94 protein-coding genes, 2 tRNA genes and 1 pseudogene (1 of these 97 running past the window's edge) are annotated in these 115,343 nt (G+C 71.2%); 38 read left to right on the forward strand and 59 right to left on the reverse strand.

Going from position 1 to position 115,343, the window contains the following annotated elements; translation table 11 throughout:
* Nucleotides 1-307 precede the first annotated feature (307 nt).
* The 4 genes from DEI89_RS06370 (at nt 308) to DEI89_RS06385 (ending at nt 3,998) form a co-directional block, all read left to right on the forward strand.
* Entirely contained in the window at nt 308-1,180 is an 873-nt protein-coding gene (locus tag DEI89_RS06370) for a hypothetical protein (RefSeq protein ID WP_146236695.1), read from the forward strand.
* 102 nt (nt 1,181-1,282) lie between these two features.
* Nucleotides 1,283-1,843, forward strand: coding sequence for a YceI family protein (locus DEI89_RS06375; RefSeq protein ID WP_110903219.1), 561 nt, complete (start codon nt 1,283-1,285; stop codon nt 1,841-1,843).
* 483 nt (nt 1,844-2,326) lie between these two features.
* Nucleotides 2,327-2,893: a TIGR03086 family metal-binding protein gene (locus DEI89_RS06380; RefSeq protein ID WP_110903220.1), complete on the forward strand. Its 567-nt coding sequence runs from the start codon at nt 2,327-2,329 to the stop codon at nt 2,891-2,893.
* Nucleotides 2,894-2,996: 103 nt separating this feature from the next.
* Nucleotides 2,997-3,998 (forward strand): aldo/keto reductase, encoded by a 1,002-nt coding sequence (locus DEI89_RS06385; RefSeq protein WP_110903221.1) that lies wholly within the window; start codon nt 2,997-2,999, stop codon nt 3,996-3,998.
* 714 nt (nt 3,999-4,712) lie between these two features.
* On the opposite strand, the gene DEI89_RS06390 is transcribed toward DEI89_RS06385, so the two are convergent.
* Entirely contained in the window at nt 4,713-5,681 is a 969-nt protein-coding gene (locus DEI89_RS06390) for an oxygenase MpaB family protein (RefSeq protein ID WP_110903222.1), read from the reverse strand.
* A gap of 209 nt (nt 5,682-5,890) precedes the next feature.
* Here DEI89_RS06390 and DEI89_RS06395 point away from each other — a divergent pair, with 209 nt between their 5' ends.
* Entirely contained in the window at nt 5,891-7,576 is a 1,686-nt protein-coding gene (locus tag DEI89_RS06395; RefSeq protein ID WP_110903223.1) for a long-chain-fatty-acid--CoA ligase, read from the forward strand.
* A 37-nt stretch (nt 7,577-7,613) separates the two neighbouring features.
* Here the strand turns inward: DEI89_RS06395 and DEI89_RS06400 are convergent, their stop codons facing one another.
* From DEI89_RS06400 to DEI89_RS06415, 4 genes are all read right to left on the reverse strand, one after another.
* Complete coding sequence (locus tag DEI89_RS06400; RefSeq protein ID WP_110903224.1) at nt 7,614-8,474, reverse strand: ABC transporter permease; 861 nt, start codon at nt 8,472-8,474, stop codon at nt 7,614-7,616.
* Nucleotides 8,471-9,517, reverse strand: coding sequence for an ATP-binding cassette domain-containing protein (locus DEI89_RS06405; RefSeq protein ID WP_110903225.1), 1,047 nt, complete (start codon nt 9,515-9,517; stop codon nt 8,471-8,473). The genes DEI89_RS06400 and DEI89_RS06405 overlap by 4 nt, the downstream gene beginning before the upstream one ends.
* Nucleotides 9,518-9,603: 86 nt before the next feature.
* The gene (locus tag DEI89_RS06410) at nt 9,604-10,392 is read right to left on the reverse strand and encodes a hypothetical protein (RefSeq protein ID WP_110903226.1); all 789 of its coding nucleotides are present in this window, start codon (nt 10,390-10,392) and stop codon (nt 9,604-9,606) included.
* Nucleotides 10,393-10,516: 124 nt separating this feature from the next.
* Entirely contained in the window at nt 10,517-12,103 is a 1,587-nt protein-coding gene (locus tag DEI89_RS06415) for an inositol monophosphatase family protein (protein ID WP_110903227.1), read from the reverse strand.
* A gap of 105 nt (nt 12,104-12,208) precedes the next feature.
* Here DEI89_RS06415 and DEI89_RS06420 point away from each other — a divergent pair, with 105 nt between their 5' ends.
* On the forward strand, nt 12,209-12,634 hold the full coding sequence (locus DEI89_RS06420; RefSeq protein ID WP_110903228.1) for a DUF3054 domain-containing protein: 426 nt from the start codon (nt 12,209-12,211) through the stop codon (nt 12,632-12,634).
* Here the strand turns inward: DEI89_RS06420 and DEI89_RS06425 are convergent.
* On the reverse strand, nt 12,631-13,284 hold the full coding sequence (locus DEI89_RS06425; RefSeq protein ID WP_110903229.1) for a spermidine/putrescine ABC transporter substrate-binding protein: 654 nt from the start codon (nt 13,282-13,284) through the stop codon (nt 12,631-12,633). The two genes, DEI89_RS06420 and DEI89_RS06425, sit on opposite strands and share 4 nt — an antisense overlap.
* A gap of 67 nt (nt 13,285-13,351) precedes the next feature.
* Nucleotides 13,352-14,296, reverse strand: a complete 945-nt coding sequence (locus DEI89_RS06430; protein ID WP_110903376.1) for a DUF3097 domain-containing protein — start codon at nt 14,294-14,296, stop codon at nt 13,352-13,354.
* A 79-nt stretch (nt 14,297-14,375) separates the two neighbouring features.
* Here DEI89_RS06430 and DEI89_RS06435 point away from each other — a divergent pair, with 79 nt between their 5' ends.
* Nucleotides 14,376-15,428, forward strand: coding sequence for a zinc-binding dehydrogenase (locus tag DEI89_RS06435; RefSeq protein WP_110903230.1), 1,053 nt, complete (start codon nt 14,376-14,378; stop codon nt 15,426-15,428).
* Between the two features lie 14 nt (nt 15,429-15,442).
* On the opposite strand, the gene DEI89_RS06440 is transcribed toward DEI89_RS06435, so the two are convergent.
* The 9 genes from DEI89_RS06440 to mnmA all read right to left on the reverse strand — a co-directional run bounded on the left by DEI89_RS06440 (nt 15,443) and on the right by mnmA (nt 28,517).
* Nucleotides 15,443-16,132 carry a methyltransferase domain-containing protein gene (locus DEI89_RS06440; protein ID WP_258366121.1) on the reverse strand — a complete coding sequence of 230 codons (690 nt, stop codon included), beginning with the start codon at nt 16,130-16,132 and terminating at the stop codon, nt 15,443-15,445.
* Nucleotides 16,129-17,298, reverse strand: coding sequence for a type III polyketide synthase (locus tag DEI89_RS06445; protein ID WP_110903231.1), 1,170 nt, complete (start codon nt 17,296-17,298; stop codon nt 16,129-16,131). Before DEI89_RS06445 ends, DEI89_RS06440 begins: the two co-directional genes overlap by 4 nt.
* Nucleotides 17,299-17,418: 120 nt before the next feature.
* The gene (gene gatB / locus DEI89_RS06450; protein ID WP_110903232.1) at nt 17,419-18,921 is read right to left on the reverse strand and encodes an Asp-tRNA(Asn)/Glu-tRNA(Gln) amidotransferase subunit GatB; all 1,503 of its coding nucleotides are present in this window, start codon (nt 18,919-18,921) and stop codon (nt 17,419-17,421) included.
* Nucleotides 18,921-20,468, reverse strand: a complete 1,548-nt coding sequence (gene gatA / locus DEI89_RS06455; protein ID WP_110903233.1) for an Asp-tRNA(Asn)/Glu-tRNA(Gln) amidotransferase subunit GatA — start codon at nt 20,466-20,468, stop codon at nt 18,921-18,923. Before gatA ends, gatB begins: the two co-directional genes overlap by 1 nt.
* An 11-nt stretch (nt 20,469-20,479) precedes the next feature.
* On the reverse strand, nt 20,480-20,779 hold the full coding sequence (gene gatC / locus DEI89_RS06460; RefSeq protein WP_110903234.1) for an Asp-tRNA(Asn)/Glu-tRNA(Gln) amidotransferase subunit GatC: 300 nt from the start codon (nt 20,777-20,779) through the stop codon (nt 20,480-20,482).
* A gap of 111 nt (nt 20,780-20,890) precedes the next feature.
* The gene (locus DEI89_RS06465; RefSeq protein ID WP_146236696.1) at nt 20,891-23,257 is read right to left on the reverse strand and encodes a transglycosylase domain-containing protein; all 2,367 of its coding nucleotides are present in this window, start codon (nt 23,255-23,257) and stop codon (nt 20,891-20,893) included.
* Between the two features lie 202 nt (nt 23,258-23,459).
* Nucleotides 23,460-24,734 carry an alpha/beta hydrolase gene (locus DEI89_RS06470; RefSeq protein ID WP_146236697.1) on the reverse strand — a complete coding sequence of 425 codons (1,275 nt, stop codon included), beginning with the start codon at nt 24,732-24,734 and terminating at the stop codon, nt 23,460-23,462.
* Between the two features lie 248 nt (nt 24,735-24,982).
* Complete coding sequence (gene ligA, locus DEI89_RS06475) at nt 24,983-27,337, reverse strand: NAD-dependent DNA ligase LigA (RefSeq protein WP_110903237.1); 2,355 nt, start codon at nt 27,335-27,337, stop codon at nt 24,983-24,985.
* A gap of 73 nt (nt 27,338-27,410) precedes the next feature.
* Nucleotides 27,411-28,517, reverse strand: coding sequence for a tRNA 2-thiouridine(34) synthase MnmA (mnmA, locus tag DEI89_RS06480; RefSeq protein ID WP_110903238.1), 1,107 nt, complete (start codon nt 28,515-28,517; stop codon nt 27,411-27,413).
* A gap of 41 nt (nt 28,518-28,558) precedes the next feature.
* Here mnmA and DEI89_RS06485 point away from each other — a divergent pair, with 41 nt between their 5' ends.
* From DEI89_RS06485 to DEI89_RS06495, 3 genes are all read left to right on the forward strand, one after another.
* The gene (locus tag DEI89_RS06485; protein WP_110903239.1) at nt 28,559-29,866 is read left to right on the forward strand and encodes an MFS transporter; all 1,308 of its coding nucleotides are present in this window, start codon (nt 28,559-28,561) and stop codon (nt 29,864-29,866) included.
* A 67-nt stretch (nt 29,867-29,933) separates the two neighbouring features.
* Nucleotides 29,934-30,013: transfer RNA gene (locus DEI89_RS06490), tRNA-Leu, on the forward strand.
* Between the two features lie 133 nt (nt 30,014-30,146).
* Nucleotides 30,147-30,824: a DedA family protein gene (locus DEI89_RS06495; protein WP_110903240.1), complete on the forward strand. Its 678-nt coding sequence runs from the start codon at nt 30,147-30,149 to the stop codon at nt 30,822-30,824.
* A gap of 140 nt (nt 30,825-30,964) precedes the next feature.
* On the opposite strand, the gene rdgB is transcribed toward DEI89_RS06495, so the two are convergent.
* From rdgB to murI, 3 genes are all read right to left on the reverse strand, one after another.
* On the reverse strand, nt 30,965-31,594 hold the full coding sequence (gene rdgB / locus DEI89_RS06500) for an RdgB/HAM1 family non-canonical purine NTP pyrophosphatase (protein ID WP_110903241.1): 630 nt from the start codon (nt 31,592-31,594) through the stop codon (nt 30,965-30,967).
* The gene (rph, locus tag DEI89_RS06505) at nt 31,591-32,337 is read right to left on the reverse strand and encodes a ribonuclease PH (RefSeq protein WP_110903242.1); all 747 of its coding nucleotides are present in this window, start codon (nt 32,335-32,337) and stop codon (nt 31,591-31,593) included. The genes rdgB and rph overlap by 4 nt, the downstream gene beginning before the upstream one ends.
* 83 nt (nt 32,338-32,420) lie before the next feature.
* A complete protein-coding gene (gene murI / locus DEI89_RS06510) occupies nt 32,421-33,260 on the reverse strand; it encodes a glutamate racemase (RefSeq protein ID WP_110903243.1) in 840 nt (279 codons plus the stop codon).
* Between the two features lie 131 nt (nt 33,261-33,391).
* On the opposite strand from murI, the gene DEI89_RS06515 reads away from it, so the two are divergent.
* Nucleotides 33,392-34,678, forward strand: coding sequence for a nicotinate phosphoribosyltransferase (locus tag DEI89_RS06515; RefSeq protein WP_110903244.1), 1,287 nt, complete (start codon nt 33,392-33,394; stop codon nt 34,676-34,678).
* A gap of 16 nt (nt 34,679-34,694) precedes the next feature.
* On the opposite strand, the gene DEI89_RS06520 is transcribed toward DEI89_RS06515, so the two are convergent.
* From DEI89_RS06520 to DEI89_RS06530, 3 genes are all read right to left on the reverse strand, one after another.
* Nucleotides 34,695-34,958: a DUF3039 domain-containing protein gene (locus DEI89_RS06520; RefSeq protein ID WP_110823714.1), complete on the reverse strand. Its 264-nt coding sequence runs from the start codon at nt 34,956-34,958 to the stop codon at nt 34,695-34,697.
* A 96-nt stretch (nt 34,959-35,054) separates the two neighbouring features.
* Complete coding sequence (locus tag DEI89_RS06525; protein ID WP_146236698.1) at nt 35,055-36,626, reverse strand: ABC transporter permease; 1,572 nt, start codon at nt 36,624-36,626, stop codon at nt 35,055-35,057.
* Entirely contained in the window at nt 36,602-37,825 is a 1,224-nt protein-coding gene (locus DEI89_RS06530; RefSeq protein ID WP_258368804.1) for an ABC transporter ATP-binding protein, read from the reverse strand. Before DEI89_RS06530 ends, DEI89_RS06525 begins: the two co-directional genes overlap by 25 nt.
* 362 nt (nt 37,826-38,187) lie before the next feature.
* Here DEI89_RS06530 and DEI89_RS06535 point away from each other — a divergent pair, with 362 nt between their 5' ends.
* The 4 genes from DEI89_RS06535 (at nt 38,188) to DEI89_RS06550 (ending at nt 40,967) form a co-directional block, all read left to right on the forward strand.
* Nucleotides 38,188-38,883, forward strand: a complete 696-nt coding sequence (locus DEI89_RS06535) for an NTP transferase domain-containing protein (RefSeq protein ID WP_110903246.1) — start codon at nt 38,188-38,190, stop codon at nt 38,881-38,883.
* A 78-nt stretch (nt 38,884-38,961) separates the two neighbouring features.
* Complete coding sequence (locus DEI89_RS06540) at nt 38,962-39,786, forward strand: ABC transporter permease (RefSeq protein ID WP_110903247.1); 825 nt, start codon at nt 38,962-38,964, stop codon at nt 39,784-39,786.
* Nucleotides 39,786-40,556, forward strand: a complete 771-nt coding sequence (locus DEI89_RS06545) for an ABC transporter ATP-binding protein (protein ID WP_110903248.1) — start codon at nt 39,786-39,788, stop codon at nt 40,554-40,556. Before DEI89_RS06540 ends, DEI89_RS06545 begins: the two co-directional genes overlap by 1 nt.
* 108 nt (nt 40,557-40,664) lie before the next feature.
* Nucleotides 40,665-40,967, forward strand: a complete 303-nt coding sequence (locus DEI89_RS06550) for a hypothetical protein (protein WP_110903249.1) — start codon at nt 40,665-40,667, stop codon at nt 40,965-40,967.
* Nucleotides 40,968-41,054: 87 nt separating this feature from the next.
* On the opposite strand, the gene DEI89_RS06555 is transcribed toward DEI89_RS06550, so the two are convergent.
* The 5 genes from DEI89_RS06555 to DEI89_RS17605 form a co-directional block, all read right to left on the reverse strand.
* On the reverse strand, nt 41,055-42,287 hold the full coding sequence (locus tag DEI89_RS06555; protein ID WP_110903250.1) for a CDP-glycerol glycerophosphotransferase family protein: 1,233 nt from the start codon (nt 42,285-42,287) through the stop codon (nt 41,055-41,057).
* Between the two features lie 87 nt (nt 42,288-42,374).
* The gene (locus tag DEI89_RS06560) at nt 42,375-43,283 is read right to left on the reverse strand and encodes a glycosyltransferase family 2 protein (RefSeq protein ID WP_258368806.1); all 909 of its coding nucleotides are present in this window, start codon (nt 43,281-43,283) and stop codon (nt 42,375-42,377) included.
* Nucleotides 43,280-44,128, reverse strand: coding sequence for a CDP-alcohol phosphatidyltransferase family protein (locus DEI89_RS06565; protein ID WP_110903380.1), 849 nt, complete (start codon nt 44,126-44,128; stop codon nt 43,280-43,282). Before DEI89_RS06565 ends, DEI89_RS06560 begins: the two co-directional genes overlap by 4 nt.
* Nucleotides 44,129-44,133: 5 nt before the next feature.
* Nucleotides 44,134-45,177 carry a glycosyltransferase family 2 protein gene (locus DEI89_RS06570; RefSeq protein WP_110903251.1) on the reverse strand — a complete coding sequence of 348 codons (1,044 nt, stop codon included), beginning with the start codon at nt 45,175-45,177 and terminating at the stop codon, nt 44,134-44,136.
* 232 nt (nt 45,178-45,409) lie between these two features.
* The gene (locus DEI89_RS17605) at nt 45,410-47,332 is read right to left on the reverse strand and encodes a S1C family serine protease (RefSeq protein ID WP_181421530.1); all 1,923 of its coding nucleotides are present in this window, start codon (nt 47,330-47,332) and stop codon (nt 45,410-45,412) included.
* A gap of 221 nt (nt 47,333-47,553) precedes the next feature.
* Between DEI89_RS17605 and DEI89_RS06580 the strand changes: the two genes are divergently transcribed.
* Nucleotides 47,554-48,756 (forward strand): aminotransferase class I/II-fold pyridoxal phosphate-dependent enzyme, encoded by a 1,203-nt coding sequence (locus DEI89_RS06580; protein WP_110903252.1) that lies wholly within the window; start codon nt 47,554-47,556, stop codon nt 48,754-48,756.
* 50 nt (nt 48,757-48,806) lie between these two features.
* Here the strand turns inward: DEI89_RS06580 and DEI89_RS06585 are convergent, their stop codons facing one another.
* Entirely contained in the window at nt 48,807-49,622 is an 816-nt protein-coding gene (locus DEI89_RS06585; protein ID WP_110903253.1) for a carbon-nitrogen hydrolase family protein, read from the reverse strand.
* A gap of 28 nt (nt 49,623-49,650) precedes the next feature.
* Nucleotides 49,651-50,247 carry a TetR family transcriptional regulator gene (locus DEI89_RS06590; protein WP_110903254.1) on the reverse strand — a complete coding sequence of 199 codons (597 nt, stop codon included), beginning with the start codon at nt 50,245-50,247 and terminating at the stop codon, nt 49,651-49,653.
* A gap of 99 nt (nt 50,248-50,346) precedes the next feature.
* Here DEI89_RS06590 and DEI89_RS06595 point away from each other — a divergent pair, with 99 nt between their 5' ends.
* On the forward strand, nt 50,347-51,465 hold the full coding sequence (locus DEI89_RS06595; RefSeq protein ID WP_110903255.1) for an aldo/keto reductase: 1,119 nt from the start codon (nt 50,347-50,349) through the stop codon (nt 51,463-51,465).
* Here the strand turns inward: DEI89_RS06595 and DEI89_RS06600 are convergent.
* From DEI89_RS06600 to DEI89_RS06610, 3 genes are all read right to left on the reverse strand, one after another.
* A tRNA-Met gene (locus tag DEI89_RS06600) sits at nt 51,444-51,520 on the reverse strand. The genes DEI89_RS06595 and DEI89_RS06600 overlap by 22 nt on opposite strands.
* A 63-nt stretch (nt 51,521-51,583) precedes the next feature.
* Complete coding sequence (locus tag DEI89_RS06605) at nt 51,584-54,640, reverse strand: UPF0182 family protein (RefSeq protein WP_258366127.1); 3,057 nt, start codon at nt 54,638-54,640, stop codon at nt 51,584-51,586.
* A 163-nt stretch (nt 54,641-54,803) separates the two neighbouring features.
* Nucleotides 54,804-55,913 (reverse strand): PDZ domain-containing protein, encoded by a 1,110-nt coding sequence (locus DEI89_RS06610; RefSeq protein WP_258366474.1) that lies wholly within the window; start codon nt 55,911-55,913, stop codon nt 54,804-54,806.
* Between the two features lie 103 nt (nt 55,914-56,016).
* Here DEI89_RS06610 and DEI89_RS06615 point away from each other — a divergent pair, with 103 nt between their 5' ends.
* Entirely contained in the window at nt 56,017-57,453 is a 1,437-nt protein-coding gene (locus tag DEI89_RS06615; protein ID WP_110903257.1) for a zinc-dependent metalloprotease, read from the forward strand.
* Between the two features lie 427 nt (nt 57,454-57,880).
* Nucleotides 57,881-58,369, forward strand: a pseudogene (locus tag DEI89_RS18040) (TOMM precursor leader peptide-binding protein); the annotation flags it as partial.
* Here the strand turns inward: DEI89_RS18040 and DEI89_RS06625 are convergent.
* Complete coding sequence (locus DEI89_RS06625; protein WP_181421531.1) at nt 58,320-60,065, reverse strand: ATP-dependent helicase; 1,746 nt, start codon at nt 60,063-60,065, stop codon at nt 58,320-58,322. The pseudogene DEI89_RS18040 and the gene DEI89_RS06625 sit on opposite strands and share 50 nt — an antisense overlap.
* Nucleotides 60,062-60,997 carry an NAD(+) diphosphatase gene (gene nudC, locus DEI89_RS06630; protein WP_110903259.1) on the reverse strand — a complete coding sequence of 312 codons (936 nt, stop codon included), beginning with the start codon at nt 60,995-60,997 and terminating at the stop codon, nt 60,062-60,064. The genes DEI89_RS06625 and nudC overlap by 4 nt, the downstream gene beginning before the upstream one ends.
* Before the next feature lie 81 nt (nt 60,998-61,078).
* Between nudC and DEI89_RS06635 the strand changes: the two genes are divergently transcribed.
* Nucleotides 61,079-62,077, forward strand: coding sequence for a phosphotransferase (locus DEI89_RS06635; RefSeq protein ID WP_110903384.1), 999 nt, complete (start codon nt 61,079-61,081; stop codon nt 62,075-62,077).
* Nucleotides 62,078-62,137: 60 nt separating this feature from the next.
* Here the strand turns inward: DEI89_RS06635 and DEI89_RS06640 are convergent, their stop codons facing one another.
* Nucleotides 62,138-65,473 carry an ATP-dependent DNA helicase gene (locus DEI89_RS06640; RefSeq protein ID WP_110903260.1) on the reverse strand — a complete coding sequence of 1,112 codons (3,336 nt, stop codon included), beginning with the start codon at nt 65,471-65,473 and terminating at the stop codon, nt 62,138-62,140.
* The gene (locus DEI89_RS06645; protein WP_146236699.1) at nt 65,470-68,637 is read right to left on the reverse strand and encodes a UrvD/REP family ATP-dependent DNA helicase; all 3,168 of its coding nucleotides are present in this window, start codon (nt 68,635-68,637) and stop codon (nt 65,470-65,472) included. Before DEI89_RS06645 ends, DEI89_RS06640 begins: the two co-directional genes overlap by 4 nt.
* A 141-nt stretch (nt 68,638-68,778) precedes the next feature.
* On the opposite strand from DEI89_RS06645, the gene DEI89_RS06650 reads away from it, so the two are divergent.
* Both DEI89_RS06650 and DEI89_RS06655 read left to right on the forward strand, forming a co-directional pair.
* Nucleotides 68,779-69,003 carry a DUF3107 domain-containing protein gene (locus DEI89_RS06650; protein WP_110903262.1) on the forward strand — a complete coding sequence of 75 codons (225 nt, stop codon included), beginning with the start codon at nt 68,779-68,781 and terminating at the stop codon, nt 69,001-69,003.
* Nucleotides 69,004-69,013: 10 nt separating this feature from the next.
* Nucleotides 69,014-69,310 (forward strand): hypothetical protein, encoded by a 297-nt coding sequence (locus DEI89_RS06655; protein WP_110903263.1) that lies wholly within the window; start codon nt 69,014-69,016, stop codon nt 69,308-69,310.
* Between the two features lie 105 nt (nt 69,311-69,415).
* On the opposite strand, the gene DEI89_RS06660 is transcribed toward DEI89_RS06655, so the two are convergent.
* The gene (locus DEI89_RS06660; protein WP_258366129.1) at nt 69,416-70,129 is read right to left on the reverse strand and encodes a ferritin-like domain-containing protein; all 714 of its coding nucleotides are present in this window, start codon (nt 70,127-70,129) and stop codon (nt 69,416-69,418) included.
* Nucleotides 70,130-70,213: 84 nt separating this feature from the next.
* Here DEI89_RS06660 and DEI89_RS06665 point away from each other — a divergent pair, with 84 nt between their 5' ends.
* Entirely contained in the window at nt 70,214-71,782 is a 1,569-nt protein-coding gene (locus DEI89_RS06665) for a DEAD/DEAH box helicase (protein ID WP_110903386.1), read from the forward strand.
* 212 nt (nt 71,783-71,994) lie between these two features.
* Here DEI89_RS06665 and DEI89_RS06670 read toward each other — a convergent pair whose 3' ends face one another.
* Nucleotides 71,995-72,867, reverse strand: a complete 873-nt coding sequence (locus tag DEI89_RS06670; protein WP_110903264.1) for a PHP domain-containing protein — start codon at nt 72,865-72,867, stop codon at nt 71,995-71,997.
* A gap of 149 nt (nt 72,868-73,016) precedes the next feature.
* On the opposite strand from DEI89_RS06670, the gene DEI89_RS06675 reads away from it, so the two are divergent.
* Together DEI89_RS06675 and DEI89_RS06680 are read left to right on the forward strand one after the other, a co-directional pair.
* Nucleotides 73,017-74,501, forward strand: coding sequence for an aminopeptidase P family protein (locus DEI89_RS06675; protein WP_181421532.1), 1,485 nt, complete (start codon nt 73,017-73,019; stop codon nt 74,499-74,501).
* A 10-nt stretch (nt 74,502-74,511) separates the two neighbouring features.
* Nucleotides 74,512-74,985, forward strand: a complete 474-nt coding sequence (locus DEI89_RS06680) for a GNAT family N-acetyltransferase (protein WP_220033207.1) — start codon at nt 74,512-74,514, stop codon at nt 74,983-74,985.
* Nucleotides 74,986-75,147: 162 nt separating this feature from the next.
* Here the strand turns inward: DEI89_RS06680 and DEI89_RS17320 are convergent, their stop codons facing one another.
* On the reverse strand, nt 75,148-76,293 hold the full coding sequence (locus tag DEI89_RS17320) for a general stress protein (protein ID WP_146236700.1): 1,146 nt from the start codon (nt 76,291-76,293) through the stop codon (nt 75,148-75,150).
* A gap of 92 nt (nt 76,294-76,385) precedes the next feature.
* Between DEI89_RS17320 and DEI89_RS06690 the strand changes: the two genes are divergently transcribed.
* Genes DEI89_RS06690 through DEI89_RS06700 form a run of 3 tightly spaced genes read left to right on the forward strand, consistent with a single transcriptional unit; the run spans nt 76,386 to nt 79,465 of the window.
* Entirely contained in the window at nt 76,386-77,717 is a 1,332-nt protein-coding gene (locus tag DEI89_RS06690) for a magnesium transporter MgtE N-terminal domain-containing protein (RefSeq protein WP_110903266.1), read from the forward strand.
* Nucleotides 77,718-77,763: 46 nt separating this feature from the next.
* A complete protein-coding gene (locus DEI89_RS06695; protein ID WP_110903267.1) occupies nt 77,764-78,312 on the forward strand; it encodes a DUF1003 domain-containing protein in 549 nt (182 codons plus the stop codon).
* Nucleotides 78,305-79,465, forward strand: a complete 1,161-nt coding sequence (locus DEI89_RS06700; RefSeq protein WP_110903268.1) for an Mrp/NBP35 family ATP-binding protein — start codon at nt 78,305-78,307, stop codon at nt 79,463-79,465. The genes DEI89_RS06695 and DEI89_RS06700 overlap by 8 nt, the downstream gene beginning before the upstream one ends.
* A 15-nt stretch (nt 79,466-79,480) precedes the next feature.
* Here the strand turns inward: DEI89_RS06700 and DEI89_RS06705 are convergent, their stop codons facing one another.
* A complete protein-coding gene (locus DEI89_RS06705; protein WP_110903269.1) occupies nt 79,481-79,855 on the reverse strand; it encodes a twin-arginine translocase TatA/TatE family subunit in 375 nt (124 codons plus the stop codon).
* A gap of 63 nt (nt 79,856-79,918) precedes the next feature.
* Between DEI89_RS06705 and DEI89_RS06710 the strand changes: the two genes are divergently transcribed.
* Nucleotides 79,919-80,551, forward strand: a complete 633-nt coding sequence (locus DEI89_RS06710) for an O-methyltransferase (protein WP_110903388.1) — start codon at nt 79,919-79,921, stop codon at nt 80,549-80,551.
* A gap of 122 nt (nt 80,552-80,673) precedes the next feature.
* On the opposite strand, the gene DEI89_RS06715 is transcribed toward DEI89_RS06710, so the two are convergent.
* From DEI89_RS06715 to dapE, 4 genes are all read right to left on the reverse strand, one after another.
* On the reverse strand, nt 80,674-81,345 hold the full coding sequence (locus DEI89_RS06715; RefSeq protein WP_110903389.1) for an AAA family ATPase: 672 nt from the start codon (nt 81,343-81,345) through the stop codon (nt 80,674-80,676).
* A 225-nt stretch (nt 81,346-81,570) separates the two neighbouring features.
* The gene (locus tag DEI89_RS06720) at nt 81,571-81,741 is read right to left on the reverse strand and encodes a DUF3117 domain-containing protein (RefSeq protein WP_017887054.1); all 171 of its coding nucleotides are present in this window, start codon (nt 81,739-81,741) and stop codon (nt 81,571-81,573) included.
* A gap of 106 nt (nt 81,742-81,847) precedes the next feature.
* Nucleotides 81,848-83,095: a mannosyltransferase family protein gene (locus DEI89_RS06725; RefSeq protein ID WP_258366130.1), complete on the reverse strand. Its 1,248-nt coding sequence runs from the start codon at nt 83,093-83,095 to the stop codon at nt 81,848-81,850.
* Complete coding sequence (dapE, locus tag DEI89_RS06730) at nt 83,092-84,174, reverse strand: succinyl-diaminopimelate desuccinylase (RefSeq protein WP_110903271.1); 1,083 nt, start codon at nt 84,172-84,174, stop codon at nt 83,092-83,094. Before dapE ends, DEI89_RS06725 begins: the two co-directional genes overlap by 4 nt.
* 96 nt (nt 84,175-84,270) lie before the next feature.
* Here dapE and dapD point away from each other — a divergent pair, with 96 nt between their 5' ends.
* Nucleotides 84,271-85,254, forward strand: a complete 984-nt coding sequence (dapD, locus tag DEI89_RS06735) for a 2,3,4,5-tetrahydropyridine-2,6-dicarboxylate N-succinyltransferase (protein ID WP_110903272.1) — start codon at nt 84,271-84,273, stop codon at nt 85,252-85,254.
* 1,027 nt (nt 85,255-86,281) lie between these two features.
* Here dapD and DEI89_RS06740 read toward each other — a convergent pair.
* From DEI89_RS06740 to typA, 7 genes are all read right to left on the reverse strand, one after another.
* Entirely contained in the window at nt 86,282-87,580 is a 1,299-nt protein-coding gene (locus DEI89_RS06740; protein ID WP_110903273.1) for a citrate synthase, read from the reverse strand.
* Nucleotides 87,581-87,759: 179 nt separating this feature from the next.
* Nucleotides 87,760-88,878, reverse strand: a complete 1,119-nt coding sequence (dapC, locus tag DEI89_RS06745; protein WP_110903274.1) for a succinyldiaminopimelate transaminase — start codon at nt 88,876-88,878, stop codon at nt 87,760-87,762.
* A 3-nt stretch (nt 88,879-88,881) separates the two neighbouring features.
* On the reverse strand, nt 88,882-89,196 hold the full coding sequence (gene fdxA / locus DEI89_RS06750; protein WP_110903275.1) for a ferredoxin: 315 nt from the start codon (nt 89,194-89,196) through the stop codon (nt 88,882-88,884).
* 39 nt (nt 89,197-89,235) lie between these two features.
* Entirely contained in the window at nt 89,236-90,492 is a 1,257-nt protein-coding gene (locus tag DEI89_RS06755; RefSeq protein ID WP_110903276.1) for a PIG-L family deacetylase, read from the reverse strand.
* Nucleotides 90,493-90,531: 39 nt separating this feature from the next.
* The gene (locus DEI89_RS06760) at nt 90,532-91,080 is read right to left on the reverse strand and encodes a hypothetical protein (RefSeq protein ID WP_110903277.1); all 549 of its coding nucleotides are present in this window, start codon (nt 91,078-91,080) and stop codon (nt 90,532-90,534) included.
* A gap of 146 nt (nt 91,081-91,226) precedes the next feature.
* Complete coding sequence (locus DEI89_RS06765) at nt 91,227-92,420, reverse strand: amidohydrolase (RefSeq protein ID WP_110903278.1); 1,194 nt, start codon at nt 92,418-92,420, stop codon at nt 91,227-91,229.
* A gap of 93 nt (nt 92,421-92,513) precedes the next feature.
* Nucleotides 92,514-94,436: a translational GTPase TypA gene (typA, locus tag DEI89_RS06770; protein WP_110903279.1), complete on the reverse strand. Its 1,923-nt coding sequence runs from the start codon at nt 94,434-94,436 to the stop codon at nt 92,514-92,516.
* Nucleotides 94,437-94,629: 193 nt separating this feature from the next.
* On the opposite strand from typA, the gene DEI89_RS06775 reads away from it, so the two are divergent.
* The 5 genes from DEI89_RS06775 (at nt 94,630) to DEI89_RS06800 (ending at nt 99,367) form a co-directional block, all read left to right on the forward strand.
* The gene (locus DEI89_RS06775) at nt 94,630-95,379 is read left to right on the forward strand and encodes a CPBP family intramembrane glutamic endopeptidase (RefSeq protein ID WP_110903280.1); all 750 of its coding nucleotides are present in this window, start codon (nt 94,630-94,632) and stop codon (nt 95,377-95,379) included.
* 121 nt (nt 95,380-95,500) lie between these two features.
* Nucleotides 95,501-97,354: an alpha/beta hydrolase gene (locus tag DEI89_RS06780; RefSeq protein ID WP_110903281.1), complete on the forward strand. Its 1,854-nt coding sequence runs from the start codon at nt 95,501-95,503 to the stop codon at nt 97,352-97,354.
* A gap of 86 nt (nt 97,355-97,440) precedes the next feature.
* Nucleotides 97,441-98,028, forward strand: a complete 588-nt coding sequence (locus DEI89_RS17610; RefSeq protein WP_181421533.1) for a hypothetical protein — start codon at nt 97,441-97,443, stop codon at nt 98,026-98,028.
* 83 nt (nt 98,029-98,111) lie between these two features.
* Nucleotides 98,112-98,699: a hypothetical protein gene (locus DEI89_RS06795; RefSeq protein ID WP_110903284.1), complete on the forward strand. Its 588-nt coding sequence runs from the start codon at nt 98,112-98,114 to the stop codon at nt 98,697-98,699.
* 80 nt (nt 98,700-98,779) lie between these two features.
* A complete protein-coding gene (locus DEI89_RS06800) occupies nt 98,780-99,367 on the forward strand; it encodes a hypothetical protein (protein ID WP_110903285.1) in 588 nt (195 codons plus the stop codon).
* A gap of 66 nt (nt 99,368-99,433) precedes the next feature.
* Here DEI89_RS06800 and DEI89_RS06805 read toward each other — a convergent pair whose 3' ends face one another.
* The 3 genes from DEI89_RS06805 to DEI89_RS06815 are packed head-to-tail and all read right to left on the reverse strand — an operon-like array spanning nt 99,434 to nt 103,701.
* Entirely contained in the window at nt 99,434-101,677 is a 2,244-nt protein-coding gene (locus tag DEI89_RS06805) for an ABC transporter ATP-binding protein (RefSeq protein WP_110903286.1), read from the reverse strand.
* Between the two features lie 28 nt (nt 101,678-101,705).
* Nucleotides 101,706-102,716, reverse strand: coding sequence for an ABC transporter permease (locus tag DEI89_RS06810; RefSeq protein WP_110903287.1), 1,011 nt, complete (start codon nt 102,714-102,716; stop codon nt 101,706-101,708).
* A 1-nt stretch (nt 102,717) separates the two neighbouring features.
* Nucleotides 102,718-103,701, reverse strand: a complete 984-nt coding sequence (locus DEI89_RS06815; protein WP_110903390.1) for an ABC transporter permease — start codon at nt 103,699-103,701, stop codon at nt 102,718-102,720.
* 144 nt (nt 103,702-103,845) lie between these two features.
* On the opposite strand from DEI89_RS06815, the gene DEI89_RS06820 reads away from it, so the two are divergent.
* From DEI89_RS06820 to DEI89_RS06830, 3 genes are all read left to right on the forward strand, one after another.
* Nucleotides 103,846-105,528 (forward strand): ABC transporter family substrate-binding protein, encoded by a 1,683-nt coding sequence (locus DEI89_RS06820; protein WP_110903288.1) that lies wholly within the window; start codon nt 103,846-103,848, stop codon nt 105,526-105,528.
* A 141-nt stretch (nt 105,529-105,669) separates the two neighbouring features.
* Nucleotides 105,670-106,149, forward strand: coding sequence for a peroxiredoxin (locus DEI89_RS06825; RefSeq protein WP_110903289.1), 480 nt, complete (start codon nt 105,670-105,672; stop codon nt 106,147-106,149).
* Nucleotides 106,150-106,328: 179 nt separating this feature from the next.
* Nucleotides 106,329-106,892: a PH domain-containing protein gene (locus tag DEI89_RS06830; RefSeq protein ID WP_110903290.1), complete on the forward strand. Its 564-nt coding sequence runs from the start codon at nt 106,329-106,331 to the stop codon at nt 106,890-106,892.
* Between the two features lie 140 nt (nt 106,893-107,032).
* On the opposite strand, the gene DEI89_RS06835 is transcribed toward DEI89_RS06830, so the two are convergent.
* From DEI89_RS06835 to gcvP, 5 genes are all read right to left on the reverse strand, one after another.
* On the reverse strand, nt 107,033-108,775 hold the full coding sequence (locus DEI89_RS06835; RefSeq protein WP_110903291.1) for an ABC transporter ATP-binding protein: 1,743 nt from the start codon (nt 108,773-108,775) through the stop codon (nt 107,033-107,035).
* On the reverse strand, nt 108,772-109,722 hold the full coding sequence (locus DEI89_RS06840; RefSeq protein WP_110903292.1) for an ABC transporter permease: 951 nt from the start codon (nt 109,720-109,722) through the stop codon (nt 108,772-108,774). The genes DEI89_RS06835 and DEI89_RS06840 overlap by 4 nt, the downstream gene beginning before the upstream one ends.
* A complete protein-coding gene (locus DEI89_RS06845; protein WP_110903293.1) occupies nt 109,712-110,641 on the reverse strand; it encodes an ABC transporter permease in 930 nt (309 codons plus the stop codon). The genes DEI89_RS06840 and DEI89_RS06845 overlap by 11 nt, the downstream gene beginning before the upstream one ends.
* A gap of 229 nt (nt 110,642-110,870) precedes the next feature.
* A complete protein-coding gene (locus tag DEI89_RS06850) occupies nt 110,871-112,511 on the reverse strand; it encodes an ABC transporter substrate-binding protein (RefSeq protein ID WP_181421534.1) in 1,641 nt (546 codons plus the stop codon).
* 369 nt (nt 112,512-112,880) lie between these two features.
* On the reverse strand, nt 112,881-115,343 hold the 3' portion of the coding sequence (gene gcvP, locus DEI89_RS06855) for an aminomethyl-transferring glycine dehydrogenase (protein ID WP_110903295.1). The gene runs 477 nt beyond the window's last position; only the last 2,463 of its 2,940 coding nucleotides appear in the window; its start codon lies beyond the right edge, outside the window; it ends in the stop codon at nt 112,881-112,883.

Here is a 115,343-nt window from a genome sequence, read left to right on the forward strand (position 1 = left end):
GCCATGCTCCGAGACGGCACCCTCTACCAGCCACCCGTCCCACTCGCAGCTTGACAAAAACCATAGGGACACCCCCCCACGATCGGGCAGAACGCCGGGGCAGCCCATGCCGCACAACCGTGGTTCCGCCCGCTCGCGAGCTGCGTCCCGTCCTGCACATCCGGCCGACGGCCGGTCCTGTCCACACTGGAGCCTCGGTCTGGCCCCGGCGCTCCGGTGCGGCTCGCACCATGGACCCATGTCTCCGAGGACCCCGCTCCCCCCGGCCCTGCGTCAGACGCCGTTCCGAGTGCGTCGCGCGCTCCACATGGGCGTTCCACGCGGGCGGCTCGATGCCCGCGACCTGCGACGTCCGTTCCACGGCGTGCGATGTGCCGAGCAACCGCACACGCCGGACGCCTTCGCGCGGGCACTCGCTCCTCGGCTGCGCCATGACCAGGTCTTCAGCCACACGACCGCCGCGATGCTCCTCGGCGTGCCGTTGCCCCGCCGGATCGAACGTGATCCGCGGTTGCACGTCACCACGATCGGGACGGACCAGGCGCTGCGCGTCCGTGGGTCGGTGGGGCACCGGGCCAAGGCGGGTTCGGTCCGAGTCGTCCAGACCAGGGGTGTCGCGCTGACGCATCCGGCCGACACCTTCACCGCGCTCGCCTCGTTCCTGTCGCTGGACGAACTCATCGTGGCTGGGGACGCCTTGGTGGGATGGCTCGGTTGGTCGACGCTCCCCGAACTGGCCGCGGCCGTGCGTCGGCGGCGAGGCTGTCGCGGCGTCGTGAAGCTCCGGGCAGCCCTCGCCGAGATCCGGGCTGGATCACGGTCGCCTGGGGAGACGCGGATGCGGCTCCTCCTGACCCGCGCAGGTCTCCCGGAACCCGTCCTCAACCACGACGTGGTGGTGGACGGACGGTGGGTCGCCTGCGTCGACCTCGCATACCCCGATGCTCGTGTCGCGATCGAGTACGAGAGCGACCTCCATCGGACCGACCCGGCGACGTTCCGGAAGGACCTGACCAGGGGTGAACTGCTGAAGGACGACGATTGGTGGTTGGTGCGGGCGACCGCGGATGACGTCGGTCCGTCCGCCGACCGTTTCGTCGCGCGGATGCGTCGTCTCCTCATCGCCGGCCGAACGGGCCGGCACCGCCCGAAGAACAACACCTCGGTGAACAATGGTTGACGCTTCAACCAAAGCGGTGCAGAATGGGCTACCATCAGGTTCGATGCAGGTGCATGAAATCTCGCGCCCGCCCATGACTCATCGCTCGAAGAAGGACACACCATGGCTCTCAACGCCTCCGCCATCCCCGGTTACGTCACCGGCACTTGGAAGCTCGACCCGACCCACTCCGAGGTCAGCTTCTCCGTCCGTCACCTCGCGATCAGCAAGGTCAAGGGCAAGTTCGAGAAGTTCGACGCGACCCTCGTGACCGCCGAGAACCCCCTCGACACGACCCTCGAGGCCTCGATCGACGTCTCGAGCATCAACACCAACCAGGCGCAGCGTGACCAGCACCTCGCGACCGGTGACTTCTTCCTGACCGAGGAGCACCCGCACATGACGTTCCGCTCAACGGGTATCCGCGAGGACGGCGACGACATGCTCATCGACGGCGAACTCTCGCTCCGTGGCGTCACCAAGCCCGTCACGCTGAAGACCGAGTTCGGCGGCGTCATCACCGACGGCTACGGTCAGGTCAAGCTCGGTGCCGAGGCGACGACGAAGATCGACCGCACCGAGTTCGGCGTGAACTGGAACGCAGCCCTCGAGGCCGGCGGCTTCACGCTCGGCAACGACGTCACGATCAACCTCGACGTCCAGTTCGTCCTCCAGGCGGCCTGACCTCTCCGCCCTCTCGAAGCCCCGGCGCCCTCGGCGTCGGGGCTTCGTGCTGTCCGGGACCGGCTCGAGCGTTCGCTTTCGTGGTCGTGCCCGTGGGTGGATGGGTGCGTCTTCCCTGCCGACCGGGCGGAACAGCAGGGCGTTCTCCCGGATCCAGCGGGGATTCCGCCCGCTCAGCGCTCAGCGCTCAGCGCTCAGCGCTCACGCGGAACCGAGCGCTCAGCCGCCCGCTCAGCCGCCGGCTCGCCGCCGACGCGCCCCTCGCCCGCCACACCCGTCGCCCGCGCGCCCATCACGAGCAGGGAGCTCCGCGCCATCCGCCCCAGCGCCTCCCGACCGACCGGAGCGGTACCGTGAGGAACGCTCTGGCCCACCCGGGGGAATCCGCCCCTCGGTCCCAGGGTTGCACGCAACACCGCTGCACACGAAGCACGTCCGACGCGGTCGTCGGAATGTCGCTCGCCGACGAACAGGAGCACCCCGATGTCCACCGACTGGATCACGCTGCAGACACTCGCCGTGGCGGAGTTCGGCCGCCGCGTCGCCGCCGTCACCGACTGGGACGCTCCCACCCCCGACTCCGAGTGGACGACGCGCGATCTCGTCGCACACGTTGTGGATGAACAGCGCTGGATCCCCAAGCTCCTCACCGGTTGTGACTACGCCCAGGCCGAAGCGGACCTGGAGCCGATCGGTGATGACCTCCTCGCTGAGTGGGAACGGCACTCGAGCGCGGCGATCGAAGCCTGGCAGCGCGCACCGAAGGACACGCCCGTGCACCTGTCGACCGACGTGGTGCGGGCCGGCGAGTACCTCGCGGAGCAGACCAGCGACATCACGATCCACACGTGGGACCTGGCCCGCGCGACGGGGAGCGACGAGCGCCTGCCCGACGAGCTCGTCGACGCGGTGTGGACGCACTTCGAACCGCAGATCCAGTCCCTCGCGGCGACCGGGCTGTACGCGGCTCCAGTGCAGGTGGACGACGATGCTCCTCTGCAGGTGCGTCTGCTCGCGGTGACCGGGCGAGATGCCCGGGTCTCCGCCTGACACACCCGTCAGGAAAGCCCGCTCGCGGGCACACACGCATGCGCGCACGCACGCACGCAAGCAGGCACGACCCCACCAGCGCTCCGCTACGGAAGGACCCCGTATGTCCGACACCCCCACCGTCCCCACCGTCCGCCTCGGCAACACCGGCCTCGAGATCTCGAGTGTCATCCTCGGCATGATGTCCTACGGCGACCCGACGAAGGGCTCGCACGCGTGGAGCGTCGGCATCGACGACGCGCGCCCCTTCGTCCGCCGGGCGTTCGACGCCGGCATCACGACCTTCGACACCGCGAACGTCTACTCGGCGGGCAGCAGCGAGGAGATCACCGGCGAACTCCTCAAGGAGCTCGCTCCCCGTGAGGAGGTCCAGGTCTTCACGAAGGTCTTCAACCGCATGCGTCCGGGCCGCAACGGGGCAGGGCTGTCTCGTGTCGCGATCATGCACGAGATCGACGCCTCGCTGACACGACTCGGCACCGATTACGTCGACCTGTACCAGATCCACCGTTTCGACCCGCTCACCCCGGTCGAGGAGACGATGGAGGCCCTCCACGACGTCGTCAAGTCCGGCAAGGCCCGCTACATCGGTGCGTCGAGCATGTGGGCGTGGCAGTTCGCCAAGATGCAGCACGTCGCGGAGCGCAACGGCTGGACGAAGTTCGTCGCGATGCAGGACCAGTACAACCTCCTCGAACGTGAGGAGGAGCGCGAGATGCACCCGTTCTGTGCCCACACCGGCGTCGGCGTCATCCCGTGGAGCCCGCTCGCCCGCGGCAAGGTCACCCGCCCCTGGGACGCGCAGGGTTCCGGCTCACGGTCCGACACGGACGAGTTCGGCAAGACGCTGTACCGCCAGGACGAGGACGCGAACCGAGCGATCGTCGAAGCGGTCGGGCAGGTCGCGGAGGAGCGCGGCGCGAGCATGGCGCAGATCGCCCTCGCGTGGGTCGCTGGGAAGTCGGCCGTCTCGGCACCGATCATCGGCGCGACGAAGGAGCACCACATCGACGACGCGGTCGCCGCGACCACGATCGAACTGAACGACGACGAGGTCGCGCGACTCGAGCAGGCCTACACCCCGCGGGTACCGTCCGGCTTCTGACCCCCACGGACAGGAGGCGCGGTTTGATCTGGCACCGCGCCTCCCGTCCGCCGCCCCCCTCCCGCCCGGGGCGCGGGCGGAACGCCTGGTGCACCGTCTCGAGCTGTCGTGTGATTGCCCTCGCTCATCGAGGCGCACACCGTTTTCCCGCCCGTCCGTTCTCACCCGGCAACGTGAGCGGGCGAGATGCCGCGCCACTCCTGGCCGGTGCCGCTCACATCCGCCCGCTCGCCGACAGCAGGACCGCCCGGACACCGGCACGCGCGCCCCAACACCTCGACTCGCAACCGAGACCATCGAGCGCGAGCGGGCCGAATACCGTGCGTCCCGGCGTCATACCCGGCAGGTTCACCCGCTCACCCGCCCCGCCCGCAAGCTCGCCTGCGGCCCCGAGCAGCCCCGAGCAGCGCTGATCCGGCCCCGGCGCGCAGAGGCCGTGAGGTCCGAGAGAGCCGAGGACGGAGCGTGAGCGGGCAGAATGCCCGGACTGCAGGCCGGGCGCGACGGCGATTCCGCCCACTCGCCGGAGACGGGCCTGCGCGACCCCTTCATCGCTCCGTCCCCAGGGTGAGCGGGCGGAAAGCCCGGGCGACGGGAGCGGCATCCGCGCAGATCCGCCCGCTCGCCGCAGGCGCAGCCGCTCGCCACAGGCGCAGCCGCACGCCACAGCCGCTCGCGGGGCCGCAGGCGCAGCCGCCCCCGCTCTCGCACCCCTCAAGCCGCGCCGAGCCCGCGCTCCCCGGACCTGGCATCCGCGGCCTCGCGCTCGAGCCGCTCGAGCCGCTCGAGCCGCTCGATGCGCCGCAGCGCCGCCCGCTCGCTGCCCGTCTGGTTGCCGAGCACGCCGGTGATGCCGTCGAGGACCAGCCCGGTCGCCCGGTCGACGGGCAGCTCGATCGGACCGATCATGGGTGCCCGGATCCCGAGCAGCGCCCGGTGTCGCGGGTCGAGGGTCGACACCGCGCCCTGGTAGATCGCGCGGTAGCCGGGTCGGAGCATCGCGGCGAGGGGCGGGTTCTTGATGAACCGCAGGACCTCACGGGTCCGGGGTGTGACGGCGAGCTCGCCGCGGTCGAGGTAGCCGTCCATCTGCGCGCGGAGTTCGGCCTCGGTCTCGGGGGCGTCGTGCACGCGCATCAGGCGTCCGGCGACTGCCCACTCGCGGACGTACGCGTCGGCGCTACCGGGGATCGGCTCGCCCCAGCGCTGGGCCGTGCGGAGGAACGCGTCGGTGAACGCGAGGTGCACCCAGCGGGCGAGGTCCGGGTCGTTCGCCGTGTACGGCCGTCCGATGCCGTGGCCGTCGACGTACAGGCCGCGCACCCGCTCGTGGAGCCGCAGCACCCATTCGCTGCCAGAGGTGGCGGTGGCGGTGTCGCCGTGGGTGACGGTGTAGATCCAGCGGATGGTGCCCGCGAGCCGGCCGAACGGGTCTTCCTTGTACCGGGAGTGGTCCGCGACCCCGGCGAGCGCCCCGGGGTGCAGGGCCTGGACGAGGAGCGCCCGGACGCCGGCGACGATGGTCTGGTTGCCGCCGTGCACGGACCAGGTGGCGGAGCCGGGGCCGAAGAAGCCGGCGTCGGTTCCCTTCTCGAGCTCGTCCACCCATTGCGGGCTGCCGTGGGTGTTGCCCGTGAACGTGGCCTGCAAGCGGGTGCGGAACGCATCGGTGACGAACGACATGCCGTCATGCTCCGTCGACCCCCTGACAGCGCACCGGACGCTCGCCGGAAACCGCGTCCGCGCCGAGGAACGTCCCGAGCAACGCCCCGAGCAACGTCCCGAGGCACCCGAGGCACCCGCGGCACCCGCGGCACCCGCGGCAGCTCCGCTGCAGACGCGCACCACGCGCGTCTGACAACCCCTCGGCTCCGCCCGCTAGGTTGGACGACGTGAGCATCGACACGCTTCGTCCCTGGCTTGCCTCCTACGCGTCAGGGGTGCCGCACGACATCGAAACGATGACGGGGTCCCTGCCGGACCTGGTTGAGCAGTCGGCACGGCGCTTCCCGAAGGCGGTCGCGCTCGAGTTCTTCACGCGGGAGACCACGTACGCCCAGCTGGAGGAGCAGATCGCCCGTGCAGCGAACGGGCTGCGCAAGCTCGGCGTGACGAAGGGCGATCGGGTGGCGCTGGTGCTGCCGAACTGTCCGCAGCACGTCGTGGCGTTCTACGCGGTGCTGCGGCTCGGCGGCATCGTCGTGGAGCACAACCCGCTGTACACACCGCGGGAGCTGCGGCACCAGTTCGAGGACCACGGCGCGAAGGTCGCGATCGCGTGGGACAAGTCGGTGGCGACGCTGCAGGACTTCCCGAAGGACGTCGCGCTGGACGCGATCGTCTCGGTGGACCTCACCCGGGCGATGCCGCGCAGCACGCGCCTGGCACTGTCGCTGCCGGTGGCGAAGGCCCGCGAGTCCCGCGCGAAGCTCACGACCTCGGTGTCCGGAACCACGCGGTGGGACGACCTGGTGTCGGCCCGGAAGCTGTCGAAGCGGCACCCGCGGCCGGAGACCGACGACGTCGCGCTCATCCAGTACACCTCCGGCACGACCGGCACCCCGAAGGGCGCGGTCCTGACGCACCGGAACCTGCTGGCGAACGCCGCGCAGGCCCGGGCCTGGATCCCCCAGATCAGCGCGGGTGACGGCAGCGTCGTGCACGCCGTCCTGCCGATGTTCCACGCGTACGGCCTGACACTGTGCCTCACGTTCGCGATGAGCATCGCCGGGAGGCTCGTCCTGTTCCCGGCGTTCGACCCTGCGTTGGTCCTCAAGGCGATCAAGAAGCGTCCGCCGACGTTCCTGCCGGCCGTACCGCCGATCTACGCCCGGCTGCAGCACGCCGCCGACTCGGCGAAGGTGTCGCTGGCGGGCATCGACATCGGCATCTCCGGCGCGATGCCGCTGTCGCAGGACGTCATCGAGCCCTGGGAGGCCCGCACCGGCGGCTTCCTGGTGGAGGGCTACGGCCTGTCCGAGTGCTCTCCCGTGCTGATGGCGAACCCGGTGTCGGACGCCCGTCGCCTCGGTGCGATCGGCCTGCCGCTGCCGTCGACCGAGTGCCGGGTGGTGGACCCCGACGACGAGTCCCGGGTGCTCGGCACCGACGAGTCCGGTGAGCTGCAGGTCCGCGGCCCGCAGGTCTTCGGCGGCTACTGGGGCAAGGCCGAGGCCACCGACGAGGTCTTCACCTCCGACGGCTGGTTCCGGACGGGCGACATCGTTGCGATCGACGCGGACGGGTTCGTGCGCATCGTCGACCGGCTCAAGGAGCTCATCATCACTGGCGGGTTCAACGTCGCGCCCTCCGAGGTGGAGGACACGCTGCTCAAGCACCCCAGCGTCAAGGAGGTCGCGGTCGTCGGCATCACGCAGGGCGGCAACGAGCAGGTCGTCGCCGCCGTGATCCCCACCGACCCAGCGGCGTTCGACCCGGAGGCGCTCCGGGCGTGGTCCCGCGATCACCTGGCCGCGTACAAGGTGCCGCGTCGCGTGGTGGTCGTCGAGGACCTCCCCCGTTCGATGATCGGCAAGGTCCTGCGCCGCAAGGTGCGCAACGCCATCCTGCACGACTAGCGACGGCTGACGAGCGACGAGCGACGGCAGCCCGCTCCTACTTGCTGCTGATCCGCGTGTACTTGTTCACCGCCCACGGCACGAACACCGCGAGCATCACCGCGATCCCGATCAACACCGTCGTGATCGGGTGCTGCATGGTCCAGATGTCCGGCACCGGCGCCGACCCGGCGTTGCCGAACAGCTCGCGCGCTGCCTGCACGAGCGAGGAGACCGGGTTCCACTCCGCGAACACCCGGAGCACGAGCGGCATCGTCTCGCTGGGTACGAAGGCGTTGGAGATGAACGTGAGCGGGAACAGGATCATGAACGAGGCGTTGTTGATCACCTCGGGCGTCTTGACGCTCATGCCGAGCAGGGCCATCACCCAGCTGAACGCGTAGCTGAACAGCAGGAGCAGTGCGAGCCCGCCGACGAACTCCACCGGTGACGATCCCACCCGCCAGCCGACCGCCAGCCCGGTGACCATCATGATCACCATCGAGATGCCGTTGAGCACGAGGTCGGAGTTCGTCCGTCCGACGAGCACGGCCGAGGCCGACATCGGCAGGGTCCGGAACCGGTCGATGAGTCCTTCCTTGAGGTCCTGCGCCATCGCCGACCCGGAGAACGTGGCGCCGAAGACGACGGTCTGCGCGAAGATCCCCGCCATCAGGAACTGCGTGTAGTCGGTCCCCTGCACGCTGATCGCGCCGCCGTAGACCTGACTGAACAGCAGGACGAACATGATCGGCTGCAGCACGGCGAACACGAGCATGTCCGGCGACCGCTTGATCTTGATCAGGTTCCGCTTCGTCACCGTCCAGCCGTCCTCGAACCAGACGGCGAGCGGGGCGGTGACGACGACGGGCAACTGCCGCCCGAGTGCGCTGCCGGTGCCGGTCGTGGTGGTGGTCATGGCACCAGCTCCTGTCGGGAGGCCCGCTCCCCGCCCGACGGACCGGTCCCCGCCGTCGCGTCCATGCGTCCACCCCCACCGCCGTCCTGGTCGTCCGTCGCGGCGTGACCGGTGAGCCGGAGGAACACGTCGTCCAGCGTCGGGCGGCGCATCCCGGCGTCGTGCAGCGCGATGCCGGCGGCGCCGAGGTCGGTGAGGACCCGTTGCAGCGCCGCGGGCCCGGCGTCGACGGTGACGGCCCGGGTGCGACCATCGCCGCTCGTCTCGACCTCCCCGCTGCCGTGCCGCCGGAGGACGGTGGCGGTGGCGTCCCCGTCGGCGGCGTCCACGAGGGTGACGACGACGCGGTGTCCGCCGACCTGGGCCTTGAGCTCGTCCGAGGTGCCTTCGGCGATGACCCGGCCGTCGTCGATGACGGCGATGTCGTCGGCCAACTGGTCGGCCTCCTCGAGGTACTGCGTGGTGAGGAGCACCGTGGCTCCGTCGGCGACGAGGTCCTCGATGATGCCCCAGAGCGCGAGCCGGCTGCGCGGGTCGAGGCCCGTCGTCGGCTCGTCCAGGAACAGCACGCGCGGGTTCATCACGAGCGCCCCGGCGAGGTCGATCCGACGGCGCATGCCGCCGGAGAACCCCTTGACGGGGCGGTCGCCCGCTTCGGAGAGCCCGAACACCTCGATGAGCTCGCGTGCCCGGTCGCGCGCTGCCCGACGGCCCAGGTGGTAGAGCCGCCCGATCATCTCGAGGTTCTCGAACCCGGTGAGGTCCTCGTCGACGGCGGCGTACTGCCCGGAGACGCCGATCGCACGGCGGGTGCCCTGCCGGTCGGCGACGACGTCCATGCCGGCGACGGACGCTGACCCGGCGTCCGGTTCGACGAGGGTCGTGAGGACCTTCACGGTGGTGGTCTTCCCGGCCCCGTTCGGTCCGAGCAGTGCGGTGACGGTGCCCTCGGGCACCGAGAGGTCGAGGCCCGCCAGTGCGTGCACGGGCCCCGACTTGGATCGGTAGGTCTTGGTGAGGCCGGAGGCCTCGATGATGGCCATGTCGCTCCTTCGTGACCGGCTGCGTCCCTCGGGGCCGACCGGACACGCGGACCGGTCGACCGGACGGCGGGAGCGACGGACGTCACTCAGACGTCGAAGCCACCACCGAAGTCGCTGGAGCCCTGGTCGAACCCGCCGTCGGACATGCCGCCGAAGTCGGAACCACCGTCGCCCCAGGAGGCGTTGTCGTACCCGCCGCCGTCGGCCGCACCGCCGTCGCCGGATCCGTCACCAGTGTCCCCCGAACCGCCGTCATCCGCACCACTCGCATCGGTTCCACCGTCGAACGACCCGGGGTCCGGGAGGAAGGCGCTCATCAGGGCGGAACCGATCACGTAGCCACCGACGGTGCCGAGCAGCGAGGCGCCGAGCATGCTGCCGAAGCCCGGGCCCTGCCGTCCGCCGAAGCCACCGCCCATGCCCCCGCCACCGATGCCGCCGAGCGAGCGCTCCATGTACCCGGGCTGCCGGAGCTCGGACCGGGTCGCACTCTGGGCGAGCGAGCGAGGATCGTCGCCACGTGGGGCCTCGCCGGCCGGAGCCGTGCGGGTGAACTCGTCGTAGACCATCCGGCGCTGCTCGGGCGTCAGGGTGGCGAACGCCTCGGCGTGCACCTCCTCTATCCGCTCCGGCGGCGCGGTCCGGAGCAGGTAGCGGTACCGCTCGACGGCCCGCTGGTCCTCGCCCCCGGGCTGCTGGCCGGGTCCTGACCGGTCGGGTGCACCGTACGGCGTGGCTGCACCGTACGGCGCGGCCGGCGCCTGCTGGTACGACTGCTGGCCGTACTGGTAGCCCGGCTGCGGTGCACCACCGGTCCCGCGTCGTGGCTGCTCCGGACGCTCCTCGCGGCCGAGCAGACGGTCGAGGAATCCCATGGTGTGCTCCTTCGTCGCGGGCACCGTGCCCGCTGGCGCCCACGCTAGGCACCGTCGGCCGGGTCTGACTGTGCGTGCGCTCAGAAGCCGCCGTGCGCCTCCCGTCCGGGAGGCCCGTCCACCGTCAGGACGTCGGCCCGGCCCCGGTGATCGCCGCGGTCCAGACCGCGAACAGCTCGTCGGCCGCGCCGGGGTGCGCCGCCAGGAACGGCACACCGGCGGGCGGGAAGTCCTGCACCGGCCCGTCGAGGGTCAGCACCACCCCGCCGGCTTCGTGCACGAGGAGCACGGCGGCACCGTGGTCGATCGGGTCGAACGCCGGCATGCACGCCCCGATCCCCCGGCCGGCGGCCACCTGGGCGATCGTCAGGGTGCCCGAGCCGGGGACGCGCACGGAGCAGGACCGGGCGGCGAGCGCGTCGACGAACACGCCGAAGCCGGGCCACGGGTGGGCACCGTCGAGCTCGGTCCCGACCACGGCGCCGGCGAGGGCGCGCGGTGCGTCGTCGAGGCGCAGCACCCGGTCGCGTTCGGTCGCTCCTCGGCCGCGGCGGGCCTCCAGGACCTCGCCGCGCCAGGGGTCCGCGACGACGCCGACCAGGGGGCGCCCGGACCGGGTCAGGCACAGCGAGGTGCTCGTCCACGGCACGCCGTTCGCCAGGTTCCGGCTGCCGTCGACGGGGTCCAGGTACCACCGGTGCTTGTCCCCGGGGGCGACGCCGTACTCCTCGCCGACGAAGCCGTGCTCGGGGAACGCCGCCCGGACGCGACCGCGGACGTGCTGCTCGATCGACCGGTCCAGCGCCGCGACCTGCCCTTCGGTGTCGCCGGTGTCCGGGTCGACGCGGTGTTCGCGGGTGAAGGCGATGACCTCGTGCGCGATCCGGTGTGCCAGGGTCTGGGCGCGGCCGGCGATCTCGGCTTCACCGGGCTCCCGGGCCGGCCGCGACCAGCCGTCCCGCTCCGCGGCGGCCAGGACGGCGTGCACCGTGGCGACGTCCTGGGTGAGGACCAGGTCCGCGCCGAGCCGGGTCGCCCAGCGCGTCGGCTCCGGGTCGTCGACGGTCCACACCGCGACGCACAGCCCGAGGGCGTGTGCCGCGCGGACGGTGGCGGGCGTGAGGAAGGCGACGTCGAGGTCGAGTGTCGAGGGCCCGAGCTCCTGCACCTCGGCGGCCGTCGGTGCTCGGAGGGTGTCCCAGGGCATCCAGACGTCGGCCTCGGGCAGCAGCGCCCGGACGGCCCGCATCGCAGCCAGCGTCCCGCGCCAGGCCACCCGCACGGCGTCGTCCACGCCGGTGCCGGCTCCCGCCACGGTGCGCACCGCGGCGTCGGCGTCAGCCGGGTCCGCGAGCCCGATCACCAGGGCGGCGGAGCACCCCTCGAGGCGCTCGAGCACGGCGTCGAGGCGTGGGATGCGGTCGAGCCCGTTGCCCAGCCGGGCGACGTCGCACCACGGCGTCGCGGAGACGCGGCGGCCGTCGCCCCACATCCGGCCGAGGGTCTCGTCGTGCAGCAGCACGGCGACCCCGTCGGCGGTGACCCGGACGTCGACCGCGACGACGTCGGCACCCAGGGCCTCGGCGACGGCGACGGCCGGCAGCGTGTTCTCACGGCGGACACCCGGGGCCCCACGCGAGGCGACGATCCGAGGCGGACGGAGGCCGGGCTTCCCGGTCGTCATCGGTGCCGGGGTCTCGAGCGTCGTCACCGTCCCATCGTGGGAGCGCGGCCCGAACACCACGTGACGCGTCGGTGAACAACCGGGGGCCACGCGGCCGGTGGCCACGCGGCCGGGGCCTGAGAGGATGGTGCCGTGGAGACTCGTACCTGGGGTTGGCTCGCGGCGGTCGTCGACGTCGTGCTCATCGTGGCGTTCGCCGTCATCGGACGCAGTTCGCACGGCGAGGCGTTCGCGCCACTCGGCCTGTGGACGACCGCGTACCCGTTCCTGGCGGGGTGGGCGATCGCGTACGTGACCTCCGGGGCGTGGTCGCGCCCGCTCGCGATCTGGCCGACCGGTGTCGTGGCGTGGATCCTGACGGTGTTCGTCGGGATGGCGATCCGGGTCGCGACCGGGCAGGGCGTGGTCGACGGCAACCCGCTGCCGATCTCGTTCCTCGTCGTGGCCACCGTCGTCCTCGGGGTGTTCCTGGTCGGCTGGCGGCTCCTCACCCGACTCGTGGTGCGCCTCCGGTCGGGCAGGCGTCCGGCGGGCGGCGACGCGCGGGCTGCCGGCTAGAAGAGGCCGCCCCGCGGACCCTCGTCCGGGCCGTCGAACCCGCGGAACATGTCCGACACCAGCGCGGCGATCTGCGGTTCGACGAGACGCTCGACGGCCTCGGCGATGCGCTCCCGGTGGTCCAGCAGCGCCAGGCACACGGCCGTACCGGTCGACCGGGCGCACTCGTCGGACAGCTCGATCTCGTGGCGGAGTGCGGCCTTCGCCTCGTCCGACAGCGGCTCGCGCGGCTCCTGTTCGCTCGCCCCGGTGCCCGCCAGCTCCCCGAGGGTGAACAGGAACGGCTCGCCCGGCTCGGGCTGCGGGTCCACGTCCAGGCCCTGGAACTCCGGCGACAACCCCTCGGCGGGCTGGTACCCCGAGCGTCGCTTGCGTGCTGCGGCCCGCTCGAGTTCACGCTGCAGCAGCGGCAGGTTCTTCGCCGTGTGGTCGTCGACCGCGTCCTCGACGATGGCGGACATCCGACCGATCAGCGCGTGCTGCACCGGGTGCGGAACGTCCGGCCCGAATCCCGCTGCGGCGGCGATCGGCGAGCCCGTGCAGCGTCGGCAGATGCGGGTGCGTGGACGGGCCGTCCCGATCTGCCACCGGGGCAGCCAGCGCAGCCAGACGTCGACGGCGTTCCGCACGCGTCCGTCGATGCCGTCCATCCTGCAAGCGTAGGCGGCGCGCCCGGGATCCGCCCCGAGGCGCGACGGGAGGCCCGGCGCACGACCGTCAGACCGGCTCGGTCACGAAGTCGATCAGCTCCTCGACCCGACCGAGCAGCTGCGGCTCGAGGTCGGCGAACGTCCGCACCTGCCCGAGGATCCGCTGCCACGCCCGGGCGATGTCGGCCTGCTCGGCGTGCGGCCACCCGAGCGCCTGGCAGATGCCGGCCTTCCACTCGATCGACCGTGGGATCGTCGGCCAGGCCTGCAGTCCGACACGTGCCGGCTTCACCGACTGCCAGACGTCGACGAACGGGTGTCCGACGACGAGCACGTGTGCGCCCCACTTCCCGCGCATCACGGCGTCGGCGAAACGGGACTCCTTCGAGCCCGGCACGAGGTGGTCCACGAGGACGCCGACCCGGCGCTCCCGGGTCGGGCGGAAGTCGTCCAGCACGTCAGCCAGGTTGTCCACGCCGGACAGCTCCTCGACGACGACCCCCTCGACCCGGAGATCGGCGCCCCACACCTTCTCGACGAGTTCGGCGTCGTGCTTGCCCTCGACCATGATCCGGCTCGGCAGGGCCACCCGGGCGCGCTGCTGCTCGACGGCGAACGACCCGGACGCGGTGCGGAGGCGACCACCGTCGGAGGCGTGCCGGACCGCCGGGGCCGCTCCGGGCCTCCCGGCCGCGGCGGTGCCGGCGGTGGCGGTGGAACGAGCCGGCGGCGCGGCCGCGGCGGACCGACCGACGGGTGCCTGCGGGCGCGTCAGGGTGACCAGTTCACCCTCGAGCAGGAACTGACCGACGAAGGGGAAGGCGCGGACCCGACCCTTCCAGTCCTCGAGCGAGACGTTGCCGGCCTCGAGGCCGACCACGGCGCCGGCCCACCCGGAGTCGGGGTCCTCGAGCACCATGTCGCGCTCGAGCGGCACCTGCCGCACCTTCTGCACACCCCGCGAGCGCCAGTCGCCCGAGAGCACGTCACTGCCGTACCGGTCCTCGTCCACCCGCACGAGCGTACTGTCGACTGGCGTCCGGACAACGTCGACCGGCCGTTCCCCGATCATCCCGACGGAAGGCACACCCGTGCGTGCAACAGTCATCCACGCTCCCCGCGACATCCGTGTCGAGGAGCGTGACGCCCCCACGATCCTCACCCCGTCCGATGCCGTCGTGCGCGTCGTCGCCGCGTGCGTCTGCGGCTCGGACCTCTGGCCCTACCGGGGTGTCCGCGACACGAAGGAACCGCGGGCGATCGGTCACGAGTTCGTCGGCGTCGTCGACCAGGTCGGCGACGACGTGACCGACCTGCGCGTCGGCGACTTCGTCATCGCACCGTTCACGACCAACGACGGCACCTGCCAGGCCTGCGCGCACGGCATGACGAGCGGCTGCGACCACGGCTCCACGTTCGGTGTCACGCCGGACGCCTACGGCCACCCGCTGGGCGGCGCCCAGGCCGAGTACATCCGTGTGCCGGACGCCGCCGCCAGCCTCGTCGTCGTGCCCGGGCCGGTCGACGAGGACCTCGTGCCGTCGCTCCTGACCCTGTCCGACGTGTTCTCCACCGGGCACCACGCCGCGGTCTCGGCCGGCGTCGGCCCGGGCAAGACCGTCGTCGTGGTCGGCGACGGTGCGGTCGGGCTGTCGGCGGTCCTCGCGGCGAAGCGTCTCGGCGCCGACCGGATCATCGCGATGAGCCGGCACGCGGACCGGCAGGCGCTGGCACGCGACTTCGGCGCGAGCGACATCGTCGAGACCCGCGGCGACGAGGGCGTCCAGGCTGTGCGGGACCTGCTGGACGGCGACCTCGCCGACTGCGCGCTCGAGGCCGTCGGCACCGCGGAGAGCATGGACCAGGCTCTGCGGGTCGTCCGTCCCGGCGGTGCGGTGGGCTACGTCGGCGTGCCGGCCGGTGACCCCGAGCTGCCGATGCCGTTCCTGTTCGCGAAGAACATCACGGTCGGCGGCGGCATGGCCCCGGCACGCGCGTACATCGAGGAGTTGTTGCCCGACGTGCTGTCGCGGACCATCGACCCGGGCAAGGTGTTCGATCTCGAACTGCCCCTGGACCAGGCTCCCGAGGCCTACGCCGCGATGGACGAGCGCCGGGCGATCAAGGTGCTGCTGCGCCCGTAGCTCCTCAGGGAAGGTCAGCGGACTGCGAGGACCCGGTGCGGGGACGCCGCCTCGGCACGCCAGCCCGGCGGCAGGGCGGCCGTGAGCTCGGGGACGGTGAAGCTCCGGCGGATGGAGCGGAGACCGTCCTCGCGGATGAACGTGCCTGCCGAGACGAACGGCGCCCCGATCGCGTACAGCCGGTAGGCGGACACCGAACGCCGGATGTCGGAGTGCACACTGCGGGTGACGGCCAGCTCCCCGGAGTCCCGGAGGAACGCCGCCCGCTCGGCGTCGTCGAGGTGGTGCAGCACGTGGTTCGACACGACGACGTCGAACCGCTCGCCCGCCGCGACCAGGTCGGCGCTCGACTCCGTGCGGAACGTCACCCCGGCCGTCGTCCGTCGCTCCGCCGCCGCGATCGCCCGCGGGTCCGGGTCCACCCCGACGACCTCGAGGTCGAAGCCGTCCCCCCGCGCCCACCGGAGCAGTGACCGGGCGAGGTCACCGCCACCGCAGCCGAGGTCGAGCACGCGGGCCCGACCGGTCGCCGGCAGCGCCGGGGCGACGTGGGTCCGCCAGACCGACCGCCAGCCGGACACCGCGGCGTTCACCAGGGCGAAGCGGCGGAAGGTCCGGTCGAGCATCGCCGGGTCGCAGTCCGGGTCGTCCATCAACTCGCGCAGGTCGACCGCGCGGGTGGAGAGGTCGACGGGTTCGGTCACGCCCCCACCCCGACCGGGGCGACAGCGTTGGCCGCGTCGACCACTGCGGGCGCACCGCTGGCGTCCGCCGCGGCGACTGCGCTCCCGACCACGGTCAGCGACGCCGCCTCGACGGTCAGCCCCGGCCCGAAGGCCAGCGCGACGACGGGCGTACCGTCCGCGGGACGTGCCTCGAGGGCCTCCCGGAGGACGAACAGCACCGTCGCACTCGACATGTTGCCGTGGTCGCGGAGGACCGCGCGGCTCGCAGTCAACGCGCTGTCCGGCAGGTGCAGGGCGTCCTGGGTGCGGTCCAGGATGGCCCGCCCGCCGGGATGCACGGCCCAGACCGGCACGTCGTCCGGGGTCCATCCGCGGGGACCGAGGAGCGGGGCGACCGCCTCGGCCGCGTGCACGCCGATCAGCTTCGGGACCTCGGTGCTCAGCACCATCTCGAAGCCCTCGTCACCGATGTTCCACGCCATCTCGCTCGCACCCTCGGGCAGGACCATGGTGGTGAAGGCGTCGAGACGGAGGCCCGGGCCGTCCGCCGTGACGACGGCCGCCGCGGCTCCGTCGCCGAAGACGCTGTTCGCGACGATCTGGTCCGGGTCCTCTGAGTGACGGACGTGCAACGTGCAGAGCTCAGCGCAGACGACGAGGACGACCGCCGTCGGGTCCGCGCCGACGAACGCGTCGGCGATGCGGAGGGCGGGGAACGCGGCGAAGCACCCCATGAACCCGACGTGCTGCCGGAAGACGTTGCGCGGCAACCCGAGTTCCTCGACGATCGCCAGGTCCGGCCCGGGCTGCGTGAAGCCGGTGCAGGACACGGTCACGACGTGCGTGACGGTCGCCGGGTCGACCGCGGCACGCTCGAGGGCGTCACGAGCGGCGCCGACGAAGAGCGGCGGAGCGAGCTCGCGGAAGCGGTCGTTCCGTGTCCCGGTGCTCGGCGAGCTGAGGATCCCGTCGGCGTCACGGAAAGCACCGGGCGCGGCCGTCGCGTCGAGCTCCGGCAGGACGCTGTGGCGGTGCTCCACCTCGGAGGCGTTGAAGGCCGCGGGAACGAGCCGCGAGGCAAGCCTCCCGAGGCCGGGCTGGGCGGCGAACAGGTCACGGACCGACGCCTGCCCGAGGGTGGTCCGCGGGACGGCGGTACCGATGGCTCGGATCGTTGCTGACACGCTCCATCCTGTCACCGGATCGCTGACGTGTCCCCAGGATGGTGGAACGCCGCAGACGGGAGGCCCGTGGCGGATCCGCCACGGGCCTCCCGTCTGCTGCGGGTCGCGCTCCCGCCGGTGCTACTGCTGCTGCGCGCGCTCCAGGACGAGCTCGCGCACACGAGCTGCGTCGGCTTGGCCCTTCATCGCCTTCATCACGGAGCCGATGATCGCCCCGGCGGCCTGCACCTTGCCGTCGCGGATCTTCTGCAGCACGTCCGGCTGCCCGGCCAGTGCCTCGTCGACCGCGGCGGTGAGGGCGGAGTCGTCGGAGACGACCTGCAGCCCACGGGACTCGACGACCTGCGCCGGCGAGCCCTCCCCAGCGATGACGCCCTCGAGGACCTGGCGTGCGAGACGGTCGGTCAGGTCACCGGACTCCACCAGCGCGATGACCTCGGCCACGTGCTGCGGCGACACCAGGTCGCCGGGAGCGGCGTCCTGCGCGTTCGCGACACGGCTGATCTCACCGGTCCACCACTTGCGGGCGGCCTGCGGACCGGCACCGGCGTCGACGGTCGCCTGGACCTCGTCGAGGAGGCCGCCGTTGACGACGTCCTGGAACTCGAGGTCCGCGAAGCCCCACTCGCCCTTCAGGCGACGACGTCGGGCCACCGGTGCCTCGGGCAGACCCGCGCGGAGCTCTTCGATCAGTGTCGGGTCGGGCACGACGGGCAGCAGGTCCGGCTCCGGGAAGTAGCGGTAGTCGTCGGCGTCCGACTTGGGACGGCCGGCCGAGGTGCGACCGGTGTCCTCGTGCCAGTGCCGGGTCTCTTGCGTGATGGTGCCGCCGGCCGCGAGGATCGCCGCCTGCCGCTGGATCTCGTAGCGGATGGCACGCTCGACTGCGCGGAAGGAGTTGACGTTCTTCGTCTCGGTGCGGGTCCCGAGCTTCTCCTGGCCCCACGGGCGCAGCGAGATGTTCGCGTCGCAGCGCAGGTTGCCGCGCTCCATGCGGGCCTCGGAGACGCCGAGCGCACGGACGAGGTCACGGATGACCTGCACGTACGCGGCGCCGAGCTCGGGGGCGCGCTCCTTGGCACCGACGATCGGCTTCGTCACGATCTCGACCAGCGGGACACCCGCGCGGTTGTAGTCGACGAGCGAGTACTCGGCGCCCTGGATGCGGCCCGTGGCACCACCGACGTGGGTCAGCTTGCCCGCGTCCTCTTCCATGTGGGCGCGCTCGATCGGCACCTGGAAGATCGTGCCGTCGGCGAGTTCGACCTCGACCTCGCCCTCGAAGGCGATCGGCTCGTCGAACTGCGAGATCTGGTAGTTCTTCGGGTTGTCCGGGTAGAAGTAGTTCTTCCGTGCGAACCGCGAGCTCTCGGCGATCGAGCAGCCGAGCGCGAGCCCGAGCTGGATCGAGTAGCGAACGGCCTGCTCGTTGACGACCGGCAGGGACCCGGGCAGCCCGAGGTCGACCGGTGTCACGTTCGTGTTCGGTTCGCCACCGAAGAAGTTCGGCGCGTCCGAGAACATCTTCGTGGCCGTCGCGAGTTCGACGTGCACCTCGAAGCCGAGGACCGGCTCGAACCGCTCGAGCGCCTCGTCGAAGTCCATGAGTGCGTCCTTGGCCATCAGATGACACCTTCCTCTGCGGCGGACTGCTGCGTGGCGTCCAGGTTCGGGATCCGGGAGATGAGCGGGGCACCCCACTGCTGCTCGAGCAGACGCTCCAGCGCGGCACCGACCCGGTAGAGCCGGGCGTCCTCGCGCTGCGGGGCCATCAGCTGCACGCCGGTCGGCAGCGAGTCCTCGGGCGCCAGACCGTTCGGGATGCTCATGCCGGGGACGCCCGCCAGGTTCGCGGGGATCGTGGTGAGGTCGTTGAGGTACATCGCGAGCGGGTCATCGATGCGCTCCCCGATCTTGAACGCCGTCGTCGGAGCCGACGGGCTGATCAGCAGGTCGACCTGCTCGAACGCTGCGGTGAAGTCACGTTGGACGAGCGTGCGGACCTTCTGCGCACTGCCGTAGTAGGCGTCGTAGTACCCGGCGCTCAGGGCGTACGTGCCGAGGATGATGCGGCGCTTGACCTCGGGCCCGAAGCCGGCTTCACGCGTTGCGGCCATGACGTCCTCGACCGTGGCGCCGCCCTCGGGCGTGACGCGCAGGCCGAAGCGGACCGAGTCGAACTTCGCGAGGTTCGAGGACGCCTCCGCCGGGAGGATCAGGTAGTAGGCGCTGATCGCGTAGGCGAACGACGGCGCATCGATCTCGACGACGACGGCACCGGCCGACTCGAGCAGCGCGACGGTCTCCTGGAAGCGCTGCGTGACGCCGGCCTGGAAGCCGTCACCACCGGCGAGTTCCTTGACGACGCCGATGCGGACGCCCTTGAGCGAGTCGGCCTGCAGACCGTCGCGTGCGGCGGCGGCGAACGAGGGCCACTCCTGCCGCAGCGAGGTGGAGTCCTTCGGGTCGTGCCCGCCGATGACGTCGTGCAGCAGTGCGGCGTCGAGCACGGTGCGGGACACCGGCCCGATCTGGTCGAGGCTCGACGCCAACGCGATCGCACCGTAACGGCTGACACCACCGTAGGTCGGCTTCACACCGACGGTGCCCGTGACGGCGCCGGGCTGACGGATCGACCCACCGGTGTCGGAGCCCAGGGCGAGCGGGGCTTCGTGCGCGGCCACCGCTGCCGCCGAGCCGCCGCCGGACCCGCCGGGGATCCGGTCCAGGTCCCACGGGTTGTGGGTCGGGCCGTACGCCGAGAACTCGGTCGACGAGCCCATCGCGAACTCGTCCATGTTCGTCTTGCCGAGCGGCACCAGGCCGGCACGGCGGAGCTTGGCGACCGGGGTGGCGTCGTACGGCGGCACCCAGCCCTCGAGGATCTTCGAGCCCGAGGTGGTCGGCATGTCCTGCGTGCACAGGACGTCCTTGACGGCGATCGGCACACCGGCGAGCGGACCGAGGTCGTCCCCGGCCGCGCGGCGGGAGTCGATGGCCTTCGCGGCGGCGATCGCGTTCTGGTTGACGTGCAGGAACGCGTGCACGTCCCCGTCGACGGCGGCGATCCGGTCGAGGTGGGCCTGTGTGGCCTCGACGCTCGAGACGTCGCGGGCCACCAGGGCGTCGGCGAGCGCGGCAGCGCTCAGCGTGGTGATGTCGTGGGTCACTGTTCTTCCGCCTACTGTTCTTCGCCGAGGATCGCGGTCACCCGGAAGCGCTCGCCGTCCGAGTCGGGGGCGCCGGAGAGCGCCTGCTCCTGGGTCAGCGTCGCGCCGACCACGTCGGGGCGGGACACGTTCTCGAGCGGGACCGGGTGGCTCGTCGCGGGGACGTCCGGGGTCGCGACCTCGGTGACCTTCGCGACGCTGTCGACGATGAGTGACAGCTCCTCGGTCATCTTCTCGATCTCGTCGGGCGTGAGTGCGATACGTGCGAGGTTCGCCAGGTGTGCGACCTGCTCGCTCGTGATGTCAGGCATGGTGCTCCGTCGATCGGTTCGTGGAATGCGCACCAGTCTATTGGGCACGCCACGCGGGGGTCGGACGGCTGCGCACGGCCGACGCCGAGCGCTCGCCTGTGCAGGACTGGGTCAGCCGGCCGGAGGCGCAGCTGCACCACCGACCGCAGCCCCGCCGGTGACGGGAGCCTGCGCGGCCGGAGCCTGCGCCGCAGTGCCCGACGACGCCGGTGCCCGTGTGCCCGTGGTCCCCGTGCCCTGGGTCTGCGTGCCCTGGGTCTGTGTCCCCGCGGCCTGCTGCCCGGCCGCCTGCGTCCCCTGCTGCGCACCGGAGCCGGTCGACGGCGTCGCGGTCTTCGCCTTCGCGGTCGTCCCGATCATCGCCGGGTCCGGCGCTGGCAGCGCCCCGCCGCCGTACGCGCCGTCGAGGTAGGTCATCATCTGCTTGCCGACGCCGAACTTCGCGCTGTACCCGGTCGTGCCCTGCAGGAACGGCCAGTTCGCGAGGCGCACGTGGCCCTGCACGTTGCCGATCCAGGTGGCGTTCGTGTACTTCGTCGACGAGGTGATCAGCCAGTTCTGCTCGTCACCGTCGGTGGTGCCGGTCTTCGCGAACTTCGGCACCGTGTCGCCGGGGTTCGCACTGGCCGCCGTGCCCGACCCGCTCAGGACGCCCTGCAACGCGTAGTCGACCGTGCCGGCGACCTCGGCGCTGACCCCGCGGTTGCAGGTGGCCGGGGTCGGTCGGATGGTGCCGCCGCTGGCGGTCGTGACGGAGTCGATCGTGGTGGGCGTGCAGGCGACGCCGCCGTTGGCGAACCCGGCGTACGCCTCGGCCAGGTCGATGGGTGCCAGCGGGTTGGTGCCGAGCACGGAGGCGGGGTTCGAGTCCGGTGCGCTGCCGTCGGCCTGGTGGATGCCCATGCTCTCGGCGGTCTTCTGGATGCCGCAGAGGTCGAGTTGTTCCGCCATCGCGCCGAACGCGGTGTTGATCGACTCGACCGTGGCCGCGAGGACCGTCATCGAGGACGGCACCTGCTCGGCGTTGGCCACCATCCACGGTGCGCCACCGACGGGCGTGCACGAGTTGGTGAACTCGGCTTGCGGGAAGGTGTGCTCGGTCGTCGAGACGGACTGCGACAGGGTGTGCCCGTTCGCCAACCAGTCGGCGAGGGTGAAGACCTTGTAGGTCGACCCGGTCGGGAAGCCACCGGAACTGCCGATGGCCTGGTCGGCGTTGTAGTTGACCGCGGTGGCGCCGGCAGTGGGCGCGTCGGACTGTGTGTAGGCCGTGTTCTGCACCATCGACAGCACACGTCCCGTGCCGGGTTCGACCGTGACGTTCGTGCCACCGGCGTCGACGCCCGCCATCGTGGTCGGCACGTAGGACGACAGGGCGTTCTGGGACGTCGCCTGCAGGTCCAGGTCGAGGGACGTGTGGATCGACAGTCCCTTCGTGTCGAGGGTGGCGATCCGGTCCGAGGCCGTCTTGCCGAACGCCGGGTCGGCGAGCAGCTGCGAGCGCACCATGTCGCAGAAGTAGCCCGCGTCGTACTTCGTGGCGGCGGTCGAGCAGCCGTTGGCGGTCGCGGTGATCTCCGGTGCGATGGGGGTCGCGACGGCCTTCGCCAGTTCGTCCCGGGTGATGGCTCCGTGGGCGTGCATGCGGCGGAGGACGTAGTCGCGGCGGACCTTCGTCAGGGCGTACCCGTTCGCCGCCCCGTTCGTCTTGTCCGCCGGCTGGTCGATGCGCAGGTTCGAGGGGTTGTTGAGGATCGCCACCAGGGTCGCCGACTGCACGAGCGACAGGTCCTTCGCGTGCACGCCGAAGTAGTACTCGGCCCCCGCTTCGGCACCGTAGACACGACCGCCGAGCCCGACGATGTTCAGGTACCCGGTGAGGACCTGGTCCTTCGTGTACTTCTTGTCGACGGCGATCGCGTACCGGATCTCCTGCAGCTTGCGTGCCTTCGACTGACCGGCGACCTTCTCGTAGCAGGCATCCACCTTCTTCTTGGTGGAGGCCGCGTCCGTGCCGTTCAGCTGTTCGCACTGCTGCACGAGCACGTTCTTGACGTACTGCTGCGTGATGCTCGAGCCGCCCTGCACGCCCTGGTGGAGTGCGTCCGCGATGGTCGCGCGAAGGGTCCCGACCACGTCGATCCCGCCTTCGTCGTGGAAGCGCGGGTCCTCGGTGTCGATCGCCGCCTGCTTGAGCGTGTCGGCGATCTGGTCGGACGTGACGTTGACGCGGTTCTCGGCGTAGAAGGACGCGATCGGGACCTCGTGTCCGCCCTGCTTCGCGTAGACGGCGGACACCTGCTGCGGCGTCTGGATGTCCAGGTAGCTCGGCAGGTCCTCGAAGAACTCGGCCGCTCCGCTCGTGCCCTCCCCCGCGACCGCGACGGCCGGGGTGAGCGCGACCGCGACGAGCAGGCCGGCGAGGACCGACATGACGATGAACATCAGGAGGGCACCCGGCCACCGCACGATTCGCATGCCGAGCACGGTAAGGAGACGGGCTGGGTCCACTCTGGTGCGCGCGGTCGCGCGACTGCGCAGCCGCACAGGATGCTCTCGACCTCGCCTCCGCCACGTGCTCCGACCCGGCCTGGAGGCCCGGATCACCGGCCCTACATGTGTCCGGTCACGATCCGGTCACGTCTGACGGGCCTCCCGTCCGGCCTGCGGTGATCAGTACTCAGTCGCGCGGCTGGAGGTCCTGCGGACGGACGAGGTACATGTCCGGCGACGCCTGGACGACCCCGTCGTCCGGGGTGTCACCCGGCCCGTGCCCACTGCGGACCAGGTCGCCCCGTCCGACCGCGATGAGCGCCACGTCGTGCAGCGAGGCGGTGCCGGGCTTGAGGTAGTCGTTGTGCCCCCACGGCTGCCGGAAGACGTCACCGGCGTCCGCCGGGTCGCTCCCGCCGACGAGGTCGAGCGCCGCAGCACCGAACGCCGCGCGCCCCGGGTCGGTGCCGAAGAAGCCCGTGCCCGCGATGGGGTCCCAGTGCGCCCCGCCGACGTACACCTCGCCGCGCGGCACGCCGAGCTCGTCGACGGAGGTGACCGCGCTCCCCGGCGACCCGAGCATGGTGAGGCTGTCGACCCGGGTACGCCCGGAGGACAGCGCGATCAGCGCGGTGGTCGAGCCGTACGAGTGTGCGACGACGCCCAGGCGCGGCTGGTGGTCGTTGCGGACCGAACGGATGCCGTCGAGGGTGCGCACGAGCCGGTCGGCACCGAGGTGAGCCAGATCGAGCGACATGAAGTCCGAGATGCCGGGCGTGCGGTAGCCCATCCACGCGAGGACCGCGTTGCCCGGTCCGTCCGCCGGGGCGGCCACGGGTGCCAGGGTGGCCTGCTCCCGGAACACGTCCCCGGCCGTCGCGGTGAAGTCCACCATCTGGCCGTTGACGGAGAAGAAGATGCCGGGCACCACGACCGAGACGTCGCCCGCGGTGTCGAGGTCACCGACGGAGATCGCGCACCGGCCACTCCCCCGGGTGTCGAGGGTGACGAGGTACTTCCGCGGGTCGTCGGGGGCCTGCTCGAGTGACTCCCGCACCTGGCCGAGCATCGAGGCGAGCGCGGTCGGGGTGTCCGTGTCGGTGAGACCCGCAGCCAGGGCGGCCCGGTTCGCGACGTCCCGGACGGCGTACGGCACCCCGTCCAGGTTGCCGATCACGACGGGGGCGTCGTCCGTCAGGGACGTCCGTGACGCCGGCGACAGGGCACGCCACCAGTTCGCGACGAGGTTCGTGCTCGGCGGGTCGTCCATCGCGGTCGCGGTCACGCGGGAGTCGTCGTCGGCGGCTCGCAGCGTCACCGGCGCCGCCGCCTCGAGGGCGTCCAGCCAGCGCTGCCCGGAGGTTCCGGCGAGCGCGTCGACGGCCGGCTGCGTGCCCCGCTCGGGCCGTCCCGGTCCTGAGGTCCCCGCGGCGCCCGACGAGATGACGGCGGAAACGGGCACGGTCGGTGCCTCGACGACTCCCAGTGAGTGGATCGAGGCGGTCAGCAGCGCCGCGGCGATGAACAGCAAACGGGTCTCCCCCGGGAAGGCCGGCCTGTCGTTCCCCTGCAGACGACAGGTGATGCTCTGTCGAGTCTATGGAGATCCGGCCCTTCGGGGGTCATGCGGAGGGCGACTTGCCCCCCGTACTGGGGTCAATCCGGGGGCGCGTCGCGACAGCCGGATCCCGCACGGCCGTGCATCCGCCGCTACTGCGCTCCCGGCTCGGCGGCGGGCTCGTCGAGCTCCGTGGGTGCAGGGTCACCCAGGGCAGCCGGTCCCTCGCTCACCAGGAGGGCGAACTGCGCCGCGTCGATGATCCGCAACCCGAGCTGCTCCGCCTTCGTCAGCTTGGAGCCGGCGCCCGGGCCAGCGGCGACGAAGTCGGTCTTCTTGCTGACGCTCGACGCTGCCTTCCCCCCGGCGGCGATGATCGCCTCCTGCGCACCCTCGCGACTGAAGCCCTCGAGGGACCCGGTCGCGACGACCGTGATGCCGGCGAGCACACCACCTGCTTCGGTCGCCACTCCCGGCCCGGGGTGTCCGGGCGTCGTGAGCTGCACGCCCGCCGCCGTCCAGCGATCGATGATCTCGCGGTGCCAGTCGACCTCGAACCAGTCGAGCAGTGCGTCGGCGATGATCCCGCCGACGCCGTCGACCGCCGCCAGCTCGTCGCGCGAGGACGAGCGGATCGCGTCGAGCGACCCGAAGTGGTTCGCGAGCGCGCGGGCCGCGACGGGTCCGACGTGACGGATGTTCAGCCCGACGAGGATGCGCCACAGCGGCTTCGTCTTCGCGGCGTCGATGTTCGCGAGCATCTCGAACGCGTTCTTCGACGGGTACCGGCTGGGTTCGCCGGTGTAGTCCGCACCGCGGGCCTCCGGGTCGAACGGCGGGTCGGTCTTCTTCCGTGCCCGGCTGAACGGGGTCACGCGCTTCGGGGCGCCGCCGTCCTCGGTCTTCTCCATGCCCGTCTCGGCATCGCGGACGACGACCTCGATCGGCACGATGTCCTCCAGCGTCAGGTCGAACAGCCCCGCCTCGGTCACGAGTGGCGGGGTCTCGGGGAACACCGGCTGCGTGAGGGCGGCGGCGGCGACCTCGCCCAGGCCCTCGATGTCGAGCGACCCGCGGGAGGCGATGTGCTCGACCCGCCCACGCACCTGGGCGGGGCAGCTCTCGGCGTTCGGGCAACGGAGGTCGATGTCGCCCTCCTTCGCCGGGCGGAGCGGGGTGCCGCACTCCGGGCAGTTGGTCGGCATCACGAACTCGCGCTCGGTGCCGTCGCGCAGTTCGACGACCGGGCCGAGGACCTCGGGGATGACGTCGCCGGCCTTGCGGAGCACGACCGTGTCACCGATCAGGACGCCCTTCGCCTTCACCACCTGCTGGTTGTGCAGGGTGGCCTGCCGGACCACCGAGCCGGCGACCTCGGCGGGCTCCATCGCGGCGAACGGGGTGGCCCGACCGGTGCGGCCGACACTGACGACGATGTCGAGCAGCTTCGTGTGGACCTCCTCCGGCGGGTACTTGTAGGCGATCGCCCAGCGCGGGGCACGACTGGTCGACCCGAGTTCCTCGTGCAGCGCCAGATCGTCGACCTTGATGACGATGCCGTCGATCTGGTGCTCGACCGAGGACCGGCGTTCCCCGTAGTCCTTGACGAAGCCCAGGACGTCCTCCACCGAGTCGAACACGCGGTGGTGCGTGCCGGTCGGCAGCCCCCACTCGTGCAGCAGCTCGTAGACCTCGGACTGGGCGCGGACGTCGGTGTCGCGCTCGAGTTCGGCGACCGGCCAGGCACCGATGCCGTGCACGAGCATCCGGAGTCGGCGCAGGCGGTCCACCATGAGCTCGCGCTTCGCGGCGGACTTGCCCTCCTCCTTCTGGCGGAGGGACCCGGCGGCGGCGTTCCGCGGGTTGGCGAACACCCGCTCGCCGGCGTCGCGCTGTCGGGCGTTCAGCTCGTCGAACTGCGCGACCGGGAAGAAGATCTCGCCACGGACCTCCACCAGGGGCGGGTGACCGCTGCCGGCGAGCCGGTCCGGGATCGTGCCCATGGTCCGGACGTTGCCGGTCACGTCCTCGCCCACCACACCGTCACCGCGGGTGGCCGCCGAGACGAGGCGACCGTGCTCGTAGCGGAGGTTGATCGCGAGGCCGTCGATTTTCAGCTCGGACAGGAAGCGCACGCGCTCGGTGCCGGCGTCCCGCTGGACCTTGAGCGCCCAGTCGGTCAGTTCCTCCGGGCTGAACACGTTGTCCAGGCTCAGCATGCGCTCGGCGTGCTCCACCGGCGCGAACTGCGTCGTCTGCGCCTGCCCGCCGACGGTCTGCGTCGGGCTGTCCTCGGTCAGCAGTTCCGGGAAGCGCTGCTCGATCGCATCGAGTCGGCGCATCATCGTGTCGTACTCGGCATCGGCGACCGGCGAGCCGTTGCCCTCGTAGTACGCGTGCCGCAGTTCGTTGAGACGGAGGCGCAGCCGGTCGACCTCTCGAGCGGCCTGCGCGGCGTCGAGGCCCGCGGGGTCGATGGTCTCGAAGGTCGCGTCGGTGTCGCTCATGTGTCAGTTCTACCGTGCGCCACCGACCCCGGTCGCAGCGGCCTGAGGCACGTGCGAGGTCAGGCGCGTGCGCTCAGGTGGGGACGGGTGCCGCCGACACGGTGGTGTCGATCGTGCACTGCCCGAGCACGCGCGTGCCGACGTACACGACGGCTGTCTGTCCGGGCGCGACACCGGAGAGCGGCGCGTCCGGGACGATCACGAGCGCGCCGTCCTCGATCCGGGCCGTCGCGGGCTCCGGGTCGGCGTGCGCCCGGATCTGCACGTCGCAGCGGAACGGGGTGGACGGGTCCGCCGGTGCCGCGCCGGCCCAGGTGTACCGGGTGCCCGAGAGTGAGGCGACGTCGAGCGCCTCCTTCGGGCCGACGACGACGGTGTTGTCCTTCGGGCGGATCTTCAGCACGAAGCGGGGCTTGCCGTCCGCCGCCGGACGTCCGAGCGCCAGACCGCGGCGCTGCCCGACCGTGTAGCCGTGCGCGCCGTCGTGGCTGCCGACGACGGTGCCGTCGCGCTCGACGACGTCGCCGGTCTCGCTGCCCACGCGGTCGGCGAGCCACCCGCGGGTGTCACCGTCGGGGATGAAGCAGATGTCGTACGAGTCCGGCTTCTGCGCAACCGTCAGCCCGCGGGCGGCGGCCTCGGCCCGGACCTCGTCCTTCGACGGGGTGGCCCCGAGCGGGAACATGGCGTGGCGGAGCTGTTCGGCCGTCAGGACGCCGAGCACGTACGACTGGTCCTTGGCCCACGCCGCCGAGCGGTGCAGCTCCCGCGAGCCGTCCGGGCCGGTGACGATCGAGGCGTAGTGGCCCGTCGCGACGGCGTCGAACCCGAGGGCCAGTGCCTTCTCGAGCAGGGCCGCGAACTTGATCCGCTCGTTGCAGCGCATGCAGGGGTTCGGCGTGCGGCCAGCCTGGTACTCGGCCACGAAGTCGTCGACGACGTCCTCCTTGAACCGAGCCGAGAAGTCCCACACGTAGTACGGGATGCCGAGGGCCGCGGCGGCACGCTGGGCGTCCATCGAGTCCTCGATCGTGCAGCAGCCGCGGCTGCCGGTGCGCAGGGTGCCGGGCATCCGGCTGAGCGCCAGGTGCACCCCGACGACGTCGTGGCCGGCGTCCACCGCCCGGGCCGCGGCCACCGCCGAATCGACACCACCGCTCATCGCCGCCAGAACACGCATGCGTCCAGGGTAACTCCGACACGGCGTACCGTTGCTCGACGATGACGAGCACCACGAACGACGCCTTCGACCTCCGGGGCGTCCTGCTGTCCGGGTTCCTGCCCGCTGCGCTCTTCGCGATCGGCGAGGGCGCCATCATCCCGATCATCCCGATCGCGGCGGACTCCCTCGGGGCGACCCTGGCGGTCGCCGGGTTCGTCGCCTCGTTGATCCTGGTCGGCGAGCTCATCGGGGACGTCCCCTCGGGTGTCGTCGTGGCGAGGATCGGCGAACGCAACGCCATGATCGGCGCCGCGGTGGTCTCGGTCGTCGGGCTGCTGGTCTGCACCGTCGCCCCGAACCCCCTCGTCCTGGCCGTCGGCGTCTTCCTGGTGGGTCTGTCCACCGCCGTCTTCGCGCTGGCCCGGCACGCGTACATGACGACCGCGATCCCGTTGCGGATCCGGGCCCGGGCCCTGTCGAGCCTCGGCGGCGTCTTCCGCTTCGGCTACTTCGTCGGTCCGTTCCTGGCGGCCGGGGTCATCCACCTCACCGGCACGACCCAGAGCGCGTTCTGGGTGCACGTCGTCTGCTGCCTCGGCGCTGCCGTGGTGCTGCTCGTCATCCGCGACCCCGCGACGGGCGTGCGCGGCCTGCAGCGGCCGGCACGGGCCTCCCGGCCGACGGCGACCGACGCGGCGGCGACGACCGCCGGTACGACGCGACCGGGCGAGCTCGAGGGCGAACAGTTCGTCGAGGAGGAGTCCCACGGTCTCTTCCGGACCATCCGCGCGCACCACCGCGTGCTCGTGCGTCTCGGCAGCGGGGCGGCGCTGATCGGCGCTATGCGCGCCGGACGCCAGGTGATCCTGCCGCTCTGGGCGGTCAGCGTCGGCCTGGACGACTCCACCGCTGCTCTCGTCATCGGCATCGCCGGCGCCGTCGACTTCGCGCTCTTCTACACGAGCGGGCAGATCATGGACCGCTGGGGACGCCTGGCGAGCGCCCTGCCCTGCATGCTCGGCCTGAGCATCTGCTACTTCCTGCTGGCCTGGAGCGACCACCTCGACGCCCGTGTCGGCTGGTTCGTCGCGGTCGCGATGGCGATGTCACTGGCGAACGGCGTCGGCTCCGGGATCCTCATGACGCTCGGCGCGGACCTGGCACCCTCCGACCGGCCGGCGCCGTTCCTCGGGGCGTGGCGGTTCACCGGCGACCTCGGGTCCGCCGCGGCCCCGCTCGTGATCTCCGGCGTCACCGCGCTCGCGACGATCGCCGTCGCGAGCGGCGTGATGGGGGTGCTCGGCCTGGTCGGCGCGGGCATCCTGCTCCGGTACGTGCCGCGGTACCTGCCCCGCACGCTGCGCTGACCGGGGTCCGTCGCGCGGTCGCGCCCCAGCTCAGCCACCCGGCCCGCTGCGTACACTGGGTCGGCCAGCGGGAGTGGTGGAATTGGTAGACACGCAGGATTTAGGTTCCTGTGCTCCGGCATGAGGGTTCGAGTCCCTCCTTCCGCACCGAGTGTCCCCGAGGACGGTGCTCGAGGCCGCTCCGCACGTCACCCTCCCGACGGACGGCCCGGACACGCCTGCACGGTAGCCTCGGTCCGGCGGGTGCTCCACCCGCCCTCGCCCGCCGACCGGAAGAACCATGCACTCCGTCGCACTCGCCCTGATCCCCTGGCTGGATCCGCAGTACATCCTCGACCACTTCGGGGCGTTCGCCGTGCTCATCGTCTGCGCGATCATCTTCGCCGAGACCGGGCTGCTGGTCGGCTTCATCTTCCCCGGCGACAGCCTGCTCGTCATCACGGGCCTGTTCGCCTTCGACCGCGACGGCCAGATCGGCGGGATCCCGATCTGGGTCGTCGCGCTGATGATCGGCGCAGCGGCGTTCCTCGGCGGCGAGCTCGGCTACTACATCGGCAAGAAGGCCGGTCCGCCGATCTTCGAGCGCAAGGACAGCGGTCTGTTCTCGAAGGCGAACGTCGACCGGACGAACGCGTTCTTCCACAGGTACGGCGCCCTCGCGGTGATCCTCGCGCGCTTCGTCCCCGTCGTCCGGACGTTCGCACCGATCGCGGCCGGTGTCGGCCGGATGAACTACAAGAAGTACTCGCTCTACAACGCGGTCGGAGCGGTCATCTGGGGCGTGGGCGTCACGTTCCTCGGCTACTTCCTCGGGTACATCCCGGCCGTGGCGTACCTCGTGCGCAACTACATCGACGTGATCCTGCTGGCGGCGGTCGTCGTCACCGTGGTCCCCGCCGCGATCACCTACTTCCGGAACGCCCGCAAGGCCAAGCAGCGCGAGCCCGAGCAGCCGTAGCCCGCAGCGCCCGCCCGGCGCGAGCGGGACCCGCACAACACGAACCGGCTCGAACCACGCAATCCCGTGGTTCGAGCCGGTTTCCGTAGTGCGCTGCCGATCGGCGCCAGCACCAGCGCCAGCGCCAGCGCCAGGCGCGCCTACGCCCGCGGCGTCTCGCCGTCGAACCACTCGCGGACGATCGGTGCGATGCCCCGGAAGGCCTTCGACCGGTGGCTCAGCGCGTTCTTCTCCGCCCGGGTCAGCTGCGCCGCCGAGCGGTCCGCGTCGTCCGGCTGGAACACCGGGTCGTAGCCGTGTCCGCCGTCCCCGATCGGCTCGGTGCGGACCTCGCCGTTCCAGACGGCCTCGAACACGTGCTCGACGCCGGAGGGCGTGACGAACGCGGCGGCGCAGACGAACGCCGCGGTGCGCTCGACCACACCGTCCAGGTTCTGCAGCAGCAGCGCGATGTTGTCGGCGTCCACCCGGGTGCCGGCGTACCGGGCGGAGTGGATGCCGGGTGCTCCGTCGAGCGCGTCGACCGCGATGCCGGAGTCGTCCGCCAGGGCCGGCAGTCCGGTGTGGGCGACCGCGGCCCGTGCCTTGATGAGCGCGTTCGCCGCGTAGGTGTCACCGTCCTCGACGGGTTCGGGCCCGTCGTAGGACGAGAGCGTCACGCCGTCACCCAGGGCCGAACCGAGGATCTCACGCAGTTCGACGACCTTGCCCTGGTTGTGCGTGGCCAGCACGACGGTCCGGGCGGTGCCGTCCGCCGTCGCCGCGGTCATGCCAGCCCCAGTGCCGTGCGCTGCACCGCGGCGAGCGACGCGTTCCCAGCCAGCCCGAGTTCGAGCAACGCGTCCAACTCCTGGCGGTCGAACGGCGCGTGCTCGGCGGTGCCCTGCACCTCGATGAACTTGCCCGACCCGGTCGTGACGATGTTCATGTCGGTGTCGGCGCGCGAGTCCTCTTCGTAGGCCAGGTCGAGCATCGGCACACCCCCGACGATGCCGACGGAGATCGCCTGCACGCTGTCGGTGAGCGGCGTCGCCTTCTTGCCGATGAAGCCACGCTCGCGACCCCACTCGATCGCGTCGACCATCGCCACGTAGGCGCCGGTGATCGACGCGGTGCGGGTGCCGCCGTCGGCCTGCAGCACGTCGCAGTCGAGCACGAGGGTGTTCTCGCCCAGCCCCTTCATGTCGACGACGGCGCGCAGCGAACGGCCGATCAGCCGGGAGATCTCGTGCGTGCGCCCGCCGACCTTGCCCTTGATCGACTCACGCTGCATGCGCTCGTTCGTGGACCGCGGGAGCATCGAGTACTCGGCGGTGACCCAGCCGGTGCCCTTGCCGGCCATCCAGCGTGGAACCCCGTTGGTGAACGAGGCGGTGCAGAGCACCCGGGTGTTGCCGAACGAGATGAGCGCGCTGCCCTCGGCCTGGGTGCTCCAGCCGCGTTCGATGGTGACGGGTCGGTGGTCGGTGGTGGTCCGGCCGTCGATGCGGACGGTGCCGTCGGTGGCGTTCATGGTGTTCCTCTCGGTCCGGCCTGGAGGCTCGGTGCGGGTGGTCCGGTCGTCGTGCGTCCGCCGGGCGGCGGCGTGGGGCATGGTCAGCGCAGGGTGCGCGGTAGCGTGATGGAGCCGGTCTCGAGGTGGCCGACGGTCGCGACCTCGGGGCCGAGGAACCGGCGGGCCAGGCGGACGAACCCGGCCTCGTCGGCACCGGTGGCCTCGAACGAGTACTCCGGCGGTTCGGTGCCGGTGCGTTCCAGACCGTGTTCGACCAGTCGGCGGTAGACGTCGTTCGCGGTCTCCTCGGCGCTCGAGACCAGCGTGACGTCCGGCCCCATGACGTACTGGATCGCGGCGGACATGAGCGGGTAGTGCGTGCAACCGAGGACCAGCGTGTCGACCCCGGCGGCCCGCACGGGTGCGAGGTAGCCCGCGGCGACCTCGCGGAGCCGGGCGGACGAGGTGTCCCCGGCCTCGACGAACTCGACGAAGCGGGGGCACGCGGCGGTGGTGAGGGTCACGTCCGCGGCCACCGCGAAGGCGTCCTCGTAGGCACGGGACGCGATGGTGCCGATGGTGCCGATGACCCCGATGCGGCCGGTGCGGGTCTGCTTGACGGCGGCCCGCGCGGCGGGCTGGATGACCTCGACGACGGGGATGCCGTACGCCTGCTCGTAGCGTTCACGGGCGTCGCGGAGGACGGCGGAACTCGCGGTGTTGCACGCGATGACGAGCGCCTTGACGCCCTGGTCGACGAGGTCGTCCATGACCTCGAGTGCGTAGCGGCGGACGTCGGCGATGGGCTTCGGGCCGTACGGCGAGTGCAGCGTGTCCCCGACGTAGCGGATGCTCTCGCGGGGCAGCTGGTCGATGATCGCCCGGGCCACCGTCAGCCCGCCGACGCCGCTGTCGAAGACTCCGATCGGTGCATCCGTCACGGTGACCAGCGTACCGACGCGCGCCGACCCTGCGGGCGTGCTCCGGGCCTCCAGTCCGACACGGACCGCCGGGGACGCTCTCCTGCCCCGAGCCGTGCGTTCCGGTACCGGTCGTGACTATCGTCGGAGGGGTGACCACCGCGCTCCTGACGGACCAGTACGAACTCACCATGGTCGACGCCGCCTTGAAGGACGGCACCGCCGATCGCCGCTGCGTCTTCGAGGTCTTCGCGAGACGACTGCCGGACGGGCGCCGGTACGGCGTCGCCGCGGGCCTCGGACGCTTCCTCACCCAGCTGACCGAGTTCCGGTTCGGCGACGAGGAGATCGGGTTCCTCCGGGACCGCCGCGTCATCGACGAGGGCACCGCCCGGTGGCTCGCCGACTACCGGTTCAGCGGGCACGTCCGTGCGTACCGCGAGGGCGAGGTCTTCTTCCCGAACTCCCCCGTGCTGCAGATCGAGGGCACCTTCGCCGAGGCCGTGATGCTCGAGACCCTGGCGCTCAGCGTGTTCAACGCCGACTCCGCCATCGCCTCCGCCGCCGCGCGCATGGTGTCCGCCGCCGACCGGCGCCCGCTCGCCGAGATGGGCTCGCGTCGGACCGGTGAGTGGAACGCCGTCGCCGCCGCCCGGGCCGCCTACATCGCGGGCTTCGGTGCGACGAGCAACCTGGAGGCCGGCCGGACCTGGGGCATCCCGACGATGGGCACCGCGGCGCACGCGTTCACGCTCCTGCACGACTCGGAAGAGGCCGCGTTCCGGTCCCAGCTCGACGCGCTCGGCAGCGGTACGACCCTGCTCGTCGACACGTACGACATCGAGGCGGCGGTCGAGACGGCCGTCCGCCTGACCGACGGCAAGCTCGGCGCGGTCCGCATCGACAGCGGTGACCTGCCGTCGGTCGTCGCGTCGGTGCGCGCGCAGCTCGACCGGCTCGGCGCGACCGCGACGAAGATCACGGTGACCAACGACCTGGACGAGTACACGATCGCCGCACTCCGTGCCGCACCGGTCGACTCCTACGGCGTCGGCACGTCGGTCGTCTCCGGGTCGGGGCACCCGGCCGCGGGCATGGTCTTCAAGCTCGTCGCACACCACTCCCCCGCGGGCGAGTGGGTGCCGGTGGCGAAGAAGTCCGCCGACAAGGCGTCGGTCGGCGGACGGAAGGAGGCCGGCCGTCGTCTGCGGAACGGCATCGCGACGGCGGAGGTCGTGCTGACCTCCGGGTCCGTCGGCCCGGACGAGCGGGACCTGCTCGTCCCCGTCGTCACGCACGGCGAGGTCGATCCGGCGTTCCTCGGATCCGCCGGGGTCGAGGCCGCTCGGGCCCACCACAAGCGCGCGAAGGCGGAACTGCCGGCCGATGCCGAGCGGATCGGTCGGGGCGACCCGGCCATCCCGACGCTGCTCGTCTGAGCGGCGTCGGCGGGGGTCACTCGGACTTCATCTTCTCGTAGATCGCCTTGCAGTCCGGGCAGACCGGGAACTTCTCGGGGTCCCGGCCCGGGATCCACTTCTTGCCGCACAGGGCCTTGACGGCCTTGCCGGTCAGGGCAGACTCGAGGATCTTGTCCTTCTTGACGTAGTGCGAGAAGCGCTCGTGGTCGCCGGGCTCGATCGCCTCCTCTTCCAGGAGCTTCTCGAGTTCGCGGTCCATCACATCGAGGCCGCCACCACCGGGTTCCGTCGTGCTCATGTCACCAGGGTACGTCGTCACCGCCGGGTCCGTCGGCCGATCGGTCACGCTGTGGGCGGAGCGGCTGCAGTGCGCGGGCGGACCGGCTGCGGTGGGTCAGTTCCGCTGCGCGGCGGCCAGGAGGTCCGGGCCACGTCGGTCGAACACCGCGCCTCCGACGACGACGCCGAGCACCAGGACGACCACGCCGACGCCGATCCCGACACCGAGGACGAGCGTCAGCGACGGGTCCTCCGCGCCGATGAGCGCGCGCACGCCGAGCCACCCGGCCGGCACCATGCAGAGCACCGTGCCGATGACCATCAGGGTCTGCGCGACGGTCGCCGTCGCTCCCGCGGCCTGCGGCTGGTGGAACGGGTGGTCACCCGGTCGGACGGTCGGGTACGGCAGTGCGACCGAGACGATGCTCGACAGGCCGAGCCCGCCGAGCAACCCGCTGGCCGACACCGCCACGAGCAGCGGGAACGCGGCCATGTCGCCGTACAGCCAGGCGGACACCGCAGCCCCGGCGACCAGCAGTGGCACGCCGACGACGATGAGCGGCACCAGACGGCCGAGGCGGTCGGTCCAGCCCGGAGCGCCGGAGGCGACGTGCAACCACACCGCGGTGTTGTCGTAGGAGACGTCGTTGTGCGGCAGGAACCCGGCGATCAGGGCCATCAGCGGCAGCGGCACGAGGGCCGTCCACGCCCAGGGCACCCCGGCCACTCCGAGCGGCAGCACCACGATCGGCACGAACGCCAGGATCAGGTACGAGCTGCGGTACCGCGGGTCGCGGGTCCAGTACGTCAGCGCCCGGGCCGCGACGGCGCCGAACGGGGTCGAGCCGAGCCGGTCAAACCAGCCCAGCGCGCGGTGTCGGCGCGCACGGAGCGGACGCGGGACCGTGACGAGCACGCGACCGACCAGTGCCCACCAGGCCAGGCCGAGCAGCCCGACGACGACGAGCGCCACGAGCAGCCGGGCGACCGCCGTCCCGACGTGGCCGGTGGCGGCGTCGGCGGGCACGGCCCACGCTGCACCCCACGGCGTCCACCCGGCGATGTCGGCGAGTCGCTGCAGTCCGGGTCCGGCCGGGTCGAGCCGGTCGGTCCGGAGCAGGAGCGAGACGGACGGGACGAGCAGCACGAGTCCGACGAGCACCACGGGCCAGGTGGCCTCGCGGGCGCGGTGGCCGGCGAACGCCAGCGCGCCGAGCGTGCTGCCGACCCGGATGAGCAGGGCCGTGGTGGCGAGCACGAGCACCGCGGCGACGACGGCCAGGAGGGCCGGGCCGGCACCACGGCTCCAGGTGACGACCTGCGCGACGGCGAGCACGGCGACCGCGACGACCGGGACGCCCAGGAGCCCGGCGACACCGAGCCCGACGGCCAGGTCGCGCTGCCCGATCCCGAAGGCGGCGAAACGCCGCGGGTCGAACTGGTCGGCGACACCGACGGCGAACGGCACGAGGGTGCACCCGAGGGCCACCGCCGTGCCGACCAGGACCACGGTCGTCCGGGCGGCGACCGGGTCGCCGGCGCGGAGCCCGCCGAGGACGGTCGCTGCCCAGAGGACGACGACCAGGGCGGCCAGGCTGCCGACGACCACGGCGGCCGAACGACGCGCCCCACCGCGGACCTCGCCCGCGAGCAGGTCGGCCCTCAGCCGGAGAAGCTGTGCAACCATTCCATGCTCTCTGCGACGGGACGACCGCCGGCGAGTTCGACGAACTTGTCCTCGAGGCTCCGACGACCGCGGACCTGCGCCATGGTGCCGGCGGCCAGGACCTTGCCGCCGACGATGATCGCCACGGAGTCGCACGTGCGCTGGACGAGTTCCATCGAGTGACTGGAGAGCACGACGGTGCCGCCGCCCGCGGTGTAGCGCCGCAGGATGTCGGTGATGGTCGTCGCGCTGACCGGGTCGACGGACTCGAACGGTTCGTCGAGCACCAGCACGCGCGGCGAGTGGATGAGCGTGGCGGCGAGGGCGATCTTCTTCGCCATGCCCATCGAGTAGTCCGCGACCGGTCGACCGAGGGCGTCGCCGAGGCCGAACGCCTCGGCCAGGTCCGCACTGCGGCTCCGAGCGGTCTTGCCGTCGAGTCCGCGCAGCGTCGCCGAGTAGAAGAGCATCTGCGCGCCGGTCAGGCGGTCGAACAGGCGGAGCCGGTCCGGCAGGACGCCCATCGCCCGCTTGGCGGCGATCGGGTCGGCCCAGACGTCGTGGTCCAGCACGGTCACGGTGCCGGCGTCCGGGCGCAGGAGGCCTGTGAGGACCGAGAGCGTCGTCGTCTTGCCGGCGCCGTTCGGGCCGACGACCCCGAAGATCGAGCCCTTCCGGATCTCCAGGTCGACGTCGTCCACGGCGAGCGTCTGGCCGTACCGCTTCACGAGGCCGTCGGCGCGGAGGACGACGGGCTGCTGCGGCACGTTCGGCCGACCGGTGGGGCGCTTCGTCGTGGTCGAGCCGGGCGCGCCGCCCGTGCCAGCCGAGCCGCCCGTGCCGCCCCGGGATGCCGACGTGCCGGAACCACCCCGGGCCTCCCGGCCGTCCGGCTCGTCGCCCGTCCGGGCCGCGCCCTGCGGCCGGGTCGCCCGGCCGGAACGCTTGTCCCGCTTCTTCCCCTGGCGAGGCTGTGACGTCGTGCTCGACGGCGACCCGGCGGGCAGGACGTCCGCGCCCGCCGTCGTCTCCGAGCCGGTCCTGTCGTCCGTCATGTCGTCACCCGCGAGCGCGCCGTACGCACCCGTGTCCCCCGTGTCGTCGTGGTCGTCGTCGCCCGTCCCCAGGGCGACGGTCGTGCCGTCGTCGTCCGCGTCGGCCGTCCACGTCGCGTCCGACGTGCTGTAGACGTCGTCGTTTCCCGTTGTTCCTGCCGACACGAGGCCAACCGTACCAACGGTTCCGACCGCTCGCTGAGCCGTGTCCGACCGGGTCACGAATTGAACACGATGCTGCCCGGCCCGTACCCCGGCACCGGGTGGTTCCGTATCATTCACCGAGACACGACGGAGTGTTCACCACTCGGAAACCTGCCCGCAGCGCTCCCGGAGCGGTTGCTGGACCGGGCGTTCGTCGCTCCGGATCACGCGACTCCCGGCCAACTCGAACGCGGTGCGAGCAGTATCCAGGAAAGCCGTATCGAAGTGCCCGTCAGGACACGCTCGACGTGTCCCCCAGTGCGGACCGGAACCTCCACCCTCGCGGGCGGACCGGACGCAGGCGGACACCGGAAGGGACAAGCATGACCACGCAGATCGTCATCCTCGCAGCGGGGATGGGCAGCCGCCTCGGGCGCAGCCTGCCGAAGCCGCTCACCGAGCTCAGCGACGGCCGCACCATCATGCAGCAGCAGTTCGACAACATCCGTGCCGCCTTCGGGTCCAGCGCGCGGGTCACGATCGTCGTCGGCTACAAGTCGGAGTACATCGTCGAGGCCTTCCCCGAGGCGAACTTCGTCTACAACGAGTCCTACGACTCCACGAACACCTCGAAGAGCCTGCTCCGGGCACTCAAGGCGACCGGCAAGAGCGGCGTCCTCTGGATGAACGGCGACGTGGTCTTCGACCCGATGGCCCTCGTCCGTGCCGCCGACATGATCGACGAGGGTCGGTCGTTCGTCAGCGTCAACACCGAGAAGGTCTCCGACGAAGAGGTCAAGTACACGGTCGACGCCGAGGGCTTCATCGCGAAGCTCTCGAAGAAGGTCGTCGGTGGCCTGGGTGAAGCCGTGGGCATCAACTACGTCTCCGCAGCCGACAAGCAGGCGCTGATCCGCCAGCTCGGCCGGGTCGACGACCAGGAGTACTTCGAGGGCGGCATCGAGGCTGCCATCGCCGAGGACGGGCTACGCTGGACGCCGATCGACATCTCCGACCTGTACGCGGTCGAGATCGACTTCGCCGAGGACCTGCAGCGCGCGAACGACCTGTTCGCCTGAGCCCGGTCAGGATCCCCCGGTCCGGCCCACCGGCCCGGGTGGCCCGCCCCTCGGCGCGGTCCCGGCCGGAGGGAACCCATGACTGACGCGCAGACGCAGACCACCGTCGTCGCCGCGACGCCGGTGGCTCAGCGTGGTTCCGGTCGTCGGTACCGCCAGGCCCTCTGGCTGCTGACGGTGCGCGACCTGCGTGTGCGGTACTCGACGTCGGCGCTCGGGTACTTCTGGTCGATCCTCGACCCGCTGGTGATGTCGGCCATCTACTGGTTCGTCTTCACCCAGGTGTTCCACCGCGGCAAGGTGGGCGAGGAGCCGTACATCGTCTTCCTGCTCACCGCGCTGCTGCCCTGGATGTGGTTCACCGGGGCCGTGTCGGACTCGACCCGGGCCTTCATCAAGGAAGCCAAGCTGATCCGCTCGACGACGATCCCGCGGAGCATCTGGGTCGCCCGGATCGACGCGTCGAAGGGCATCGAGTTCCTGCTGAGCATCCCGGTGCTCGCGGTGTTCGTCATCGCCACCGGTGCCCACCTGCACTGGCAGGTCGTGCTGTGGCCGCTCGCGATCGTCCTGCAGGTCGCGCTGGTCTACGGTCTCGGGCTCATCGTGGCACCGCTCGTGGTCTTCTTCCGCGACCTCGAACGCGCGGTCAAGCTCGTCCTGCGCTTCCTGTTCTACGCATCCCCGATCATCTACGGCACGCAGGCGTTGCCGAAGGCCCTGCACGACCTCGCGGCGATCAACCCGTTGAGCGGGATCTTCGGCATCTACCGCTCGGCGTTCTTCCCCGGGCAGCTGGACTGGAAGGAGGTGCTCGCGTCGGTCGTCGTCACGGGCATGGTCCTCGTCATCGGGCTCGTGGTGTTCCGTCGGAGCGAGCACCGCGTCCTCAAGGAGCTGTGATGGCCACGACCGAACCCGTGACGACCGCTCGCGCAACCGCGCCGGTGATCTCCGTGACCGACGCCGGGATCCGCTTCAAACGGAACCGCCGTGCCAGCCGGAGCTTCAAGGACCTCTTCGGCCGGGGACAGCGCCGGCGGAAGGCGGACGAGTTCTGGGCGCTCCGGAACGTGTCGTTCGACGTCCGTCCCGGCGAGGCCATCGGCGTCGTCGGACGGAACGGGCAGGGCAAGTCGACGCTCCTCAAGCTCGTCGCCCAGGTGATGCTGCCGGACGAGGGCCGTGTGCACGTCGGGGCCGGTGTCGCGCCGCTGATCGAGATCACCGGTGGGTTCGTCGGCGACCTGACGGTGCGGGACAACGTCTACCTGACCGCGGGGCTGCACGGCATGTCGCGGGCCGAGATCCGCGCTGCCTTCGACGAGATCATCGCGTTCGCCGAGATCGCGGACTTCGTCGACACCCCCTACAAGCACCTGTCGAGCGGCATGAAGGTGCGGATCGCCTTCGCCGTCATCTCCCGGCTGGACGAGCCGGTGATCCTGGTCGACGAGGTCCTGGCCGTGGGCGACAAGAAGTTCCGCGAGAAGTGCTACAAGCGGATCGAGGAGCTCCTGGCGGGCGGCCGGACGCTGTTCTTCGTCTCGCACAACGACAAGGACCTGCGCCGGTTCTGTGACCGGGGCCTGTACCTCGACGGTGGCCGACTGCAGTTCGACGGACCCATCGACGAGGCCCTCGAGCGGTACAACGCGGACCACGGCGTCTGACGCCCACTCCTCCACAACCGAGCACCTCCGCAGCACGCTCCACAGCCCCGGGTCCCCGAGGGCTCCCCGGGGGTCCCGACGTCGGACCCCACCCCTAACGTGCTCCCCATGCACCACCCCACCACCGCCTACCCGGTTCCCTTCTCCATCGACCGATCAGCCGCTCCACGCCGCTACGAACTGGTCAACACCAGTACCGAGACCCTCGACGGGATCTCCCTCACCCACCTCGGCACCGGCTACTCGCCACCGCTCGTCGTCCGACGCCTCGAGCCGGGGCGCGGCCTGTCCCTGGCCGTCTTCGGCGCCGGCGCGGACGAGACCGGTGTCGTCATCGTCCGGTGGCGCCGACCGGACCGCACGGAGTTCCTGTGGCGGATGTCGCTCGCCGGCCCCGGGCTCGCCCCGTGACCGGGTACCCGGCCCGGGGCACCCGAGCACCCGTGCGGCGCCGACACGGGCGACGCCGGCACGGGCGACGCCGCCGCACGCCAGTGGTCAGTCGGCCGATCGGGCGCGCGCGACCTCGTGCCAGCGTGCGACGAGCCGGTCGATCGCGTCGTGGAAACGCGCCGTGGCGACGCCCGGCGTGGTGTCCCCGAAGTACCGCTCCACCCAGTGACGGAGCCGGGCCAGTTCGTCCGCGTCCGTGGCGGCGCGGTCCACTCGCGCCACGACGTCCCCGGCGTCCTCCGCCCGCAGCCAGTTCGCGTCACCCAGGTAGCCGCGCTCGTCGACGTCGGCCTCGGGCGACACCGGTCGGGTGACGATCAGGGGCTTTCCCACGGCCAGGCGGTCGTAGATCATCGCGCTGATGTCGGTGATCGCCACGTCGGCCCCGGCGAGCTGCCAGCCCAGCGTCGGCCCGTCGTCGTACACGTGGTGCGCCGACGGGTCGGCGGCGTTCGCGGCCGTGATGGCGGCGACGATCCGCTGGTGGGCCGCCCGGTAGTCCGCGTCGAGCACACCGCTCCGAGGGTGCGGCCGGTACACCAGCCGGTGTCGTGCCGACGCCAGGACCTGCTCGGCGATCGTCGTGCCGTGGCTGGCGATCGACCCGTAGGCGGCCGCGGGACGGTCGCCCTCCCAGGTCGGTGCGTACAGCACGACGGTGCGGTCGTCCGCCGGGTACGGTGGCTCGCCGGCGAAGTGGTCCGCCTGGGGCCGACCGATCGCGATCGTCCGGGCGTCCAGGTCGTAGTCCCAGAGCGCGTCGGCGAGCCGGTCCCGGGCCGCGTCGCCGGCGATCAGCGCAGCGTCGTAGGCCTTGAACTGGTTCGTCGTCATGTACATCTTGTCGCTCTCGCCGTGGTTGACGAAGACGTGCCACATCCGCCCGTACCGCATCATCTGGAAGTTGCGGGCGTTCTGGTTGACGTAGAGCACCACCTTCGGCGCCTGCTCGGCGACGAAGCGCTCGAGGTCGACCACCTGCCGGGCGTAGACGACGGGGACGGGTGACTCGTCCGCCAACACCAGCATCGCTCCGGGGCTGCGGGACAGGATCGCCACCCCACGGTGCCGGGCCAGTTCGGCGAGCGGGCCGTACCACTGGCGGATCTGGTACATGTTCACCGGGCCGTCGGCGAAGTAGACCGCGATCTCGACGGTCCCCGGTGCCGGCATCGGCATCGAGGGCAACCGACCGGCCAGCTGCGACCGCGTCCGCCGCGACCGCCACAGCCGTTGCGCGAGCCGGATCGCGGTACGGGCGTCCTTGACGATGGCCATGCTGTGCTCCTGGGCGGTGGGTCGGACAGGTCGTTCGGTGCAGTCCGGGACGGACGGGAGGCGCGCCTCCCGTCCGTCCCGACCCTGTCAGACGACGGGTGGGCGGCCGGCCAGCGTCATCCGGCCGATCGTCCGCCAGCCCATCACGTGGACCGGCCCGCAGTCGGTGCGCCACCCCTCGGCGACGCCGCCGAACCAGGTCGCGAGCCGCCGCGGCGACCGCCACCAGCGCAGCACCTGGATCGCGGCCCAGCTGCCGACGTACAGGGGCCGGAGCGCGGCGGGCAGGTTGCGCCGCGCCAGCCACACCCGGTTCCGGGCGTTGAGGCGGACGTACTCGCGGTGACGCGCCGGGTCGATCGCCGGGTGGTTCGCGACGAGCTCACCCGCGTACCAGGTGCGTCGTCCGGCGTCCCAGACCCGCCACGCGAGTTCGATGCCCTCGTGCGCGTAGAAGTACTCGGCTCCCCAACCGCCGACCGCCCGCCAGACGTCCATCGGCAGGACGACGGCGCCCTCCCAGACGGAGAACACCGGTGAGCTCTGCTCCGGGTCGCCCTTCCGGATCCGGGGCACCCAGCGTCGGGGGTTCGCCGACCCGGTCGGGTCGACCACCCGTGGCTGCACCAGCCCGAGCGACGGGTCGTGCTCGAACAGCGCGATGGCGTCGCGGAGGAACATCGGTGACGGGACCGAGGCGTCGTCGTCGAGGAAGAACACGTAGTCACCGTCGACCTCGGCGGCACCGGCGTTCCGGCCAGCGGGGATGCCGAGGTTCTCCGGCAGGGCGAGCGCCCGGACGCCCTCGGGAAGTCCGACCGGCTGCCACCCGTTGCCGACGCAGACCACGTCGAGCTCGACGCCCTGCTGCGCGAGCACGCTCTCGAGGCCCCGGCGCAGGTCCTCGGGTCGGTTGCCCTGTGACAGGCTCACCACGGCGACGCGCGGTCGGTCGCGGTGCGGCACCGCGCCCCGACGGAGCGTGCCGGGCCTCACGCGCGGACCCGCTTCGACGACATGATCGCCAGGAAGTGCCCGGCGGTCGCGAGGACGGCGAGCGGCAGGAGCGCCCCGACCAGGATCCGGTCGGCCAGCGGGTGTCCGATGACGAGCGCCAGCAGGGCGACGACGAACGTGATGATCGTCAGTTCGACCGAGTGGTACAGCCGGTGGAACGGCAGGAAGCGGGCGACGCGGCGGAGCGTCGCGAGCCGGGCGCCCGACGGCGCGGTGACCCCGTCGCGCCGGTCGGCGAGCTTCTCCATGCCGCCGTGCGCACGCGCCACGTGCACCATGTCGTTGAGGGCCTTGTTGAGGACGATGACGAGGCCGAGGGCGCAGCCGATCGTCGTCCACATCCAGTCGGCGCCGTGGATCGGCCACGTCGCCGCCCGGACGCCGAGTGCGATCGGGATGAGCCCCTCGGTCGTGTAGTGCCCGACCTTGTCGAGGAAGATGCCGGCCGGGGAACGGGTCCCGCGCCATCGGGCGACCTCGCCGTCGGAGCAGTCGACGAGCATCTGCAGCTGCCCGAGCACGAGCGCGAGCAGCGCACCCAAGATGCCCGGGATGAGCAGCGCGGCCGCGGTGGACCACCCGACCAGGATCATCAGGCCGGTGACCTGGTTCGCGCTGACCCGGGTGTGCAGCAGCACCGACGTCAGGTACGGCGAGACGTTCCGCAGGTAGAGCGAGGCCGTCCAGTGCTCGGCGTTGGCACGCGCACGGACCTCGTCCGGCTGGGCGACCGCCCGCAGTTCGGCGATCGAGGTCGGGCGGGTGAACCCGCGGGCGTCGCGGGGGTCCGGCTCGCCGCCGTTCCCGAGGTCGTCGTCGGCCATGTCGGTCACCGTCCCGTGTGCGTGGTCAGATCGGAGGTCCGCGTCAGGAACCCGATGATGAAGCCGACACCCCAGCCGACGTGGATGCACGGCAGCACGACGAGCAGCCACGCCCGCGTCGCCGGCACCGATCGCCGCGACACCGCGAGGGCACCGACGACGACGAAGAGCAGGTAGACCGCCGGGATCGCGAACCCGGTCATCGCCCACGCCAGCGGCGAGCCCAGGACCGCCCCGACGACACCGACGAGTCCGGCGACCAGCCCGAGGGCGACGGCCACGACCATCAGCGGCGGGACGAAGTAGCGCAGCCCGTTGCCGGCCGGGAACCGCCGTGCCAGTTCGCCGCGCCAGAGACCGGTGGCCACGAACTGACGCACCAGACGCTTCAGGCTCGGCCGCGGCCGGTAGGTGACGACGAGCTCCGGCGTGAACCAGACCGTGCCGCCCGTGGTCCGGAGGCGCCGGTTGAGCTCCCAGTCCTGCCCGCGCTTGATGCCCTCGTCGAAGAGACCGACCGCGAACAGGCGCTCACGTCGGAACACCCCGAGGTACGCCGTCTCAGCGGGGCCCGCCTGTCCACCGACGTGGTGCGGGGTCCCACCGAGGCCGACGCGGCTGCCGTAGGCGAGGGCCACGGCCTGCTCGAACGGCGTCCGCCCCTCGGCTCGCATGATGCCGCCGACGTTGTCGGCTCCGGACTCCTGCAGGGTCCGGACGGCGATGCGCGTGTAGTCGGGAGGAAGGACACTGTGCGCGTCGACCCGCACCACGATCGGGTGCTCGGAGGCACGGATCGCGACGTTGAGACCGGCGGGCGTCGACCCGACGGGGTTGTCGACCGCCCGGATCCGCGGGTCGGCGGCGCTCATCTCGGCGACGAGTTCGTTCGTGCCGTCGATCGACGGACCCAGGGCCAGGATGACCTCGAACGGCCCGGTGTAGTCCTGGTCGAGCAGGCTGCCCACCGCGGCGCGGACCTCGGTCACCTCGTTGAGGACGGGCATGACGTAGGAGACACCCGGCAGGGCCTGTCCGTCGTGCTGCATGTGATCCTCGGGGTCCGGCGGGCGCGACACGACCCGGTGGGGCCGCCCCGCAGAGCGGACCGAGCCTATCAAGCACCCGCGGCGGGCACCTGGCCGCCCCCTGGACCGAGGCCGCGGAGCCGGTCCCGTCGAGCCGGTCCGGCGGTGCTGCCCGGTCCCGTCCGTGCCCCGGACGGACGGGAGGCCCGCCACCGGACTGGTGGCGGGCCTCCCGTCATGGGATCGGCCGGGGTCACTTCGAGCTGTCGTAGGTCCCCAGCTGGACGTCGGCGGTCCGGGTCTCCCCGTTGCGGACGTAGGTGACCTTCGTCGTGGCACCACCGGCGAAGAAGCGGACCTGGGCCGTGAGGTCCGTCGCGTCGGCGATCGTGGCGTCGCCGAGCTTCGTGACGACGTCGCCCTTCTGCAGCCCGGCGTCGGCGGCCGCACCACCGGAGACGACCGACTTGATGAGGGCGCCGACCTGCGAGGCGTTGGCGTCCTCCGTCGCGTCACCGACCGATGCACCGAGCAGGCCGTGCGTGGCCTTGCCGTTGTCGACGATCTCGGACGCGACGCGCTTCACCAGGTTCGACGGGATCGAGAACCCGACGCCGATGCTGCCCGACTGGGCGCTCGACGAGCTCGAGCTGCCGGCGCTGGCGATGGCGACGTTGATGCCGATCAGCCGCCCCTTGTCGTCGAGCAGCGCACCGCCCGAGTTGCCGGGGTTGATCGACGCGTCGGTCTGGATCACCGGCAGGGACACCGTGGTGCTCGCCGAGGAACTGCTGCCGTTGTCGCCGTTGCCCCAGAAGTCGAACGGGCCGTTGCCGTTGTTGCCCTGGCCCTCGTTCGAGTCGCCGCCCGCGTTCGGGTCGCTCGACGTGACCTGGATGCTGCGGTTCAGGGTCGAGACGATGCCGTCCGTGACGGTGTTCGACAGCCCCAGCGGAGCACCGATCGCCACGGCGGTGTCACCGACGTTGAGCTTCGACGAGTCGGCGAAGTCCATCGGGGTGAGGTCCGGCGCGTCGATCTTGATGACCGCGAGGTCCACCGTCGGATCGGTGCCGACGAGCTTGCCCTTGTAGACGCGGCCGTTCGAGGTCGTCACCGAGATGGTGCCGCTCGAGCTGTCGCCGTCGAGCGTCACCACGTGGGTGTTCGTGACGATGTAGCCGTCCTTGTTCAGGATGACGCCGGAACCGGTGCCGGCTTCGCTGCTCGCCGAGACGTTGATCGTGACGACGGAGGGAGTGGCCTTCGCGGCGACCGCGGTCACGACGGTGGCCGAGTCGTAGTCGTTGACGGTCAGGTTCCCGCCGCTCTGCGAGGTGCCGGAGCCACTCGAGGTGGCGTTGCCGTCGGTGGCCGAGTCGGCGGCCCAGACGATGCCGCCGCCGACGAGCCCGCCGACCAGAGCGATCGCCACGGCAGGCAGGAGGAGCCTGTTGCGGCCGGAACGCTCGCGGGTGGTGGTGCCGGTCGACGCCGGAGCGCCGGAGAAGTAGTGGCCGTTCGCACGCTGCTGGTCCGCGGCGTCACCGAACGAGCTCGTCGCGGAGGAGGGCGCCTGGTCGGACGACGGGGTCGGGGCCGCGGCGCCGGAGTACTCGCCGTAGCGTGGGCGGTCCTGGCCGTACTGGCTCTGCTGTCCGTACTGGCCCTGCTGGCCGTACTGGCCGTACTGGCCGTACTGCGACGTCTGGCCGTACTGACCCTGCTGGCCGTACTGCGACGCGTCGCCGTACTGGCCCTGGCCGTACTGGCCCTGGCCGTACTGCGCGTCCTGGCCGTACTGCGCGTCCTGGCCGTACTGACCCTGCTGCCCGTACTGACCCTGCTGCGAGTACTGGCCGTACTGCCCGTACGTCGCGTCCTGAGCGTCGTAGCCGTTCTGGGCGTCGTGCCCGGCCCGGCCGTACTCGGCGGTCGCCGTGGCGTCGGCGTCCGAGGACGACCCGCCGCCGAAGGTCGGGTACGGGGTCGTGTACTGCTCGGTCGGGTGGTCGGAGGCGACCTCGTGCTCGCCCTCCGCTCCGGGAGTCGTCCCCACCACGTCCGTGTCGTCGGCGTCGCGGTGCCCGTGCTGGCTGCCGTTCGCCTCGTCCGGACCGGTGGTCTCGTCGCGACGGTCGTCGTCGCCGTGCCCGTTGGGCGTGGTGTCGCTCATGCTGGACGTGCTCCTTTCAAGCCCCTGCAGTCTCCACCACCGACCTGGGCGGTCATGATGGCGCACCTGCGAGGTGGCCAAGCCGATCGTATGCGTCCGCTGTGTGCGCGGTCCGCGCAGGAGGCCCGCGGCTCCCGGGCCGGTACGGGGCGGACGCTAGGTTGGTGGCCAGCGTGCGCCGCGCCTCCCGGCCGGTGCCCCGACGTCGAGAGGGGTCGCTCATGCGGCAGACCGGTCCGTGGCTGCGAGCCGCCGAGGGCGCCATGCTCCTGGGAGCCGACGGGGTGCCGGCACCGACCGTCTTCGCCGAGATGAGCGCCCTGGCGGCGGCGACCGGGGCGATCAACCTGGGGCAGGGCTTCCCCGACGAGGACGGTCCGGTCGAGGTGCTGGAGGCCGCGGTCCGCGCGATCCGCACCGGTACGAACCAGTACCCACCGGGCCGTGGCACGCCGGACCTGCGCGCTGCCGTCGCGGAACACCAGGCACGGTGGTACGGCCTGGACGTCGATCCCGACCGGGAGGTCCTGGTCACCGCTGGCGCGACCGAGGCCCTCGCCGCCACCCTGCTCGCCCTGGTCGAGCCCGGCGACGAGGTCATCACCTTCGAGCCGTTCTACGACGCCTACGGTGCCCTCATCCGCCTGGCCGGTGCGACGCACGTCACCGTCCCGCTCCGGGCCCCGGACTTCCTGCCGGACGAGGCGGACCTGCGTGCCGCGTTCTCCGACCGCACCCGCGTCGTCCTCGTGAACACCCCGCACAACCCCACCGGTCGGGTACTGCCGGTCGAGGTCCTCCGCACCGTGGTCGAGCTCGCCGAGCGGTCCGACGCGGTCATCGTCACCGACGAGGTCTACGAGCACCTGACGTTCGCCGGCACGCACGTCCCGCCGGTCACACTCCCCGGGGCACGCGAACGGACCGTGTCGATCTCCAGCGCCGGCAAGACCTTCAACACGACGGGGTGGAAGATCGGCTGGCTCACCGCTCCCCCGGCGCTGGTCCAGGCCATCACGACCGTCAAGCAGTACTTGACGTTCGTCAACGGGGCGCCGTTCCAACCGGCGATCGCCACCGGGCTGCGACTGCCCGACGCGGTGTTCGCCGGCATCGCGGCCGATCTCGGGGCGAAGCAGGAGATCCTGGCCGAGGGCCTCGCCGCCGCCGGCTTCGACGTCCTCCGGCCGGACGCCGGCTACTTCGTCATCGCGGACGCGGCACCCCTCGGGTACGACGACGCCCGGGCGCTCTGCCTGGAGCTCCCGGGGATCGCCGGCGTCGTCGGTGTGCCCGTGTCCGCGTTCGTCCGGCCCGACCACGTCGACGGGTACCGGTCCCTCATCCGGTTCGCCTTCTGCAAGCGGCGCTCGGTGCTCGAGGAGGCCGTAGCCCGGCTGGCGGGGCTCCCGGCGGCTGTCTGAGCGCCTCCCGGCGACCCGTCGGCGGCGGTCGCCCGGCTGCGCTGTCGCCCTCAGCCCCGCGCGCGCACGTCGTACCGGCGGAGTGACAGGGACGGGTTGACGGTCCGCACGCGCTCGGTGACCGCGGTGTCGACGGTCGTGACCAGCAGCCCGGGCTCGGCCCCGAGCGCGGCGACGGCGGTGCCGGTGGGGTCGAGTGCGACCGATCCCCCGACGCCGACGGGCGGCGCCTGCCCGACGCCGAGCACCCACACCGTGTTCTCGATCGCCCGCGCCGTGAGCAGCGTCCGCCAGTGGTGCTCCTTGCCCGGCCCGCGCACCCACTCCGCCGGGACGACCACCACGTCGGCAGCACCGTGCTCTGGCGTCGCCAGGCGGCGCGTGACCTCGGGGAAGCGCAGGTCGTAGCAGGTCTCCAGCCCGACCCGGACGCCGTCGAACGTGAACACCGGCAGCTGCTCCGGGTCGCCGGGCTCGATGTGGTCGGACTCGCGGGAGCCGAAGGCGTCGTAGAGGTGCACCTTCCGGTACGTGCTGACGAGCGAACCGTCCGGAGCGATCGCCACGAGGGTGTTGCGGAAGCGGTCCGCGGTCTCCCCCGCCTCGGCGACGCCGACCACGAGCGCGATCCCGGTGCTGCGCGCGATCCGGCGGAGTCCCGTCACGAAGGGACCGTCGAGTGGTTGGGCTGCCGCGACGAACCGGTCGTCGATCTCCGGGGTGAAGTACGACGTGTACTCGGGGGTGACCAGGAGCCGCGCGCCGCGCGCCACCGCGTCGATCGCGGCCGCCCGCACGGTCTCGAGGTTCGCCGCGGGGTCGTCCACGGGGGCGAACTGGGCTGCCGCGATCGTCAGGGTCGTCACGGTGTCAGGGTAACCGCACGTCGGCCCGTCAGCACCGGACGTCGAGGACGTCGAACGAACGCCGCAGGATCGCGACCACGTCGTCGTCGCCCGTTGCCCAGGTCGTGATCGACACGTCGAAGCACGCGAGCGCCGCCTGCACGATCGTCCGCGCACGCAGGTCGGTGTCCGTCCCGCGGAGACGATCGGCGACCAGTGGTGTGAGCGCCTCGGCCCACGCCTGGTGCTTCTCCAGGTTCCGCGCACGGAGCGACGGTGTGCTCGTCATCACCCGGACGGAACGACGTCCGGTCTCCGGGTCGTCGCCGCCGTGCACGAGCATCGTCGCGAAGGACTCGCGCAGGGCCGTCCAGACGGGCTCCTCGTCCGGCTGGTCCCGGAACGCCGCGGCGAGGGCGTCTCGGTGCCGTGCCGGATCGCCGATGACCGCGTCCTCCTTCGCCGGGAAGTACCGGTGGAAGCTCCGAGCCGAGATCCCTGCCTCGGCCGCCACCTGCTCGACGGTGACCCGGTCGAAGCCGTCCGCGTCGAAGCGGGCGATGGCCACCGCGGCGATGCGCGCCCGGACGGCGTCGCGCGTGATGTCGCGCAGCACGTTCCGCGTCGGCGTCGTCGTCTCGCTCATGGTGCGAGTCTACCGCGATGACAGGATGAGCCGCACTTGACACTCTCTGCCAGGATCGGCGTAGTCTGCCAACAGACATCCACTCGAGAGGAGAACGACATGCAGCAACGCACACTCGGACGACAGGGCCTCGTCGTCAGCGCGATCGGCTACGGCGCGATGGGGACGACCTTCGCGTACGGGCCCGGCGACGACACCGAGTCGATCACCGCGATCCGGCACGCCCACGAACTCGGTGTGACCCACTTCGACACCGCGGAGCTCTACGGGTGGGGAACGGGCGAACGCCTGCTCGGCGCCGCCCTCGCACCGATCCGCGACGAGGTCACCATCGCGACGAAGTTCGGCTTCACGCCCGACACCTTCGCCCCGAACTCGCAGCTCGACCACATCCGGCAGGTCGTCGACGCGAGCCTGCGCAACCTCGGTACCGACTCGATCGACGTGCTCTACCAGCACGTGCATGACCCCCGGGTACCGATCGAGGACGTCGTCGGAGTCATGCAGGAGTTCGTGCAGGCCGGCAAGGTCCGTTACCTCGGGCTGTCGAACACGGACGCGGGCAACATCCGCCGGGCACACTCGGTGCATCCGATCTCCGTGCTGCAGACGGAGTACTCGGTCTTCGCCCGCGAGTCCGAGGAGCTGTTCCCCGTCGTGGACGAGCTCGGCATCGGCCTCGTCGCCTACTCACCCCTGGCGCGCGGCTTCCTCAGCGGAGCCGTGCAGCCGCGGAGCGCGTACGCGGCGGACGACATCCGGCAGTGGCTGGAGTGGTGGGCACCCGAGCACTGGGACGCCAACACCGCGGTCGTCGACGGCCTGACCGAGCTCGCCGACGAGAAGGGCATCTCGCTTTCCCAGCTCGCGCTCGCGTGGATCCTCGCGCAACGCGACGACATCGTGCCCATCCCAGGGTCGCGCAACCCGCGGCGCGTCGCGGAGAACGTCGCCGCCGCCGAGGTGGCCCTGTCCGCGGACGAGCTCGCGAGCATCGACGTCCTCGGACACGGCGTCCGTGGCGCACGGCGCCACGAGCTGAAGAACAGCGCGAGTCCGCGACTCGGCCCGGTGGCGGACGGGAGGCCCGGTGCCAGCTGGCACCGGGCCTCCCGGACAGCGAACGCGGCCAGCCAAGTCCGCCGTGAACGCGAAGAAGCCCCGGTCCGTGAGGACCGGGGCTTCTCGTGTCGCGTTGGTTGCGGGGGCAGGATTTGAACCTACGACCTCTGGGTTATGAGCCCAGCGAGCTACCGAACTGCTCCACCCCGCGGCACATGGAAAACACTACACGGACCCGAGCGGGGTGCCAAATCGAGCACCCCGCTCGGCGTGTTCACCCCTGCGGGGCGCTGCTGCCCTCCGCGGCGATGGCGGCCTCGATGGCCTCCTGCAGCTGCTTGTCGGCCTCGGCCGCCGCGACCAGGTCGTTGTCGGCGTACGCCTGCTCGCGAGCCCGGAGTGCCTTGTCGGCGTCGGAGAGGGCCTGCTGCACGTCGGGGTCCGTGCTGCCCGCGGACGAACCGCCCGTGGCGCCACCCGTCGCACCGCCGGTGGAGCTGCCGCCGGTCGAGCTGCCACCGGTGGACGTGCCCGACCCGGTGTCCGCCGAGTCCGAACCGGAACCGGATGCGGCACCGGAGTCGCCCGCGGCCGCCCCGGAGTTGCCGCCGAAGAGCTCGTCGAGTGCCTGGTCGAGGGTGTCCTCGAACGCGATCTTGTCGCCGAAGGCCACCAGGACCTTCTGCAGCAGCGGGTACGAACCACTCGAGGTGGACTGCACGTACACCGGCTGGACGTACAGGAAGCCGCCGCCCACCGGCAGGGTCAGCAGGTTGCCCTGCTTCACCGTGCTGTTCCCGCGCTTCAGGATGTTGAGCTCCTGCGACACGGTCGGGTCCGAGTTGAACAGGTTCTGCACCTGGGACGGTCCGGGGATGCTGTCGGTCTTCGGGATCGTCAGCAGCGTCAGCTTGCCGTAGCCCTTGCCCTTCTTGCCCTTGCCCGCCCCACTGGCGTCCGACCCGACGGCCAGGTAGCCGGTCAGGACGTTCCGGGCGTTCGACGACGAGTTCTGCTTCGGGATGTACGTGCTGTAGAGCGAGTACGCCGTGCCGGAGCCGGGGACCTTCATCGTCAGGTAGTACGGGTCCTGCTGATCCGGGTTCGTCGCGGTGGTCTGCGTCCCGAGCGCGTTCGTCGTGGTCGTGTTCGTCCCCGAGCCGGAGCCGGCCGAGTCGGAGTCACCCGCGCTCGTCGACGTCGAGGTCGGGTCGACCGGGGTCGTCCACGCGTCGTCGCCCGAGTAGAACGAGTTGGCGTTGGTGACGTGGTAGGTGCCGAGGATGCTGCGCTGGACCTTGAAGAGGTCCGTCGGGTAGCGGACGTGCGACAGCAGGTCGGCGCTCATCGAGGAGACCGGCTGCAGCGACGTCGGGAAGATCTTCTGCCAGGTCTTCAGCACCGGATCGGTGGTGTCCCAGGCGTAGAGCGTGACCTTGCCCGTGTACGCGTCGACCGTGGCCTTGACCGAGTTCCGGATGTAGTTCACCTGGTCGGTGCGGAAGCTGCCGGTGTCGGTGCCGTTGATGCTGTCCGTCATGCTCTGGCTCTGCGAGTACGGGTACGCGTTGCTCGTGGTGTACCCGTCGACGACCCACTGGATGCGGTTGTCGACGATCGCCGGGTAGGCGTCCTTGTCGAGCTTCAGGTAGGGCGCGACCTTGCCGACGCGCTGCACCGGGTCACGGTCGTAGAGGATCTGCGAGTCCGCGTTCACGGCGTTCGAGAGCAGGATCTGCTCGGACTGGAACTTGGCTGCGTAGACCAGACGGTTGAAGAAGTTGCCGATCGTCGGACCACCGTCGGCCGCGTAGGTCGTGGTGGCGTTGCCGTCGTTGTCGTCCGATCCGGACGGGTAGTCCAGCTCGACGTCCTTGGTGCCCTTCGGCGCCCCGACGATCGAGTACGCGGGCGAGTTCTCACCGAAGTACACGCGCGGCTGGTACTTGCCGAGGTCGCCGCCGGCGGGGATGCCCGACTCGATGAAGACCGGCTTGCCGTCGCTGGCACGCTGGTTGCCGTACGCCGCGACGACGCCGTAGCCGTGGGTGTAGACGAACGTGCGGTTGTACTGCGTCGCCGACGAGCCGAGCCCGTCGAGGTCGATGTCACGGACGGCCAGGACGGTGTCCTCGGTCTTCCCGTCGACCTGGTAGCGGTCGACGTCCAGCTGGTCCGGGAACTGGTAGTACTGCCGGTACTGCTGCAGCTGGCTGTACGTGTCAGCGACGATCTTCGGGTCGATGATGCGGATGTTCGCGGTGGTCTGGGCGTCCTCCGAGAGCGCACCCGACGTCGCCGTGGTGGTCGCGTCGTAGTCGCGTTCCTTGACACCCGCGACGTCGTAGGCGTCCCTGGTGGCGTCGATGTTCCGTTGGATGAACGCCGACTCGAACGACCGCTCACTCGGTGCGACCTGGAGGCGCTGGACGATCCACGGGTAGATGCCGCCGATGACGATCGCCGCGACCAGGAGCAGGCCGGTACCGACGATCGAGATGCGCCAGCGGCCGATGACCGCCGTCACGATGAACAGGATCGCCACGATCGCGGCGATGCCGGCCATGATCTCGCGACCCGGGATGGTCGCGTTCACCTCGGTGTACTGCGCACCGGTGATCAGCGAGTTGTCCTTGGTCAACGCGGCGTACTGGTCGAGCCACAGGCTGGCTGCCTGCAGGGCGATGTAGACGCCTGCCGTGACAGCGAGCTGGACACGGGCGGCACGCGAGATCCGGACCTCGCGGCCACCGAAGCGGAGCGCCCCGTACAGGTACGTGGCGGCCAGGGCGGCGAGCCCGGCGATCAGGACGACCGCGGACGAGTACGCCACGACGGCACGCCAGAACGGCAGCTCGAAGACGTAGAAGCCGATGTCGAGACCGAACTGCGGGTCCGTCTTGCCGAAGGGCGTGCGGTTGAAGTACTCCAGCACCATGCTCCAGCGCGGGGCCGTCGCGAGACCGGCGAAGACGCCGAGCACCGCGGGGATGCCGAGCATGACGACGCGGCGCAGCGGTTCGATGACCTGCTGGTAGCGGTCGAGCTGCGAGTTGAGCTTCGCGTAGACCGGACGGAACCGGAAGGCGAGCGTGATGCTCAGCCACACCGGGACCGCCATGCCCAGGAACCCGGCGACGAACATCGCCGTCCCGGCGAGCCACCTGGTGGTCAGGACCCGCTCGAACCCGAGCTGCGTGAACCACGCGTAGTCGGTGTAGAGGCTGGCGAAGATGAAGAAGCCGATCACCAGTGCGGCCAGCACGATGATCGTGACCACGATCGGGACTCGCGGCGAGCGCCGTCCCGCGGTGGTCGAGGGGTTCGTCACTTGTTGTGCTCCAGACGTGTCGGACCGGCGGCGCCGGCAGGCCGAGCCGTCAGTGCTGACGATCCTATTCGCCCCGGCCGACAGTGAACCTGTGCCGCGTCTCAGGAAGTCGCCACGTTCCTCCCGTCCGGCCGGGAGGCCCGTCCCCCGTCCGACCGGGCGCTCAGGTCGTGCAGCGCTCCAGACCGGCGGTGCTGCGGCCGGCGGCGATCGTCTGCAGGTCGGTGACGGCCTGGTCGAGGGTGGAGACGGCGTAGACGTCGAGGCCCGCCGGCACGTGTCCGACGACCTCGTCGCAGTTCGTCTTCGGCGCGAGGAACACGGTGGCGCCGGCCGCTTCGGCACCGTAGAGCTTCTGGCGGATCCCGCCGATGGGCCCGACCTCGCCGTCGGCCGTGATCGTGCCGGTGCCCGCCACGTGTCGGCCGCCGTTGAGCTTGCCCGGCGTGATCTCGTCGATGATCCCGAGCGCGAACATCATGCCGGCCGAGGGGCCGCCGACGTCCTGGAGCTCGATGTCGACGTCGAAGGGGAAGTCGTAGTGCTCGACGACCCCGACGCCGATGAGCGCCGTGCCCTGCTCGGAGCGGGGCGTCAGCGAGAGCTCGCGGGTCGCGCCGTCACGCTCGACCGTGACCGTCGCGGGCGACGAGGTGCCGTGCTCCGCGACGAGCTCGCGCAGCGTCGTCGCGTCGGCGTTGGTGCGGAGGGACTTCCCGTCGAAGGCGGTGACGACGTCCCCGGTCCGGACCACACCCTCGGCAGCGGAGCCGTCCTGGATGCTGCCGACCTCGAGCTCGGTCGGGATCCGGTACCCCTGGTGGATCAGGGCGGCGGCGACGGCGGACTGCTGCGAGTTCGTCATGTCTGCGGCGTCCTGCTTGTTGACCTGGTCGGTCGAGGTGCCGGGCGGGTAGATCGCGCTGGCCGGCACGACCGCCTGCGACTTCGTGAACAGTGCGCGGACGACGCTGGTCCACGAGGGCCGCTCGGTCGCGGTGCCCTGCACGCTCACCGTGAGCATGTCGAGCGCCCCGGAGGTCGGGTACGTGCGGTGTCCGTCGACCTGGATGAGTTCGACGTCCTTCGCGTCCTTGCCGGTCCCCTGCCGCTGGGTGCCGATCGTGTTGAACACCGGGCCGGGCATCTCGATGACGTACGGGCTCGGCAGCACGCTCGCGACCAGACCCAGCACGACGGCTCCGGCGACGAAGACCCACCCGACCGTCCGCGATCGCGAACGACGACGGGGAGCGGGGGCGAAGAGGGTCACGCAGGGTCCTTCCGGAGGCTGTTCGCCCACGGCGCAGCCGTCCGGGCGGATGCCCGGGCCGGTCACAGGTCCGGGCCCGCGGGCAGCGGTTAGCGTAGTCGGCATGCCTGATGAACCGCAGCCGGGGCCGGACGACGACTTCCAGGAGATGCTCCGCAAGCTCCTGTCCGGCGAGGGGCAGATCGACCCGTCGCAGCTCGCCGGTGCCGCCGGCCTGCCGAACGACCCCGCCGCCGTCGCCGAACTGATGAGCCAACTCCAGCGTGCCGCGCAGACCGGGTCGGACGGCATCGACTTCACGGTGACGGCCGACCGTGCCGCCACCATCGCACGGGAGGGCGCCGAGCCGCTCGACCCCGCGACCGCCCAGGCGTCGGCTCAGGCGTTCCAGGTCGCCGCCCTCTGGCTCGACGAGGTCACCACGGTGGCGGAGCTGACCGCCACGCCGAGCGTCTACACCCGCGAGCAGTGGGCGAAGGCGACGGCCCCGGTGTGGTCGCAGATCGCCGAACCCGTCGCATCGAGCATCGCGACCGCCCTCACCGAGGCCATCGACCAGCGCGCGCCGGAGGAGCTCAAGGCGATGCTCGGCGACGTCTCGAAGGCGATGCGCGGTGTCGGTGGAGCGCTCTTCGCGATCCAGCTCGGCCAGGTGGTCGGACAGCTCGCGAAAGAGGTCGTGTCCGGCGGCGACGTCGGCGTGCCGCTGCTCGACGAACAGGTCGCCGCCCTGGTGCCGCAGAACGTCGCCGAGTTCGCCGACGGGCTCGACGTCCCGGTCGACGAGGTCCGCATCTACCTGGCGGTGCGCGAGCTCGCACACGCCCGGCTGTTCCGCTCGGCCCGCTGGCTCCGCCTGCACATCATCTCGTCGATCACCGAGTACGCGAAGGGCGTCCACATCCCGTTCGACCGGGTCGAGGAATCGCTGTCCGGCATCGACCCGACCGACCAGGAGCAGCTGCGTGACGCGCTGGCCTCCGGAGCGCTCATCCCGCCGCGGACGCCCGAGCAGGACGCCGCCCTCGCCCGGCTCGAGACGATGCTCGCCCTGGTCGAGGGCTGGGTCGACACCGTCACGGCCGCCGCCACCGCGCGTCTCCCCCGCGCCGGTGCGATCGCGGAGATGGTCCGGCGCCGCCGTGCCGCGGGTGGTCCCGCAGAGTCGGCGTTCGCCACGCTGGTCGGCCTGGAGCTCCGCCCCCGCCGACTGCGCGAGGCCGCCGCGATGTGGCAGCGCGTGACCGACGAGCTCGGCGCCGACCAGCGCGACGCGCTCTGGGCCGCGTTCGACCTGGTGCCCGGCTCGGACGACATCGACGCGCCGGAGTCGCTCGTCGCCCGGCTGCGGGATCCGTCGCAGTCCGCCGAGGACGACGCGTTCGACCGTGCGCTCGAGGACCTGCTCAACGACGCGACCGACGATCGTCCGCACGAGGACGAGGCGGGCGGGATCGACGAGACCGGCGAGGACGGCAGCGCCGGTGGCCAGGCTGACGGCCCGACCGGCGGCCCGGTCGGCGGCCCGCAGCAGCAGTAGTCGTCCCGGACGGGAGGCGCGTCCCGCCTCCCGTCCACACTCGCCGGTCCGCCGGGGGTTCTCCACAGATCGCGCTGCCCGCCGCCGCCGGAGTCCGTGGTGCGCCAGCGTTGACGACATGGGCATCCGCATCGATCCGTCGCTCGAGTTCGTGTGGCGCGACCCGTGCACCGTGCAGCTCGGGGTCGACCCGCCGCGCGCAGTGGTGCCGGTCCCGACCACGGCCGAGGAACGGTTCCTCTGCGCGCTGCGACGCGAGACCGCCCGTGACGTGATGGCGGGGCTCGCTCGGAGCGTCGGGTGCGCACCGGCCGCCGCCGCACGCGTCCTGGGTGACGCTGCCGCCGCGGTCGTCGACATGCTGCCGGAACCCCTCGCCCGGGTCGAGGTCGCCGGGGCCGGTCCCCTCGCGGACGAACTCGACCGGATGCTCACCGGGGACGGCGTGACCGTCGTCCGGACCCTCACACCGCGGGGCGGGCCGGTGCCCGAGCCGGACCCGCCTCCGGCGCTGGCGGTCCTCGTCGCCGACCACGTCACCGATCCGACGGTCCGCGCGGCCTGGACCCGGCGCTCGGTGCCGCACCTGCCGGTCGTGGTCGGGGACGGCCGGGTGCGCGTCGGGCCGTTCCTGGTGCCGGGAGCCGGCCCGTGCCTCCAGTGCGTGGAGCTCGAGCGCACCGATGCGGACCCCGCGTGGCCGGCGATCGCGGCGCAGGTGTGGGGGCGGCCGGCGGCGGCGCTGTCACCGTGGCGCGCGGCGACCGTCGCGGCGACGGTGACCCGTTCGGTCCTCGACCGACTCCCCCTGGTGGTGCAGCGGCCGGACGCCGAGCAGCTGGTGTTCGACCGGACTGACCTGTCGGTCACGCGCCGGTGGGTCGCTCCGCATCCGCGGTGTGCGTGCCGATCGTTGCCAGGAACCGACTCGCCACCCGGGGTCCGCCCCGTGACGAGCCCTGCGCCGACCACGTCATGGTCAGGGAACGACGAGCACGGGTGATGCCGACGTAGAACAGACGACGCTCTTCGTCGATGCCGTCGTCGGTGGTGGCGTAGGAGATGGGCAGCAACCCCTCGGCGACGCCGGCGAGCACCACGTGCGGCCACTCCAGGCCCTTCGACGAGTGCAACGTCGCGAGCGTGACGGCGTCGAGCTCCGGCTCGTGGTGGGTGGCCGCGCGGTCGACCAGGTCGGCGGTGAACTGCTGCATGGTCGTGCCGGCGGGCGCTGCCTCGGCGAGCTGCATGATCGCCTGCAGGGCCTCCCACTGCTCACGGACCGCTCCGGTGCCCTCGGGCGGGGTGCGGGTCCAGCCGCTGATCTGCAGGACGAGCTCGACGCGTCGCAGCAGCTCGTCGTCGGTCTGCCGGACCGCCTCGCCGCGCATGTGGTGCACCGCGAGCTTGACCTCCGGCCGGTCGAAGAAGCGTTTGCCGCCCTGCACCCGGTACGGGATCCCGTTGCGGGCGAGCGCCGACTCGATCGCGGCGGACTGTGCGCCGACGCGGAACAGCACCGCACAGTCGCCGTACGCGGCACCGCCGGCCACCAGTTCGGCGATCCGGCGGGCGATGGTCGCCGCCTCGTCGCCGTCGTGCACGCAGGGCAGCACGACCGGGTCGGGTCCGGGCGTGGTCTCCTGCGCGACGAGGTCCAGCGCTCCCGGCTGCCCGCGCATCAGGGCGTTCGCGGCGTGCACGACCTCCCGAGTGGACCGGTAGTTCCGCTCGAGCCGGAGGACGGATGCGCGCGGGAACTCCGACCCGAAGCCGAGCAGGTAGCGGCTCGACGCTCCCGTGAACGAGTAGATCGTCTGGCTGGCGTCCCCGACGACGCACAGGTCGTCCCGACCGCCGAGCCAGGCCCGGAGCAGGTCGTGCTGCACGGGCGAGACGTCCTGGTACTCGTCCACCACGAAGAACCGGTACTGCTGCCGGACGTAGGACGCCACCCGGGGCTCGGACTCCACCATGCCGAGGGTCAGCAGGAGCACGTCCTCGAAGTCCATCTGTCGGCGGTCGTCCTTGAGCCGCTCGTAGGCGCGCATCAGGTCGACGACCCGCGACGGCGAGGTGTCCCGTGGCATGGTGCGCTCGGGTGCGGCCGCTTCGTACTCGTCGTAGGTGAGCCGCTGCACCTTCCGCCACTCGACCTCGCCGGCCAGGTCCCGCAGCGTCGGGGTGTCGACCCGTAGACCGATCGTGTCGGCCGCGTGCGCGATCACCCGGCCCTTCGACTCCACGAGTCCGGGGGCGTGGCCGCCGACGGTGTCCGGCCAGAAGTACCCGAGCTGCGACATCGCCGCCGCGTGGAACGTCCGGGCCTGCACGGCTCCGGCGCCCAGGGCACGCAGCCGGGAGCGCAGTTCACCGGCCGCGCGGGTGGTGAAGGTCAGGGCCAGGACGTGGTTCGGCGAGTAGGTGCCGGTCGCGACGCCGTACGCGATCCGGTGGGTGATCGCTCGGGTCTTGCCCGTGCCGGCGCCGGCCAGGACCGCGACCGGCCCGAGGAGCGTCCGGGCGACGGTGCGCTGATCCGCGTCGAGCGCGGCGAGCAGGGCGTCCGGCGACGGGGTCGTCGGGTCGGCGGGACCGGCTGCGAGGGTCACGGCAGGTCGAGCGGCCCGCCGTACCACTCCTCGATGATCACGCGGGCGATGGAGGTCCGGCCGGGCAGCAGGACGGTCTTCCCGGCCTGGTCGCGGATCTCGTCCCGCGAGAACCAGCGGACGTCGATGATCTCCACCCCGTCGGGGCGGGCGGTGGACGGGTCGCCGTCGACCGCCCGGGCACGGAACCCGACCATGAGCGACGCGGGGAACGGCCACGGCTGCGAGCCGAGGTACTCGGGCTCCTCGATGCTGACGCCGGCCTCTTCGAAGACCTCGCGGCGGACGGCGTCCTCGAGGGACTCCCCCGGCTCGACGAACCCGGCGAGCAACGAGTACCGGTTCGCGTCCCAGGCGGCGTTCGAGCCGAGCAGGATCCGGTCCTGCCCGTCGGTGATCCCGACGATGATCGCGGCATCGGTGCGGGGGAAGTGCTGGTGGCCCTCGGGGTCACGGCGGACCCAGCCGCCCACGGTGGACTCGGTCGGCGAACCGGTGCGCGGCGAGAACCCGTGCACGGCGTGCCAGTTCGCCATCGCGACGGCCTCGACCGCCAGACCCTGGTCGCGGGCGGAGAGTTCGGTGCCGAACATGCGGAGGTTCTCCCACACGTCGGTGTCCGGTTCGATCCGGGCGGCCGCCGCGTCGTCGACGAGCGCCGCGACGAAGCGGGTGCCCGCCGGGGCGTCCGGGGCATCGCTGACCGCACGACCGAGGTACAGCAGGGTGGCGTCGTCCGGCACCTGGTCGGCGTCGACGAACCGCAGCGTGCCGTCGGCGTTCCGCAGCATCGCGCCGCCGTGGACGGGCAGGAAGCGCGTGGTCGGGTCGGCGCGCAGCACCCGCTCGAGGTCGCGCGTGGAACGGTGCTCTGCGTCGCGGTCGAGCTCGTTGCGGGCGAGCGGCAGCCGGGCGGCGAACTCCACGGTCACACGGATCTCCTGGTGGTCGACACGTCCCGGGTCAGCGTGGCGCGCACCGATCGGATGCGCCGCGGACCTACCCTGTTGGGCATGGCGGGATCGCAGTTCACTCTAGCCGCGTTGGCGACCACGGCCGTGCCCGGACTGGTCCTGACCGGCACACGCACGCTCGGCTCGGTGGCCGGTGGCGACTACGAGTCGGCCGTCGTCCGCGACGTCGACGGACGGTCCTCGGCGATCCGCCGGCCCCGGAACCAGCGGGCTGAAGCGCGTCAGTCCGCCGACCTCGTCGCGATCCGCGCCCTGAGCGCCGGGATCCGCACGCGCCTCCCGTTCGCCGTCCCGGAGTACCGCGGCCAGGCACCCATCGGGTCGACCCGAGCCATCCTGACCTCCTACGTCGAGGGCGAGCACCCCGCGCTCCGTGACCTGACCGACCGGCCCGAGCTCGCCACCAGCGTCGGCCGGGCGATCGCCGCACTGCACGTCCTGCCGACGAGCTTCGTCACCGACGCCGGCCTACCGTCCCTCACCCCCTTCGAGGTGCTGCGGTCCGCGGTGTCCGTGATGGACCGCGCCGTCGCGACGAAGCTGGTGCCGGACGCGCTCCGGGAACGCTGGGAGGGCGCCGCCCGTGACCAGCAGCTGTGGCAGTTCACGCCCACGGTCGTGCACGGGTCGCTCGGCCTCGACTCGATCCTGGTCCGCGGCGACGACGTCACCGGGGTCCTCGGCTGGGGCGAGCTGCGTCTCGGCGACCCGGCGAAGGACCTGGCGTGGGTGCTCGCCGGACGCCGTGAGGCGTTCGACACCGTCCTCAGCGCCTACACCGCCGGTGGCGGCGGCCGTGACCGGCAGCTCGGGCAGCGTGCTCGCGTGCACCACGAACTCGAGACGGCGCAGTGGCTGCTGCACGGTGTGCAGGTCAAGAGCACCGAGGTCGTCGACGACGCCGTCGCGATGATGCACCGCCTCGCCGAGGCCGTGCACGCCCCGTCCGCCGCGCCGCTGCAGGCGGTGTCGCCGGAGACGATGGAGATCGGCGAGGTCGAGCAGCTGCTCTCGTCCACCGAGCGCCGCCACAGCTGACGCGGCGGGCGCAGGTCCGGCCCGTGGGACGGCCGGGAGGCCCGGGAGGCCCGACCAGCGTCAGCCGATCGCCTCGCGCCAGGCGCGCTCCAGTCCGGCACGGTCGAGCAGCGACGACGGTCGGACCTCGAGGTCGTCGGCGACGAAGTAGAACACCGCGTCGACGTCCTCGATCGGCCGACCGGTGAACTCGGCGTACGCGACGCGGTACAGCGCGAGCTGCAACTGCCGACGGTCCAGGTCGTCGGCACCGCTCGGGGCCTTGCCGGTCTTCCAGTCGACGACCTCGATGCGTCCGTCGATCTCGTAGACGGCGTCGAGCTTGCAGACGACGCTGTGCCCGAGGAACGGGATGTGGATCTCGCGCTCGACCTCGACCGGGGTCAGCCCCGCCCACCGTGAGCGGGCGAAGGTGTCCTGGAAGTCGGCCAGCCGTCGGGCGTCGTCGTCGCTCACCGCGACGTCGCCAGCGGAGGCCGGACCGCCCGCGGTCGTCTCGTCCGGATCGGCGTCGAGTTCGCCGTCCCACGCGTCGAACCCGCCGTCCCATCCGCCGAGCGCCGCCGGCGCCCCACCCCGTGCGCGCTGCTCGACCCACTGGTGGAAGAGGGTGCCGAGGCGCGTCGCGCGGTACGGCCGCTCCGGCATCGGTCGGCGCAGCCGCTCGGCCACCCGGTCCGGTTCGCCGAGGTAGTCCTTGAAGCCCGACGCCGGCACCCGGTGCGGGACGACGACCTGGTGCGCGGCTGACCGGGAGGCCCGGCGTTCCGCCAGCAGCAGGTCGATGTCCGCCGCGTAGCGACCGGCGGCACCGGGGTTCGCGTTCCGGACCCGGTCGGCGGCGGCGAGCACACGGGGCCCGCGGGAGCCGAAGGGCACGTGCGGCCACGTCTGCGACGCGCCCTGGTCCCCGAGCGGGTTCGTCTCGTGCGCGGTGCTGTCCGGGATGCGGCCCGCGTCGAGCACGCCGGCGTCGACCAGGTCGTGCAGGTACCGGCTCGGTGCGGTCGGCTTCACACCGGTCGACCACGACGACCCGCTGACGAGCAGCTCGTGCTTGGCCCGGGTCAGCGCGACGTAGGTGAGGCGGCGTTCCTCGTCCTCGTTCCGGGCCTTGACCTCGTCCTTGAAGGCGTCGATCGCGTCGACCACGTCCTTCTGGGTCTCCTGCCCGCGCCAGTGCAGGCGGGGCAGTTCGTCGGCGTCGCCGCGGAACTCGTACGGCAGCCGACCGAAGCCGAGCCAGCCGGTCGAGCCCTCCTGCGGCCGGGCCGGAAGTCCGCCCTCGACCATGCGGGGCACGGCGACGGCGTCCCACTCGAGCCCCTTCGACCCGTGGATGGTGAGGATCTGGACGGTGCCGCCCTCGGGTTCCTCGGACCGCGGACCCATGTCGTCGCGGCGGGCGGCCGCGTCGATCCAGCCGAGGAAGGCCCCGAGGTCAGCCCGGTCGTCGGTCTGCACGAAGCCGCTGAGCTCGTCGACGAAGGCGTCGAGGTACGCCGAGCCGCCCTGCTCGTGCGCGGTGACCTCGATGTCCAGCCGCATCTCCTGCACGACGAGCGTGACGAAGTCGACCAGGTCGCCGCCGGCACGGGCTCGCAACGAGGACAGCTGCGCCCCGAGGGCCCGCATGCGCTCCCGTCCGGCCGGGCTGATGTCGGCGAGCGCGGAGTGGTCGTCCGGTGCGGTCGTGACGAAGTCGAGGGCGTCGACGACGGACCCGTGCTCCCCCGCCGCGACCGATGCCCGGAACGCCGCCGTGACCTCGTCGTCGAGCCGTCGGTGCGTGTGGTCGCGGCCGAACAGCCAGCGGGCCAGGCCGTGCAACGCGACGATGTCCGCTGCCCCGATCCGCCACCGGGCACCGGCGAGCAGCCGGATGAGGTCGTTGCCCGCGGCCGGGTCGTGCAGCACGCGGAGACACGCCACCAGGTCGACGATCTCCGGTCGCTGCAGCAGTCCGCCGGTCCCGAGCACGTGGTACGGCACGGCCCGGGCTCCGAGCGCCGCCGTGAAGGCGGACAGGTCCTTCCGGGCACGGAGCAGCAGCGCCATAGACCCGCCGGGGTTCCGTGCCCGGTGGTCCGCGAACCAGGCGGCCACCGCGTCGGCCTCCTCCGGCAGGGTCTCCGGGAACACCGCGCTGACCTTGCCGCGATCGGCGCCGGGCCGCGGTGCGAGGCGTTCCACCTGGACCTCGGACGCGCTCGAGAGCGGCTCGACGACGGCGTTCGCGGCGGCGAGCACGTCGACCGGGTTCCGCCAGCTGGTCGACAGGGCGTAGGTGACGACCGGTTCGCCCGCCGGGTCCCCGAAGTCGGCCGGGAAGCGCGCGAGGTTCGCCGCACTGGCCCCGCGGAAGCCGTAGATGGACTGGTGCGGGTCCCCGACCGCCATCACCGGGTGGTCGCGGAACAGCCGGGCCAGGAACCGCGTCTGCACGACCGAGGTGTCCTGGTACTCGTCGAGCAGCACGACGGCGAACCGCGAGCGCAGGTCGTCTGCCACCCGCGGGGCAGCGTCGGCGGCCGCGAGTGCCAGGGCGATCTGGTCCGAGAACTCGACGAAGCCGCGGTCGACCTTCTGTCGGCGGAACTCCTCGACCAGGTCCGCGAGCGGTTCGAGGGACCCGACCGCGGCGACGGCGTCGGTGACGGCCTTGTACGGCGTGCCGCGACTCGACCCGGGCAGTTCGAGCAGCCCCCCGAAGTCGATCGAGAAGCGGCGGAGGTCGGCCGGGTCGACGAGGTGCTCGGAGGCGGCCCCGGCGAGCGCGACGACCGCGGCGGTGATGGTGTCGACGTTCCGGTCGAGGCCGGCGAGGCGGTCGTCCCGAGCGCCCACGACGACCCGTCGGGCGAGCTGCCACGCGGAGGGTTCGGTGAGCACCTGGGACTCGCCGTCCCGCCCGACGAGCAGGGCGTTCTCGCGGAAGACGGCGTTCGCGAAGGCGTTGTAGGTGGAGACGGTCGGCGCGAGGAAGGCGTCCCCGGCCTCGATGAGCCCGGCGTCCTCGAGCGCACCGATCCGGTCGTTGATGCGGACGCCGAGCTCCCCGGCGGCCTTCCGGGTGAAGGTCAGCCCGAGCACCTGGTCAGGCTGCACGAACCCGTTCGCGAGCAGCCAGACGACGCGGGAGGCCATCGTCTCGGTCTTCCCGCTGCCGGCACCCGCGACGACGAGGGCCGGGGCGAGCGGCGACTCGATCACGGCGCGCTGCTGCTCGGTCGGCCGGGGCTTGCCGAGGGCGTCGGCGATCTCGTCGGCCCCGTACCGGCGGCGGGCCGGGCGCGCATCCGGTACCGCGCCTCCGGTCGGTGCGGACGCGGGGGCCGCAGCCGGGGACGCTGCGACGGACGCAGCCGTCTCGTCCACCGTGGTCTCGTCGCTCACCAGGTGACCTCCCCCACCACGTGGATCCGGCACTCGGTGCCGGTGCGTGCCCGGTCGCAGTGGTCGTCGACGTTGGCCAGGAACGTCCGTCCCGCCATGCCGCGTGCCACGGTGTGCAGGCGTTCCCGGTAGGCCTCGCGTGACTCCGGGTCGAGGGCCCGCTGCGTCCGCTCGGAGTACGCGTGCACGCCCTTCGGGTTCTGCACGAAGACGAGCCGGGCGTCCGTGGTCTCCGCACCCTCCGGCACCCCCTCGACCGCCCCGTCCGCGACGGCGAGCTGGTAGGCAGCGAGCTGCGGGTGCCCGGGCATGTCGTTCTTCTCACTCGGCATGGACCGTCCGGTCTTCAGGTCGACGATGCTGATCCGGCCGTCGGGGTCGACCTCGATGCGGTCGATGCTCCCGCGGACCCGGGCCGGCCCGGTCACGAGCGCGAACGAGGCCTCGGCCCCGAGCACCCGTCGACCCGCGCTGGCGAAGGTGCGCAGGTAGTCGCTGAGGCCCTCGATCATCCGTCGGGTGCGGGCGCGCTCGCGGTCCGCGACCCACGGCGACTCGAAGACCAGCTCGTCCCAGCGTTCCTCGACCCGGTGCCACAGCGACTCGACGTCCACGTCGGTGGCGTGCTCCATCGCCTCGTGCACGATCGTGCCGATGCCCATCGCCGGGCTCGGCGCACCGCCGCCGAACGTCTGCGCGAACCAGTGCACCGGGCACTCCTCGAAGGTGCCGATCCGGGAGGGCGACACCGCCACCGTCGGCGGGACCGGCTCAGCGGCGTCCCCGTCGACGTCCTCGGGCACGACCGGCTCGGCCTCCAGGTCGACCAGGGGTGCGTCCGTGGACGGTTCGACGATGCCGTACCAGTCGTCGGGGGCCGCGCCGGGAACGTCCTCGGCCGCCAACCCGGCCAGCGCCGAAGCGGCCTCGTGGTCCCCGGTCGCCACGACACGGCGACGCAGCGACCCGGCGAGCCCGCGCAACGACAGCGGGTGCGCCGACGGTTGCCGGTCCGGCGGCACCGGCACCAGCCGCACGAAGGGCGAGGGTGACTCGTCGTCGTTCGCGACCGTGGCGATGACGACCTGCGTCGTCGCGCGGGACACCGCCCGCGCGAACAGGCGGAGTTCGTCGCCGATCACCGCGGCGCGGTCGTCCGTCGGCGAGTGCGGGATCCCCGCCGCCGCCCGCACCAGCCCGTCGGGGTCGAGCAGGCTGCCGCGGACGCGGGTGTTCGGCCAGACGCCGTCCTGGAGGCCCGTCACCACCACGACGTCGCACTCCAGTCCGACGGTGGCCGAGGGGGTCAGCACGCGGACCCGTCCGGCGGTCCGGTCCGGCCCGATGGAGTCCTCCGGCAGGTCCGCACCGAGGAGGTCGTCGACGAACACCCGGGCGGGGGCGTCCGGCGTCCGCTCGACGAAGCGCTTGGCGGCGGTGAACAGCCCGACGACCGCGTCGAGGTGCCGGTCCGCCTCGGCCGCGCCGACCCCGCCGGCGACGGACTGCGACCGCCACACGCCGGCCAGACCGCTGCGTTCCCAGAGGCCCCAGAGGATCTCCTCGATGCTCGCACCCGACTCGGCGTCCTGCCGTGCGGTCACGAAGCTCGTCGCGAGCCGCATCGCACGTCGGGCGAAGGCGGCGTCGATCGTGGCCAGGCGTTCCGGGGCGCCCAGCGCGTCAACGAGCAGTTCGTCGGCCGTGCGGGTCCCGCCACCGGCAAGCTCCTCACGGCGGAGCGCCAGGCGGAGCCGACGGATCGCCAGGGTGTCGAGCCCTCCCAGCGGCCCGGTCGCGAAGGACGTCGCCAGGTCGGCGTCGAGCGGCACGACCCCGAGCGCGACGGCGGCGGCGTCGACCAGCGTCCGGGACGCCGTGTCGTCACGCGGACGGGTCGGCGCGGCGCCGGCCGTGGCGGGGACCTCCGCCACCGAGAGCGCCCGGACCAGTTCGGGGATCGCCGCACCGCTGCGGGTGACGACGACCATCCGGTGCCACGGGACGCCGTCGAGCAGCCGGTGTTCGCGGAGGCGTCTCGCCACCGCGGCCACCATCGCGGAACGGCTGGGTGCTTCGAGGTGCAGGACCGCGTCGAAGCGGCCACGGGCCTCCCGGGCGAGGGCTGCACGCTGGCGACCGGCGGCGGCCGTGCCGATGCGCCCGGTGATGCCGGTGACCAGCGCGCGGACCGGCGCGGCGTGCCGGTGCACGGTGCCGAGCACGATCTCCTGCACGTGCGCGACCCCGAGGCGCGGGCCGAGCCGACCGAGCACGTCGGGCACGCCGCCGCGGAACGCGGAGGCGGCGATGTCCGGGTCACCGAACGCCACCACCTGCACACCGGAGCGGGCCAGGGCACCGAGCAGCGCGATCTCGCCCTCGACGAGTTCCTGCACGTCGTCGACGACCACCAGGCGCAGTGCGGCGACGGCCGGTGGCAGTTCGCCGCGGAGCACGGCTGCCGTGGCGAAGGCGACGAGTTCGGCGGCGTCGAGGCTCGTCGACCGGAACGCCGTGACGGCCGCCCGGTACTCGTCCACGAAGTCGCCAGCGGCGCGCCACTCGGGGTGTCCGGTGTCGTCGCCGAGCTCCCGCATGTCGTCGGGTTCGATGCCGGCGGCGACCGCGCGCATCATGAGGTCGCGGAGCGCGGTCCGGAAACCCGCACGCTCGCGGACCACCTCGGTGATCGGTGCCGGCCAGTCCGGACCCGTGCCGTCGAGTTCGTGGCCGTCCAGGAGGTCCGCGATGATCCGGTCCTGTTCGCCGCCGGTCAGGAGGGTCGGTGCGTCCTGCCCCTGTGCGGCCGCCGCGTGCGCGACCACCTGGAAGGCGAGGGAGTTGACCGTGCGGGCCAGGGCGCCCGGCGTGACCCGGTCCACCGCGGCGGCCAGACGGTCGCGGAGCGCGGTCGCGGCGACGCGCGCCGACGTGAGTGCGAGGACGGTCGCGTGCCCTGCCGGGTCGACCGCACCGGGGCGGGTGTACCGATCGGCCACCAGTCGGGTCAACGTGCTCGTCTTGCCGGTCCCCGGGGCGCCGATGACCGCCGCGTGCACCCCGTCGGGCAGGGTCAGCACGGCCTGCTGCGCCGGGTCGTCGACCAGTGCGCGAGCGACCGAGCCGAGGTCCGGCGCGGGCATCAGGGTGGTCGGTGGCACGGTCGTACGGTACCCACCGCGGCCGACATCGCGGGCCGCCCGCGCCGGGCTGAGGATGCCCTCGTGGGCCCGCGGCGAACGCCTCGTGCGCCCGCGGCGAACGCTCGGGGCCGGCCGGTGGCGCTCGACTAGGGTGAGGTCGTGGACATCAAGATCGGCATCATCAACAGCCCCCGCGAGATCGGTTTCGAGACGGCACAGACCGCCGACGAGATCGAGACCGCCGTGTCGGACGCCCTCGCGGCCAAGGCGACGCACATCTCCCTCAAGGACGACAAGGGCCGCCGTTTCATCGTGCCGGTCGCATCGCTCGCGTACGTCGAGGTGGGCTCGGAAGAGTCCCGCCGCATCGGCTTCTTCGCCTGACGCTCCCCGCATGGAGCTCCTCTTCGCCGTCCTCGGCGGGATCCTCCTGGGGGCGGTCGCCCACGTGGTCGTGCCCTGGCGCACGACCCGTGGGGTGCTGATCGGCCCCGTGGTCGGCGGCATCGTCGCGGCCGTCCTGTGGGAGGTCCTGACCTGGGCCGGTTGGTCGTACGGCGGGACCTGGATCTGGGTCGTCGCCCTGGTGGGTGCCGGCGTCGTCGCGCTCGTCGTCGAGGTCGTGTTCGGCCGTCGCCGCAGCGCAGCCGACGAGGCGCACTACGAGCGGATGGTCAAGCAGGGGGCCTGAGGCTCTCTTGCGTCGACCTGTCGCGGCGCTGGCAGATCGCTGTGTCGACCTGTTGCGGCGCTGGCGGATCGCTGTGGTGGGGCCGGACCGCTGCCACCGCGCCGCTCAGGCCGTCAGGCCGAGCGCGTCCATCCGGCGCGTGTGCGCGGCGATGAGTTCGGTCCAGACCGGCTCGAGCCGCTCCTGGTCCTCCCGAGCATGGGAGGCCAGCGCCGACCGGGCGACCAGCAGCGTGTCTCCCACGAGCCGCCGGCCCCACATCGCCAGACGGGACGCCACCACGGGGTCCTCGTCGATCCGGGCGGTGAGTTCCTCGACCACGGCGGGCTCTTCCCGGGTGTCGAACACCGTGCGCAGGCGCTGCCGGACGTCGATCGGCAGCGAGCGCAGCAGGTTCGCGAACAGGTCGTTGAGGATGCCGGCGGTGACGTACCCCGTGAGCATCGACTCGTACCAGTCCGCACCGCTCGTGCGCTCGAGGAAGCGGTCGATCGCGTCCCGGTGCGGGGCCATCAGATCGGCCGGCTCCTTGCCGCCGCGCTCGATCTCGGCCACGATGGCACGGTGCCGCTCGAGAGCGGTCGTCGCGAGCACCCCGGTGACCAGACGGCCCGAGAGCGTCGGCGCACCGGCGCCGGCACGGCCCATGGTCTCGTACAGCGACAGCTGCAGGTAGGCGGCCTGGCCGAGGTAGACGTCCAGCTCCGGGCTGACGTCGTCCAGCTGCAGACGCTCGACGGTCCCGCTGCGCGGGTTCCGCGACGCGAGCCAGGCTGCAGCGAGCTGCCCAGCACGCTTCCGGTTCCACCACGACACCACCCGCCCAGCATACGGGTCGGGTGATCCCCCTCCGGCACGTCGGTAGACTGGCCCGGACTCCTCCCCACGAACAGGGTGAACTTCTTGACTTTCTCAGAACTCCAGATCGAGCAGGACATCGTCGATGCGCTCGCGAGCAAGGGCATCATCGAGCCCTTCCCGATCCAGCAGCAGACGATCCCGCTCGCCCTGACCGGCCAGGACATCATCGGTCAGGCCAAGACCGGCACCGGCAAGACCTTCGGGTTCGGCCTGCCGCTGATCCAGCGCATCGGCGCCGACCCCGCACCGGGTGTGAAGGCGCTCGTCGTCGTCCCGACCCGTGAGCTCGCCGTGCAGGTGAGCGAGGACCTCGAGTCCGCGATGGTCAACCGTCCGACGAAGCTGGTCTCCATCTACGGCGGCAAGGCGTACGAGGGCCAGGTCGAGCAGCTCAAGGCCGGCGCGCAGATCGTCGTCGGCACGCCCGGGCGTCTCATCGACCTGCAGCGGCAGCGCCTGCTCGACCTCTCGCACGTGCAGGAGATCGTCCTCGACGAGGCCGACCGCATGCTCGACCTCGGGTTCCTGTCCGACATCGAGCGCATCTTCCAGGCGGTCCCCGAGGTCCGGCACACGATGCTCTTCTCGGCGACGATGCCGGCACCGATCGTCGCGCTCGCCCGCCGCTTCATGTCGCGCCCGGTGCACATCCGGGCGACGGACCCCGACGAGGGTCTGATGCAGGCGAACATCAAGCACGTTATCTACCGCGCCCACTCCCTGGACAAGGACGAGGTCATCGCCCGCATCCTGCAGGCCGAGGGTCGCGGCAAGACCGTCATCTTCACCCGCACCAAGCGTGCCGCAGCCCGCATCGTCGAGGAGCTGAAGGACCGCGGCTTCAACGCCGCCGCGGTCCACGGTGACCTCAACCAGGAGCAGCGCGAGCGCGCGATGGCCGCCTTCAAGGCCGGCAAGCGCGACGTCCTCATCGCGACGGACGTCGCCGCCCGCGGCATCGACGTGGACGACGTCACGCACGTCATCAACCACACGATCCCGGACGACCCGGACACGTACCTGCACCGCGCCGGCCGCACCGGTCGTGCGGGCAAGACCGGCATCGCGGTCACGTTCGTGGACTGGGACGACCTGCACAAGTGGACGCTGATCGACAAGGCACTCGAGTTCGGCATCCCCGAGCCCGTCGAGACCTACTCGTCGTCGCCGCACCTGTTCACCGACCTGGACATCCCGGCCGGCACCAAGGGCCGCCTGCCCGGCACCACGTCGCACGCGGCGACCGCCGGCACCGAGAAGTCGTCCGCTGGCTCGCGATCGGGCTCCGGCTCCGGCTCGCGTTCCGGCAGCGCCGGTGAGTCCCGGTCGCGCAACCGCAGCCGGTCCGCCGGTTCCGAGCAGTCCGGCTCGCGTCGCACCTCGGGTGACCGTCCGGCGACGGAGCGCTCTGCTCCCGCCGAGGACGTCACCGCCCAGGCTGCCACGGCGCATGCCGCCACCACCCCGGCCGACGGTGCGCCGTCCTCCCCCGCCGGTGACGAGTCGGGCGACGGCACGCAGAAGCGTCGCCGCCGTCGCCGCCGTCGTGGCGGCAGCGGCTCGTCCGAGGCGACCGCCTCGACCCCGCAGGGTTCCTCGGACGGCGAGTAGCGCCTCCAGACCGACGGCCCCGTCACCCCGGTGACGGGGCCGTCGTCGTTCCCGGGCCCGCTGGCGGCTCGGCGGCGGCGTGGTGTGCGAAAGCGACAGATCTGCGCCGGATCCCTCGCGCGATCTGTCGCTTTCGCGTCTCCGTCGCGCACCGCGCCGCCGGACGGGAGGCCCGCGGCCGGTCCCGCAGGACCGCGTGCAGGCCAGGCGCGTCAGAACAGGCGCGAGCCCGGGCCGACGACGGGCGCGCTGCCGGTCGCCTGCTCGACGATCGCGTCGAACGAACGGCGTGCCGTGCGGTGCTCGCCGAGGCGGTTGGGTTTGCCCTCGCCGTGGTAGTCGCTCGACCCCGTGACGAAGAGCCCGAACTGCGCGGTCCAGTCCAGGAGCGTCCGCTTGCCGTGCGCCTGGTTCTCGCGGTGGTCGACCTCGAGACCTGCGAGACCCGCGTCGACGAGCTCGCGGAGCATCGGCTCGTCGATCACGATCCCGCGCGAGGACGCCGCCGGGTGTGCGATCACGGGGACACCACCCGCTGCACGGATCAGCTCCACGCCACGCAGCGGGGTCGGGGCCTCGTGCGGCTCGTAGTAGCCGGAGGACGGGTGCAGGATGCCGCGGAACGCCGCGCTCCGGTCGGTCTCGAGGCCGAGTCGGACCAGGGCGTCGGCGATGTGCGGGCGACCGATCGTCGCGCCCTCGCTCGACTCGGCCAGGACGTCGTCCCAGGTGATCGGGTGGTCGCGGCCGATGGCGTCGACCATGCTGCGAGCGCGGGTGAGGCGGCCGTCGCGGATCGCGGTGGTCTCGGCGACCAGGCCCGGGTCCTGCGGGTCGACCAGGTAGCCGAGGACGTGCACGCTGCGCCAGCCGATCCGGGTGCTGAGCTCGAGCCCTGGCACCAGCGTCATCGGGAGCTGCCGGACCGCTTCGGTCGCCTCGTGCCACCCCGCGGTGGTGTCGTGGTCGGTCAGGGCGACGCCGTCGAGGCCGCTGGCCGCCGCAGCCCGGACGAGGTCCGCCGGGCGCTCGGTGCCGTCGGAGACGCTCGAGTGAGCGTGCAGGTCGATGAACGGATCAGGCACGCCGCAATGCTATCCACAGGTCACCAGCCGGTCGGACGCCGTTCACAGACGAGGGTCCGGCCGACATGAGCGCGGTCGACTCCGGCGATGAGCGTGTGCGGACGGCGGCGCCGGAGCCTGATCGGTGGAGCGGTGGGATGATGGGACGCATGGCCGACACCACTCCCCGCGCGACGAGCAACCGCTCCACCACTCCCGGCTCGTCCGTCTTCAAGGACCACATCGCGTCGAACTGGGCGGAGCGCGAGCGTCCGCTCCCGGCGCCCCGTGAACAGTCCGCCTTCGCTGCCGCGCGTCGTGCGCGGCTCTCCGAGCTGCACACCGGCCGGACGCTCGTCATCCCCGCCGGGCAGGCGAAGGTCCGCTCGAACGACTGCGACTACCCGTTCCGCCCGCACTCCGCCTTCGCGCACCTGACCGGGTGGGGCACGGACACCGTCGTCGGTTCCGTGCTGGTCCTCACGCCGAACGGCAGCGGACACGACGCCACGCTCTACTTCCGTGCGACCGCCGGCCGCGACTCCGAGGAGTTCTACGCCAACCCCGAGATCGGCGAGTTCTGGGTCGGCCCGCGCCCCTCCCTGCCCGAGGTCGCCGCCGACCTCGGACTGGCGACGGCCGACCTCGGGGAGCTCGACGGCGTCCTCGACGGGCTCGACGCCTCGGTGCTGGTCGTCCGCGACGCAGACACCGACTTCACGCGTGCGCTCGACGAGCGTCTGGGTGCGACGGTCGGCGGCGCCGAGGAGCAGGACGACGCCCCGGCGACGACGGACGTGCTCTCCCGCGACCTGTCCGAGCTGCGCCTGGTGAAGGACGCGTACGAGGTCAACGAGCTGCGCAAGGCCGTCGACGCCACGCAGCACGGCTTCGACGACGTCATCGCCGACTTCGACGCCGTCCTGGCGCACCCCCGCGGGGAGCGCATCGTCGAGGGCACCTTCAACCGCCGTGCCCGCGCCGACGGCAACACGGTCGGCTACGACACGATCGCGGCTGCCGGCCACCACGCCTGCATCCTGCACTGGACGCGGAACGACGGTGCCGTGCAGCCGGGGGACCTCATCCTCATCGACGCCGGGGTCGAGGTCGACTCGTTCTACACGGCAGACATCACCCGCACGCTGCCGGTCAGCGGCACGTTCTCCCCCGTGCAGCGGATGGTCTACGAGGCCGTCCTGGAGGCTGCCGACGCGGCGTTCGCGATCGTCAAGCCCGGCATCACCTTCCGGGAGGTCCACGCGACCGCCATGCAGGTCATCGCCCGGAAGACGGCCGAGTGGGGCTTCCTGCCGGTCTCCGCCGACGAGTCGCTGCTGCCGGAGAACCAGTTCCACCGCCGCTACATGGTGCACGGCACGAGCCACCACCTCGGTCTCGACGTGCACGACTGTGCCAAGGCCCGGCGTGAGATGTACCTCGACGGCATCGTGCAGCCCGGCATGGTGTTCACGATCGAGCCCGGGCTGTACTTCCAGCAGGACGACCTGACCGTGCCGGAGGAGTTCCGCGGCATCGGTGTCCGCATCGAGGACGACGTCCTGGTGACCGAGGACGGGGCCGAGAACCTCTCGGCGCACATCCCCAGGACCCCCTCGGAAGTGGAGGGGTGGATCGCCCGCACTCCGCGCTAGCCTGGGGCTCGTGAGCGCTGAAGCCCCCTCGAGCACCTTCCTGATCGACGTCGAGCACTTCGACTCGCCCGACGCACAGCGGTTGCGTGCAGCCCAGCGCATCGAGATCGACAGCACGTACGGCGCGGACACCGAGCCCGGCCCGAAACCGACGGCGGACTCGATCGCGGTGTTCTTCGTGGCGCGTGACGGTGACGGCACCCCGGTGGGCTGCGGCGGCCTGCGGATCGTCGACGACGGCATCGCCGAGGTGAAGCGGATGTACGTGCGGACGGAGTCCCGCGGATCCGGTGTCGCGGCCGCCATGCTGCGTCGGCTGGAAGAGGCGGCGCTCGACCTCGGGTCGCCGGCGCTGGTCCTCGAGACCGGCAGCGAGCAGAAGCGGGCGATCGCCTTCTACGAGCGTGAGGGGTTCAGCCGCATCGCAGCCTTCGGCCCCTACGTCGGCGCCGACCGCTCGGTCTGCTACTCGAAGATCCTCTGACCGGCGGGCGCCGACCAGCGGGCGCCGACCAGCGGGCGCCGAGCAGCAGGCACCGAACAGCAGGGGCCGGGCAGCGGGCCCTGCACTCGGCTCGCCCGGCAACGAGGAGGGGCTCCCGGACCATCTGGTCCGGGAGCCCCTCCTCGTCAGCGCGGGTGGTGGTCAGTCACCGCGTTCGTCCTCGCGACGAGCCTGGTCGGTGTCGACCGTCGCACGCTCGCCCGTCTGCTCCTCGGACTCGGGAGCGGCGGTCCGCTCGCCGTAGCGGGGGCCGTCGTTCGTGCCGTGCTGCGCCGAACCCTCGGGGCGCTGTGGCGGGTTCACGCCGCGGTCACCGGAGGCGTCGCGGGCGGCACCGTCGTTGGTGCCGTACCGCGGGCCTCCCGTCGAGTCGCGGCGAGCGTCGTCGGCGGGAGCCCGGCGAGCGGAGTCGTCGTCCGTCCCGTAGCGGGGACCGTCGTTGGTGCCGTAACGGGGACGGCCGTCCGGCGTCGGTGCCGCCTGCTGGCCGGTGCCCGGCTGCTGGTGCGGCGTGGCGTGGCCGCCGTAGGGCGAGCCCTGCTGCCCCTGCTGGCCCTGCTGGCCGTACTCGCCGTACTGCGGAGCACGGCCCTGCGTCGGCACACCCTGGCCGGGACCGCCCTGCGGAGCACCACCCGGCCCGACCCCGGGACGCCACGGCTGCTGGCCGACCTGACCCTGCTGTCCGACCTGACCCTGCTGGCCGTACTGCCCCTGCTGGCCCTGTTGCCCGTACTGCCCCGGCTGTCCGCCTTGCTTCGGGTTCCCAGCACCCGGCTGGTCCCACGCCGTGTGCTGGATCGCGCCGGCCTGCCCGAGGATGCGCTGCGCCTGCCCGGAGAGCTCCGGCTCGACGACGATCTGGTAGTTCGTGGCGAGGACCTGGTGGACGCTCGTGAAGTCGCGCTGTCGCTTCGTGATGGCGAAGGAGACGATGCCGTAGAGCATGCCGAAGCCTGCACCGATGACCGCTGCGGCGGCGAAGAGCCCGCCGGCCGACGGTGAGAAGAGGGTGAGGACGATGCCGAAGAAGAACCCGAGCCAGAGCCCGGAGAGCGCTCCCGCGAGGGCGGCGCGGCCGTAGGTCATCTTGCCGGTGACCCGCTCGACGGTCTTGAGGTCGTTCCCGACGATGGCCAGCTTGGCGACCGGGAAGTCCGCTTCGGCGAGCTTCGCGACCACGCGCTGTGCTTCCGGGTAGCTGTCGTAGGTGCCGAGGACGTCACCGCGGGGCAGCGTGGGGAACGCCTGTGCCGTGCGGCCGCCGAAGGGGCTCTGAGTGCTCACACAGTCATCATCCACCGGGCTCCTTGCGATCGCACGAGAACCACCAGGGAAGGGGCGGCGAGCGCGCCGGGACGAGCGACTACGCTGGACGGGTGAGCGCCTCGAAGGTCTTCGTCGCCCGCTTGGCCGGGTGCTCCGTCTTCGACCCCGCGGGCGATCGGGTGGGTCGGGTCCGGGACGTCCTGGTCGTCTACCGCCGGGTCGACGCCCCGCAGGTCGTCGGGTTGATCGTCGAGGTCCCCGGCAAGCGCCGGATCTTCGTCAGCATCGGCCGGATCACGTCGATCGGCGCCGGGCAGGTCATCACGACGGGCCTGGTCAACATGCGCCGCTTCGAGCAGCGCGGTGGCGAGGTCCGGGTGATCGCGGAGATCCTCGGCCGCAAGGTGCTCATCAAGAAGGAGCAGATCCGCGCGACCATCGAGGACGTCGCGATCGAGGACCACGGGCAGGGCGACTGGTCGATCGCGCAGCTCTTCCTCCGCAAGCCGAAGACCACGCCGTCGCCGTTCGGCAAGGGCCCGACGACGTTCGCCGCCTGGAACGAGGTCACCGAGGACGAGCTGCCGGGTGAGTCGCAGTCGGCCGAACACGTGATCGCCGCCTACTCGGACCTGGTGCCCGCCGACCTGGCCTCGACCCTGCTCGACCTGCCGTCCGAGCGACGCTTCGAGGTCGCCGAGGAACTGCCGGACAACCGTCTGGCCGACGTCCTCGAGGAGATGCCGGACCAGGAGCGGATCGAGATCCTCTCGGCGCTCCGTGACTCCCGTGCCGCCGATGTCCTCGACCAGATGCAGCCCGACGACGCCGCCGACCTGCTGGCGCAGCTGCCGGCGGAGCGCAGCGAAGCCCTCCTCGAGCTCATGGAGCCGGAAGAGGCGCAGGACGTCCGGATGCTGCTCGAGTACGAGCCGGACACCGCGGGTGGTCTGATGACCACCGAGCCGGTGATCCTGTCCGCCGACTCGACCGTCGCCGAGGGCCTCGCCCTGATCCGGCGCCACGAGCTGGCCCCGGTGCTCGGGGCCGCGGTCTGCGTGACGCTGCCGCCGTACGAGCCGCCGACCGGCCGCTTCCTCGGCCTGGTGCACTTCCAGCGGATGCTCCGGTACCCGCCGAACGAGCGCCTCGGCACCCTGATCGACCAGCAGACCGAGCCGGTCAAGGTCGACGCGAGTGCCGCTGAGGTGACCCGCGTGATGGCGACCTACAACCTCCTGTCCGTCCCCGTGGTCGACGACGCCCACCGACTCGTCGGGGTGGTGACCATCGACGACGTCCTCGACCACGTCCTGCCGGACGACTGGCGGAGTCAGGACGAGGCCGACGCCAACCCGGGCGCGGTCTCGCGCCCCCGCTCACTGACACGCAGAGCACCGCTGACCTCGGGAAGGAGGACGACTCGTGGCACGCACGGATGAGAACCGCAGGGAACGACCCGAGGAACGTCTCGACTCCCCGAAAGGCATGCGCACCCGCGTCCTGCCGACCCGACGCCGAGGGCGCGGGGACGCGTTCGGTCGCGCCACCGAGGGCATCGCCCGTGCGATGGGCACGCCCTGGTTCCTCATCGGCCTGACGCTCTTCTGCGTGCTCTGGATGGGGTGGAACACGCTGTCGCCGAAGTCGTGGCAGTTCGACTCGGCGGCGATCGGCTTCACCGCCCTCACCCTCGTGCTCTCACTGCAGGCCTCGTACGCGGCGCCGCTGATCCTGCTCGCGCAGAACCGCCAGGACGACCGAGACCGTGTGCAGTTCGAGCAGGACCGGCAGCGGGCCGAGCGGAACCTGGCAGACACCGAGTACCTCGCCCGCGAGGTCGTGGCACTCCGCCTGGCGATGCGCGACATGGCGTCGAAGGACTTCATCCGCGCCGAGCTGCGGTCACTGCTCGAGGAGCTCGACCGCCGCGACGGCGAGCACGAGGACCTCGACGACCTGGACGACCGAGACCGGGACCGCGCGCGGGGCCAGGGGCACGACCGGGGCCACGACCGTTCGGCGACACGTGGCTGACGTCTCCCGGCCGGAGGACCAGCTCGGCACGGCGGTCCTGGCTGCCCTCGGCCGCGTCATCGACCCCGAGATCCGCCGCCCCGTGACCGAGCTGGACATGATCCGAGGGGTCGACGTGCAGCCGGGAGGCTCGGTGCGCGTCGACCTGCAACTCACGATCGTGGGGTGTCCGGCTGCCGACACCATCGAACGCGACGTGCACGACGCTGCGGCGTCCGTCCCTGGAGTGACGAGCGTCGCGGTCGACGTCGACGTGATGTCGCCGGCGCAGCGGGCCGCCCTGACCGACCGGCTGCGGGCGGGCCGACCGAAGGGCGTCCAGTTCACGCCGGACTCGCTGACGAGGGTGATCGCGGTGACGAGCGGCAAGGGCGGCGTCGGCAAGTCCACGGTGACGGCGAACCTGGCCGTCGCCCTCGCTCGTCGCGGGCAGCGGGTCGGCATCGTCGACGTCGACGTGCACGGCTTCAGCATCCCGGGCCTGATGGGCCTCACCGACGAGCACGGCGTCGCGCCTCGCCCGACCCGCGTGGACAGCATGATCCTGCCGCCGGTCGCCCACGAGGTGAAGGTCGTCTCGATCGGCATGTTCGTCGACGACGTCTCCACCGCGGTGTCCTGGCGCGGGCCGATGCTGCACCGGACGGTCAACCAGTTCCTGTCCGACGTGTGGTTCGGCGACCTCGACGTGCTCCTGCTCGACATGCCGCCCGGCACCGGTGACGTGGCGATCTCCGTCGGCCAGCTGCTGCCGCACGCCGAGGTCCTCGTCGTGACCACGCCACAGGCTGCTGCGGCGGACGTCGCCGAGCGCAGCGGGATCGTCGCCCGGCAGACGGGTCAGCGGGTGATCGGCGTCGTCGAGAACATGGCGGGACTCGTGCAACCCGACGGCAGTGTGCTGCACCTCTTCGGCGAGGGCGGCGGCGACGAGACCGCCCGACGGCTCTCCCGCGGGCAGGACTCCCCCGTGCCGGTACTCGGCCGGGTGCCGCTCTCGGTGCCGCTGCGTGCCGGGGGTGATGCGGGCCTCCCGGTCGTGCTGGGTGACCCGACGGACGCCGCAGCCGTCGCGCTCGACGCGGTGGCCGACCGGCTCACCGCGATGGGGCGCGGCCTCGCCGGACGGAGGCTCGGCCTCTCGCTGTCGTGAGGCGGCCGGGCTGCGTCAGGTCGATTCGGCGTCGTACGGTGCCGCCTCGCCGGCTGCCAGCGGCACGATCGGCGCGGGCGCACGGACCTTCGACGCAGTCACCGTCGCCGCGGCCGCAGCCGCCTCGGCACCGGCGGACGGGGAGTCGAGCAGGGCGTCGCGGATGATCCGACGCGGGTCGTACTGACGCGGGTCCAGCTTCTGCCAGTCCACGTCGTCGAAGTCGGGGCCCATCTCCTCGCGCATCCGGTCCTTCGCGGTGTCCGCAAACCGGCGGACGGCCTTGACGAAGTCGGCGAGCTTCTGGGCGTACACGGGCAACCGCTGCGGCCCGAGCAACAGCACGGCGATGATCCCGATGAGCAGGATCTTGTCGAGCTGGATGTTCACGGGAGCGAGCCTAACGCGTGGAGTCGGCGAGTCACCCGTAGAGTTGACCGACGAGGAGTGTGCGTGTCAGAGAAAGACTCGAACTGGAAGTTCGCGGAGGACATCGTCTCCGAACCCGACGGTGTCGCCCGTGCCCGTGAGCGCTCCCTCGAGCTCGGGGTCGAAGCCGTCTCACCCGCCATCGGCGCGCAGATGAGCGTGATCGCCGCCGCCTCGCGGGCGACGAGCATCATCGAGATCGGCACCGGGCTCGGCGTCTCCGGGCTGTACCTGCTCGCGGGTGCACCCGATGCGACCCTGACGACGATCGACGTCGAGATCGACCACCAGCAGGACGCCCGGGACGCCTTCATCGCCGCCGGCACCGCGCCCGGACGGGTCCGACTGATCCCGGGCCGCGCGGCGCAGGTGCTGCCGCGGATGAACGACGCCTCGTACGACGTCGTGCTCATCGACGCCGACCCGGAACACGTCATCGAGTACGTCGAGCACGGCCTGCGGCTGGCGAAGACCGGTGGCACCGTGCTCGTTCCGCACGCCCTGTGGCGCGGCAAGGTCGCGGACCCCGTCAAGCGGGACCGCGCGACGACCGACTTCCGGCTGCTCCTGACCGAGGTGTCCACCTCCGGTGCGGTCCGCAGCGCCCTGTCCCCCGCGGGCGACGGGCTGCTGCAGATGACGAAGCTCACCGACTGACCGCGGTCGCACGGCGTGCCGCCTGCGGTTCGCCGCGGTCGCACGGCGTGCTGCCGACTGCCCGGTTCGGCGGCCGTTCGTACGACGTCGCAGCGCGACCAGGGCCGGCCGGGAGGCACGACTCACGCCAGGTGCCGCAGGTACCGCTCCGGCGCCTCGAGGAACGCCCGCTGGTTCCGGACGAGATCCAGGTCTGCCCAGGCGCTCCGCCGGATGCCCCACTCCCCCACCTCGAGGACGGTCGCGTCCGGGAACGCGGCGAGCACCGGCGAGTGCGTCGACAGGATCACCTGACCGACACCGTCCTCGACGATGGACTGCAGGAGCGCGATCAGCGACAGGCAGCCCGAGAACGACAGCGCCGACTCCGGTTCGTCGAGCAGCCACAGCCCGGGCCACCGCGCCCGTTCGATGACGAAGTCCAGGAACGACTCGCCGTGGCTGCGCTCGTGGAACCGCGGCTCGGGGCGGCTCGGGTTCGGGTGCTGCTCCAGGTAGGTGAAGAAACCGTGCATGGTCTCGGCACGCAGGAAGAACCCACTGCGCGCTGCCCCGAAGTCGCGAACCAGGCGGATGTGTTCCCACAGGTCGGACTCGGACGGTCGTGTCGAGTGCCCGGACCCGGTCGATCCGCCCTCCGGCGCCATGCCGAACGCCAGTGCGATCGCCTCGACCAGGGTCGACTTCCCGACGCCGTTCTCACCGACCAGCACCGTGACGGGACCGAGTTCGAGCCCCTCGTCGAGCAGCTGCCGGACCGGTGCCAGGGTCGCCGGCCAGTCGTCGCGCGGCATCGGGTCCGGGTCGAGGTACTCCTCGATGCGGCGGACCGGCAGGTTGCGGACGCGGTCCCGGGGCACGTGACCATCATGCCGGGCGGGACCGACAGCCTCCAGGTCGTGTCTCCGCGATCGAGTCTCGGCCGGCGAGTCATCCCCACCGGGTCTCCGCCGATGCCGGACGCACGGAAGGTCCGGGACGTACGCGTCCCGGACCTTCCGTGGTGGTGCGTCGACGAACTAGGCCGAGACGACCTCTGCCAGTGCGTCGTGGAGTTCCTTGGCCTCGGCGTCGTTGACCGAGACCACCAGGCGGCCTCCACCCTCGAGCGGAACCCGCACGATGATGAGTCGACCCTCCTTGACAGCCTCCATCGGCCCGTCGCCGGTCCTCGGCTTCATTGCTGCCATCAGATTGTCCCCTTTCGTGCAGTACGAACAGGGGCCATTATCCCGTAGACAGGCACGACTGCGAAACCGCCCAGGTCGGGGGTGCTCCCTGAGCGCACCCTGAGCGTCACGGCGGCGTCCAGTCGTACCCGTCCACCCACCAGCAGAAGTACAGCCAGGTCCACTGCAGGACGACCGCCAGGACCACCATCGCGACCCGGTAGACCCGCGATCGGGGCAGCGCGACGACCCCGAGCAGCGGAGCGATCGGCAGCAGGATCCGCCACGTGCTGGACTGCGGGAAGAACACCGCCAGCAGGTACACCAGGTACGCGACACCCCAGAGTCGGAGCTCCAGGCCGATGCGCCGAGCGGCTGGCTGGAACACCACGGCGACGAAGCCGGCCAGCACCACGACCAGCAGGATCGTGCCCGCCGGCTGGTGGAACCACCACCCGAAGCCCTGCACCCAGGGGGTGAAGGGCACGAGTTCCCCCCAGCCGATGTACGACGACCGCCAGGCGAGCTCGGTGTCGGTGTACGCGCGGGGCACACCGGTGGCGGCCCAGGCGATCGCGGGCCAAGCCAGACCGACCAGTCCGGACACCACGGCAACGATCGCCGGGGCGACGGCCGTCCGCACCGTCAGCCGCTCGGGCATCCGGAGCCAGGCCGGACGGAGCACACCGACGACCACGAACAGGCCCATCAGGAGGGCGAACGCCAGACCGGTCGGACGGGTGATCCCGAGGAGCAGGACCACGGGCAGCATCGCCCAGTACCGCCGCTGCACCAGGAGCAGCAACGCGACGAGCAGGAGCAGCAGGCCCATCGCCTCGGCGTAGGCGACCTGGAACATCACCGAGACCGGAGCGACGCAGAACAGGACCGTGGCGAAGGTCGCGCGGGCCGGGTCGAGGAAGCGCCCCATCAGACGCCGGAAGACCAGGGCCGCGCCCCAGCCGGCGAGCAGCGACACTCCGACGGCCACGAACTCGAACGATGCGCCGGTGACCGTCATGAGTGCCCGGACCGTGAACGGGTACGCGGGCATGAACGCCCACGCGTTCTCGGTCACGTGCCCGGCGGCGTCGATCGGCAGCGTCGACGGGTAGCCGGACGCGGCGATCACCCGGTACCAGGCGCCGTCCCAGATCGAGGCGAACGACAGGTACGACGGGTGCTGCACCGTGAACGAGTTCGCGGTCTGGATCCGCGCGAAGCCGGACATCAGCGCCGTCGTCAGGACGCGCGAGAGCGTGTAGACGACGGTGATCCGCAGCCACCACGGCAGCAGCCGCCACCGGACGACCACCCACGACCGCCCCGCTCGCGGCGACCGTGCGCGGGGCACGGCCGACGAGGCGGTGGTCACGCCGTCAGCCACCGCCGCAGCCCGTCCTCGACGGCCGTGATCTGGGCGACGGGGACCTGTTCGTCGTCGTGGTGCGCGAAGACCGGCTCGCCGGGGCCGTAGTTCACGGCCGGGACGCCGAGCGCGGAGAACCGGGCGACGTCGGTCCAGCCGTACTTCGGCCGCGGCGCCGGACCGCCGACGGCCGCGACGAACTGCTGCGCCAGCGGGGCGTCGAGGCCGGGGCGGGCGCCGGCTGCCAGGTCCACGATCGTGACGTCGTAGCCGTCGAAGAGCTCACGGATGTGCGCGACGGCCTCTTCCGCCGAGCGCGACGGCGCGAAGCGGTAGTTCACGTGCACCATCGCCTCGTCGGGGATCACGTTGCCGGCGATGCCGCCCGAGATGCCCACGGCGTTCAGACCCTCGCGGTACTCGAGCCCGTCCACCGTCACCGTGCGGGGCTCGTACGCGGCGAGGGTGGCCAGGATCGGGGCGGTCTTGTGGATCGCGTTGTCGCCGATCCAGCTGCGCGCACTGTGGGAGCGCTTGCCGGACGTGCGGACCTCGGCGCGCAGGTTGCCGTTGCAGCCACCCTCGATCTGCGCCCCCGACGGCTCCCCCAGGATCGCGAAGTCGCCGGCGAGCAGTTCGGGCCGCGTGCGGGCCAGACGACCGAGGCCGTTCAGCGCGTCGCTGACCTCTTCGTGGTCGTAGAAGACCCACGTCACGTCGACGTTCGGCGCGACGAGGTCGACCGCGAGCTTGAGCTGCACCGCGCAGCCGGCCTTCATGTCGACCGTCCCGCGCCCCCAGAGGATCTCGGTGCCGTCGTCGGCGGTGCGGAACTCCGTCGGCAGGTTGTCGTTGAGCGGCACGGTGTCGATGTGCCCGGCGATCACCACGCGACGTGCGCGACCGAGCTGCGTGCGGGCGACGACGGCGTCCCCGTCGCGGACCACGTCGAGGTGCTCGAGCGGGGCCAGGGCGGCTTCGATCGCGTCGGCGAGGGCACCTTCGTTGCCGGACACCGATTCGATGTCGCAGATCGCGCGGGTGATGTCGATGGACGAGGCGGAGAGGTCGAGCGGCTGCGGCATGCGGGCAGCCTACCGATCGTTCCCCGCAGGTCGGCAGTTCTCCACAGGAGTCCGGGTGGACGGTCTCCGGAGGTGGCTGCTCGCTACCCTCGGAGGGTGACCGAGACGACCCCGCAGCCCGACACCTCCGACAACTCCCGCGCCTCGCACGCGTGGGGCCACGGCCTCGCGACGATCGCCTCTGACGGCACCGTGCTCGACACCTGGTTCCCGACGACGCACCTCGGCCGGGTGCCCACCGACGCGACCGTCCCCGACGAGCTCGTCGCGGCCGCCGGTGACGACCCGCGCCGTGACGTCCGGATCGAGACCGTCACCGTCGAGATCGCCATCGACGACGCGCCCGCGAGCACCCCGGACGCCTACCTCCGCCTGCACCTGCTCAGCCACCTGCACGTGCGGCCGAACGAGATCTCCCTCGACGGCGTCTTCGGCCACCTGCCGATCGTCGCGTGGACGAACGCCGGCCCGGTGCTCCCCGAGACGCTCGCCCGGCTGCGGCCGACCCTGCAGCGCGCCGGGATCGCCGTGCACGCGATCGACAAGTTCCCGCGGCTGGTCGACTACGTCGTGCCGGACCGCGTCCGCATCGGCGACGCCAACCGGGTCCGACTCGGCGCCCACCTGGCACCGGGCACCACCGTCATGCACGAGGGCTTCGTCAACTTCAACGCCGGCACCCTCGGCGAGGCGATGATCGAGGGACGTGTCTCGCAGGGCGTCGTCGTCGGCGAGGGCACCGACATCGGCGGCGGCGCGTCGATCATGGGCACGCTCTCCGGCGGTGGCACCCACCGCGTGCGGCTCGGAGCACGTGCCCTGCTCGGCGCGAACGCCGGGCTCGGGATCTCGCTCGGTGACGACTCCGTGGTCGAGTCCGGACTCTACGTCACCGCCGGCACGAAGGTCGTCCTGGTCGGCGCCGCACCGAACCCGGACGGCACACCCCGCACCGTGAAGGCCGTCGAGCTCTCGGACGCGCCGAACGTCCTGTTCCGCCGCAACTCCCTGACCGGGGCGGTCGAGGCGCTGCAGCGGAAGGGCGAGGGGATCCAGCTGAACACCGCGCTGCACGCCTGACACGCGCGTACCGGCGCGACCAGCCAGGAGGCCCGTCACCCGTCCGTCGGACGGGTGACGGGCCTCCACTGCGTCGCAGGGAGCTGCAGGTCACCGCGGAGGCGGGACCGGGACCGGGACCGGGCCCGGGCTCGGGCTCCGCTCGCTCTGGTCCTCGGCTCCGGTCCGCCGCCCAGTCCGGTCGGGTCCGGTCCGGTCGGCTCCGCCGCCCAGTCCGGTCCGCGCCGGTCCGCCGCCCCGGCGGCCACGCACGCGATCAGCCCGACGAACGGCTGAGCGGGCGGAACACCAGGCTGCGGCGACGGACGTCCACGGAGATCCGCCCGCTCGCAACCGAGGCGCCGGGGGCCGGTGCCGGTCCACGAGCACCGCACCGGGCCTCCAGGCCGTCGCACCACCCACCTGCTGGACCCGCACGTCCGACGAGCGGGCGGAACACCAGGCTGCGGCGACGGACGTCCGCGGAGTTCCGCCCGCTCGCGACCGGGGCACCGGGGGCCGGTGCCGGTCCACGAGCACCGCACCGGGCCTCCACGCCGTCGCCCGACCCACCCGCTGGACCCGCACGTCCGACGAGCGGGCGGAAGACCAGGGTGCTCTCGCGGAACAACCGCGCGTTTGCGCCCGCTCGCGCTCGCCCGAGCGGTCGACCCCGCTCGAGGCGCGGCGAAGAGCACTCCGGGGCGGCCGAGCGCGACGGGCCGAGCTCCGCCCGGGCGCGAACGGGCGGAACGCCAGGGTGGGCCGCCGCGTGACCGCACCGTTCCGCTCGCTCGGCGGCGGGAGGACGGGACGCGGACGGCGCGATCCACCCGGGCACGGCGCGGACACGCGCGTCGCCCGCGACACGCGGGACCCGCACGACGCGAGCGACCCGCCCGACCCGCTGGACCCGAAAGACCCGAACGCGGACGTGTGCGGACGTGTGCGGACATGCTTGGAGGCCCGGCGCCGGTCCACGAGACCGGCTCCGGGCCTCCAGGCGGTCACGCCCACCCCTCCGGAGGCGAGCGGACCGACGAGCGCGTCAGCGCTGCGGCACGTGCCGCTCCGGGTACCCCACGTACAGCTGCTGCGGGCGCCCGATCTTGTTCAGCGGGTCGTTGTTCAGTTCGCGCCACTGCGCGATCCAGCCGGGCAGCCGACCGATGGCGAACAGCACCGTGAACATCCGCGGCGGGAAGCCCATCGCCTTGTAGATGATGCCGGTGTAGAAGTCGACGTTCGGGTAGAGCTTGCGGCTGACGAAGTACTCGTCCTCGAGTGCGATCTGCTCGAGTTCCTTCGCGATGTCGAGCAGGTCGTCCTGCACGCCGAGTGCCTCGAGGACCTCGTCCGCGGACTCCTTGACGAGCTTCGCTCGGGGATCGTAGTTCTTGTAGACGCGGTGTCCGAAGCCCATGAGCTTCACCCCGCGCTCCTTGTTCTTCACCCGCTCGACGAAGCGCGTCACGGGCTCGCCGGAGTCCTTGATCTGCTGCAGCATCTCGAGGACGGCTTCGTTCGCGCCGCCGTGCAGCGGACCGTAGAGGGCGTTGATGCCGGCCGAGATCGACGCGAACATGTTCGCCTTGGTCGAGCCGACCAGCCGGACGGTCGAGGTGGAGGCGTTCTGCTCGTGGTCCTCGTGCAGGATGAGCAGTCGGTCGAGGGCCTTCGAGAGCACCGGGTTCGGCTCGTACGGCTCGGCCATCGTTCCGAAGTTCAGCCGCAGGAAGTTGTCGACGAAGGACAGGCTGTTGTCCGGGTAGAGGAACGCCTGACCAATCGCCTTCTTGTGCGCGTACGCGGCGATGACCGGGAGCTTGGCGAGGAGCCGGACGGTCTGCAGTTCGACCTTCTCGGGATCATCGACGTCCATGTCGTCCTCGTAGTACGTCGACAGGGCGCTGACCGCACTGGACAGCACGGACATCGGGTGCGCCGAGTGCGGCAGCGCGTCGAACAGGCGCCGGAGGTCCTCGTGCAACAGGGTGTGGCGGCGGATCCGGCTGTCGAACGCCTCGAGCTCACTCGGGGTCGGCAGCTCGCCGTAGATGAGGAGCCAGGCGACCTCGAGGAACGTGCAGTTCGCTGCGACCTCGGCGATCGGGTAGCCGCGGTAGCGGAGGATCCCCTGGTCGCCGTCGATGTACGTGATCGCGCTCTTGGTGGCCCCGGTGTTCACGAAGCCGTAGTCGAGCGTGTTCAGCCCGGTCTGCTTCTTGAGCGACGAGATGTCGATCGTGGAGGCGCCGTCGACGCTCTGCAGGATCGGGAACTCCGCCGTTCCCCCCGGGAACGTCAACGTGGCCGTCTCGGTCGCCTGTTCGGCACCGGGGCTCACGGGGACGGGCGTCGTGGGCGGTGTGGCCGTCTTCTGAGCGTCGTTGGCAGTGTCAGTCACGCTGGACAGCCTAATCGCGGCGACTGTCGCTCGGGTACATGCAGCGGCTCCGGAGTTGGTGTGGAACCACTGTTGCGCGGACGCGTCGCGGGTGGGCGGGTGTTCGTCCGGGAGGCCCGTCAGCCGTTCGCGACCCGGCCCGCGCTGGCGAGACGCTGGGCTGCGGCGGCGATCCGGTCGTCGGTCGCGGTCAGCGCGACGCGCACGTGTCGGGCGCCGGCCGCCCCGTAGAACGTGCCCGGGGCGACGAGGATGCCGTGCTCGGCGAGCCACGCGACGGTGTCGAGCGCGGGCTCGTCTCGGGTCGCCCAGAGGTACAGTCCGGCGCCGCTGGCGTCGATGCGGAAGCCGGCACGTTCGAATGCCGTCCGGAGCACGTTCCGCCGGTTGCGGTACCGGGTCTTCTGCTGTTGGACGTGCGTCTGGTCCTCGAGCGCGACGATCATCGCCTGCTGGACCGGCAGCGGCGGCATCATGCCGGTGTGCTTGCGGATCGCCAGGACGTCCGCGAGCAGGACCGGGTCGCCGGCGACGAAGGCTGCGCGGTAGCCGGCGAGGTTCGACTGCTTCGACAGCGAGTAGACGCTGAGGACACCGTCGAAGGAGTCCCCCACCACACGCGGGTCCAGGATCGTCGGCGTCGGCGTGGTGTCGTACGGCGCGTCCCAGCCGAGTTCGGCGTAGCACTCGTCACCGACGATGACGGCACCGAGTTCGCGGGCCCGGTCGACGGCGGCGCGGAGCTGCTCGATCGAGAGCACCCGCCCGTCCGGGTTGCCCGGGGAGTTCAGCCAGACGAGTTTCGTGCTGGACGGCCAGGTGGCGGGGTCGTCGGCGGCCAGGGCGTCGGCGCGTACGAGGGCTGCGCCGAGCTCGTAGGTCGGGTACGCCGCTTCCGGGAACACGACCGTGTCACCGGGGCCGAGGCCCAGCCAGAGCGCCAGTCCCGCGATGAACTCCTTCGACCCGATGGTCGGCAGGACGTGGTCGGCGGTCAGCTGGACGCCCTGCCGCCGGCCGTACCAGGCGGCGATGGCCTCGCGGAGGGCCGGGGTGCCGGCGACTTGCGGGTAGGCGTGCGCATCGGTGGCGTCGGCCAGCGCGCGACGGACGACGTCAGGCGTGGGGTCGACCGGCGAACCGACACTGAGGTCGACGATCCCGCCGTCGTACGCCGTGGCACGCTGCTTGTACACCGCGAGCTGGTCCCAGGGGAAGTCGGGCAGGTCGAGCGGCACGGGTCAGGCCCGCGGCTGCGCCATGACGACCGGGTGGTCAGCGTGGATGACGCCGACCTTGGCCGCACCGCCGGGCGAACCGATCTCGGAGAAGAACTCGACGTTGGCCTTGTAGTAGTCGGCCCACTGCTCGGGGAGGTCGTCCTCGTAGTAGATGGCCTCGACCGGGCAGACCGGCTCGCAGGCACCGCAGTCGACGCACTCGTCCGGGTGGATGTACAGCGACCGGTCGCCCTCGTAGATGCAGTCCACGGGGCATTCGTCGATGCACGCGCGGTCCTTGACGTCGACACAGGGCTGGGCGATCACGTAGGTCACGAGCGAGTGCTCCCTTCCGGGGGTTGAGCGACTGCCAGCCTACTCGTGCGGGGCTGCGACCACGGACCGCTCGCCGTCCGTCGGTCGCTGCCCGTCCGTCGGTCGCTGCCCGTCCGTCGGTCCCTGCGCACGGAGCCCGGTCAGGTCGGGCCAGGCGAGCACGAGCATGGCGACGACCGCCGGCCCGAACGTCCAGACGTAGCCCGCGGGGTTCGCCAGGACCAGCGGGGAGGTCGCTCCGGCCACGGCGACGAGCACCTGGGTGGCCAGGATGATCCCGATGCCGGCCGCAGCGACGAGCAGTCGCGATCGGTACAGCAGGCGGACGCCGACGACGATGCCGATCACGATGAGGGTGGTCAGGACCATGCCGATCGGCGCAGTGCTCCACGAGCCGATCTCGACGGTCTGCTGGTGCGTGATCGTGCCGAGGGCACCGACGAGGACGCCGACCACGGCGGCCACGACGACCGCGGTGGCCTTCCCCTGACCGGACATCTCGGCGTAGGTCTGCGGGGCGACGGGGACCGGGGGCGCGTCGTGGCGGAAGGCCTCGAGCGCCGGCACCTGGTGCCGGACGCCGTGCGGCATGACGTACGACAGCGACGAGGGGTCCTGCGGGTCGGCGGGGTCGACCGCGACCTGGCTGCGGTACTGCTCGAGTGCTGCCCGGACCCGGCCGCGCACCGGGCGCACGTCGACGGTGAGGTCCGCCAGCCCGGAGTCGGCGTCCACGATCATCGAGAACGGGACCTCCTCGGCCCTCGCCGCGTAGCGGGCGGCGGCGTGGATGCGGAGGTGGTCCGGGTGCCCGTAGCCGCCGTCGTCGCCGTAGCTGACCACCGCGTCGGCGCCGGTCGAGCGGATGGCGGCGCGGACGTCGTCGACGACCTCGCCCAGGTCCGCGCGGGTCAGCGAGTCCTCCGGAGCGTCACCGGCCGAGGTGGCGCGGCCGTCCGGACCCCACTGCATGCCCGAGTCCGTGTACCGCCGTGCCGGGAGGTCCGTGGGCCGGGCTCCTGGACCGCCGAGCCAGAGGTGCGCGGGGCCGCCCAGTGCTGCCAGCGCGGCGGCGATCTCGGTCTCACGGTGCGCGGCGACCCGGAGGCCGTCGCCGGCCATCGGGGCGAGCTCGCTCGTGAGCATCTCGCCGCGCTCCCCGCGGGTCGCCGTCAGGACGGTCACGTGGGCGCCGAGTTCGAGCAGCGTCGCGATGGTGCCGCCGGACGCGAGCGTCTCGTCGTCGGGGTGCGCGTGGACGAAGAGGACGCGCTCAGGGCGTGTGACCGTGGACATCGCCTGCAAGCGTACGGGACGCCGTCGGGCCGCCGGGTGTCAGCGGGGTGTGACGATGTAGGTCGCGGTGGCCCCGCCGCCGCTGTCGGTCGAGAACGTCACGACGACGCGGTGGTCGTCGCTCCGGAACAGACCGAAGGCACTCGAGGAGTCGGCCCGCTCGGCCGACTTCGTGAAGCCGGCGTCCGCCAGCTGCTGCGCTGCCCGGGCGAAGTCGTCGACCGAGGACGCGCGGACCTGCACGACCCACCCGGAGTCGGCGGGTCCCGCGCCACCGCCCAGCACGGTGCCGTCGACGAGCGGGACGGCCGAGGACGGGAAGCCCGCGGGCACCTGGCCGTCGCTCGTCACCTTCGTGCCCTTGAGGGCGGTGTCGAGCGCGCCGTCGATGCCGCCCGCGACCTTCGCCATGCCCTGCTGGATCGCGGCACCGTCGATGCCGTGCACGGTCCGGGACACGCTCGACGCCATCGAGGAACCGAGGTCCGTGGCCTGCGTCAGGCTCTCGGCCGAGCAGCCGCTCAGTCCGGCGAGGGCGACGCCGGCAGCGACGGCGGCGGTGAGGGAGGTGCGGATCGGGTGACGCATGCCGGTACCGTAACCGCCCCGATGCTGGACTGGTCGAGCATCGGCTGGGAGATCACCCGCACTGGGGGCACGAGCGCCAGGCACCCACGTCGGGCGAGTACGTCGGGCGAGTACGCCGGACAGGCGCACCGGGACAGGCGCGCTCGTCAGCCGAGCGACGCGCGGGCCGCGGCGACGAGGGCGTCGACCCCGACCGGGATCGCAGTATCGGCCTGCGGGGCGTAGAACGGCGAGTGGTTGCTCGGGACGTCCTCGCCGCGACGGAACAGTTCCGGGTCGGTGATGCCCGTGAACCAGTACACGATCGGTGCTCCGGCGGCGGTGGCGAGCTGTCCGACGTCCTCCGACGCCATCGCCAGGCCGGACTCCACGTCGACCGCGTGCGGCACGACGGCACGCACGGCCTCGAGGACGACCGCGGCCTGCTCGGCGTCGTTCACCAGGACGTCGGCACCCGGTGCGCGCTCGATCGTCGGGGCAGCCAGACCCCCGGCATCGCTCTCGGCCCGGACGATCCGCTCGATCGAGGCGACGATCCGCGCCCGGGTCTGCTCGTTGCGCGCCCGTGTGGAGATCTCGATGACCGCGGTGTCCGGGATGATGTTCGGTCGCGTCCCGGCGTGGAAGGAGCCCACCGTGACGACGCCGGCGTCGCTCGGCCCGACCTCGCGCGAGACGACCGTCTGCAGCCGGACCACCGCCGAGGCCGCCGTGACGATCGGGTCGAGAGACGCCTGTGGAGCGGAGCCGTGGGCGCCACGACCATTGAACGTCACGGTGAAGCGGTCGCTCGACGCCATCACGGCACCGGACCCCACGGCGACGACGCCGACCGGGGCCGGGGCCGAGTGCTGCCCGAGGACCACGGCGGGCGTCGGGAAGCGCTCCACGAGGCCGTCGTCGATCATCGCGCGGGCACCGGAGATGACCTCTTCCGCCGGCTGGAACACCGCGACGACGGTGCCGCTCCAGTCCGCGGTGGTCCCGACCAGACGCTCGAGTGCACCGAGCAGCCACGTCACGTGGATGTCGTGACCGCAGGCGTGCATGGTCGGGCCCTCGTTGCCGTCCTCGTCCGTCGCGCGGTCGGTGCTGGCGTAGGGCAGGCCGGTGCGCTCCTGCACGGGCAACCCGTCCATGTCGGCGCGGAGCCAGACGACCGGACCGTCACCGTTCTCGAGGACACCGACCACACCCGTCCCGCCGACGCCCGTGGTGACCGTGATGCCGCCGATCTCGGTCAGCCGGTCGACGACGACGCCCGCGGTGCGGTGCTCCTGGAAGCCGAGCTCCGGGTGGGCGTGCAGGTCCTGGTAGATCGAGAGCAGGTCGAGAGTCACCGGTCCACCGTATCTCCCGACGCCGACGGCCCGGCCACCTGCGAGCGGTGACCGGGCCGTGGGAGGGAGGACGGGCCTCCCGGGTGGTTCTGCTTACGCGTCCTGGCGCTTGAGGCGCGCGTAGGACCGCTGGCGAGCCGAAGCGTCCAGCTCGACCTTGCGGATGCGGACCGCGTCCGGGGTGACCTCGACGCACTCGTCCTCGCGGGCGAACTCGAGGCACTCCTCGAGCGACAGCTGCCGGGACGGCGTCATCGACTCGAAGGTGTCGGCGTTGGCCGACCGCATGTTGGTGAGCTTCTTCTCCTTGGTGATGTTCACGTCCATGTCGTCGGCACGCGAGTTCTCACCGATGACCATGCCCTCGTAGACCTCTTCTGTCGGGTTGACGAAGAACGACATCCGTTCCTGGAGGTTCGTGATGGCGAACGGGGTGACCACACCGGAGCGGTCGGAGACGATCGAGCCGTTGATGCGGGTCTGGATCGCGCCGGCCCACTCGTCGTAACCGTGGAAGATCGCGTTGGCGATGCCGGTGCCGCGGGTCTCCGTGAGGAAGGACGTGCGGAAGCCGATGAGGCCACGCGACGGGACGATGAACTCCATGCGGATCCAGCCGGTGCCGTGGTTCACCATGTTCTCCATGCGGCCCTTGCGGGCGGCCATGAGCTGGGTGATGGCGCCGAGGTGCTCCTCCGGCGTGTCGATCGTCATGTGCTCGTACGGCTCCTGCAGCTTGCCGTTCTCGTCACGCCTGGTGACGACCTGCGGCTTGCCGACGGTGAGCTCGAAGCCCTCACGACGCATCTGCTCGACCAGGATGGCGAGCGCGAGCTCACCACGGCCCTGGACTTCCCAGGCGTCCGGGCGGCCGATGTCGACGACCTTGAGCGAGACGTTGCCGACGAGTTCGCGGTCCAGGCGCTCCTTGACCATGCGGGCCGTGAGCTTGTGGCCCCTGACCTTGCCGACGAGCGGCGAGGTGTTGGTGCCGATCGTCATCGAGATCGCCGGGGCGTCGACCGTGATGGTCGGCAGCGGACGGACGTCCTCGGGGTCGGACAGGGTCTCACCGATGGTGATCGTGTCGAACCCGGCGACGGCGACGATGTCACCGGGGCCCGCGGACTCGGCCGGGAACCGGCTGAGCGCCTTGGTGATGAGGAGCTCGGTGATGCGGGCGTTGACGACGGTGCCGTCGTGCTTGACCCACGCGACCGTCTGGCCCTTCTTCATCTCGCCGTGGAAGATGCGCAGGAGCGCGAGGCGACCGAGGAACGGCGACGCGTCGAGGTTCGTGACGTGCGCCTGCAGCGGGTGCTCGTCGTCGTACGTCGGGGCCGGGACGTGCTGGAGGATCGCTTCGAAGAGCGGCTCGAGGTCGTCGTTGTCGGGCAGCGTGCCGTCTTCGGGCTTGTTGCGCGACGCGGCACCGTTGCGGCCGGAGGCGTAGACCACCGGCACGTCGAGGATCGCGTCGAGGTCGAGGTCGTCGACCTCGTCCGACATGTCGGAGGCGAGCCCGAGGAGCAGGTCCTGGCTCTCCGAGACGACCTCGTCGATGCGCGAGTCCGGACGGTCCGTCTTGTTGACGAGCAGGATCACCGGGAGCTTGGCGGCGAGCGCCTTGCGGAGCACGAAGCGCGTCTGGGGCAGCGGGCCCTCGGACGCGTCGACGAGCAGGACGACACCGTCCACCATGGAGAGGCCGCGCTCGACCTCACCACCGAAGTCGGCGTGGCCCGGGGTGTCGATCACGTTGATCGTGATGCGGCCGCCCGGGTTGAACTCCTCGGCGTGCTTCCCGTTGTAGAGCACCGAGGTGTTCTTCGCGAGGATGGTGATGCCCTTCTCGCGCTCGAGGTCGTTCGAGTCCATCATGCGGTCTTCGCCCTCGAAGTGGGCGTCGAACGAGTTGGTCTGCGTCAGCATCGCGTCGACGAGGGTGGTCTTGCCGTGGTCGACGTGTGCCACGATGGCGACGTTGCGCAGGTCGGACCGAGTGGCGAGCGCCATACAGGACATCCTTTTGTGTTCGGAAGATGATCGGGCGAGTGCCCGGGGTTCGGGCCGGTCCCGAAGGGTTCTCAGGCTCGTCCCGAAGGGATTCGGAACCGGCCCGAGGGTGCGGGACGGTGCCCGACGGATTTCGGGACCATGCCCGACTCGCCAGTCTACCGGTAGTTGGCAAGCAGAGGGAGTACAGCGTATGAGCCGTCGGCGAACGTGGACCGAGATCACCGTCGTCCTCATGCTCTCACTGGGCGCCAGCGCGCTCTACTCGGTGCTGCAGATCATCGACGACCTGTCGCAGACGACGCCGCTCGGACAGCAGTCCACGGCGCTCAACACCTCGACGACGACCGTGCAGTACGTGGACCTCGCGCGCCAGCTCCTGGGGATCGCGGTCGACCTGGCGCCCGTGGCACTGGTCTGCATGCTGCTGTGGAGCAGCTCGCGTCCGCACCTCGGCCGGCTCGGCATCGACCGCTTCCGGGTCCGCCCTGACCTCGGCGGTGCGGCCCTGATCGCGCTCTGCATCGGCGTCCCGGGCCTCGCGCTGTACTTCACGGGCCGCGCCCTCGGGATCACCGTCGCCGTCGACCCGGCCGCCCTCGGGTCGTACTGGTGGACGATCCCGGTGCTCCTGCTGTCGGCCGTCCGATCGGGCCTGCAGGAAGAGGTGATCGTCGTCGGCTACCTGTACGCACGCCTCGGCGATCTCGAGTGGGGGCGGTGGCAGGTCATCCTGTCCACCGCGGTCCTCCGCGGGAGCTACCACCTGTACCAGGGCTTCGGCGCGTTCATCGGCAACGCGGTGATGGGCATCGTCTTCGGCTGGATCTACACGCGGTGGGGACGGCTGCTCCCCCTCGTGATCACGCACGTGCTCCTCGACGCCACCGTGTTCGTCGGCTACCCGTTCGTCGCACGGGCCTTCCCGGGGCTCTTCTCGTGACGCGACGTCGCTTCCTCGGTCGTCCTCGACGGGACTGTTCTCCACAGGAATGCGCTCGCTTGTCGCGCTGACCTCCTGAAATGCTACGTTCCACACATTGCACCGAGCGATGTGGGGAGCGATGGGGATCGAGTTCGACGACGTGGCCGCGTCACGGCTGCTCACCTGCCTGACGGACGCGGCGCTGGGCCTCCGGGCGAGCGGTGCCGGCCGGCGTGCCAGCGCCGAGACGGCACTGCACGACTTCCACGGTGCGTACGCGCGCCTGTTCGAGGCGGCCCGGACGATCGAGTCGGAGGACCGGGTCCGGTTGACGAGGGCGCTCGAGGACCTCGCCGTCCAGCTGCACGTCGTCAACCGTCAGGCGGACGAGGAGCGCCGGCGACAGGAGGCTCGTGCCGCGTGGCAGGAGCGCGAACGGGAACGGGACCGGGCCCTCCTCACCGTCGGAGCCCCGCTGCGGCCGACACTGGACTGGTCCAGCTGTCTCTGGGACCCGGAGCCGGCGGACACCCCGGTCCGTCCGACACCGCTGACGGCGTCGTTCCGTGCGCGTACCCGGCCGCGGAGCAGCGGCGGCGGCGGGAGTGGCGCGGGTGGTCCGAGCGGTGCGGGCGGCCGGAGCGGTGCCGACCCGCGGCGCCTCCGCGAGTTCAGCGACTCGGCTCATGTGCAGGACGCGCCCACCGAACAGGACCTGACACGGGTCCGGAACGCGTGGGCGGGCTTCACCAGTCGGTGCAGTTGGGTTCCGGTCGACGAGGCCACCCTGGTCGTCGGGTTCGGGGACTACCTGGCCGAGAACGCCGAGGACGCAGCATGGGCGGCACGCATCGCAGACGCGTTCGCCGCCGCGGGTGGTCGCGTGTCCCTGGCGAACGGGACCCTCGACGTCGCCGGCACGTCGACCATGCCCGCGGCACTCCGACGAGCACTGGACCCGTCGGCGACGCCGGCCGAGGTCGCAGCGGCCTGGCGGGGACTCGGGCTGTCGGAACACGACCTCCGCGCGCTCCCCCTGGCGACGAAGCTGCAGATCGCGAACCTCGACGGTGTCCCGGCTGCGGCGCGGGACATCGCCTCGCGCGCGGTCCTGACCGCCGCGCTGGCGAACCCGGAGCGGGTGTACCGGATGCTCGGGCTGCCGTACACCTACGGGGCGGTGGGGATGGACGAGTTCCGTCGGCAGGTGGCGGCGTTGTGGAAGGGGGTACGGCGGGCGGATCGACTGGCGCAGGGACTCGACGCGCCGTCCGCGGCCGTGGCGCAACTCGTCGGGTTCGGAGCGTCGGACGGGGCACTCGTCTCTGCGGTGTCGCTCGGGGACCTCGACACGGCGTCGAACGTCACGGTGAACGTACCGGGTGCGACGACCACGCTCGACAGCGCGGATGAGAAGGTCCGCGCCGCCAACGGCGTGGTACGCCGAGCGATGCGACTCACCCCCTCGTCGACCTTCGCCTTCGTCTCCTGGTTCGGTTACCGGGCACCAGCGGCCATCGAGGTGCCTTCCCAGCAGCGTGCGGTTGCGGGCGGGGCCGAGCTCACGTCCTTCCTCGATGGTGTCCGCGACAGCCGGAACGGCAACGGCCCTCGCCGTCTGACGGTGCTCGGACACTCCTACGGGTCTGCGGTCGCTGTCGAAGCGACCGCCCAGACGCGGTACCGGATCGATGCCGTCGTCACGTACGGGTCCGTGGGGCTCACCAACGACACGAAGCCCGAGCACCTCAACGTCGGCGAGGTCTTCGCCACGGAGGGTGAGCAGGACCACACGGCCCGCTTCGGGAGGATCGGTCGGACCGACCCGCGTGCACTGCCCAGTGTGCACGTCTTCTCGGCGGAGGCAGGGCCGGAAACGAACGCGGTCACTGGTCACGACATGTACCCGCCGCGGGGCGTGGGGTACCTGTCGCCGGGAGCCACATCACAGCGGCACATCGCCGAGATCATCGCAACGGGGAGGCCGGATTGAAGACGTCGACCAGGACAGTCGGCACGATCAGTGCCGTCCTCCTGACAGTCGGGCTGACCGCCGGGTGCACGTCCGGAGAGGGAACCGTGGACGAAGACGCAGGAGCACGCACGCAGCAGGAGGTCGCCACGCTCTCCTTGCGTGAGGAGTTCGACCGCTACCGCGAGCAGTACCGGAAGATGCAGGAGGTGCTCGCCGATGCGCAGCGACAGCTGTACGAGGGAGCGTGGCGATGGAACGGCGGGGACGACATCCCACAGATCGGCGGCGACGGGACGCGCCCGCTGGCCGGCGCGGACACGCACAACACCTACGCCCTGACCTCGAGTCGCTCGTACGACCCTGAAGGCGCCGAGGGGGCCAGGTCTGACCTCGACCCCATGATCGACTACTTCACCGCGAACAGTTGGAGCTTCCACGTCGAACGGGTCGGTCGTACCTACTACCTCGACGGCTTCACCGACGACGGCTGGCGTATCGAGTACCTCGTTCAACAGAGCGGTCATTACTCGCTCACGGTCTACAGCGACCTGTTCTGGACGAACGACGCTGACGCCCTGTCCGAAGCTGTGGGCGGCCGCGCCGGAGGACGTCACCCCGCCTACTCCAGACCCGGCGAGTACCCCGATCCGCCGACATGGGACTCCCCGATCATCAGCCCTCCCAAGATCTGACGATGCGACACCGGATTCGACTCGGGGTGATCGCCTCGACCGTTCTCGGGCTACTGGGCGGTTGCGCGTCGGGCGGAACAGAGATGCTGAAGGACGCCGCCGGACTCACCCAGGAACAGGTCCGAGAGCTGACGCTCCACCAGGAGTACGACCGCTACCGCGACCACTACGAACACATGCAACGGCTGCTCGAGGGAGCGCAACTCGCCGTCCACGATGGCGAATGGGAATGGGTCGCCGGCGACGGGATCCCTGGGATCGGCGGCGACGGGGTCGCGCCCCTGCCCGGAGCAGACACGAAGAACAGCTACTTCCTCACTTCTGGCCGCATCTGGATGCCGCCCGGCGCCACCGGCGCGCAGCGCGACCTCGACCCCATGATCGAGTACTTCGAACACCAGGGGTGGGCGATCGACCAACGCGCGATCTCCGACAGCTACGAAGTCTGGGCCAACACCGGCGACGGATGGCAGATCAACTACAGCCTCCGCACCAACGGGCGGTACTCCCTCGACGTCTACAGCGAACTGTTCTGGACCAACGACGCGCTCGACCTGTCGACGGCTGTGTACGGCAGGTCTGCGCTGCAGTGGCCGGACGACTCCGTCCCGGGCGAACACCCCGTCCCGCCATCATGGGAGTCGCCCATCATCAACCAGCCCGAGATCTGACGATGCGCCACCGATCGGGGCTCGTAGCCGTCGCTCTGACCGTGCTCGGGTTGGCCGGTTGCGCGGCGAGGGGGCCAGAAATGCCGAAGGACGCCGCCGGACTCACTCAGGAACAGGTCCACGCGATGACACTCCATGAGGAGTTCGATCGGTACCGCGACCGCTACGACCACATGCAGCGGCTGCTCGCGGGGGCGCAGCTCGCTGTCCACGGCGGCGAGTGGCACTGGAACGGCGGAGACGACATCCCCCAGATCGGCGGCGACGGCATGGCACCGTTGCCCGGCGCGGACACGCACAACACCTACGCACTGACCTCGAGTCGCTCGTACGACCCCGAAGGCGCAGAGGGAGCCGAGTCAGATCTCAACCCGATGCTCGACTACTTCGCCGCGAACAACTGGAGCTCCCACGTCGAACGGGTCGGGCCTACCTACTACCTCGACGGTTTCACCAACGACGGCTGGCATGTCGAGTACCTCGTCCAACGGAGTGGTCATTACTCGCTGACGGTCTACAGCGACCTGTTCTGGACCAACGACGACGATGCCCTCTCGGAAGCAGTCGGGAGCCGTGCCGCCGGACTGCACCCCCGGAGTTCGAGGCCCGGCGAGTACCCCGATCCGCCGACGTGGGACTCCCCCGTCATCAGCCCTCCGAAGATCTGAGCCGCACCACGAGACGGACGGGAGGCGGTTCGCACGTCGTGTGCACCGCCTCCCGTCATCCCACGGCTAAGCCGCGATCGACGGGACCTTCTCCGGGTAGTGGCACGCCGCGCGGTGGTCGACGTCCTCGCCGCGGCGGGGCGCCTTCTCGGGCGACTCCTGCTCGCAACGGCGGCGCTCCTCCTCCGGGAGGATCGCGTAGAGCGGGCAGCGTGACCGGAACCGGCAGCCGGTCGGTCGCTCGGTCGGACTGGGTGGGTCGCCCGGCAGCAGGATCGTCGTGCGGGACCGCTCGATGACGGGGTCCGGCACCGGCACGGCGGACATGAGCGCTGCCGTGTAGGGGTGCATCGGGCGTTCGAAGACCTCGTCGACGGCACCCTCCTCGACCGTGCGGCCGAGGTACATCACGCTGACCCGGTCGGCGACGTGCCGGATGACGGAGAGGTCGTGCGAGACGAACAGGTACGAGAGCCCGAGGCGTGCCTTGAGTTCGGCGAGCAGGTTGAGCACGCCAGCCTGGATCGACACGTCGAGGGCGGAGACCGGCTCGTCGAGGACGACGAGGTCCGGCTCCACCGCGAGTGCACGTGCGATGGAGATGCGCTGCCGCTGTCCGCCGGAGAACTCGTGCGGGTAACGGTCTGCCTCGGCGGCATGCAGCCCGACCAGGCCGAGCAGTTCGGGCACCCGTTCGTCGATGCGGGACGCCGGCGCACCGATCGCTCGGAGCGGTTCCGCGACGACGTCGAACACCGACATGCGCGGGTCGAGGCTGGCGGACGGGTCCTGGAACACCATCGAGATGCGCTGACGCAGTGCCCGTGTGCCGGCTGCACCGCGGGCGGTGGCGTCGGCGAGTGATTCGCCGAACAGTTCGACGGTTCCCGCTTCGGGACGCTCGAGGTCCATCAGCTGGTGCAGGGTCGTCGACTTGCCGGAGCCGGACTCGCCGACGAGGCCGAGGGTCTCACCGCGGTGGATGTCGAGGTCCACTCCGTCGACGGCGTAGACGTCGCCGACCTTCCGACGGAACACGGCGCCCTTGACGAGCGGGAACGTCTTGGTGAGCCCTTCGACGTGCACGACGGGCTCACGGTCGGTGCGCGACGCCTCGACCGCGGCGGCGTGCTCGGGGACGACGGGCAGGGCGAAGATCCGGCCGGCATCCGCGTGGGCGGCGGCGACCTCGGCGGTGCGGTGGCATGCGGCGGTGTGACCGGAAGCGTGCAGTGGACGGGACACGCTGGCAGCCGAGGGCGTGGCGGTGCTCGCGGTGGTCTCGTCCGCATCCGCCCGGGTACCGACGGCGGCGGCGTCGACGGCTGCGATGCCGATGCCCACCGGCGGAGCGAGGGCCGGCTCGGTCGACCGGCAGACCTCGCTGACCAGGGGGCAACGAGCCGCGAAGGGGCAGGCGTCCGGCAGGTCGATGAGCGAGGGCGGCGACCCGGGGATCGGCACGAGCGGCGACCGGTCGGTGGCGTCGAGCCGCGGGAGCGCCCCGATGAGTCCGATCGTGTACGGCATGCGCGGACGGGCGAACAGCTCTTCGGCGGTCGCTGTCTCGACGATCCGGCCGGCGTACATCACGGCGATCCGGTCGGCGATGCCCGCGATGACCCCGAGGTCGTGGCTGACGAACACCAGCGCCGCACCCGTCTCGCGCTGGGCGGTCCGGAGCACCTCGATGATCTGCGCCTGGATCGTGACGTCGAGCGCCGTGGTGGGCTCGTCCGCCAGGATCACGTCGGGGTCGTTCGCCATCGCCATCGCGATCATCGCGCGCTGCCGCATGCCGCCGGAGAACTCGTGCGGGAAGGCGTCGACGCGGCGGGCGGGCTCGGGGATCCCGACGAGTTCGAGGAGCTCGATCGCACGGGCACGGGCCTCCGCCTTCGAGGCACCGCGGTGCAGGCGGACGGTCTCGGCGATCTGGTCACCGATCGTGTACACCGGTGTGAACGCGGACAGCGGGTCCTGGAAGACCATCGCGACCTTGTCGCCACGAAGCCGGCTCATCTGCTTGTCCGAGCGGCCGAGGAGTTCCTCGCCGTCGAGTTCGACGGAGCCGGTCACCTTCGTCGTCTCGGGCAGCAGTCCGAGGACGGCCATGCTCGTCACCGACTTGCCGGACCCGGACTCCCCGACGATGCCGAGGACCTCGCCGCGTCGGAGTTCCAGGTCGACCCCGCGGACCGCGTGCACGGTCCCCCGCGGCGTCGGGAAGCGGACGTGCAGGTCACGGACCCGCAGGATCGGCTCAGTGGTCGTCGGCGTCGCGGCCGACCCGTTCGTGATGGTGCTCATGCTGCTTCCCCGGTGGTCGGTGCGGCGGTCATACGCCGGAGCCGGCCTGCGTGTTCAACGCGGCCACGTCCACGGCCGCCTGGTTCTGGTCACGACGGCGGTTGCGCTTCTCGCGCTTGCCGGTCGTCGAGGTGGGGTCGAGGGCGTCGCGGAGACCGTCACCGATCAGGTTCGCCGCGATCGCGAAGACCACGAGCGCGCCGGCTGCGAAGTAGAACAGCCACGGGCTGGTCAGCGCGTTGGCCTGGTTCTGCGCGATCAGAGTGCCCAGCGAGACGTCGGGTGCCTGCACGCCGAAGCCGAAGTAGCTCAGCGTCGTCTCGCCGAGCACCGCGGTGGCGACCTGGATCGTGCCGTCGATGATGAGGAAGGACGCCACGTTCGGCAGGATGTGCCGGAAGATGATCCGGAACGGGCCGATCCCCATGTAGCGGGCGGCCCGGACGAACTCGCGTTCCTTGACGGACAGCGTCATCGCCCGCACCACACGGGCGGTGATCATCCAGCCGAACAGCGTGATGAGCACGACCAGGACCAGCCAGCCGGCGTTCTGGATGCGCGGGCTGATGATCGCGATGATGAGGAACGACGGCAGCACGAGCAGCATGTCGACGAAGAACATCACGATGCGGTCGACCCAGCCGCCGAAGTACCCGGCGGCCGCACCCGTGATCGCCGCGATCGCGGTCGAGAACACGGCGACGAGCAGGCCGATCAGCAGGCTCTTCTGCATGCCGCGTGCGGTCTGCGCGAACACGTCCTGCCCGATGCCGTTCGTACCGAACCAGTGCGCTGCGCTGGGCGGTCGCGTGAACGACGTGTAGTCGATCGCCGAGTACTGCCAGGGGCTGACCAGCGGGCCGATGAACGCGAAGGCGAACAGCACCACGACGACGATGACGCCGATGCCGGCACCGCGGTTCATGAAGAGGCGCCGCGTGGTCTGCAGGAACCGGTTGCCCTGCCGCTTCGGGCGGGCCGGGGTGTCGCTCCGCGCGATGAGCGACGGGTCGACGGGTTCGATCCGGGTGTCGGTCATGTCATGCCCTCCTGACGCGCGGGTCGAGCGCGGCGGTCGCGACGTCGGCGAGGAACCCGGCGATGAGCACCACCACCGCGGCGAACAGCGTGTACGCCGTCACGACGTTGACGTCGTTGCCGTTCACCGCGTCGATGAACCACGAACCGAGCCCGTTCCACGCGAAGATCTTCTCGGTCAGGGTGGCCCCGGTCAGGATGCCGAGGAACCCGTAGGCGAAGAGCGTGGTCATCGGGATGAGTGCGGTGCGCAGGCCGTGCTTGAACGTGGCGCGGCCGCGCGTGAGCCCCTTCGCCCGAGCGGTCCGGAGGAAGTCCGAGCCCAGGACGTCGAGCATGGTCGCGCGCTGGTAGCGGCTGTAGATGGCGATGAGGCCCACCGCGATCGAGATCGTCGGCAGCAGCAGGTGCGCGCCGCGGTCGACGAGCAGGGTCAACGCCGATCCGTCGAGTCCGGGCGTGGCTTCGCCGGTGAAGTTGATGAGTTGGCTGCCGGCGTCCTGGTTGAGCTTGGTCGCACCGATCTTCAGGAACACGGCGGTCAGGAACACGGGTGTCGAGAACAGCACGATCGAGATCGCGGCACTCACCCGGTCCGAGATCTGGTACTGCCGGATCGCGTTCCACACGCCGACGAGCACGCCGAGCACGATGCCGGCGATCGACCCGACGAGCAGCAGTCGGAGGCTCACCCCGAGCCGCGGGAAGAACTGTTCGTTCACGGAGCGGTCCTGGATCGTCTGGCCGAGGTCACCGTGCACCACGCCTTCGAGCCAGTGCCCGTAGCGGATCACGACGGGGGTCTTGTCGTTGACGCCGATGTCGTCGAGCTTGGCGTCGATGACCTGCGCTGACGGCGCGGGGTTCCGCTGCGCGTAGACGGAGCGGGGGCTGAACGTCGCTGACGCGAGGAAGTAGGTCAGCGAGGTCGCGAGGAACACGAGCACGACGTAGTACACGAATCGACGCGCCAGGAAGCGGATCATGGAGGCCACCATAGAGCCTCGTTTGTTTCCGGTACATGTCGCGCCACGGCCGGGCTCGTAACGAAAGTACGTCGGATGCAGAAAAAGCGCTCTACCCCCGCTGGGGGGCCCTAGGCTCAACGACAACTTCCAGAGGGGAACGAAATGAAGCACAGGAAAGTCATCGTGGTGACGGCGGCCCTCGCCGGCATCGCACTCGCCGTGACCGGTTGCTCGGGCGGCTCGGGTGGATCCGGCGGGTCCGCCTCGGACGACTCGGGCAAGAAGACGCTGCCGACCTCGGCACAGATCAACGCGAAGCCCGTCTCGGACCTGGAAGACGGCGGCACACTGCGTCTGCCGATCTCGCAGTGGGTCTCGCAGTGGAACTACAACCAGGTCGACGGTCCACTCGTCGACGCGTCGACGATCGAACAGGCGACGATGCCGTTCATCTACACGATCGACGGCAAGGGTGCCCCGACGCTCAACACCGACTACGTCTCGAAGGCGGAGGTCACGAGCGACGACCCGCTCACGATCTCGTACACGATCAACGACGACGCCCAGTGGAGCGACGGCTCGGAGATCACCTGGCGTGACTTCGAGAACGAGTGGAAGACCACCAACGGCGAGGACAAGGCCTACCTCATCGCCGGCTCGACCGGCTACGAGGACATCTCCTCCGTCACCAAGGGCGCGACCGACAAGGACGTCGTGGTCGAGTTCGCCACCCCGTTCTCGGACTGGAAGTCCCTGTTCAGTCCGCTGTACCCGGCCAGCCAGACCAGCACGCCTGACCAGTTCAACAACGGGTACAAGGGCAAGGTCCCGGTCTCGTCCGGTCCGTACGAGATCACCGACCTGAACGAGACCGCCGGCACCGTCACCATGAAGCCGGACGACAACTGGTGGGGCGACAAGCCGAAGCTCGACCAGGTGATCTTCCGGTCGCTGGACGGCAACGCCGACGTCGACGCGTACCTCAACAAGGAGATCGACTCCGTCCTCACGACGACGTCGGAGCGCTTCGACCGGGTGAAGAAGGTGAAGAACTCGAAGATCCTCGCCTCGACATCCGCGCAGTACACCCACGTGGACTTCTCGTCGCACGGTCTGCTCAAGGACAAGCAGCTCCGGCTGGCGATCCAGCACGGTGTGAACCGTGACGCCCTGGCCCAGGTCATCGGCGGCACCCTGCCCTACAAGCTCGGCACGCTCGACAACCACCTGTTCCTGTCCACGGACAAGGGCTACAAGTCGAACATCAAGCCGAACGGCGACTTCGACGTCGAGAAGGCGAAGAAGCTGCTGGACGACGACGGCTGGAAGACCGACGGCACCTACCGCTCGAAGGGCGGCAAGCAGCTCGCGATCGCCGTCACGATCCCGTCCGGTGCCCCGACCTCGCAGCAGCTGGCGCAGGTCATGCAGCAGCAGCTGAAGGAGATCGGCGTCAAGCTCACCCTGAAGTCGGTCGCCACCGACGACTTCTTCGAGCAGTACGTCACCCCCGGCAACTACGACATGACGATCTTCGTCTGGGGCGGCACCGGCTTCCACTCCAGCGCGGCGACGATCTACACCTCGGGTGCCACCGGCCAGAACTACGGCCGCGTCAGCTCGGGTGCGATCGACAAGCTGACGAAGCAGGCGCTGTCCGAGCCGGACTCGGACAAGGCCAACGTCATCTGGAACAAGATCGACAAGCAGGTCTGGTCGATCGGACACTCGATGCCGATCACCGCGAAGCCCGCGCTGGTCGCCCAGAACCCGAAGCTCGCCAACTACGGCGCGTTCGCGGGTGCGCAGAACATCGACTGGACGAAGGTCGGCTTCGCCAAGTAGCCACCGACTGACGGTCAGCGAGGGGCCGGACGCACTGCGTCCGGCCCCTTCGTCGTCCCGGTTCCGTCCGGTGTGCGCTCTCGCAGGACATGCACGGTGCAGTCCCCGTCGCATCGACTGCCCGGACCGTACTGTTGCCCCATGGCCATCCCCGACACGGGCACCGCGGCGCCGGGCTTCGCGCTCCCCGGAATGATCGTCCGCGATGGTGTCCGCAACGACGCGGAGTACTCGCTCGCGGCCGAGGTCGGCCGCCCGGTCGTCCTCGCCTTCTACCCCGGTGACGCCACCCCCGTCTGCACCGCCCAACTCTGCTCCTACCAGCAGGAACTCGACGACTTCCGCGACCTCGGTGCCGTGGTCTGGGGCATCAGCCCGCAGGGGCTCGACTCGCACGAGGGCTTCGCCCGGAACGCGTCGCTCTCCTTCCCACTGCTCTCCGACGTCGCCGGTGACGTCGTCCGCGCCTACGGCGTCCACGTGCCCGGCCTCGGCCTCCGCCGCTCCGTCTTCGTCATCGGTCCGGACGGCCTGGTGCGCTGGCGGCACGTGGGCCTGGTCGGCCTCCGCTTCCCGCGCGCCGAGGTCATCCGTGACCAGATCGAGCAACTCGTCGAATGAGGCGTTGACAGGCGGGACCGACGGGGTGACGATGATTGCCCTGTAGACCTCCGGGTTCGCCTCCCCGGGACATCGGGTCTCCTGCCGGTACGTGCTCGGCCTGTCTGGTCCGCTCGGTGGGTGGTCCCGGGGAGGCGCTCTCGTCGCCCGCCGATGCGGTGTCTCCTAGGCTTGCCCCCATGCCCGAACGGACAGCGCCCACCCGGATCGTCGCGACCAACATGCGCCGCTTCGCCGTCGCACTCTGGGTCGTCGCCGTCGCCCTCGTCGTCATCGGACTCGTCACGAACGGCCTCCGCGCCGCGTGGCTGGTGCCGGTGCCGTCCCTCTTCACCGCCTGGTTCGCCTGGGTCGTGCTCTGGCGTCCGCGCATCGAGCTGACCGAGGACGAATTGGTCGTCGTCGACGTCCGCCGCACCACCCGCTTCGCCTGGCGCCGCGTGCAGGACGTCCGGTCGAAGTACGGGCTCGAGGTCGTCACCGACCAGGGTGAACAGCGGGTCTGGATCGCGCCGCGTCCGACGGCACGGCTCGCGATCGAACGGCCGGGAGGCCCGGTGCAACTCAGCGTCGCCGCTGCGGCGGACGAAATGCGTGCGCGGGTACCCGCCCCGGTCGCGTACGACGGCGCTCCCCCGGCGACGGTCACCGCGGCACCGATCGTGCACCGCGTGCACGGCTGGGCGATCGTCGCCCTCGTCGTCCTCGGGATCGCCGGCAGCCTGGCCGGCGCGCGCCTCTGACCTGACCGACACCGCCGTCGACCACCGGGCCGTTCCCGGTGTGCGCGTCGTGAGGCGGGCCTCCCGTCCGACACCCGGAACGACGGAACGCGCCGTCCCGAGGCGGGGCGGCGCGTTCCTCGTGTTGCGGGCTCTGCGGGTCAGCGACCGAACTCGAAGCCGGCGCCGGGGATGGCGGCCAGCAGGTCCTTCGTGTACTGCTCACGCGGGTTGGCGAAGACCTCATCGGTCGTCGCCTTCTCGACGATCTGGCCCTTGCGCATCACGCACACGTTGTCCGCGACCAGACGGACGACCGCCAGGTCGTGGGTGATGAACAGGTAGGTCAGGCCGAGCTCGGACTGCAGCTCGGTGAGCAGGTCCAGGATCTGGCCCTGCACGAGCACGTCGAGCGCGGAGACCGCCTCGTCGAGGACGATGACCTCGGGCTTGAGCGCGAGCGCACGCGCGACGGCGATGCGCTGCCGCTGTCCACCGGACAGTTCGCTCGGGTACCGGTTGACCATCGACTTCGGCAGTGCCACCTGGTCGAGCAGCTCGAGGACCCGGGCACGGCGCGAGGCCTTGTCGCCGACCTTGTGCGTGCTGAGCGGCTCGGCGATCGTGTTGCCGACGTTGTACATCGGGTCCAGCGAGCCGTACGGGTCCTGGAACACGGGCTGGACGCGGCGACGGAAGTCGAACAGGTCCTTGCCCTTGAGCGCGCCGATGTCGATGCCGTCGAACTGCACCGAACCGGACGTGATCGACTCGAGCTGCAGGACGAGCTTGGCGACGGTGGACTTGCCCGAACCGGACTCGCCGACGAGCGCCGTGGTGGTGCCCTTCGGGATCGCGAAGGAGACGCCGTCGACGGCCTTGAGTTCGCGGGTCGCCATGCCCTGACCACGCAGCTTGTAGACCTTCTGCAGGTCCTTGACGACGATGAGGTCCTCGGCGGGCCTGCTCTCGCGCTCGTGGGCGCGGGCCAGGAGTTCGTCGTCCTCGCTGCCGGTGTCGGCGATCGCGACGGACTGGTGCTGCACCTTCGACTGGATACGACGGCTCGCGAGCGACGGTGCCGCGGCGACGAGTCGCTGCGTGTACGGGTGCTGCGGGTTCGCCAGGATCTCCTTGGACGGACCGGCCTCGACGACCTGGCCCTTGTACATCACCACGAGCTTCTCGGCACGCTCGGCAGCCAGGCCGAGGTCGTGGGTGATGAACAGGACCGAGGTGCCGAAGTCGCGCGTCAGGCTCTCGAGGTGGTCGAGGATGACACGCTGCACGGTGACGTCGAGGGCCGAGGTCGGCTCGTCGGCGATGAGCAGCTTCGGGCGGCTGGACAGACCGATGCCGATGAGGACGCGCTGGCGCATACCGCCGGAGAACTCGTGCGGGTACTGCTTCAGACGGCTCTCGGCGTCACCGAGTCCGGCCTCCTGCAGGACCTCGACGGCCCGGGCACGGATCGCGGACTTGCCGGTCGCCATGCCGTTCGCCTTGATGGCCTCTTCGACCTGGAACCCGATCTTCCAGAGCGGGTTGAGGTTCGACATCGGGTCCTGGGGGACGTACCCGATCTCGGTTCCGCGGATCTCGGCCATCTGCTTCTCGTTCAGGCCGACGAGCTCGCGCCCGTTCAGCTTGATCGATCCGCCGGTGATCTGGCCGGTGCCGGGGAGGAGCTTGATGATCGCCTGCGCGCTGGTGGACTTGCCCGAACCGGACTCCCCCACGATCGCCAGGCGCTCGCCCTGCTCGAGCGTCATGTTGACGCCGCGGACGGCCTGAACCAGACCGGACTGCGTCTTGAAGCCGACGTGCAGGTCGGTGATCTCCAGCAGCGGGGCGCCGGGTGTGCCGGACGCCTTGGCGTTCGGCTCGGTGAGTGTCTCGCTCATCGGCGGGCCCTCGCCTTCGGGTCGAGCGCGTCGCGGACCACGTCACCGAGGAGGAGGAACGCGAGCACGGTGATGGACAGGGCGGCGGACGGCCAGAAGATCGTCGACGGGCTGGTGCGGATCGACGACTGCGCGGCACCGATGTCGAGGCCCCAGCTGAGTGCCGACGGCGGGAGGCCGATGCCGAGGAACGACAGGGTGGCCTCCGCGACGATGAACGTGCCGAGGGACACCGTCGCGACGACGATGACCGGAGCGAGCGAGTTCGGGATCACGTGCCGCACGAGCGTGGTGAAGCGGCTGACACCGAGCGCCGCGGACGCGGTCACGTAGTCGGCCTGCTTCGCGCTGAGCACGGCACCGCGCATGATGCGCGCGATCTGCGGCCAGGCGAAGACGGCGAGCACGAGCGACACCGTCACGGCGTTCCGCGCCGGCACCACCGACATGATCACGATCGCGCCGAGGACGGTCGGGATCGAGAAGAAGACGTCGCCGATGCGGGAGACGATCGTGTCGAGCCAGCCGCCGTAGAACCCGGCGAGGGCACCGATGACCACGCCGACGATCGTGACGAGCACGGTCGCGAGCAGGCCGACGATGAGGGAGTTCTGGGCACCCCAGATGACGCGGGCGTACACGTCGTAGCCCTGCCGCGTGAAGCCGAGCAGGTGACCGGCACGCGGGCCCTCGTTGCTGTCGTCGAGGTTCGCGGCGCGCGGGTCCAGGTGCGTGAACAGCCCGGGCGCGATCGCGACGACGATGATCAGCAGGATGAGGACCGACGAGATCCAGAACGTGGGACGGCGGCGCATGGACTCCCATGCGTCGGTCCACAGCGAACGGGTCTTCTCGTCCTCGTTGACCTGGTCGACCGCCAGGAGCGGAGTCTCCTCGATCGGCGCGACGTAGTGCGTCGCCGAGCGGGGTTCGGTGTTACTTGGCATAGCGGATCCTCGGGTCCAGGACGGCGTAGAGCAGGTCGACCAGGAGGTTGGCGAGCATGAAGATGATGACCATCACGGCGACGAAGGAGACCACCGTGGGGCCTTCGCCGAGCTTGACGGCCTGGAACACCGTGCCACCCACACCGTGGATGTTGAAGATGCCCTCGGTCACGATCGCACCGACCATCAGGTTGCCGATGTCGACGCCCAGGTAGGTCACGACCGGGATCAGCGAGTTCCGGAAGATGTGCACTCCGACGACGCGACGACGGGACAGACCCTTCGCGGTCGCGGTCCGCACGAAGTCGGCGCTCATGTTCTCGGCGACGCTCGCACGGGTCAGACGCACGATGTAGGCGAACGACACCGACGCCAGCACGATCGCCGGCAGCACCAGCTCGGACCACGGCGCCTGGCCGGATACGGTCACGCGGAACAGGCCGAGGTTGATGCCGAGGACGTACTGCAGCAGGAATCCGACGACGAAGGTCGGGACCGAGATGAGCAGCAGCGAGACGACGAGGGCCGTCGCGTCGAACAGCTTGCCCTTGCGGAGACCGGCGACGACACCGACGACGATGCCGGCCACGGCCTCGAAGACGAGCGACAGGATCGCCAGGCGCGCGGTGATCGGGAACGCCGCTGCGAGCTGCTGGCTGACCGGCAGGCCCGAGAACGTCGTGCCGAGGTCACCGCGGAACAGGCCACCGACCCAGAGCAGGTACTGGACGAAGAACGGCTTGTCGAGGTTGTACTGCTGCCGGATCGCTTCGATCACCTGCGGCGACGGCTGGCGGTCGCCGAACAGTGCGGCGACCGGGTCCCCGGGCAGCGAGAACACCATGAAGTAGATGAGGAACGTGGCCCCGAAGAAGACGGGGATGAGCTGCAGGAGGCGCTTGCCGAGGTACCAGAGCATCAGATCCCTGCCTGGTTCGCAGCGCGCATGTCGTTCAGGTTCATGTCGTGAGGGGTGGACGGTCCGAGGGTCGGCACGGGTGTCCGGTGCGGGCGGCGGCGCCCGCGTTCGTGGGGGAAGGTGTGACCGCCGTGGTACGGGGGCTCGGGGACCGTGGTCCCCGAACCCCCGTCCGGTTGGCCGCGGAGCAGGATACCTGTCCGCGATGTGTCTCGCGAGGAGACGTGTGTTACTTGGTGACCTCGATGTCGTAGTACAGCGGGACGGAGTCCCAACCGAACTTGACGTTCTTCACGTTGTCGGCAGACCAGACACCGGTGACGTTGGAGTACCAGAGCGGGATCTCGGGCAGGTCCTTGAGCAGCAGCTCCTGAGCCTTGTCGAAGGACTTGTTGCCCTCTTCGACGGACGAGGCCGAACGGCCCTTGGCGAGCAGTTCGTTGTACTCCGCCGAGTCGTAGCGCGAGTAGTTGTTCGACGAGCCTTCACCCATGGTCGGGCCGAGGAAGTTGTACAGCGACGGGTAGTCGGCCTGCCAACCGGTGCGGCTTCCGCCCGTGAGCTTGTCGTCCGTCTGCAGCGCGAGCGCCTCGGCGAACGTCGGGAGGGCCTTGCCCTCGGCCTTGATGCCCAGCGTGCTGGAGATCGAGTTGGTCACGGCGGTGACCCAGGCCTCGTGTCCACCGTCAGCGTTGTACGCGATGGTGAGCGTGTCGTTGTACGGCGAGATGTCGTCGGCCTGCTTCCACAGCTTCTTGGCCTCGGACTTGTTGTACTTGAGGACGTCGGAGCCCTTGAGGTCGCCGGTCCAGCCGTCGATCACCGGGGAGGTGAAGTCCTTGGCCGGGGTGCGGGTGCCCTGGAAGATCTTGTCGGTGATCTGCTTGCGGTTGATCGACAGCGACACCGCCTCGCGACGGAGCTTGCCCTCTTCGCCCTTCCAGTGGTCGAGGTAGTAGGGCAGGTAGATCGCCTGGAAGATCGCGGCGGCCTGGTTGACGTTCGAGTCGGGGAAGTCCGACTTGTAGGTCGCGAACGCGGCGTCCGGCACGGCGTCGAGGACGTCGAGGTTGCCGCCCTGGGCGTCGGAGTACGCGGTGTCCTGGGACGTGTAGAACGTGATCGTCAGACCACCGTTCTTCGGCTTGCGCTTGCCCTGGTAGTCCTTGTTCGTGACGAGCTTGATGTCCTGGTTGTGCGTCCAGGCGCTCTTGCCGTCGAGCTTGTACGGACCGTTGCCGATCGGGTTCTCACCGAAGGCCTTGGTGTCGTCGTAGAAGACCGAGGGGAGCGGCACGAAGGCGTTGTAGCCGAGGGACAGCGGGAAGTCCGACTGCGCCGACTTCAGCGTCACGGTGAACTCGTCGTCACTCTTGACCTTGAGGCCGGTGAGCTCGGAGTCCTTGTCGGCGTCGTAGCCCTCGATGTTCTCGAAGAAGTAGCTCGCGCCCTGCGCGTTCGACTTCTGGGCTGCCCAGTTCCACGCCTTCGTGAAGGACTCGGCGGTGATGGCCTCGCCGTTGGTGAACTTCCACCCCGAGTTGATCGTGATGTCGAAGGTCTTCGAGTCGTCGGTCTCGACGCTCTTGGCCAGTTCCTTCACCGGCTTGCCGTCGGCGTCGTACGAGAACAGACCGTCGAACAGCGACGTGATGATCTTGCCGCCACCGGTCTCGGTGGTGTTCGAGGGGATGAGCGGGTTCTGCGGTTCGCTGCCGTTCGTGGTGACGATGCCGGTGGCGTTGGCCGAACCGGAGCCGGAGCCGGAGCCCGAGCCGCTTCCGCCACCGTTGCCGGAGCAGCCGGTCAGGGCAATTGCTGTGGCCCCGAGCACGGCGAGGGCAGTGAGCCCAGCGCGCTTCTTGATCAAGAGTTCCTCCTGGTGCATGGGACGCGCCGGGCACAGAGGTCCCTCCCGGCACGTTTGACTCCTGAACTGTAGGCAGTGCAGAGAGAACCGACCAAACCCTGCGCGCATCGGTTACACGCCTGAAACCAAGTTGCAGGATCGTTGCGGCACAATGCAACTTCCGCGCGTCTGAGCCGGAGTACCGCTCATCTGTTGCGTTTGCATCAACGTCCGTGCAGCGCGCAGGTGACGCCCGGGTGAACCACAGATGTCGCCCGCGAGCGGTTGCATTCGGAGCGCTCCACCCCGCACGATGCGCGCCGGAGGCCCGTGGCGATCCCGCCACGGGCCTCCCGTCCGTCCTGCCGCCCTGTCCGGGCTGCTGTCGTCCTACGCGAACGCCTCCACCGGCGGGCAAGCGCACACGAGGTTGCGGTCCCCGTACGCCTGGTCGATCCGGCGCACCGGCGGCCAGTACTTCCGACCGGCCTGGCCGGCCGACGGGTAGACCGCCTGCTCACGGGTGTACGCGTGCTGCCACTCCCCCGTGATCACCGACGCGGCCGTGTGCGGCGCGTTGACGAGCGGGTTGTCCTCCGCCGGCCACTCGCCCCGGGCGACCGCGTCCGCCTCGGCACGGATGGCGAGCATGGCGTCGACGAAGCGGTCGAGCTCGGCCAGGTCTTCGCTCTCGGTCGGTTCGACCATGAGCGTGCCTGCGACGGGGAACGACATCGTCGGTGCGTGGAAGCCGTGGTCGATGAGCCGCTTCGCGACGTCGTCGACCGTGATGCCCGTCGCCTCGCGCAGGGGACGCAGGTCGAGGATGCACTCGTGCGCGACCAGGCCGGACTCCCCCGTGTAGAGGACCGGGAACGCCTCGCGCAGACGTGCCGCCAGGTAGTTCGCGCCGAGCACGGCGACCTCGGTCGCCCGGGTGAGCCCCTCGACCCCCATCATCCGGACGTAGGTCCAGGTGATCGGCAGGATGCTCGGGCTGCCGTACGGCGCTGCCGAGACCGGCCCGCCGGCGTGCGCGAGGCGGTCGCCGTCGACGGCTGCGTCGGCACCGGTGCGACGGTCGGCCTCCTGCGCCATCGGGTGGCCTGGCAGGAACGGTGCGAGGTGCGCCTTCGCCGCGACCGGACCGACGCCCGGGCCGCCGCCGCCGTGCGGGATGCAGAACGTCTTGTGCAGGTTGAGGTGCGAGACGTCGCCACCGAAGTCCCCAAAGCGGGCGTGCCCGAGGAGCGCGTTCAGGTTGGCACCGTCGACGTAGACCTGGCCGCCGGCGTCGTGCACGGCGTCGCAGATCGCGGTGATGTCGTGCTCGTAGACGCCGTGCGTCGACGGGTAGGTGATCATCAGCGCGGCCAGCTGTCCGGCGTGCTCGGTGGTCTTCGCACGGAGGTCGACGAGGTCGACGTTGCCGTCCTCGTCGCAGGCCACGACGACGACCCGCATGCCTGCGAGGACCGCCGAGGCGGCGTTCGTCCCGTGCGCGCTCGACGGGATGAGGCACACCGTCCGGGCGTCGTCCCCGCGGGACCGGTGGTACCCGCGGATCGCGAGCAGCCCGGCGAGTTCGCCCTGGCTGCCGGCGTTCGGCTGGACCGAGACCGTGTCGTACCCGGTGACCTCGCCGAGCCAGGTCTCGAGGTCGCCGATCATGTCGAGGTAGCCCTGCACGTCCTCGCGCGGGGCGAACGGGTGCAGTCGGGCGAACTCCGGCCACGTCACGGCTGCCATCTCGGTCGCCGCGTTGAGCTTCATGGTGCAGCTGCCGAGCGGGATCATGCCGCGGTCGAGCGCGTAGTCCTTGTCGGAGAGGTGCTTGAGGTACCGCATCATGCGGGTCTCACTGCGGTGCGCGGAGAAGACCGGGTGGGTCAGGAACGCGCTCTGTCGCTCGAGCGCGGCCGGGAGGCCCGTGCCCGCGTCACGCACGGCGGTCTCGGTCCCCGGGACGGTCACGTCGGCGGCACCGAACACCGCGGCGAGTGCGGCGACGTCCTCCGGCGTGGTCGTCTCGTCGGCAGACAGCTGCAGGGTGTCGGCGTCCACGAGGTGGAGCAGGTACCCGGCGTCGTGCGCGGCGCTGACGAGGGACTCGGCGCCACCGGTGAACCGGAGCGTCAGGGTGTCGAAGAAGTCGTCGTGCACGACCTCGGCGCCCGCGGCACGGGCGACGTCGGCGAGCGCCGCCGTCGTCCGGGCGACCCGGTGCGCGATGAAGCGCAGGCCTTCGGGCCCGTGGTAGACCGCGTACATCGACGCCATCACGGCGAGGAGCACCTGCGCGGTGCAGATGTTGCTCGTCGCCTTCTCGCGGCGGATGTGCTGCTCGCGGGTCTGCAGGCTGAGGCGGTAGGCCATGCCGCCGTCGGCGTCGAAGGACACCCCGACGAGACGACCGGGCAGCTGGCGCTCGAGACCGGCACGGACGGCGAGGTAGCCGGCGTGCGGGCCACCGAAGCCGAGCGGGACACCGAAACGCTGGCTGGTGCCCACGGCGACGTCGGCGCCGAGGTCCCCGGGGCTGGCGAGCAGGGTCATCGCGAGCAGGTCGGCCGCGACGACGGCGATGCCGCCACCCGCGTGGACGCGCTCGATGGTGCGGCTCGGGTCGACGACCCGGCCGGAGGCGCCCGGGTACTGCAGGACCACGCCGAAGGCGCCGTCGAGCTGCTCGTCGGTGGGCCCGTCGGCGGCGTCGAAGCCACGCAGGGTGATGCCGACGGCTTCCGCGCGGTGGCCGAGGATCGCGGCGGTCTGTGGGAGGAGGTCGGCGTCCACCAGGAACGCGTCGCCCTTGACCTTCGAGGCACGGCGGGCGAGGAGCATGCCCTCGAC

Origin of the sequence: Curtobacterium sp. MCBD17_030 (assembly GCF_003224255.1) — a bacterium.
Classification (GTDB): domain Bacteria; phylum Actinomycetota; class Actinomycetes; order Actinomycetales; family Microbacteriaceae; genus Curtobacterium.

Bases quoted from the DNA above. Each gene is read 5' to 3' on its own strand.
- DEI89_RS06370 (WP_146236695.1), top strand. From the start codon at position 308: ATGGGCGTTCCACGCGGGCGGCTCGATGCCCGCGACCTGCGACGTCCG.
- DEI89_RS06375 (WP_110903219.1), top strand. From the start codon at position 1,283: ATGGCTCTCAACGCCTCCGCCATCCCCGGTTACGTCACCGGCACTTGG.
- DEI89_RS06380 (WP_110903220.1), top strand. From the start codon at position 2,327: ATGTCCACCGACTGGATCACGCTGCAGACACTCGCCGTGGCGGAGTTC.
- DEI89_RS06385 (WP_110903221.1), top strand. From the start codon at position 2,997: ATGTCCGACACCCCCACCGTCCCCACCGTCCGCCTCGGCAACACCGGC.
- DEI89_RS06390 (WP_110903222.1), bottom strand. From the start codon at position 5,681: ATGTCGTTCGTCACCGATGCGTTCCGCACCCGCTTGCAGGCCACGTTC.
- DEI89_RS06400 (WP_110903224.1), bottom strand. From the start codon at position 8,474: ATGACCACCACCACGACCGGCACCGGCAGCGCACTCGGGCGGCAGTTG.
- DEI89_RS06405 (WP_110903225.1), bottom strand. From the start codon at position 9,517: ATGGCCATCATCGAGGCCTCCGGCCTCACCAAGACCTACCGATCCAAG.
- DEI89_RS06410 (WP_110903226.1), bottom strand. From the start codon at position 10,392: ATGGGATTCCTCGACCGTCTGCTCGGCCGCGAGGAGCGTCCGGAGCAG.
- DEI89_RS06425 (WP_110903229.1), bottom strand. From the start codon at position 13,284: ATGGACGGCATCGACGGACGCGTGCGGAACGCCGTCGACGTCTGGCTG.
- gatB (WP_110903232.1), bottom strand. From the start codon at position 18,921: ATGGCCAAGGACGCACTCATGGACTTCGACGAGGCGCTCGAGCGGTTC.
- gatC (WP_110903234.1), bottom strand. From the start codon at position 20,779: ATGCCTGACATCACGAGCGAGCAGGTCGCACACCTGGCGAACCTCGCA.
- DEI89_RS06465 (WP_146236696.1), bottom strand. From the start codon at position 23,257: ATGCGAATCGTGCGGTGGCCGGGTGCCCTCCTGATGTTCATCGTCATG.
- ligA (WP_110903237.1), bottom strand. From the start codon at position 27,337: ATGAGCGACACCGACGCGACCTTCGAGACCATCGACCCCGCGGGCCTC.
- mnmA (WP_110903238.1), bottom strand. From the start codon at position 28,517: ATGCGTGTTCTGGCGGCGATGAGCGGTGGTGTCGATTCGGCGGTGGCC.
- DEI89_RS06485 (WP_110903239.1), top strand. From the start codon at position 28,559: ATGACGAGCACCACGAACGACGCCTTCGACCTCCGGGGCGTCCTGCTG.
- DEI89_RS06495 (WP_110903240.1), top strand. From the start codon at position 30,147: ATGCACTCCGTCGCACTCGCCCTGATCCCCTGGCTGGATCCGCAGTAC.
- rdgB (WP_110903241.1), bottom strand. From the start codon at position 31,594: ATGACCGCGGCGACGGCGGACGGCACCGCCCGGACCGTCGTGCTGGCC.
- rph (WP_110903242.1), bottom strand. From the start codon at position 32,337: ATGAACGCCACCGACGGCACCGTCCGCATCGACGGCCGGACCACCACC.
- DEI89_RS06520 (WP_110823714.1), bottom strand. From the start codon at position 34,958: ATGAGCACGACGGAACCCGGTGGTGGCGGCCTCGATGTGATGGACCGC.
- DEI89_RS06525 (WP_146236698.1), bottom strand. From the start codon at position 36,626: ATGGTTGCACAGCTTCTCCGGCTGAGGGCCGACCTGCTCGCGGGCGAG.
- DEI89_RS06535 (WP_110903246.1), top strand. From the start codon at position 38,188: ATGACCACGCAGATCGTCATCCTCGCAGCGGGGATGGGCAGCCGCCTC.
- DEI89_RS06540 (WP_110903247.1), top strand. From the start codon at position 38,962: ATGACTGACGCGCAGACGCAGACCACCGTCGTCGCCGCGACGCCGGTG.
- DEI89_RS06545 (WP_110903248.1), top strand. From the start codon at position 39,786: ATGGCCACGACCGAACCCGTGACGACCGCTCGCGCAACCGCGCCGGTG.
- DEI89_RS06550 (WP_110903249.1), top strand. From the start codon at position 40,665: ATGCACCACCCCACCACCGCCTACCCGGTTCCCTTCTCCATCGACCGA.
- DEI89_RS06555 (WP_110903250.1), bottom strand. From the start codon at position 42,287: ATGGCCATCGTCAAGGACGCCCGTACCGCGATCCGGCTCGCGCAACGG.
- DEI89_RS06565 (WP_110903380.1), bottom strand. From the start codon at position 44,128: ATGGCCGACGACGACCTCGGGAACGGCGGCGAGCCGGACCCCCGCGAC.
- DEI89_RS06570 (WP_110903251.1), bottom strand. From the start codon at position 45,177: ATGCAGCACGACGGACAGGCCCTGCCGGGTGTCTCCTACGTCATGCCC.
- DEI89_RS17605 (WP_181421530.1), bottom strand. From the start codon at position 47,332: ATGAGCGACACCACGCCCAACGGGCACGGCGACGACGACCGTCGCGAC.
- DEI89_RS06580 (WP_110903252.1), top strand. From the start codon at position 47,554: ATGCGGCAGACCGGTCCGTGGCTGCGAGCCGCCGAGGGCGCCATGCTC.
- DEI89_RS06590 (WP_110903254.1), bottom strand. From the start codon at position 50,247: ATGAGCGAGACGACGACGCCGACGCGGAACGTGCTGCGCGACATCACG.
- DEI89_RS06595 (WP_110903255.1), top strand. From the start codon at position 50,347: ATGCAGCAACGCACACTCGGACGACAGGGCCTCGTCGTCAGCGCGATC.
- DEI89_RS06615 (WP_110903257.1), top strand. From the start codon at position 56,017: ATGCCTGATGAACCGCAGCCGGGGCCGGACGACGACTTCCAGGAGATG.
- DEI89_RS06635 (WP_110903384.1), top strand. From the start codon at position 61,079: ATGGCGGGATCGCAGTTCACTCTAGCCGCGTTGGCGACCACGGCCGTG.
- DEI89_RS06655 (WP_110903263.1), top strand. From the start codon at position 69,014: ATGGAGCTCCTCTTCGCCGTCCTCGGCGGGATCCTCCTGGGGGCGGTC.
- DEI89_RS06675 (WP_181421532.1), top strand. From the start codon at position 73,017: ATGGCCGACACCACTCCCCGCGCGACGAGCAACCGCTCCACCACTCCC.
- DEI89_RS06695 (WP_110903267.1), top strand. From the start codon at position 77,764: ATGCGCACCCGCGTCCTGCCGACCCGACGCCGAGGGCGCGGGGACGCG.
- DEI89_RS06715 (WP_110903389.1), bottom strand. From the start codon at position 81,345: ATGCCGCGCGACGACTGGCCGGCGACCCTGGCACCGGTCCGGCAGCTG.
- DEI89_RS06720 (WP_017887054.1), bottom strand. From the start codon at position 81,741: ATGGCAGCAATGAAGCCGAGGACCGGCGACGGGCCGATGGAGGCTGTC.
- dapE (WP_110903271.1), bottom strand. From the start codon at position 84,174: ATGCCGCAGCCGCTCGACCTCTCCGCCTCGTCCATCGACATCACCCGC.
- DEI89_RS06755 (WP_110903276.1), bottom strand. From the start codon at position 90,492: ATGTCCACGGTCACACGCCCTGAGCGCGTCCTCTTCGTCCACGCGCAC.
- DEI89_RS06760 (WP_110903277.1), bottom strand. From the start codon at position 91,080: ATGCGTCACCCGATCCGCACCTCCCTCACCGCCGCCGTCGCTGCCGGC.
- typA (WP_110903279.1), bottom strand. From the start codon at position 94,436: ATGGCGCTCGCCACTCGGTCCGACCTGCGCAACGTCGCCATCGTGGCA.
- DEI89_RS06775 (WP_110903280.1), top strand. From the start codon at position 94,630: ATGAGCCGTCGGCGAACGTGGACCGAGATCACCGTCGTCCTCATGCTC.
- DEI89_RS06780 (WP_110903281.1), top strand. From the start codon at position 95,501: ATGGGGATCGAGTTCGACGACGTGGCCGCGTCACGGCTGCTCACCTGC.
- DEI89_RS06795 (WP_110903284.1), top strand. From the start codon at position 98,112: ATGCTGAAGGACGCCGCCGGACTCACCCAGGAACAGGTCCGAGAGCTG.
- DEI89_RS06800 (WP_110903285.1), top strand. From the start codon at position 98,780: ATGCCGAAGGACGCCGCCGGACTCACTCAGGAACAGGTCCACGCGATG.
- DEI89_RS06805 (WP_110903286.1), bottom strand. From the start codon at position 101,677: ATGAGCACCATCACGAACGGGTCGGCCGCGACGCCGACGACCACTGAG.
- DEI89_RS06810 (WP_110903287.1), bottom strand. From the start codon at position 102,716: ATGACCGACACCCGGATCGAACCCGTCGACCCGTCGCTCATCGCGCGG.
- DEI89_RS06815 (WP_110903390.1), bottom strand. From the start codon at position 103,701: ATGATCCGCTTCCTGGCGCGTCGATTCGTGTACTACGTCGTGCTCGTG.
- DEI89_RS06820 (WP_110903288.1), top strand. From the start codon at position 103,846: ATGAAGCACAGGAAAGTCATCGTGGTGACGGCGGCCCTCGCCGGCATC.
- DEI89_RS06825 (WP_110903289.1), top strand. From the start codon at position 105,670: ATGGCCATCCCCGACACGGGCACCGCGGCGCCGGGCTTCGCGCTCCCC.
- DEI89_RS06830 (WP_110903290.1), top strand. From the start codon at position 106,329: ATGCCCGAACGGACAGCGCCCACCCGGATCGTCGCGACCAACATGCGC.
- DEI89_RS06835 (WP_110903291.1), bottom strand. From the start codon at position 108,775: ATGAGCGAGACACTCACCGAGCCGAACGCCAAGGCGTCCGGCACACCC.
- DEI89_RS06840 (WP_110903292.1), bottom strand. From the start codon at position 109,722: ATGCCAAGTAACACCGAACCCCGCTCGGCGACGCACTACGTCGCGCCG.
- DEI89_RS06845 (WP_110903293.1), bottom strand. From the start codon at position 110,641: ATGCTCTGGTACCTCGGCAAGCGCCTCCTGCAGCTCATCCCCGTCTTC.